Here is a 112,113-nt window from a genome sequence, read left to right on the forward strand (position 1 = left end):
TACTTCACGCCGGACTGGGATGCGGCGGAAAGATCCGTGAAGCACCTGGCTGCCCTGAACCCGCAGATGGTCATCAGTGGACACGGTGCGGCTGCTGCGGGAGTGGGCATGCGTCACGCTCTTGACAGCCTGGCTGAGCGGTTCAGGGTGTTCGCCGTCCCGCCGAAATTGAAATTTGTGCGCGAGCCGGCGGCAGTCCAAGGTAGCTGAGGCTAACCGAGCCGCCGTCGTTCTGAAGTATGGTCAAGTTGGGCAGACTCTATTTCTCGAGCCGGTAGAGTTACCCGTCGGGTCGTGCCCCCTACCGTCGCCGACAAACTCTGACAAGCGGAACAACCCGGAAGGCGCCGGGTTAGGGCGTTCGATCGGCGCAGGCGACAGCGGCCAAGCGCCCCGAAGTTCTGCGTCAGGAGAAGACGTCAGATGGAAAACGAGTACCCCGAAGGACGCGTCCTCTCCGCCGGCGAGCCGACCGGCAAGAAGTTGTTCGAGCCCACACGCGTCGGCATCCGCCGAGACTTGGCTTCGATTCGCTCAACCGTGGAGGAGACCAAATGGCAAATCTGGGAAGATTGGCGATCGCCATGCTTGGCGTTCTGGCATACCAAAATCGCGACAAGCTCTGTGAATTGATTCCGGGAGCGGGGTATCTTAACCCAAACGACCCGCAACGCAGAATTCTGGCTCAGATAACGAATGGCGTGTCGAGGGCTGACCTTGGTGAGATCCTCGACCGGTTCAGGGAGGTGGGGGCAGGATCGAAGGTCGACTCGTGGGTTGGCAGCGGGCCAAACCAACCGATCGAGCCAAGGGACGTCGAAGCGGCAATGGACGAAGGTACACTCACGTCCATTTTGATGCACACGGGTCTTTCGCGCGACGAGCTAATCAGAAGGATTGCGCGGGATCTACCCGAGACAGTCAACGAGATGACGCCGAATGGTGAATGGCCGCCTGAGCCGACACAAGGCTTGGATAAGTCGACCCTGCTCGACAATGTATCGTAGGGGACGCAGCCAGGAATGCAGCCGGCCAAGGCGAGATCCAGTACTCTACACCGGGGAATCCAATTGCTCGGACGCACCCAGTTGGACAGCCCGCCAGCCGCAAGTTACCGGCCTTGGGAAGGCTCGTCGGTCGTGTCCCATCAGGTGGTGTAGCTCGGCGGTTACGAAGCCGCTCGCGAGCGCGCCGTCAGTAGCGAGTGGGGCGGCCGAGGTCGCGGGGCAGCGGTGGTCCAAGCATCGGGGGCTTGGGCTTGATCCCGGAATAGTCCTTAGACAGCCTTTCAATTGCCTCCGTGGTTGGCTTCCGCTCAGTGTTGTAAAGCTCGTCAGCCTGCTCTTTGATGCGCAGCGCCGGTCCCTGCAGCGCCATCATGGTGACGCCTAGAACGGTGCCGGAAGCAACAGCTGCAATGGCGACAATAATGCTGCGCTTGAAGCGCACAGCGCGGCGAGGCGAGGCCCGCAGCTGCAGCTGTTCTGGATCGAGTTTCGGTGTAGCATCGGAGCGGGGAGTATCCGTCATGGACCGCATCCCGTTCATCGAGATCTCCAGCCCCACACGATCTGAGAAGGCGGCCGGGAGATGGGGCAGAAGTCGGGTGCTCCGCGTTAAGTGAAGCATGCGGCAACGGAGGCACGCCTTGCGAAGCTCGCCGCTCACTGTCGTGTCATGTTCCCGTAGACCTCCGGAGTGCGCCACCGTCCGCCCATCACTTGGTTTGTCTTGGCGGGGCGGTTGCGGCAAGCGCGTCGGCCGACAAAGCGTCTGTTGAACTGCTACGCCCAGAATACATCGCCATCGCAGCGGCAGCGCAGGGCGGCAAGCGGCACCGCGACAAGGAAGCGGTCTGCCCACCATCAGGTTTCCTCCAAGCCCAGCTCCAGGGCTCGGCCGGACTTTGTCTCCCCACCTACCTTGCTATTGTGCAATGCGGCAGCGATATTGCTGCGTATGCGTTGAGCGGATCGAGGTCCATTCGGGCATCACAACCGGAGGCGGCTCGATTGCGAAAAAAATCCGATACGTCGCAAGTATCGCCGCGTTGTAAGCGCGATATGCGTCACATACTCCCAAACGTAGCGGGTCGAACCATCTGCAGACGCTGGCCGAGTTCGGTACCAAACCCGGCGCGTTGGGGCCACGTTTTATCTTCCCGATGAACTGCCCAAAGGCGCTCCGCTCGTCGTCATGCTGCATGGCTGCACCCAGACTGCGGCAGCGTACAACCGTCACTCCGGATGGTCGCGACTTTCGGACGAAACCGGGTTCGCCCTGCTCTTTCACGAGCAGCAACGCGGCAACAATCCAAACCTCTGTTTCAAATGGTTCCAGCCTGACGACGCCAAGCGCGGTTCGGGCGAGGCGCTTTCGATCCGCCAGATGATCAAGACGATGGTCGTCACCCACGGTCTCGACCACGGGCTTTTCGGCTGGAGGCGCAATGGCAGCGGCCATGCTGGCGACATATCCGGAAGTATTTGGAAGGCTGTGCGATATTGCCGGCCTGCCCTACGGCAGCGCAACGACAATCCCGGACGCGTTCGATAGAATGCGTGGACATGGCGGCCCGTCGGAACAGGATCTGCAACGAACTCCGCGGCGCGTCGCATCATCGAGGACCGTGGCCGAAGATCTCAATTTGCCACGGCACCGCCGACCAGACGGTTTCGCCTTCCAACGCCGAAGCGCTCGCGAGCCACTGGCGGGAGGTCCATCGGGCAAAAGCGCTAACGCATCTTTAGGCTGCCGGCCAGCACGCAAACCAAGTTTGGCGTGATGGCGCGGGAGAAGTCTTGATCGAGGTCAACATGATCGCTGGGATGGGCCACGGTACACCGCTCGGCAACGGCCTCGTCGCTCCGGGACCCTTTATGCTTGATGTCGGCATCTCTTCCACTCAGGAGATCGCGCGGTTCTGGGGCATCTTGGTAACGGAGAAGGGTGTCTCCACGACATCGAGGCCAGAGTTGCCTGCTCGCCAGCACGTGCCATCCCGTTTGGAGATACCAGCTATGGAAAAGGCGAAGACGGCGTCCTCGGAGTCAACCGCCACCCTCCAGTCCCGCGTACTAACGCATCGGGCCAGCCGGGCGTGAAGAACCTCATCGAGCACGCCCTTCGGACAGCGGGCCTTATGCGCTAACCCAAGCGAGCGCACCGCCCCCACACGTCGTCCCTGCTTCCCCGCCAATAATAATGCGGCCCTTCGACCGGGAAATTTGGACCGCGTGATGGAAGCCGTCTCGAAGACCTCGGGCCTATTTGCAAGCACACTGTTCAAGGCCGCGATATGAACGCAACCCAGTGCAGTATGTTCGACGGCCATTTTTCAGCTTGCTGCCGCCGATCGTTTGAAGATGATGGTCACCTTCGTCCCTTTGCTAGCGCTAGAGTCGACTGCGAACTGCGCCTTGGCGTTCTCGGTCAGCGAGCGCGCGATCAGCGCTCCGAGCTTGCCTGGCTTGGGCCACGTCTCGCCTTCCGGCAGGCCGATTCCGTCGTCCGCCACTATAACCCGGCAGCCGTCGCCATTGACGATGCTGTGCAGCGTTATCGTGCCGCCGTCGCGTCCCCGGAACGCATGCTTTAGTGAATTGGTCAGCAATTCGTTCACGACCAGTCCCGCCGGCATGGCGACGTTTATTGACACGGGATATGTATCCACCTTCATATCCAGGCGGATCCCCTCGACTGCGTGCGAACTCATCACCGCGGACGCGATCTGGCTGAGATAGACGCCAAGATCGACCTCCTCCTTCGGCTCGTCGGCCGTTAGCGTCTGGTAGAGGATCGCCAGAGCGTCGACGCGACCGGCGAGCCGCTCAAACCGTCTCCGGTCGGCCTCGGTTGCGTTGCGGCTTTCCAGCCGGATCAGTGCAGTGATCATCTGCAGGTTGTTCTTTACCCGGTGCTGCAGTTCGCGTAGCAGCGTGTCTTTCTCGCTGACACGCTCCTCCACCGAGCGCTCATCTCCCGCCTCGCCATGGGCCGATACGTCGACCAGCGCCACCAGCCGGAAGCACATCTTGCCGTTGTCGTCCTCGATCACGTTGGAATAAACGTCGACGATCGTCGGCTTATCCTCGTTGCGTTCCAGCCTGTAGGTGCCGACTAAATCGGTTCCCTCGACCACGGCCTCGGCAAGCGGCCGGTCCTTCTGCTCGTGGAGGCCTTTGCCCAAAAGGGCTGCCCAGTTTTCCCGGGTGAGCCTGGCGGCCATCAGGCCTGAGAGCTTCTCGAATTCGGGATTGGCGTAGACCACACGCTCCTCAGCGGCAAGGTCGGAAACGGCTATGGCGATCGGCACCTGGTCAAGGAATTTTTTGAACTGTTCGCTTTCCAGTGCGGTTGCAAGCTCAGGTGTATCCAGCAACTGCTCGACCGCCGCGGGCTTTTCTGAATCAGATGTCATTTGCGCGCCTGTTCCGTGCGTACAATATCAACAATCCAGCGCCCCCGCCATCGCCAAAGCTGGACACTGCATTTTCATGCGCCGCGTATAGGCCTCGAGGAACAAGTCGCCAGTCAGCTGGACTTCATGCGGGCCGAGAACGATAGCGTGAATGCGATCACGCAGATGACCACCGGCCAATTGAACCAGCTACCTGAGCATCACGATAGCTTATCTATCTTGGCCCGGCCCTGCCCCGGCCTTTTCAGACGTGCGCTGACGCGATGGTCGAGCCATATCGACTCGCCTACATCGTGATGTTCACGACAGCGGAAATCGCCTGTGGGCAATGCAACCAGGCAGATCATCGAAGATTGCCCGGGACATCACGTCGCCGAGGGAAACCGGGCATCGTATTCGCATGCTGATGCGCGAGGTCAACCATCGCGTCAAATCAGTATTCGATCATCATTTCGATCCGCGAGACCAACAAGCGGGCCGAAAGCCCGGCCGCATTGGAAGCGCATTGTGTCACACATTTATGCCACTCCTTGTCAGGCTGACTTGGCCGCTGGCAGTGCCGAAGATATTTGGGCCGGCTGCAGTGTCGACCGTCTCCGCTTCGGCTATGAAGGAACTTGCAAGCCGTCCCTCGCAATTGCGGTCCACCTCAGCGGAATCGGGCTTACTTGTTCCGTCGGCGCTGCTTCGCTCCAGCTATAAAGAGGTATCGGTGCCTGCCGGAATCCTAGCCGGCGATGGTGACCGCCTGCTCGATGCGAAGGGGCAGGCCCACCGCCTTCATGCTGATGTGCCAGGTTCGCTGATTCATATCGTGCAGAATTCCGGTCACATGGTGCACCACAGCGCGTCCCAAGCCGTCCTTGCCATGATCCATACAGTGGTCGCCACGGCGGGAGCGAACGATGAAGCATTGCGGCGCACCCATGACTAGCCCCCCGCAACGCTACCGGTGCGACTCGCGGCTTGCTGCAATCGATGCGTGCCTTGCCGAGCTGCGCGGCAAACAATTTAGACCTGAGCCAAACATCCTTGTTGCGGTGTGGCTTCAAATGCGTACCGAACGTGGAGCCGCTTGCATGTAACCAAATTGCCGGCTCGGCGTTTCCTTCGACGCCGTTGCAACGGTCCCGCCCACCAACGCAAGCTTACAGAACACGAATTAGCGAGGCGATAGCTTCTTCCACAAGTATAGACTGGCAAATTCATGAGTCGCAATTTTCTGGTGATTGAACCTGAGGAAGGCATTGCCGTGCTCAAGGGGCTTGCCTCCTCGGCGCGTATCTCGATGCTGAAACTGCTGCATGAGAAGGGGCCGATGAATGTCAACGAAATCGCCGCCGTGCTGTCGCTGCCGCAGTCGACCGTCTCGACCAACATCCAGGTGCTGGAGGATGCGGGGCTGATCCGCACCGAGCACCTGAAAGCGAAGAAAGGCAGCCAGAAAATCTGTTATCCGACGGCCGAAGAAGTGCTCGTCGTGTTCAAGAGCGAATATCGTGCGGTCAAGAACGACGCGATCGAAGTGTCGATGCCGATCGGGCTTTACACCGGCTTCGAGGTTACCGCGCCCTGCGGCCTTTGTTCGCCGGACGGCATCATCGGCTTGCTCGATGTACCGAACACTTTCCTCGATCCGGATCGTATGAAAGCCGGGCTGTTGTGGTTCACCCGCGGTTTTGTCGAATACCAGTTTCCCAATAATGCCAAGCTCGCCAATGCCGAGATCACCGAGCTCGAAATGGCGATAGAGCTGTCTTCGGAAGTGCCGGGCACCAGCGCCGATTGGCCCTCGGACATCACGCTGACGATCAATGGCGTCGATGTCGGCACCTGGACGTCGCCGGGGGATTTCGGTGACAAACGCGGCGTCTTCACGCCGTCCTGGTGGAAACTCAAGGGTTCGCAATACGGCAAGCTCAAGAACTGGCGAATTGCCAATGACGGCACCTATGTCGACGGCCTCAGGATTTCCGAAACCGGCCTCGCCGCACTCGATCTGAAGAGCCATCATTCAATCCGCGTCCGTATCGGCGTCAAGGACGACGCCAAGCGCCCTGGCGGGATTAACATTTTCGGCAAGGGCTTTGGAAATTACGATCAGGACATCCTGCTCAGGATCAAAACCGGTTGATATCATCGATCCCGGTTTGAAAAATAGTGAACCCAATTTCAGCTGCTTCCTTTCATCTAGCCAACTCGCATCCAATGGTCAGACTTGCGGCTATCTTGTCACCGGCGCTGAGAAACCGATTGGCACGACTGGTCTCACCGAGGAGTTCGAAGAGAGAATTTAAATGTATTATCTGACGACCAGCTTACCTTGATCCATTTTATACTCTCAACCTGCCTCGTCGCAGGCTTCGCCGACTGCCTACGTCATCCGCCTGGGACATCTAGCCCATCCGTTATCGCTTGACGACCATTGATCCGAAACGGCGACTGGCAGCACCATTGTGATGAGCGAGCTTAATCTGTGCCTTTCTTGGGTTTTGTCGGCGTCCGTCGGCAATGCGACCTGGACGAGGTGGGTAGCCCAGCGGCTACGATTGGATCACGTTCTCTAGGCTACTCTGGAAAGTATGTGCCGATCCAAGTCGCACTTGGCCAAGCCATATCGCCAGCGGTGGTTCGTCGTCTCGCGTCTGCTCTGGTAGAACAAAGTCAATTGCCGGCCTTCGATCATTACGGTCGAATGGCCATTCTCGCCGGGCTCACCAGGGTCGAGAACGGGGCCAACGGAAACGTAGGGACCCTTGACGTCATCGGCGATGGCGAAGAAGACGCGCTGCCGGCTGCCGCGCGGACCTTCGGGGAGGAAGCAGGTGGCGTTAAGAAGCACACGACCGTCCGGGAGCTCGACGAGCTGCGCGCCTTCGATCCCCCATTCGTAATCCGGGTGTTCGCGCGCATTGTGATGCGGCACGTCGAGATGATCGAGTATTTTGCCGAGACGTTTCCATGGCCCGAACCAGGAATCGGATTGGCTGCGCGCCAGATAGACATCAGGCTGGGGCACCCTGGTGAATTTGGGCATGCCTGAATAGACGATGTAGCGCTTGCCGTCGACGATTGCCGGATGGGGATCGTAGATGCCGTCCTCATCGGTGTCGGGCAGCGACAATATCGCCGGATTGAGCACCACCCAATGAAAGCCGTCATTGGAGACCGCGTGCTCGCAACGTCCGCCGGACTTCATGAATTCGGTCTGGATGAACATATGGAAGACGCCGCACTCATGAATGACGCCGGGCGCCGCAATGCCCGATCCGGTTACCGGCAAAACGATCGCCTCGTGCTCTGTCCAGGGTCCATAAAGATCCGGCGCTGTGGCGTGGAGGATTTTCCAGCTCTCGGTTGTGACGGTGCCGCTGGAGCCGAAGACGTGCCAGAGCGTGCCATCGAACACCGGACAAGGGTCCTTCAGATCATCCACCGCCTGCGGGTGAAACAGTGGAAAGACGTTGGTTTCAAAGTCGATCTTCATTCGCAAGCATTCCCGCGATTGTTTCGCGGACCCCTTTCATTTGGACCGTCTGCGTGACTCAGCCGAATCGATTCGCAGCCCTCATTTATAACTCCGCCCATGAACGGTTGTTGAACGATTGAACGATTTCAACCGTTCTGTGGCAATGCGCCACATTTTGGGTGAGGTCACGCACGGCGCGGGGCTTCAGCTTCTGGAGCGGCCATCATGTCAGCCGGATGCAGGGTCGTTCGGCTTGACCTTCTCTCTTGAGCCATGGCCGGAATGGAGCGGACCGCTGGCCTCGCCCGAGACAGTTTGGAACTATGGAACAACTTACTGGGATGAAAGTTATATAGATGGCTGCGAATTTCATTCGAAGCTGCCTCGATTAACGTATGTTAGCCGAGTCAATTTCTAATTGTAACGAAGGATTTCTATATGGAAATGGCGGTGGGCACCTCCCTAAAACCAAACACCACCGTACAGTCGTCAATTTTACTTTGCTTTTCCCACCTCCGATGGAATTTTGTATTCCAAAGACCGCAACAGATTCTGACGCTCGCAGCAAAACAGCAGCAGCTAATTTATTTCGAGGAGCCGATCTTCGACGAAAGGCGCCACGCTTCGACGCGGGTGAACGATGTTTCACCTACGATCAGAATTGTGACGCCGCTGATCCCAGTTGGTACTTCCGCGACCAGGGCGAACGCGATCCAGCGCAGGTTCGTCGATCAGATCCTCGCCTCCACGCCGCATGACCGATTAACGACCTGGTATTACACGCCCATGGCGCTACGCTTCAGCGATCATCTCGCCTGTGACGTCTGCGTCTACGACTGCATGGATGAACTCTCCGCGTTCAAAGACGCTCCCGCAGAGTTGACGCAGTTGGAAAAGGCGCTGTTGCAACGTGCCGATGTCGTCTTCACGGGCGGGCAGAGCCTTTACGAGGCCAAGCGAAGCCTGCATCGTTCGATCTTTGCTTTTCCAAGCAGCATCGACGTTGCACATTTCCATCAGGCGAGAGAGCCGGGTGAGGACCCACTCGACCAGGCCAACATACCTCACCCGAGAGTGGGGTATTTCGGGGTCATTGACGAGCGGCTCGACGTCGAATTGGTAGCGGAGACGGCTGCAGCAATGCCGGACGTGCAATTCGTCATGCTCGGCCCTGTGGTCAAGATCGATCCGGCGAGGCTGCCCACGGCAAGCAACCTGCATTGGCTGGGCGGCAAGTCCTATGCCGACCTGCCACGCTACCTCCGGCATTGGAGTGCCGGCTGGATGCCTTTCAAGCTCAACGAGGCGACACGCTACATCAGTCCGACAAAGACTCCTGAATTCCTGGCGGCAGGACTGCCGGTGGTTTCGACAGCGATCGTCGACGTCGTGCGCACCTACGGCGCCGAAGGCCTTGTCGACATTGTCGACGCCGAGGATGTCGAAGCCAAGCTTCGATCCATCCTGACGCGTCCTCGCGATTTCCTGGTGGAGAAAGCCGACGCCTACCTCGCCGATATGTCCTGGGAGAAGACCTGGAATGCGATGGCGGCCCACATCCAGCGCGCCCACGCGATGAAGAGCGTCGTGCCGTTGCTGAGGGGAGCGTGAGCATGTTCGACTGGCTGATCGTCGGCGCCGGCTTCGCCGGCAGCGTGCTGGCGGAACGCATCGCATCGCAGCGACAAGAAAGCGTCCTGATCGTCGACAGACGAAATCACATCGGCGGCAATGCGTATGACTGTTATGACGAGGCAGGGATCCTGATCCACCGCTATGGGCCGCACATATTCCACACCAACGCCCAATCGATCGTCGACTACCTGTCGCAGTTCACCGACTGGCGGTCTTACGAACACCGCGTGCTGTCGCTGGTCGACGGAAAGCTGCTGCCGATACCGATCAACCTAGACACCATAAATCGCCTTTACGGCCTTAAGCTGACATCCGAGCAGCTGCAGGAGTTCTTCGCTTCCCGGCGAGAGACGGTGGAAGAAGTCCGCACAGCCGAAGACGTCGTCGTGAGCACCGTGGGCAGGGAGCTCTACGAGAAATTCTTCCGCGGCTACACGAGGAAGCAGTGGGGTGTTGACCCTTCCCAGCTGAGCAAGTCGGTGACGGCGCGAGTCCCAACCCGGACCGATCGGGATGATCGCTACTTTGGCGACACTTTCCAAAAAATGCCGGCAGGCGGGTATACGCGCATGTTCCAGCGCATGCTGGATAATCCCAAGATCAAGATCATGCTACAGACCGACTACCGCGAAATTCGCGACAAGATCCCCTTCCAGCGGATGATCTATACCGGTCCGATCGACGAGTATTTCGACTGGAAGCTTGGTCGCTTGCCCTACCGTTCGCTGCGCTTTGAGCACACGACGCTTGATTGCGAGGAGTTTCAGCCGGTCGCCGTCGTCAACTATCCGCAGACGGAAAACTACACCCGCATCACCGAGTACAAGCATCTGACCGGACAGAAGAGTCCGAAGACCAGCCTGACCTACGAATACCCCTCGGACATCGGAGATCCCTATTACCCGGTGCCGCGGCCCGAAAACGAGGCGTTGTACAAGAGCTACGAAGCGTTGGCAGCGGCGTGCCCACAGGTCTGGTTCGTCGGACGTCTGGCGACATATCGCTATTACAATATGGATCAGGTCGTCGGGCAGGCTTTGGCGACGTTCGCGCGCCTTCAAAACAGCATGCCGGTAAACGGCATCGGGCAGATGCCGAGGCAGCGCGAGGCGGCGGAGTGAACGATGCGCCGGGATTAAGCTGCATTCGCGGTGACCATTAACATTTGAGATGGCGCAAAGATCAGCCGAAGCTAATATGCCGTTGGAGGGGTCGTGCGTACGAGACGTTTCACAAAGCCGATAGTCGTTCAACCGGCCGGATCGATCGCGACAGGGTTGTTGTCTCGGTAACGGACGCGGCCGAGGTTCTGCTGAAGGATTGGCCGGAGCCGGCTTGCAAGCGTCGAGACTCGCAACAATCGAGGCGTGCCTTGCCGTCATGCGCGGTGAAAAGTCGCCAAAAGTCGCACGCGAGGCGATCATCGCTGCGGCCAAGGACCCCAGGATCTTTCTCGGTGGACAGATTTAGGCTTACCGCGTTGCCGATGCAGTTAAAGCGCGGCGCACTATCGGCGGGGCTATACCGCGCCTGCTGGCTCGTTGTCGAAGGCCTCGAACAATCGGCGTTGGCGCTCCAACTCGTCGGCAAGCGGCTTGTGAAGAGTGCGCGAGCCGTTCGCATGAATGGTGGAGAACAAGCCTACTTCGGCGTGGCGCGAATTGTCCCAACCGGGGTAGGCCGTCACCGGGTACAGGCATATGCCCTGAATAGGTGCGCCGAGGCTCATCGCATCGCGCACTTCGTCGCAAACATAATGGAGCCAAGCCGGCCGTCCCGACCCCTCGGCGCCGGTCTCGGCAATAATCATCGGCTTCTTGTAGCGCTCGTCGACCTCGACCAGCATTTCCGAAAGCGCCCGGTATTCGTGGTGTCCCATCGGTATCGTTGGCCCATTCAAGTACCATTGGTTGTGCGGATAGAAGTTGAGGCCTATGACGTCGACAAGGTCCTCGCTGCCACCCAACTCCGGCTCAGCGCGCCCGACCAGCATGTCGTAAGCCTCGAATTGGCCCTGACGAGCATTTTCGGCGCGCCGCCGCTCGGCGCGACTGCGGTCACGAGGAGCAATATGGATGAGCGGTTCAGCCCAGATGAACCTGCAACTGGGTTCGGCCTCCCGCATTGCTCTGATCCCGGCGATCGCTGCCCTGACAAGGTGGCGTTTGAACCATCCGCGCTTATTCTGCCCGGCGCGCGGGAAATAGCCGACCTCCACCGCCCACGCAAAGAAAGAAATTTCGTTGATCGGACACACCAGGGGAGCCACTCCGGTGGCTAAGCGATGAACCCGAACAGCTTCCGCGGCGAAACGGACATAGGCCTCGACAAAGCCGGGGCCACCTTGGTCGACGTGGTCTGGCGAACCATAGTGGAAGATATCCCAGATGACCTGCACCCCGGCCGCCTGGGCTGCTTCGATCACCAACATCCAGCTCGACCAGTCAAAGACTCCCGGCGCTGTTTCGATCAAGTGCCAGCGCAAGCCGTCGCGGATCGTGCGAAGCCCAAGCTCGGCACAGTGGCGATAGTCGCCGGATGCATGGGTGTCATGTGAGGTCGCACGGATCAGATCAAGGCGCACCCCGTCGGCACGTCGATGCGAGGAACACTCGAAACCAGCCATGAAAAAGCTCTCGATGCCAGAAGGATCTGCCGCGGGCCGACGAGCCGGTTCCTCGTTCATACCGGCATCCTGTCGGCCAGGGATGGCGCAAGTACTTGCGTTCGGCGACCGCCCTTTGCCAGGTTCGGTCGCCTCTTCGATTTCGATGAGGCTGCCGTCACGTCGAGGTGTTGGCCTTGCCTGGCGTTCACAGCCATGATTTCCTCGCGCAACACGGAGACGAGATCGGGCTGGTTGCGGTTGCGGCGCTCGTAAGCCAACAGCAGTTGCAAGCGCTCGCGCGCCACGGACGCGCTGCCGCGGCGCTTGAAGATATCGAGCAGGTTCATGCTGCCCTCCTTCCCAACAGCCGGTCGAGGAGGCCCCTCCGCTCGAAAGGCAGAACGACCGGCAGGTCCTCGCCCTCGAGTCTTCTTGCTGCGTCGATACAGGCGCGTGCGGCGGGGTTGGTGTTTTTGCATAACCGGCGCGCCCACATTGGTGCGCGTAGTAGTACAATGCGGTTCGAGCCAAAACACGTGTGCTCGACGGGCAAGCGACAGAGGAAATGGCCAAATCCGAATTCGCCCATTGCGCTGCTCACGAAGATGCAAATTTCGGATTGGCCACCCCAGCAATGCGCGACCTCACGCGGCCTGCTGCATTGCCCGTTCGTTGACGCCAGTTTCGCCGAGTTGGGTGAGCGCCTCATCGGTGGCTTTTTCTTCTTCGAGAGTCTGTTCCAGAAGTGGGACTGCGTCTCGTAGGCCGAGCAAGCCCGCCCACGTCACAAGAGTGCCGTAGCGCGCGATTTCATAATGCTCGACCGCCTGGGCTGCAGCCACGAGCCCTGCGTCCAATGCTGGAGCGTCTCCGAATTCTTCCAAAATCTCCTGCCCCTCCTCGATCATGCCATCGATCGCTGGGCACGTCTTACCCTGAGCCCTCTTGCCAAACGCGTCGAAAACCTGCTGCAGGCGCTCGATTTGACCTTCTGTCTCGTCTCGATGCTTTTCGAACGCGGCCTTCAGCTCTTCGGACTTTGCGCCCTTTGCCATTTTCTTTAAGGCGGTCAGAATCTTCCGTTCGACGTAGTAGATGTCCTTCAGACCATCGTAGAAAAGGTCTTCCAAGCCCTTGGAACTGCCCTGTGATCTTCGCGTCGTCGCCATTCTCATCTCCTGTTGAAAGCTATCGATGGATGTACGGCTCTAACGAGGCCAGTGCCTTGTTGTTCCTTCACGATGGCCCCACTGACGCCGACTCATGGTGGCGAGCGGCGTCGCTTGCAGGTCATCAAGATGCGTGGGGCATAAGTACGCGGCGGCTACCACGACTTCGTCATCCAGCCGGACGTCGTTACCGTCTTTGCGCGGCTGGTAGCCGCCGAGCACCCTAAAGCCGAACACGGCTCGCCGGCCTTAAGCGGAAATTCCGTGGACACTCTGATCGGCGGCCGCCTCGATGGGGGCACAAGCTCGCTCTTGATCGGCCCTCTCAGGTGTCGGGAAGTCCACCATCGCTTGCTGCTACTCTCACGCGGCGCTCTCAAGGCCGCCTCAAGGTGCGATGGTGGATCCGCGGTTCCGCGGCTGAGCAGGTTGTTTACCTCGACCGGCAGGAGCGAAACGGCCCCGCCGTGGAGCCCCTGAAGCGGCGAGGCTTTGGAACGACATTGCTGGGAAAGGTAGTTGCCGTGCATTGCAATGCAAAGATCGAATTACACTACAACCCCGAGGGACAATCCCGAGGGCCTGCATTTCACCATGGCGTTGCCATTGCGCGAGCCAGGCTCGTGCCAGCATACTCCTGAGCGCCGGGTCGAACGCAACGTGGGAAGCATGCAGCTATGCCCCAGCAACCAATACTTGGTAACCAAATTGGCGGTTCGGCGTTTCCTTTCAACGTGGTCCACGGTGCACTCACGGTGCGGTTTTGCAGTGTCAGGATTTCTGAATGGTCGACAGAGACAAAGCGCGCCGCGATCGGATGTTTGACTCCCTGGTTGTGGGCGGCGGGCCAGCAGGCCTCGTGGCCGCGACCTACCTTGGACGTTTTCGGCGTCGGGTAGTTGTCGTCGATGCAGGTCAAAGCCGGGCAAACTGGATTCCCTTGACGCGCAACTGCCCGGGCTTCCCGCGCGGAATCACCGGTCCTGACCTGCTTCACCGCCTCAAACTGCAGGCCACCCGGCACGGCGCAGATTGGGTGTGCGATACGGTCGTGGGCATTCGCATCGCGGAGAATGGATTTTTAGCGCAGGCTTCATCTCCCATTCATGCCCGCTCACTGCTTATTGCCACTGGTGTCGTCGACAGCCTCCCCGACGTTCCGGGCACCGCCGACATGATTAAAGCCGGAGCCTTGCGATTGTGCCCTGTCTGCGACGGCTATGAGGTCATTGACAAACGGGTGGCCGTCATCGGACCGGCCGAACACGCAATGAAAAAGGCGCTGTTCATGCGGACCTTCACTCGAGACGTAACTTTGCTGATTGCTGATGCAGCCCAGCCCAGCCCGGATGACGTTCTTAGGCTAAAAAGGGCTGGAATCGAGTTCGGCGCATGCGCCCGAGACGCAATTTCAGCTGAGGGCCGTCGGGCAGTTGTCGAGCTCGTCGACGGCAGGACGCTCTCGTTTGACACCATCTACCCTGCGATGGGGTCGATCATCCGCTCGAGGCTAGCGACCGACCTTGGTGCAGAATGTGACCGAGCCGGCAATCTTGTCGTGGATTCGCACCAGCGCACCGCCGTGCCGGGACTCTATGCAGCTGGAGATGTCGTCGACGAGATCAATCAGCTTGCCGTCGCGTTCGGGCACGCAGCGGTCGCGGCAAGTGACATGCATAACTATCTTGCGAATGGCGAAGGGGAGCACTGATTGCAGGCTGAAAACACCGCGTAGTGACAGTCCTACGCGAACGGCGTGCCCGGCGCTGACGTTAAGATACCGACAATCACAAACCATTGGGCTGCTGCCATATGTGTCTCTTTCCGATCCTGCTGCCTCGCGCGAACAATTCCGGCAGACCGTTCCCCAAGCAGGAATTCGACCCGACAAGGCCGAGCTGGCTAGCCGTTCGCCGGCGTCATGGCTTTTCTGCAGTCACTGGCCGAAGGGGTGTGGCGGCAAGGCGGCCATTCCAACATTGACGACCTCGTCATGTTGGAGATGATGACGGACGAGATCGATTTGCCGCGCGGAACTCGAGCGGCGATTTCGCCAGGACGAAAATGACCATCCGTTACCTATCGATCTGCGTCGTGTAGCGCACGCAGCGCTTCGGTTCGACCACGCGTGCTTGCCGTTCCGGCTCCTCTTCGGTGTCGGTTGCACAGGGGTGCCCCCTTGCAGCCTCCAAGCGCACTCCCCGATCCGAGCGGTCTTTGCATCTCGTGCTGCGCGCTCAACCTCGATCAGTGCTCGTACAGCATCGATGTTCGGTTCTCTCTCACTTGTCTCTTTTCTCAGCCGCGCTCCCCGCCTAGTTAACCGATCCATCGTCGCAAACGGGTGTTCCACCACGACAACAAAAAGCCCGCCGGCCGGAACCGGCGGGCTAAGTGACCCAACAGCGGAACACAATTGCTAGGGGTCGGTGGAGTACGAGATTCCAACCGACGAATGCGCAGAAGGTTCCGCAACTGCTAATGTAACGTAGGAGGAGTTGGGGGAACTGGAATTCCGGTCGTAGACCTGTTCGTATCCGAGTTGCTACACCCGGCCAACGAAGCCCGTCAATGAACGATGGCGGAGCGTGCTGCCCTGCTCCGGCGCACGGCGGCAACAATCAAGACTATCAGCCTGACCGACTATTCCGGATCTCAGCCAATGACAGCGCCTCAGGCGTGTAGCTTTCGACTTTGAGTCGATGGCGGTTGTAGTGGCGATTTTCCGGCCACCAACACGCGAGCTGGAGGCTGGTGAGTGCATCAAGGCCGGCAGAGCGCTGTTGGGCCGAAAGCTGAAACTCCGCCGCCGGCTCAGTACGGCCCACCGCCGAGAGGTATTTATAGCCGCCGGTGGTCGTCTAGCGAGCGCGTGCGAGATGCACTTCCCAAACACGAACGCCCGCTCGGAAACGACGGCTGGATGCTCTGCATAGCCAACGAGATCACAATCTGCGGGCTTCGGGAGCGGGGCTAGTCTCCATGACGTCAGGGCACGCCGCCGCTTCCGGTCTGTCAGCTTGGTGCATGTGTCAACAGTTCGGAGCCGAAGCAGTGCGCCGCCCTCCCAGCCAAAGAAAGTTGGCTCGCCCGACTGGCAGAAGAAGGCCCCGATGCTTCGCGCCTTCGCGGGGCCGTCAGCCAGACCATCGTCGGTGAGCCGCCGAAGGAACATGGCATCGTTGCCGCGCTGCGCCGATCCCGGCTGCCGGAGCCGATCTCCAGGTCAAGATCTGATGCGACATCTGCTCGATACAAACCGACTCGGAGCCCCTGCTCTAAAGGACAGCCGAACGAAACGACCATAACCTTTTCATCTCCTCCCTCACAGTCGCCGAATTCGTCGCGGTGTACTTGAGAAGCTGTCGGGCAAGCGGCGTGACGAACTCGAAAAATGGTTCGCGGCGTCGGACGGTGCGCAGATGCTTTTTGCCAGTCGGGTCCTGTTGTTCGACGAGAAGGATGGTCCGGCGAGGCAAAGAGCCGGGCCCAAGGAGAGCCTGCTCAGCCTCAATCGCATCGGCCAGCGGTTCTTTGAATTCGCCGTGATCCACATTCATGCAACCACTGCCCTTGTCTTCGCGTTTAGCCGCGTTCAATCGTGGGGAGCGACAAGAATGCGGGCCTTCAGTCCAATTACAATTTGCCTCAATCGCAACCTGACGGTGGTCGCGTCCATAGCCGACGCAATGAAGGTGCTTCAGCAGCCATGGCCTAGAATGGGAAAGCCGGGGCGGCTCAAGGCGATCCGAATGGTCGAGGAATCGCTCGCCGGGCATTGCAGCCAGCAAGCTGCGTTCGAAGCCTTCAAGGCGGCCGCGGCTGAACAGGGACTCCTTAGAACAAGAGGGACCAGCACAGGTCTGGGGAAATGTGCGCGGATGGTTGAAGACCTGATGTGAGGTCATGCCGGCCTCGCTAACACTGAAGAGCCACCCCACCTGAAGCCCGAAATACTGCCTTCTCCCGCGAGAGCCGAAACGCCTCAAAACGGGCTATTAGCCCGGACGCGAGAAGCGTCCGGGACAGCCACTTATCCGACGGTGAATTCTGCGCTGGCCAAGCAGTGCGCTGCACCCCATTTGCGATCGCGTTTGGGATCCACATTGAGGTTACTCTGACGGTCTGCCCCATCTTGTCAGAAGAAGACATTTCGCTTGACCTTGCGACCAAAGGAAAGCAATCAGCCTTGACAAAAATCGCGATCAGGATTGCGCGAAGAGCCGAGCTTGACGAGCAGGTGGTTCTCCGTAGTCTCTTCGACCGCGAGGATTTCGGCTCGACGGGCATCGGTCGTGGTGTCGCGATCCCTCACGCTCTACTGGGTATGATCTCTTCGCCTGTCGCGTCTTTGACACGCTTGGCCCAGCCTATCGATTTCGACGGCCCCGACGACGACCCAGTCGATCTCATTTACACTGTACTCTGGCCGCGCTCTGCTACTTCCGCCTTCCTCCCTGCCCTTTCGCAAATATGCCGGGTGCTTCGGACATCTCAAGTTCGGGAGCGACTCCGACAGGCACAGTCATCCGATGAGGCCTTGGCGATTCTCGAAACTGAGCCGCTTCCGAGAATTTCACCAAATTTGCATACTTGCCGCGTCGGGCCTGGCGCTGTGATACCTAAGCAGTTCAGCAATGCCTTAGAATCCAGAGGCGCGGCGGATACCGCAGTCAACTACGGGGCTCGCTACCAGCCGATGAGGCGGTCTTCGCGGGGGATTGACGCATCTTCGGGTTCCTTTTCTGCGCGGTAACCCAAACAGAATGTCTGCGTCGTCATTGCTCCGAGGCCGCGCCGCGCTCCGGCAACGCGCGGTCTGGTCCCCGCGGGTACTGCGATCGATCAGCCCCGCATCGTTGAGCGTAGGATGGCCTGCATGTGCTCTTTCAAGTCGAGTTCGCCTCGTGCCTCAACAGTCAACAGGTACTCGGCCTTGACCCGGCGGTCGCCTCGGCTGGTCGCAGGATAGGAACAGATGGCCAGCAAGGCTTGCTCTTCAATTCGGTCTGCCGTCTTGCGGTCGTGCCAGTTGCTGCCCGCTCGATGAACAACCCTGTGGAGCGCGGCATAGGCGGTTTCATGCCTTGCGATCAGCGCCTGCAGTTCGCGCGAGATACCTTCGCCTTCAGCAAACGTCGGTTCAATGACAGACGCAACGGCGGTGAACGCAAGAAGTGTACGGCGGGTGACTGCGGGCATGCCTCATATCCTTGCCGTCTGATGAGTGCGGGCACACCATAGCACCGGCGCAGCGTTCGGAGAGATGCTTTGCAACATGACCCTATTTTCTGCTGACAAAACGTTTCCGATCCCGCGGCTGCTCCTCCTGCAATGGCTGGCAGCTCCAGTCTCCTGAAGGTCCCAGGTGGACGCTAGTATGCCATTGAACGCCACCCACAACTCAGATGCTGTGTGAGCGCCTGCCCCCAGCCGTCACATTTGCCTGTGTCTTATTCCAGACTGTTCCCGCGTGCACAGTGCCCCTGTGCGATCGGGAATCGACGCTGGCCTTTTAAAGGCCGCTTCCAGATCTCGCCTCCCGAAGTCAGTTTCGGCGAGCGTTGAGAGCACGTGCGAGGAGCCGGGTGTCAGTTAGCTGGATCACGCACGTCTCGAACGCTTTGGTCGGGCCGCGCCAGCGCAGCTCTTCGACGTCATCGAACAGCCGAGCGTCCGTGCGAAGCGTCGCGAGATTTTTGAATAAAAGCGCGAGCTCTCTACGCTTGCCGAGGGCTTCAGGCGGAAAGCTTTCAAGAGGGCCGTAGCGGCCAAGCAGCCGGGCGGCCGAGACCAGGCCGATGCCTTCGAGACCCGGATAGCCATCGGCGGCATCACCGACGAGCGCGAGGAAATCTGGAATGAGGGCCGGCTCAACTCCGAACTTCTCGCGTACACCCGCGGCATCGCGAATTTTCTGGGTCCTGCGGTCTACCTGGACCACATGGTCACCGCGCACACACTGCGCGAGATCCTTGTCCGGCGTCCAGATGCACACCTTCTGCACGCGCCCATCGGCAGCCGCGCTGTGCGCCGCGGAGGCCAGCGCGTCGTCGGCTTCCAGCTCGATCATCGGCCAGACCGCCACTCCCATCGCCGCCAAGGCTTTCTCGAGGGGGTGAAACTGCGCGAGCAATGCCGGCTCGATGCCATCCCCGGTCTTGTAGCCCGGCCAGAGCTGATTTCTGAACGATTCTACTACATGATCGGTAGCCACCCCAATGTGTGTGGCGCCATTCTCGCTCATCTCCAGCACTGTGTTCAGCACGCCCACGACGGCGCCAAACGGCTTGTCTTGGCCGTTGTTGAACCGGCGTTGGCCGTAGAAGTGGCGAAACAGTTCGTATGTGCCGTCTACTAAATGTACGATCATCGCAATCCTCGAGAAACAGCATCCGGCCCCGTCTGCAAAGCTAGACCGACAGTTGGCCTTCTCCAAACCTTCAAGTAGGTGCGCTCGGCCGTGCCCGTACGCCCACCGCAAGCCATGCCTCTCACCGGCACTTAGCAACAGCTTACCTTCAAGGGCAGGCGATATTTCTCGCCCCGCCGCCTCGCTTTTGCGCCAGGCGGCCATTTGGTTCGCGAGAGTATCCCTTCTTCCAAACGCAGCGAAAAACGACTTGGCGATGCTGTCGCGACTAGCGCCGGCCGCGCAGGAGGCAGCCTGGGCCGATATTGCGACCAGCTTGCGATGTGGGGGAAGCCCGGACGGGTGGGTTGGCCCGAACACACTGCTCCTGACGACAGAATGGAAATGACGACGTTCAGACGCTCCGATCTGCGGCGGCAGTTCCGTCATGACGATGATATGGAATGCATGCCCCCGGTTTTGGGGTTCTCATTCCTGTGACGGCCGGCGAGGCGCACCCCGCCTCTTGAAACCTTCAAACATTTTGCAGTTGTTAGGACTCACCTCGTTGACGCACTTCGACACAAAACCCGATGTCGGTAAATTGCGCAGCTTCGGAGGTGGGCACAAGGCGCAGCCTCTAGCACCTGGTCTTTGATCGGTCGGGTCCCAAGCCAATTTCCGCCTGCCGCGCTTCACGCTATTGCAAGACGTTCAAATTTCAAATTTGAGCTTCCGCACTCATGCTTTGTCGAGAGTATCTCTTAAAGTCACTTAAACCTTCTGCGCAGTAAGTTTTAGCCGTTCTGAATCGCCGTCGGCGACGATGACGATGAAATAGGAGGACGCAATGGCTCGCAGTCACGTTGAACGTCTTGGTGAGTTCAGGGAAATCCTGGTCGCGACTCGACGCGAAGGAGTCCGTAACGTGCACCATACTCGCGACGCAATGCGGGCAAGTGGCTTTCAGATCGGGGACAGCGACGGCTCCAGCTACGGAGCCGAGATGAAGGTGCTTCAAGAGGAAATTGAGGCAGTCGATCGCGCCATCGAAGACGAGAAGCGGCTGGCTTTGGCCATCGAGGGCGCGGCTCAACCCCGCCGACCGACTAAACCGAGAATCGTGAAGGGAACATAGAGTCAGGTACGGCCCTTGGCGCCGTCGCGTCGATCGCCTGCGGTATGGTGTCGGGCTCATCGCCGCCGTGGTGCAGCACCCTGACGTCATCCATTGCCATCAAACGTCAGGAAGGGACGGCCGAAGCCGCCTCTGCCGGCGTCGCTGACTGCTCAGCTTTCATCTTCCCCGTCGATTTCGCCGTCTCCATCGTGACGATGCTTCGCTAATCTCGTGAAGGCGTTCTTCAGGTGTCCGAGTACGGCCTGAAACGCGACATTTGGACACGAAATCACGGAGGTCAGCTTCGAGGCGCGAAGCGGGGCGTGGCGGTGGAATATTGCGGCGAGCAGTTCGATAACGATGGCAGCATGGTCTCTGCAATCCTCAAAACTATGAAACGGGTGATGGCAAGCGAGTACAGCCGCGAGCTGTCCCCAAAGGTCTCCAGAGCGCAGCTGCAGCAGGCTCGTCTCGGATTCAGCCAAAGGGGGACCCGTGCCCTACGGCGTCCGGCGAATGTTGCTGGATAAAGATGGGGAGCCCCGTTACGTTCTCGGCTCTGGAGAACAGAAAGGGCTCGCTGGCGAACGTGTTCTCCTTGTCCCTGGCCCGCCAAACGAAATCAGGCTTGTGAGGGGCATCTTCAACATGTTTGTTGCTGAAGGGCAGAGCATGGCTGGTATATCAGTTCGTCTGAACAAAGAGGGAGAGCCGTCCACATACGGCGATGTGTGAACGCCTGCCCGAACAGCCCGCCGCCGACGATGAAGTTGTTGGGGCTATGAAGCTTGAAGAGAAACAGTTCGCCCGGTTGGAGCGCTCGGAACTGCGACCGCCCCCCCGGGCTGCCAGAAGTTCACCTCGTCAACGTCCTGGCGGCGCGACAGAAATTCGAACCAATCTAGATCGGTGACGCCGACATAGATCTTGATCCCATGGGTGCTCATGAAAACGCCTCAGCGCGGTCGCGCACGATCGCCTTCACTCGCTCCGCCGCTGTTTGAGCGGGATCAGCCCGTTCGGCAAAGGACGGCAGAGCGAGCATGCGCGCTGCTTCGCGCAGGGCAGCGGCGATCGAACCTATCGCTTCTTCCGCGCGAGTGACCGGCAACTCGATCGTGCGCGCGAGAGTTAGGAAGTCCTGCCGTGTAAGCCGGTCGTCCTTACCGTTGAGCTTCAGCGCCATACGATCGCCACCAAGCCCCGGAAAGACGCGGGTCGTCACGGCGTCGTAAAGGGATGCGAACCGGACGGTCTCGAACCGCTTGGAGCCAGGGCCTGCAATCTTGAGGAGCGCCAGGTTCTTGAGATGCATGTCCCCGTCGGCGATCAGCCACGCGAAAAACGCCCGGCGGAACAAGGTCTCGATATCGGCGGCAGGGTCGGTCGAAAGCGGCCGCAAACCGCGCGCCATGCGTTCGATTGGGCCGTCGTATTTGGCTGAGGTCGGCAGATCGAGAACCGAACAGAAGTCCTCGAGCGCTAGGAAGCGTCGATCATCGGGCCCGCGTCGCACGTCGAATCGCTCGACGACCAATGCAGGTGACATCCCATCCGGCATGTCGATGAGCGCGGCGGCCGGAACCTCGAAGCCCGCTGCGCGACCAAGTTCAAGACAAAGCCATTCGACGACCGGCAGCATTTCGAAGCCCGCGGTTCCGGCCGGCTTAAGGATGTGAGTGAATGGCAGATCGATCGCGGGTAGCAGCGCGCCGTCCGATGCCAAATTCATCGGCGCCTTAATCTGGACACCCGATAATCTCGGCATTTCCGCGCGCGCAAACAGCTGAGCCAAGTTGTGCTCGAACGTCTCCTGGATCTCGCCTCGCGACGGGCCGACGTATCGACCAGTGAAGCGCCCATCGTCGGTGAACGCGACAAGTTTGGTGTCGAGTTCGTCTCGCGGCAGGACGTTAAGCTCGGCTTGGCTCTCGACGACCGCGATATTTGACATGTAGCGCTTGCCGCTTCGCAGCGCTTCGCGTTCATCCCGCTGACGGAGCACTTGCGCGAGCCATCCTTCTGGGAGGAGCGACTCGATGAAAGCCGGCAGCTTGCCTGGTGCAGTCTGTCGAACGAGTGGCGGGCCGCTGCGCCTCACAGGCTTCCAGCGCCACTCGAATCCATCGTGGATTAGACGACCGAGAGGATCCCCATGCCATGCCACAAGGAAATCCAGGGCCGCCTTGTTAACGGGGCCCTTGGCCGCCGCCGGGCGCGCAATCAGATAACGCTCAGCGCCCTCCCCTTCGCGGTACCATCCGTTCTCGCGGGCCAACGCCCAGACCGCGTCAGCGGCCACCTGTGGCGAACCGTGTTCTTCTATGAGTCTTGCCGCCATGTCGGCCCGCATCAGTTCGGTGATGGCGCTAGCATGCTCGCTCCGCAAGCGGAATGCTTCCAGGAAGCGTTGGCGCGGCGAGGAAACGTCAACTCGCAGCTCGCCAAGATCGTCCCCTACCACCGCAGAGGCAGTCGAAGGATGGGGAGGCGCCTCGTTTTGGATTATTTCGAGCGTCCGTAGCCGGGTTCGTTGATTACGCCGACCGCTAACGAACAGGCGGCCGTCAGGTGTGGGAGCAAGAAGTTGGGCAGAGGCCGATGATAGATAGGCTGTAGGATAGAGGTAGCGCGCGATGCGTACGGCGTGGCCTAAAACTGCTTGCTCAACGTCGTCGCCTGATCGTGCATAAACACCGCGGACGAGCGGGACGAGTTCCCCTACCACCGCTAGCGCATGCGCACGTCTCTTGTCTATTGTCTCTCCAACCAGCAGTATGGACACGGACTTTCTCGCACTTCAGATGCGCAAAAGTCCGCTAATAGGCGTCAAGAGTCAAGGACTTTCTCGAATCTGAAATGCGCGAAAGTCATGCCTGTCTACGGGCGTCGCCAGTCTGCTCGGCCGCATTCTCGATCTGCTTTTGCCGAATGCACTGGTATTACGGTCGAGCAATGGAGCCCCGTCGAATGAGGGCTCGCGCCGAGCGGAAGCGACCAGTCCAGCACGGGTCATGCCCCTGCCCTGCGCCCTTTTCCGCAGGATCAACGTTCGTTGTTGTCATCCTCATAGCCTTCATAGTTGTCCTGCGGCGCATAATATTCCGCTGCGTCATAGACTTAGGTCTTCTTGTAGCGCTCTCCAGGCCAGCCGCAGCGAGGCGCGAAAAGCCGTTGATCTTCAAGCCGCAGGCGATGCACTCGAAACGATTGGGCAGATATTCCTGCGTCTCGGTGATCTCGCCGTCCTCGAGTTTCTGTGTCGGCGCAGTGACGGGCTCACCCACGACCAACGCTTGGGAAGCGCACGATGGACAGTTCACCCGATGGCCGGCCTGGCGGATTGCCCAACCGGCCGCGACTGGCTGAGCGTGGTGCGCTCCTCGTTGCTCTTGGCGGCCCAGGCGTTCTTGTGAGCGTCGACATCTCCCAGGACCGCCTTAGCGCCGTCATCGGCAGCGGCGGCGATGAGTTTGGCGGCGACTTTCGCCTCGGCATCCCCGATGAAGTCAGGCAGTGACATGCCCATCGAACCAAGGAGAACCTCGCATAACCGCCAGGCGATCGATGGATTGCGGTGCAATCTCGCATTTGATGAGCCCGTCGGCGACGACGATGCCGATATCGGACGACTTCCTGAGCTTGGCAAGCGAGCGGTCGACGATCGGGTGCGGCGACGCAGCTTGGTCATCGCCACCAACGCCGCAAATCGGTAACACCTGGTAGTCGCCTTCGAAGGGCTTCCTGCTTTTCACCGGGACGTTAGATCGCCAGCGCTGCTGTTTTTCCCCGGTGTACAAACCCCTCTTTTGAGCGGCCAGTTGACTGCCGTCCAAAATGATTATTAAGTTCGGTGACAGAACGAATTAATCGGAGCTGCTGTTGAACGACGTGCCACGCATTTCTCGTCAGTTCTCGCAGCGCTCCGTCATGGAGGCGATCGTGCAAGGTGGGCCGATCTCGCGCGCTTCAATCGCAAAGCAGACCGGCTTGTCTAAGCAGACAATCTCCGAGATCGTCAGGACACTCGAGCAGGAAGGCTGGGTGCAGGAAACGGGGCGCACGAGCGGACATGTCGGACGCACGGCTGTCACTTACGAACTCGTATTTAACGCGGCCTACATCGCGGCGGTCGACCTCGGCGGCGCCAAAGTCCGGGTCGCCCTCACCGATCTTGCCTGCCAGATATTCGCGGAGGAAACGGCGCCGACCGATCCTCGGGGCGGACAGTTCGTCGTCGACCAGATCGTGGATCTAGCGCTTCAGGCGGCCCAGAGGCACCGCATCTCGCGCACAAAGATAAGGCTGGCGGTGATTGGTGTTCCCGGTGCACCCGACAAGAAGACCGGCCGCGTCCTGCTTGCCCCGAATATTGCCGGCTTTGGCACAATGAATGTCGTTCGCGCTTTCGAGCACGCATTCGGGTTTCATGTGGTGATCGAGAACGATGTCAATCTGGCGGTGCTCGGCGAGAACTGGCAGGGGTGCGGCCGCGGTATCGACAATCTCGCCTTCATAGCGCTGGGTACCGGTATCGGCAGCGGCCTCATGGTTGGAGGCAATCTGGTGCGGGGCGCCAGCAATGCAGCCGGCGAGATGGGCTTTTTGCCGATTGGCGCCGATCCTTTCGCGCCGACATCGTTGCGCGCCGGCGCTTTCGAGCGCGTGGTCGCAACCAACGCCATGGTTGAACGCTACGCGGCGCTGACGGGCAACATCGTCAACGTGCCGACGATTTTCCACAGTGCATTGGCCGGAGACAGGCATGCCGCGACGGTGCTCGACGAAACCGCGCGCTACCTGGCGCAAGGCATTGTGGCCATAGCGGCAATTGCCAATCCGCAAAAGGTCGTCCTGGGCGGCTCGATCGGGCTGCGGCCGGAAATCCTGTTGCGCGTTAGGGACCTGCTGCCGCGCTGCTTCCCCTATCCTATCGCCGTTGAGGCCAGCGAACTCGGGTCGCGGGCAGCGCTCATCGGCGCCGCCGCCATCGGGCTCGGCCAGTTGCACAACAAACTGTTCGGCGTCGACGCGCCCGACGGACGCATTTCGCTTCCCCCAGCCAGTTCGGCCGTGCTGCGCGAGGCCACGCTATGACCGCTTCAAAGGACATCACCGCCCGCTTGCGCGCCGCCCTCGATTGCGACGCAGCGGTGGAGCTTCTGCAGGGGGCAATCGGCCGCGAAAGCATAACCGGTCACGAAGAAAACTTTGTCGCCTTCCTTGAACACCGCATGCGCATGCTTGGCTTGAGCGAAATTCGGCGTGCGGAATTCGCGCCCGGCCGGCCCAATGTCTGGGGTGAGCGCAAAGGTGCCGGCGCCGGCAAGCGGCTGCTCTTCATCGGCCACACCGATACGGTTCATGTCGAGGGCTGGCGCGAGCACTGGGCTGGCACCGCCAGGCAGGATCCGTTTGCCGCGCCAATGATCGACGGGCAGATCTGGGGCCGCGGCGCCGGCGACCTCAAGGCCGGCATCTGCTCCGCGCTGTCGGCACTCTCTCTGCTCGACACGGCCGACATCGAACTGGCCGGCGACGTTGCCTTTGCCTTCGTCGGCGACGAGGAGAGCGGCCAGCCTGGAATCGGCGTCTCCGCCGGCATCAAGGACTTCGTCGGCCGCATTGAGAGAGGCGAAGTCGTGGCGCCCGATTTCATCGTCTATGTGGAGCCTACCCGCCTTTCGGTTTATCCGGCCCAAATCGGCTTCTTCATTACCGACATCACCGTCACCGGACGATCGGCCTATTTCGGCGTACCCGAACTCGGCAAGGATGCCTTGCGTGCAAGCCACGCCGTCATGAGCGCGCTGTGGAAGCATTCGGAAGATGTTGCAACCAGAGCCGAGCACCCGCTGATTGGGCGTGGCTTCCTGCTGATCACCGGGCTTGCGGGCGGAGGCTACATCGCGGTGCCCGAACGCTGCACGTTGTCGCTGATCCGCAAGCTGTTGCCCGGCGAGTCACTGGACGAGGCCGCCGCCGAAATCGAGGCAGTGGTGCGCGGCGCCATCACCGATCCTGAAATCATGTTGGCGTTCGCCTATCCGGCAGGCCGCGATCATCCGCTCGGGGGTAACGCCGCCGAGATTGCACCTGACAGGCCGGAGGTCGGCGCCCTTGCTGCCGCCATGGCCCGATCGATGGCTGGTCGCGGCGCCATCGAAGGCGCGCCATTCTGGTCAGAGTCATCATTTTTCACCAACCGGCTCGGCATCCCCGCCGTGTACTGCGCGCCAGGCGACATTCGCAACTGCCACACCTTCGACGAACACGTCGATGTCGAGGAATATCTGGCGGGCATCGTAGGCTTCGCCCGGTTCATGGCGGAGTATTGCGGCGTTACGGAATAAAGGACAACTGAGAGCGAAAATGGGAGAACTACCATGCTGATAGACAGACTTGTTGCTACAGCACTTGCAGGCAGTCTGATGCTGTTGGCCGGCGGAGCCGGCGCACAGACAGTGGGACCGAGCGGCGAGACGGCGACGCCCAGCGCCGAGGTTACTCTGTCGGACACAGATCTGGCCGCAGTGAAGGAGAAGGGCTACAAGGCCGCGCTGCTGTGGCACACCTCGTCCGACTTCACCAATGCGGTCAGCGCCGGCGCCAAGGATGAATTTGCCCGTGCTGGCATTCAGATCGTCGTGACCACCGACGCCGGCTTTGACGCGGCGCGCCAGCGCAGCGACATCGAAACCGCGCTCGCAGCCAAGCCAAACGTCATCCTGTCGCTGCCCCTCGATCCGGTCACTTCGGCCGAGGCTTTCCGTCAGGCGCTCACCGACGGCACCAAGCTGGTATTCCTTTCGAATCTGCCGAAAGGCTACAAGCACGGAACCGACTATGCCGCCATCGTCACTGACGACCTGTTCCAGATGGGCAAGCAGGCGGCCGATGCACTGGCCAAGGCGCTCGATGGCAAAGGCAAGGTCGGCTACATCTTCCACGACGCCAGTTACTATGTGACGAACCAGCGCGACCAGGCTTTCAAGACAACGATCGAGAAGGATTATCCCGGTATCAAGATCGTCGCCGAGCAGGGGATCTCCGATCCGGCGCGGGCAGAAGAGCTGGCCAGCGCCATGCTCGTGCAGCATCCCGATCTTGACGGCATCTACGTCACCTGGGCCGAACCGGCCGACGGCGTGCTGTCGGCCTTGCGGGCAAGCGGAAACACCAAGACCAAGATCGTCACGCTCGACCTCGCCGAACCGGTGGCGCTCGATATGGTCAAGGGCGGCAATGTGACCGCACTGGTGGCCGACAAGGCGTATGAGCTCGGTCGCGCCATGGCCGCTGTCGGCGTCAAGGCGCTGCTCGGCCAGGAGACGCCGGCCTTCGTCGTTGCCCCGGCGCTTACCGTGACCAAGCAGAACGTTGCGCAGGGCTGGAAGGATTCGTTGAACCGCGACGCACCGCAATCGGTGCTCGACGCGGCCAAGTGACAGGCGAATGCCGGCGGCCAATGAGGGCCGCCGACACCATAAAAACAAGGGGAACTGACATGCGCACAGCAATTGGAATGTTGTCGGCACTGGTAGCGCTCGTCGCCGCCAACGCCTTCGCAGCCGACGGCACCACCACGGGACCGAACGGGGAAAAGCCGACGCCGGCAAAGAGCGTCGTGCTCACACCAGCTGAGGAGCAGCAGATCAAGGACGGCAAATACACCGCCGCGCTGGTCTGGCATGAGATGAGCGAATACACCAACGCGGTGAACAGCGGCGCCCAGGACGAGTTGAAGCGGCTCGGCATCACGGTGGTCGCTCAGACCGACGCCGGCTTTGATGCAGCCCGGCAGAAATCCGACGTCGAGACAGTACTCGCCAAAAAGCCCTCGATTATACTGTCCCTACCGGTCGATCCCGCAAGTGCGGCCACCGTCTATGATCCTGCGCGCCAGGCCGGCGTGAAATTGGGATTCGTCGACAATTCGCCGGCAGGCTACGTTCACGACAAGGACTATGTGACCATCGTTTCGGACGACCTTTTCCAGATGGGCAATAAGGCCGGGATCGCAATGGCCGACGCGCTCGGCAAGCAGGGCAAGGTCGGCTACATCTTTCACGATGCCGATTTCTACGTCACCAACCAGCGCGATGGAGCATTCAAGCACACAATCGAGCAGGACTATCCGGACATGAAGATCGTGGCCGAGGCCGGAATGGCCGACCCCGCGCGCAGCGAGGAAATCGCGCAGGCGATGATCACACAGCACCCAGACCTCGATGGTATCTACGTCACCTGGGCTGAGCCGGCGCTTAGCGTGCTGTCCACATTGCGGGCGGCCGGCAACAGCCACACCAAGATCGTCACGCTCGACCTGAACGAACCGGCGGCACTGGACATGGTGAAAGGCGGCAACGTTGCGGCACTCATCGCAGACGAAGCCTATGACATCGGCGTGACGCTGGCACGCGCCACGGCCGCCTCGTTGATCGGCAAGAAGGCCGCGCCGTTCATGGTGGTCGATTCCCTCGCCGTCACCAAGGACACTGTCAAGGACGGGTGGAAGCGGTCCCTCAACAAGGACGTGCCCGCGACCATCGCGGCCGCCATGAAGTAGCGGCAGACAATGGCGCCCCGCCGGAGGAAGTGAGAATGTCGAGTATCAACACCAGCCCCGGCCGGGCAGCGAGCTTGGTCAGCCGCTTCAACCTGCAGCAATATGTCGTCTATCTCGGATTTCTGGCGATCTTTCTGTTCTTCGCGATCGTACTGAAGGACAGCGGTTTTCTGACGGTTCGCAACCTGTCGAACATCGTGCTGCAGACGGCACCCGTGACGATCATGGCGATCGGCCTTGTCTTTGTCATGTCGGCGGGCGAGATTGATCTTTCGATAGGTTCGATCGTTGCCGTGGCAGCTCTTGCTGCCGCGGTGGCGATAAACGCCTGCGGCTTGGTGGCCGGGGTGCTGGCTGGCCTCGGCGCCGGCCTGCTGATCGGCCTGCTCAACGGCGCCCTCGTGGCTTACGTCAAGTTGCCTTCATTCCTGGTAACGCTGGCGACGCTCGGGCTGTTTGCCGGCGTATCTCGCTCGATGACCGATTTGCGGTCGATCCCGGTCACCAACGACGCCTTCACCGGCTTCTTCGGCTCGGGTTCTTTGCTGGGTGTTCCGTCCTTGATCTGGTGGACGGTCATTGTCGTTGCGATCGCGCATCTCGTCTTTCGCGAGACGCGCTTCGGCGCCCATGTGCTGGCCACCGGCGACAACAGCCGTGCCGCCAGTGTTTCCGGCATCAGCGTGGCGCAGATAAGGCTGGCCGTTCTGACCATAAGCGGCGGGCTCGCCGGCCTTGCCGGGCTGCTCTATGCCGGCCGGCTGCAGGCCGCGAAATATACGCTCGGCGAAACCGACCTTATGACGGTGATAGCGGCCGTCATTGTCGGCGGAACCCTGCTCAACGGCGGCAAGGGATCGATTGTCGGCGCGCTGGTCGGCTCGCTGATGATGGGCATGCTGAACAACGGCCTCATCCTGATGGGCCTGTCCGTCTCCGATCAGATGATCGTGCGCGGATTGATCATTCTTGCGGCCGTCGCCGTATCGCTGCGCGAAAAGTCGCGTTGAAGGAGTTTTGTCATGTTCCTCGCTGTTCTGCGGCGCCGCAATCCGAGCTTTATAGAAAGCGCCATGCGCCTGCACCAGGAAGGAAAGCTGCCGGCTAATTCGTATGTGCTCGACCTCGATGCCGTCGAAAGCAACGCCCGGGTCCTGAAGCGCGAGGCCGACCGGTTTGGACTGAAGATTTTCGCCATGACCAAGCAGGTCGGCCGCGCCAGTTCGTTCTGCCATGCGCTCAAGCGCGGCGGCATCGATCAGGCCGTTGCCGTCGACATGGCCTGCGCGCGGGCAACGCACAGAGCCGGCCTGAGGCTCGGTCATCTTGGCCACCTGCAGCAGATCGCAAGGCACGAGGCCAATGCGGCGGCCAAAACGTTCAGGCCGGACTATTGGACCGTCTTCAACGACACCAAGGCTGAAGAAGCCGCTGCCAGCGCAAGGCTCGCCGGGTACACGCAAAACCTGCTTGCCCGCATCCGCGCCGATGGTGACGTTTTCTACCGCGGCCACGAAGGTGGTTTTGAGGCGGCCGATATCGCCGCGGTCGCCGAAAAACTGGATGGTCTCGACGGCGCACGATTCGCTGGCATCACCACCTTCCCGGCGCTGCTGTTCGACCAGACCACGCGAAAGGTCCTGCCGACACACAATCTGGCGACACTGGGCGGAGCTGCCGAAGCGCTCGCCAAGTCCGGCCGCAGCAACATAGAGGTGAACGCGCCCGGCACGACGTCGAGTGTCCTGCTTGGCGCGCTGGCCGAAGCCGGCGCCACGCAATGTGAACCGGGCAATGGCTTGGCCGGCACCACCGCGCTGCACGTCATGGAGGATCTGCCGGAGCTCCCTGCCGTTCTGTATTTGACCGAGGTGTCGCATTTGTCTGGCGGCAAAGCCTACTGCCTTGGTGGCGGCTTCTATATCGATCCGATCTTTCCGGACTATGAGGTGAAGGCAATCGTGTCCGCAGATCCCACCACGGCCGCCGCCGCGCTCAGAAGCGTCGAGGTGCCGCCGCCTGCGGCAATCGACTATTACGCAATGATTGACGCTAGCGGCGCCAATGCTCCACGCCCCGGCGACACGGCGGTGTTCGGCTTTCGCGGCCAGGCGTTCGTGACCCGCGCCTACGTGGTCGGCATCTCCGGTGTCTCAAAGGGGGCCCCCCAAGTCGAAACGATCGAAAACGGTTTTGGCGAAACCGCTGCCTGGCCCGTCTAGGAGCAAGCGATGAACGCGACCATGACCGGCACGGCCCCTGTTTTGCAGCTGCGCGACATCCGCAAGAATTTCGGCGGCCTGACCGCCATCGAAAATTTCTCGCTCGAGCTCTATCCCGGCGAAATAGTGGCGTTGGTCGGCGATAACGGTGCCGGCAAGTCGACGCTGGTCAAGATCGTGACGGGGGTGCATGCTCCGACATCCGGGACGATCATCATCGAGGGGCAGGCGGTGGCAATGTCAAGCGCCACCATGGCGCGCGCCCACGGCATTGAGGTGGTCTATCAGGACCTGGCGCTCGCCGATCAGCAGACCGTCTACATGAACATGTTTCTTGGCCGCGAGCCGGTGAACCGCTTCGGCCTGCTCGACCGACGCCGGATGATTGACGACACCGAAAAGCTGGTGAAGGATCTCGACGTTCGCATCCCATCGGCTCACGCCACCATCCGCGATCTCTCGGGCGGCCAGCGCCAGGGCGTGGCGATCGCCCGCGCCACGCACTGGGCAAGCAAGCTGATCCTGCTCGACGAGCCAACCGCCGCGCTCGGCGTTGCCGAAACCGCCAAGGTCGAGACGATCGTTCTGTCGCTGAAGCAGCGCAATATTGGCGTGCTGATCATCAGCCACAGTCTCGACCAGGTGTTCAGGCTCTCAGATCGGATCTGTGTTCTGCGACGTGGCAAACAGATCGGCGTGCGCAAGACCAGCGAGACCGACAAGAACGAGATCGTCGCCATGATCACCGGGCTTCAGCACTAGCCTGGTCGATAGAGGCGCGCCGTTCCAGATACTGCGTTACCCGAGCAGTGAGTGGCATCACTTCAGATCCACGATCAGGCCTCGGCCAGAGAATGTTGCCAGCATCAATCTAGAGCACGCAGGTAGCGAATGGGGCGACCGCCGGCAATCCGGTCGGCCGCTGTGGCTATGGAATTGGCGTCGATGCCGAAATGCCCGTAAAGATCGCCGATCGTGCCCGACTGGCCAAAATGCTCGACGCCGAGACTACGCGTGCGATGGCCGTAGACCGAGCCCAACCAGCCGAGCGCGGCCGGATGGCCGTCGGTGACGGCGACGATGGCGCAATGCGCCGGAAGGTCGGCAAATAACCTTTCGACATGGCTCCTGGCATGAACAACGCCGCGTTCGCGTGCCCGGCTCGCGGCAGTCCAGCCTGCGTTCAGCCGATCGGCCGAGGTCACCGCCAGGAGACCGACATCGCGACGGTCCTCCGCCATAATGCCGATAGCCTCGATGGCCTCCGGCGCAACCGCGCCGGTATAGGCAACAATTACTTCGGCATTAGGACCCGGATGCCGCAGCCAGTAGCCGCCGTCGATGATCTCCTGCTCGAGTACGGGCGTCACGCTACGCGTGATCTGCTCGACCGGGCGCGTCGAGAGCCGCAGATAGACCGAGCCGCCGGTCTCGTCGCGCAGCCAGGTGCGCTCCGACTGCACGGCGTCGCCGTCGCGCTGCATATAATCCAGGGCAAAGCGCATGATCACGCCCAACTCGTCGACGAAGGCCGGCTCGTAGGCGGCAAGCCCGTCTTGCGCTATGCCGATCAACGGTGTGGCGATCGACTGATGCGCCCCGCCTTCCGGCGCCAATGTGACCCCCGAAGGCGTCGCGACAAGGAGGAAGCGCGCGTCCTGGTAGCAGGCATAGTTGAGCGCATCGAGACCGCGCTGGATGAACGGATCGTAGAGTGTGCCGATCGGCAGCAGCCGTTTGCCGAAAACCGAATGCGACAGCCCAAGTGCCGACAGCAGGATGAACAGATTATTCTCGGCGATGCCGAGTTCGATGTGCTGGCCGGAGGTGCCGAATTCCCATTTCTGCGCCGAGGCGATGCGTTCGCTGCGGAAAGTGTCCGCGAGTGACTGACGCGCGAACAGGCCGCGCCGGTTGACCCAAGGGCCGAGATTGGTCGAAACCGTGACATCGGGTGATGCCGTGACGATCGCGTCGGCGAGCGGCCCGCCAGCTCGCGCAATCTCGTCCAGAATTCTGCCGAAGCCGACCTGCGTGGAGACGCTGCCTTTGGCTTCCGCGACGAGACGACCAGGGATCACGATGCGCTGGGCGTGCCGGCGCCGCTGGCCCTTTGCCGCGAACGGAACGGCATCGAGGAACCCTTGCAGCTCCAAATCCCCAACAGCCAATCCCTCGAAGGCGTCCCACTCCCGCCCGTCGCCGACCGACATCGAGGCGCGAAGGACCGCCATCTGATCCTTGGTCATCAGGCCGGCGTGGTTGTCCTTGTGGCCGGCGAGCGGCAGGCCGAAGCCCTTGATCGTGTATGCAATGAAGCAAGTCGGTCGATCGTTGCGGCGTGCCGTCCCGAAGGCCTCGATCAGGCCTGGCAGGTCGTGGCCGCCGAGATTGGTCATCAGCGCGGCGAGCTCGGCATCGGAGCGCCGCTCGAGAAGCGATACCAGGCCCAGCTTGTCTCCGATGTCGGCGATCAGGCGCTTGCGCCAGGCGGAGCCGCCCTGATAGGTCAGCGCCGAATAGAGCTGGTTCGGGCAGGCGTCGATCCAGGCCTTTAGCGCCTCGCCGCCCGGTTCGGTGAAGCAGGCTTCGAGCAGCGAGCCGTATTTCAGGATGACGACGTCCCAGCCGAAATTGCGGAAAATGTTCTCGAAGCGTTCCCAAAGGCCTTCGCGAACCACGGCATCGAGGCTCTGTCGGTTGTAGTCGACGATCCACCAGCAGTTGCGCAGGCCGTGTTTCCACCCCTCCAACAGCGCCTCGAAGATGTTTCCTTCGTCCATCTCGGCGTCGCCGATCAGCGCCACCATGCGGCCCTCGGGCATGCTTTCGTCGCGGGCGCTGAGATAATCCTGCACAAGAGAGGCAAACAGCGTCTGCGCGACACCGAGCCCAACGGAGCCGGTCGAGAAATCCACGTCGTCGACATCCTTGGTCCGCGACGGATAGCTTTGCGCGCCACCGAGGGCGCGAAACCGTTCGAGCTTCTCCCTCGTCTGGTTCCCAAGGAGATACTGGATAGCGTGGAATACCGGCGAGGCATGCGGCTTCACCGCAACGCGGTCGTGTGGCCTCAGCACCGAGAAATAGAGCGCGGTCATGATCGTCACCAGCGAGGCCGAGGATGCCTGGTGCCCGCCGACCTTTAGGCCGTCGGTGCTTTCGCGCAGATGATTGGCGTTGTGGATCATCCATGCCGACAGCCAGAGCACCTTTTTCTCCAGCGCCGAAAGTGCCTCCAGTTTTTGCTTGTCCATTCTGCAAGACTCCCGGTTGCGATCGCCGCAATCATAGGGCTGACCAAAAACCGATTGTCGCTAAACTTGCATGAGATTGGCAGCTGAGTTAGCTGTTTTCGCCAACATCGACGACAGGAGTGACGTTTCGTGCCAAAAAGCCGACTGGACGATATCGACCGGAAGATCATCGCCGCGCTGCAGGTCGATGGCAGGATGACGGCGCAGCAGCTTGCCGACCAGGTCGGCCTTTCGGCCTCGCCCTGCGCCCGCCGGGTCCGCCTGATGGAGGATATGGGCGTCATCACCGGTTACGCCGTGCTGATCGACCAGGATTTGGTCGGCCTGCCAATCTCGGTGTTCGCCTCAATCAAGCTGGAACGCCAGCGCGAGAACGAGCTGCAGCGGTTCAATGCGGCGATCGCGCGCTGGCCGGAGGTGGTCGATTGCTATCTGATGACCGGCCAGCGCGACTATCTGCTGCGTGTCGTGGTGCGCGACCTGCACGCCTATGAGCGCTTCCTGAACGAAAAGCTGACCCGGCTCGACGGCGTCGCCTCCATCGAATCCAGCTTCGCGCTTGCCCAGATCAAGCGATCGAACCGGCTGCCGGTAGAGGCATGACCTTTGCGCGTTGGCAGGTCATTCACTCAATTCCATGGTTGCCGCAAGTTCTGGGAGAGCATGATTTCAGCCGGTCGCGAGTGGCGCTGTGGAGCCTTGATCAAAGTTTTGGCCGATAGAGATGGCTGCGCCCCCGCGGATGGTGTCCGGTGAGGCGAGCTGTCCGATTGCACTTTCGGCCCAAAGCACAGGCTCCGTTATGCGGTAGAATTGTCGCGTCGCGCTCAAGGCTGATGGGCTGACATCAACCATCAGACCGATGATTGTCATATCATCATGTGCGAGCGAAGGCCCGAGCTGCTTCGGACTCCAGCCAATCGATGCGAGGCGGTCGAACCAGTACTCCTCGCACACGATTGTCAGATTGCTGATATGTCGCTGAATACAGAATTCCAAAATTCCGCAGTAGATTACGCCGGCTGCCTGGCAAGGTCGGCCGGGCTCACGAAGATTCCGCGCCACGAAGAACCTGGTCCATTCAAAGATATTGGATCGGCGCGGAACGCCACCGTCGGCGAGTTGCGGAAAGGTTTCGCTCATCAGATGTGGCCGAAGGCTCGGCACGAAACGGGATCCGGCAACAACGCCTCTTCCTGGCTGGATGCCGAGCAGATAAATCGCTTCTGGAGTATCGAACGAGTCTATCTCGCGACCGTCGGGGCGTCTCAACTCGTGCCATCCACGTTCATCGACATAGATTTCATGCCGCAGGCGAAAGTAGCTGTCGAGATCGCCTCGATAGGCAAAGCTGTTTGACGCGTCGACGACATGGACCTGAATCATTGCGGTTCCTCGAGATGGAACCCCATCCGACCACGCGACGATTGCCCAGGAAATACCCAGATATGGGGATGGATCAAAGTTCGATTTCGTGCCTGCGAAAAGCCTCGACGATCGCGTGCACAACGTTGGCGGTGCTGAGCTTCTGCTTGATGTTGCGCAGGTGGGTCGTCACAGTGTTTTCCGAGATGCCAAGTATTCGGGAAACCTCCCATGCGGTCTTTCCTCCCGCGACCCACTGCAGGATTTCACGTTCTCGTTGGGAAAGCTTTTGTCTCGGCCGCCTGCGCGAGTTGCCAACGAGTCGTTCGGCAGCCGAGTAGGCATGGCGCGCAAGGGCATGAATGGTACGGCGCACCGCCGGCGCCAAGTCAATTTCGCTTCCAGCAACCGTTACGCAGGCCGGATCGCCAAACGCACTCTGGATTGGGATGCAGATGCCGTCGCAAAGACCAAACTCTTTCGCTTCATCCATCACCCTCCTGGCATTGCTGTTCGTCAAGTCGTGATAGACATCCCTCCAAAGGAAGGGCCCGATCGCACCACGGCACAAAGCAGCGCAAGGGTCATGACGATAGTGTCCGGCAGCCATGTAGTGGTCGTACCATTCCTGCGGCCAACCGTTCACAAGGATGTGTTCATTCAGGGACCCGGTGTCCTGGCGTGGCAATTCGGTGACGAGACAGGCTGCGTAGCCGTGACGTTCGATGCTCTTGCGCAGTTGCCGAATGATTTCTGTGGCGCTGGTTGCACGATCAATCTGCGCGGTTGCTTCAAAAATTTGTATTAGCTCATTTTGCAAAACGCTCCCGTGAACCGCAGCCATTGCACGTCCTTTCAATGTACTGAGACAAAGAAACAATAAGAAACTTAGGTCCGACCGCAACCTGCGCCATGACGTTTGACTACTATAGTAGGTGGCACTAAAGGGCGCGTTCTGACTGCCTCGCCGCATGAGGCTGAGGTCTGTTTTTGCTCGCAATCTGAGGTTGCTGCGCCAAGGCACGGGCTTGTCGCAGGAGCAGCTCGCGGACCTTGCCGGCCTCGATCGCAACTATGTCGGCAAGCTCGAGCGGGAGGAAAACTCACCGACCGTCGATACGCTGGAGGTACTGGCGTTGGCATTGCAAGTTGACGTGGAGCAGCTCATCCGTCGAAATTCGCCATGATGCACTGGCCAGCAGGCCGCCGAGAGCATCAGGATTTTCCCTTGCGCCGCTCATGCGGCGCCACAGCACAATCGCCAGCTGGGGCCCGGGCGTTTTTGCCGGGGCGTTTCGTCAGCTCCTCGATGTCGACGCTCAATGCAGTGGCAAGCTTTGCGAGCGACAGGAGTGTGGGATTGCGACGGCCGGCCTCGAGACCACTCAGATAGGCGCGCGTGAATCCTGAACGGAACGACAGTTCCTCTTGAGAGAGGGCCTGTGCGCGCCGAATCCTCTGTACGTTGAGGCCGACAACCAACCGTAGGTCCATGACGGCATGGTCGTCGCTGCGCACACTTTAGGACGACACACTATAATGAACATTCGTCATTGACAGGCACGGCCTTTGCTGCTTTTCTCATCATATTAAGGAACGCCATTCCGAAATAAGGAACGTCAGTGACAGGAAATCTTTCGTTGGAACGTGGGCTTGCGGTTCTCAATGTCCTCAAGGAAGCGGACGAAGCTGTCGGAGTGCGCGAACTCGCCCGCCGGCTTGAGCAGAGTGCTCCCGCCGTGCAGCGAATTCTGAATACCCTGGCAGAGCAGGGCTATGTCGAGCAGTCGCCAGACTCGCGGCGCTACCGGCTGGGTCACTCCGTGCTGGCGCTGGCGCGGAAGGTCCTGGGCAGAGATCGCCTGGTTGGTTTGGCTGAAATCGAACTGCAGGCGCTGGCCGCCGAAGGGTGCTTCAACGCATTCCTCGGTATCAGGCGGGGCAGCTGCGGAATTTATCTCTTGACAGTGCAAAGCAAGAGTCCGGTCGTCATTCGTTCTTCACCTGGCGAGACCTTCCCCTTGCATTCCACCGCGTTGGGTAAGGCGCTCCTGATGGAGCTGAGCGGCGAGGCGGTCATTGGGATTCTTGGACGAGGTCCACTGGAGCAGGTTGCCGTACGCACAGTCACCGATCCGCACAAACTCGTTGCTCAAATCAGAGCGTCCGAGCCCATTGGTTACACAACATCCCTGGACGAGAACTTTACCGGGCTGATTGCGGTCGGCGCACCGCTTCGCGATGCATCAGGCACAATCATCGCGGCTATAAGTGCGGCCTACCCCCGGTCAGTGGGACCGCATGTGGAGATCGCTGAGATTGGAGAGGCAGTAATGGCGGCTGCGGCGCGCATTTCCACCGGCCTCGGCTTTCTGGAAGCAAAACAGGCTCGGGATTCCCATCATGCTGCTTAACGAAGCGCGCCTGAAACAATGCATGTCGGCAGTCGGGCTTGACGCAATTATAGCGACTGCCCCGGAAAACGTGACCTATATGAGCGGCTTCTGGGCTCTGCCGCAATGGATTCGTCGCGGCCCGCAGGCTTATGTGGTGTGGCCGGCTCCTGACAAGGGCACGCCTGAAATCATCGCAAGCTCCAGCACCCTCGACCTCGTTGCCGATCAGGAACTGTGGGTAAGCAAGGTTCGGCGCTATGGCGACTTTTACGCCAATGTCGGTTCCTCGACCACCGTGGACCTCGCCAATGAACGACACCTCCAGCTTCGAGACCTGCCGAGGCATGGCGATGCCATTGCGGCTTTGGTCGCCGCATTGGAAGAAGCCAAGCTCGGCCGTGGGCGGATCGGCATAGACGAGGCGGGGCTCGCGCCAGGATACCAGGAAACCCTCAGAGCCCATTTTCCCAATGCGTCGTTCCTACCAGCCACCGCATTGCTTCGCGAGGTTCGTGCCGTAAAGACGGCAGATGAAATCGAACGGCTCGGCCAAGTTGCCCAGATTGCCGAACGCTCCATTCAAGCAGCACTCGCAGTTGCTCGGGAAGGCGCCACCGAAGCAGACCTGGCGCGTGCTTTTCATGTCAAGACGGTTGAGGAAGGCGCCCTGCCCGTACTGGGATGCATCGGCTTTGGCGAGCGCAGCGCGCTCATGAACGTCCAGCCGTCGGACCGCAAGTTGCGCGCTGGAGAAATCATCCGCTTCGACGTCGGTGGCCGGTTTCGGCACTACCGCGCCGACATTGCCCGCATCGCCACGCTGGGCGAGCCGCCGCCGCAGGCGCATCGGCTTCAGCAGGCTCTGCTGCGCGGCGTTCAGCACGCCTGCGACATTATCCGGCCCGGCATGGCAGCAGCACAGCTCTTCGAGGCGGTGATGCGTGTTGTTCAGCGCGAAGGAATTGCCCACTACGAGCGCGATCACGTCGGCCATGGCATCGGCCTTGATGGTTATGATGCGCCGACGCTCTCGGCGCGCAGTACAGACGTCCTTGAAGAAGGCATGGTGCTGTGCGTGGAGACGCCCTACTACGAAATCGGCCGCTGGGGCCTCCAGGTGGAGGACATGGTTGTTGTTCGCCAGGGCGGAGTGGAGCGGCTGACGCAGACGCGCGATGCAATCACGCGGGTGCCGTCATGAACCGCGCGGCAGGTCTTTCCTGTATTCGATGCGGCGTCTTGTTCCGGATCGATACCAAAATCGACTCTCGCGGCTGCCCGATATGCTGTGCGGAAGCGCCAGCCAATCTTAGGGTCGTCTACGATCCATCAGGAGCTACATCGGCCGCTTCCGCAGCGGGTGCCGCGCTGCCCTCGCTCTGGCGCTACGCCGACATGCTCCCTTGTGCGCTCAGCGATGCAATCTCTCTGGGCGAGGGTCTGACGCCGTTGCTGAGCGCCGAGAGGCTGGGGAAGCAGCTCGATGTCCCCAAGTTGCTTATCAAGGACGAGGGCGCAAACCCCACCTGGTCCCACAAGGACCGCTTCTCGACCGTGGCGGTGTCGATAGCACGTTTGAGTGGCGCACGCGTCGTGGCGACGGCTTCGTCGGGCAACGCCGGGGCCTCACTTGCCGCCTATGCTGCTCGGGCAGGCTTGAAATGCGTCGTTGTCACATTCTCAGGCACTGCTGGCGCAATGTTGGCGCAGATCCGCAAATACGGCGCCAGCGTCGTATCCCTGGCCGACAAGTCCCATCGCTGGCCATTGCTGGCCGCTGGTACCGAGCGCCTCGGATGGTTTGCGACGTCGCCGTTTCACAGCCCCGTCGTCGGCAGTCATCCTGTTGGGATCGAGGGCTACAAGACCTTGGCTTACGAGATCGTCGAACAGATGCACGGAGCCGTGCCGGACTGGTGCGCCTTGCCTGTTTGCTATGGCGACGCGCTTGCCGGGCTCTGGGCGGGATTCAAGGATCTTCTTAGCCAAGGCAGGATCGATCGGTTGCCGAGACTCGTGGCGGCGGAAGTGCACGGATCCTTGGCCAAAGCGCTTGCCGGCAAGGCCGATCTGGTCGCCGAGGTTCCCGCGGGTTTCGACACGCTTGCCATCTCGATCGGCACCACACGAAGCACGTTTCAGGCGCTCAATGCGCTGCGTGAATCTGGCGGCATGGCAATGCCGGTCGGCAACTTCGGCCTGATAGACATGCAGCAGCAGCTTGCGGCCACCGAGGGAGTGTTTGCCGAGCTTGCCTCGGTGACGCCATTTGCGGCCATTGAATCCTTGAGACGGGAGGGCACGATCGCGCGCTCGGACAGCGTCGTTGCCATCGTGACAGCGAGCGGCCTCAAGGATTTGGATCGTTCGACCGGCCCGGACCACGCACCACAATCGTTTCGGTCAGTTGCCGACGCGTGGCAACATCTGGCCGGGGACTGTGACCATTTCACGCCCTCTCATGAACAACGCGCGGCGAAGATGTCCTGAAGAGAAGATAGAGACGATCATGAACAGATGCGACTTCTGATCGACTGATCTCGTCCATTACTGGGCGGTATTGCGACTTCCAAAAACTATCCACGAGAGGCAAATTCAACTCGCTTAGCGAGCGGAACCTCGATTCAAACATGAAAGGGGAATTTTCATGCTTTGCAAAACACTCATCGGCTGGCTCGCAGCCCTCGGTGTCGCAATGGCAACTCAGACGATGGCTGAGGAAACCCTCAGGGTCGGCGTCACGCCGACCGGGGTGCCGTTCACGTTTGTGGACACGGCAACCCGAAAGCCAACTGGCGCGATGGTCGATCTGGCAAGTGCGATTGCGGCGAACCTTGGTACGACCGCCGACTTCCAGGTAAACGCTTTTCCAGCCCTGATCCCGGCATTGACGACCGACAAGATCAATCTGATTTCCGCCAGCATGTTCATAACGGACAAACGAAAGCAGGTGATCGATTTCAGCACGCCGGTTTACGCCTATGGCGAGGCGATGTTTGTTGCTGCCGGCGACAGCAAGAACTACACGATCGAAGAGCTGAGAGGTGCGACCGTCGGGGCGCAGATCGGCTCGACCTACGCTGACGCTCTGGAAGCGCTCGGCGTCTTCGGTCAAGTCAAGCTCTACGACTCAATCGCTGACATGATGCGTGATGTGGTTCTGGGCCGCATCAAGGCCGGCTTCGGTGACGCCCCGATCGTCGCATATCAGCTTTCAAAGAACCCCGAACTGGGTGTTCGCCTCGTCGACGGCTATCGGCCGATGAAAAAAGGCGAAGTCGCGTTAGCGGTTGCCAAAGAAAATCCACTGCTTCTCGAAAAGGTGAATGCCTCCATCGCCAAGCTGAAGGAAAGCGGCGAATTAACCCGAATATTTGCCAAATATGGCCTCTGAAGCCATCCCGCAATGACCTCGAAACAAGCGCCGGCTGGCAGGGCCATAGGATTGCATCGGAATGACCGGCTGTGACGGCCGGGGTACGTGCCAAAAGGAAGCCGGCCATGACCAAGTTCATCGCGCACGCAACGGAATATCTACCGCTTCTTCTTCAAGGCGTTTGGCTGACCATCGTGATAACCCTTCTTGCGCTGTGTCTGGCGACGGCGCTCGGCCTTGTCTGGGCGCTGTTGAGGACATCGGGGATACGCTGTCTCGCCGTGCCGACGCGGCTCCTTGTCGACTTCGTGCGCGGCATACCACTGCTGGTGGTTCTCTTTTATATCTACTTTGTCGCGCCCGAGATCGGCATCAACCTGACTGCGCTCCAGGCTGGCACGATCGGGCTGGGCCTGGCTCACTCCTGCTATCTCGGGGAAACCTTCCGGGCGGGCATCGAGGCGGTCGATAAGGGTCAGGTCGAAGCGGCAAAATCGATCGGGATGAAGCGTCCGTTGATGATGCGCCGCGTCGTGCTGCCGCAGGCAGTCAAGATTATCCTGCCGCCTTACGCCAACAACATGATCATGCTGCTGAAGGACTCCTCGCTTGTGTCGGTGATTTCGGTTCAGGAGTTGACCATGCAGGGTAAGATGCTTGCGTCGTCCACATTCGACAACATGACAGTTTTTACCTTGGTGGCACTGCTTTACCTGTGCCTGACCGTTCCGCTGAACCTGTTTATGCGTAGAGTCGAGAGCTATCTTGGGGCGGCGGGATGATCACCTTCGACGATGTGCACAAGTCCTTCGGCGCCCATGAAGTCCTCAAGGGGATCAACGCCGAGATCGTCAAGGGACAGGTCGTATGTTTGATCGGGCCCTCGGGTTCCGGCAAATCGACGCTTCTACGATGTGTGAACGGGCTTGAGACCTATCAGCGCGGTCGCATCAGCATCGACGGCACCGTGGTGGATGCCGCCTCACCTCAGGTTCACGCCATCTGCACCCGTGTTTCCATGGTTTTCCAACGCTTCAACCTGTTTCCGCACCGCACAGCCCTGGAAAACGTCATGGAAGGCCCGCTCTACGTGCTGAAGGAAAATAGGAACCAGGTGCGCGAGCGGGCCGTGGCATTGCTCAATCGCGTCGGCTTGGCCGACAAGACGAATGCCTATCCCGCGTCATTGTCGGGCGGCCAGCAGCAGCGCGTGGCCATCGCCCGCGCCCTGGCGATGCGCCCACAGGCCATTCTTTTCGACGAGCCTACCTCCGCACTTGACCCCGAAACGGTCGGTGAGGTCCTGCAGGTCATGCGCGCGCTCGCAAACGAGAACATGACCATGCTCGTCGTTACGCACGAAATTCAGTTCGCGCGCGAGGTTTCCGACAGCGTCCTCTTTCTCGACGGCGGCAGGATCGTTGAGCAAGGCCCGGCCAAGGAGCTCCTTCGACATCCGAAACACGAACGCACTAAGGATTTTCTTCACCGGGTCATGCACCCTGTCTGACTCCGAGCCGATGTTGGTTTGTCGCCTAGCCTGAATTCGGACCTGTTACTGCGTAGGGGACAAGTCGTCCAGCCCTGCGAGGACGGCGTTTAAAGTTCTGCGGTTCCAAGGGAATCTCGTCCATGCCGTCTCTTCAGCCGGACGAATTTGCGTGAGAACAGTTGGTTCAAGAGGAATTGAGATTGGCCAATCCTTCAAACCGGCGAGCCAGTCGGGGTTGTAGACTGTGTCGGAATGACGATGCCCTTCATCTGGCATTATCACGACGGTGGAGGCTTCCGGATTTTGCCTGGCGAACCAAGCGCCGACCAAGGCTGCGGCGCCGCTGGTCGGACCCATGAAGAGCCCGTGATCGCGAAACAGCACATGCGCCATTGCGTAAGCCGGCAATGCGCCCACCCAATGAATATCGTCGATCATCTCATGACGAACATTGTCCGGCAAAACACTGTTGCCGAGTCCGCGCAGCATGCGGCGTCCGACAGGCTGGCCAAAGAGCATGCTTCTGTGGGTATCGACAGCAATCATCCTGAGATCAGGAAAGAGCTCACGAAGAAAGCCTCCGGTTCCACAGAGCGATCCCCCAGTGCCCACGCAGCCGACGAGGCAATCGATACGGCCGAATGAGCGGACTACGAGGTCGGCCAGGCGCGCGTAGGCAAGGCGGTTTTCCGGACTGTCGTATTGTCTAGGCCAATACGTGCCCGGGCTATCTTGCAGGGTCTGCTGAAGATACTGAAGCCGACCGCGCTGATTGCCGTCTCCTTGAGGATCGTCAATGGCCATGACTTTGGCACCAAGTTGTTCCAGTCGCCACCTGAGTTTCAGGTCGATGAGGCTGGAGGCCGTGACAAGTGTAAGCGCATAGCCACGAACCGCAGCTAGCATGGCAATTGCGAGGCCGAATGTGCCCGACGTCGTTTCGATGATACGCCCTTGCCGCCTGAGGCGCCCTGACGTTTCCGCCTGATCGACCATGAAGCGGGCGGGAATGAGCTTCATGAGGGAGAAGCAGGCGGCGTTGAGGTTAGGTGCGAGTTGGGCAAATCGCGGCGTCTCGTAGGCGCGCAAATAGTCTTGCGCCGCGCTCACTGGATTAGCCCCGTTTCGGCATTGAGGGCAAACGTATGGACACCTTGGAGGCCTGCGCCACTCACCTGCCTTGCGAGTTCAGCAGCGCGCATGGCCGCCCTGGGTGCAGTGGCATCGAGAAGGATCCCGATCAATGTGCCACTGTGGGCCACCTGCACACCGCACGCGTCATGCGCCCGCGCGATATCCAAAACGGTATTGAAGGATGCCTTCGGCAGGTGCCTCTGACTGATACTGGCGCTGATGGTTGCGACACGTCCAAGCAGGCGGGGATCTTGTTGCCGGACGGAGCGGTTCGCCAGTCCCCGCAGAACACGGAACAGCCCGATTTCCTCACCATCGTAGCGTGCCCGCGGCATACTTAGGGTATCGATCGGCCGGGCACTGCCGTCCCTGAAACCTACCAAGAGAAGGGGTGGGAACTCGCCACCGAAGTGTTCGATCGTACGGCCTTCCCGGTGGGCGAAGAGGAGGGGTTGGTCGCCGTAGGCAATGGCGTCGCTTGCGCCTTCTGCGGCCACCGCCAGTCGCGCAATCGTTGACTGGCGCAGCGTGAGGCACGCTGCAGCTGCCACCGCACGAATCGCCGCAATGACGTCCGCGGTCGAGGAACCGTAGCCATGCCCTATCAGAATAGGGCTTTCGATCGTAAGCTCTCCACCTCCATCAGCCATTCCGATATGCTTGAGCGTGAGGGCTGCCGCGCGAGCCGCTTTGGTCCGGTTTGCGGGCCGCGGTCGAATCCCTTTTTGTTCATGCGGCCAGAAAGTCGCTAGCGACTCTTGCGACGTGAGCGGCAAGGTTACGAGTCCGCGGCAAAGCCTTCCGTTTTCCCCTTCAAAGACGCCTTGGAGGAATTCCCCATGATGGGCGTGCGCTCGTCCGACTCCTACCGCCAGAGGCAGCCTGATAGTCTCGTTGTTGATGTTGTTCGAGCTTGTCCGATGGCCAGATCTCGTCATCTCCGTCTTTGTCACCACGTCACCTCCTCACCTGGAATTGACAGATGATGCGTATGACTGATCCATGCTGTCACTCGCCAAATCTTGGTAGTGCCACTGGCAAGCGCATCATGCAAAGATACGGATAAGATCGCCCCACCAGTTTGGGCGTCCAATACTGGACTAGACACAGCAGCACTCGCCGAGCGCGGTTGGCCATGCGGACAACTGTTTCCGAAACGAGTGCGTCATGCACGGTGTTTTCATTATTGCTCTTGTAAGGAGAATTGGACTGCTCACCCTGTCAATACTGAGATTTGGCGATAGCCCGCAGCGGCCAAAAACGCTCAAACGCGTTTTGTCGCCAACTTGACTTTGGGCAGAGATGCGGAGCTCCATCCAACTCGCGACCCTCAATTATGCGCTTGTGGTCGCGGAGGAGGGCAGCTTTCTTCGCGCCTCGCAACGCGCAGGGATCGATCACTCCGCGCTCAGCCGGCGCATACGCGATCTCGAATATGCGATGGGAACGAGGATATTTCATCGCCATGCTCGCGGCGTCGGCCCAACCCCGGCAGGCGAGCGCTTCCTGGAGCGTCTGCGCTCCGTTCTGCTCGAGCTTGACAATACTCTCACCCTGGCCAGGACCGGCATCAAAGATGAACACCAAAAGCTTTCCATCGGCTCCAACGGGATCATCCTTGCCGGGCGAGCGTTGGATGCAATCATCGAGTTCGGGCAATCTCATCCCAATGTGACCGTCAGCTTGACAGAGAGTCCTTACCCTTCGCCTGAGGCTACACTGGGTGCCACGCAGGTCGACGTCGTCGTGACCTCCTCGTCCCGATTTAGCGGCGGCGCATTCGAACTGACGCTATGGAAAGACACTTTGGCTATCGTTCTTGCCTCAAATCATCCTCTGGCAACCCGTTCCGTGATCGAGTGGCACGAGTTGCACCAGGAGACATTGCTGGTGCGCCAGGGCGAAGCATTTCTGCTCGCCGACGTTGTTGGACGCGGCGTGCAGCTTCCTCCAATCGTCGAACATCACGTCAGTGCGGGCATCCTTTTGCGCCTTGTCGGAAACGGGCTTGGAGTCGCCTTGATCCACGATCAAGATGCCGACAGAGTTCCTCAGGATGCGGTCTGTCGTAAGCTGCGGATCGGGGGCAAACCAATCCAGATCTCCAGTTTAGCCCGTTGGCGTCCCGACAACGCCAATCCTGCCCTGCCGACCTTCATCTCATTCCTGCGCGATCGGTATTCGTCCTGACAGTCATCCGACCGGCATGACCCGAACAGTCACCCGGTTTCAGAGTGCGTTGGGGCCTAGCAACGCTCTGTCTGTTGTCATGAACCGTGTCAGCATCGGTTTGAGCGGTTCGGGGCCAATCTAACCAAGGCGTCCGCGCTTTAAGCCACTTCCCCTTCCGCCCGTCTCGCGCCGCCGGGCCGCGGTTCTTCCTTGCAAAACTGGAACCATACTTGCAAGGATGATTGAACCCCGCATCAGCACAGAACTCACCGAGATGCTGGATAGCATGCCGGCTGTGGCGCTGCTCGGGCCGCGTCAGGTCGGCAAGACAACCCTGGCGCTGGAGATAGCCGAACGGCGTCCTTCGATCTATCTCGACCTCGAATCGGACGCTGACCGCGCTCGGCTTGCCGAGCCGGAGCTTTACCTGGCCGAGCATCAGGACAAGCTGGTTATCCTGGACGAGGTCCACCGGCTACCGAACCTGTTCCAGAGCCTACGCGGGCTGATCGACCGCGGTAGGCATGGCGGTCGCAAAGCCGGCCGGTTCCTGCTCTTAGGTTCGGCGTCGATCGATCTTATGAGGCAGTCAGGCGAGACCCTTGCCGGCCGCATTGCCTATCTCGAAATGCATCCGATCGATGGCCTCGAGGTCGGCGTCGCCCACCTTGGGCCGCTATGGGTACGCGGCGGCTTCCCCGACAGCTTTCTGGCCGCGAGTGACCGCGCCAGCCAGCGATGGCGGCTGGATTTCATCCGCACTTATCTGGAACGCGACATCCCCCTCCTCGGTCCGCGCATTCCGGCCGAGACGCTGCGCCGCTTCTGGACTATGCTGGCGCACCACCAAGCCGGCCTGCTCAACGCTGCCGAGTTCGCCCGCGCACTCGGCGTCGACGCCAAGACAGCCGCGTCCTATCTCGCCCTACTCGTTGATCTCCTGCTGGTTCGCCGGCTGGAACCTTGGCATGTCAATGTCGGCAAGCGCTTGGTGAAATCCCCGCGCGTCTATGTCCGCGACAGCGGAATCACCCATGCACTGCTTGGTCTCGCCACGCAGGAAGACGTGCTTGGGCACCCAGTGGCCGGCGCCTCCTGGGAAGGCTTTGTGATCGAAACCCTGACCGCCGCCGCCCCCGCCGGCACGCTGAGCAATTTCTATCGAACAACCGCAGGCGCGGAGATCGACCTGCTACTCACGTTGCCGGGCCAACGCCTCTGGGCCATGTCAAGCGCAGCCTGACGCCGAAGGTGGAAAAGGGTTTTCATCAGGCCTGCGAGGATCTTGCTCTGGCACGGCGCATCGTCGTCTTTCCCGGGATCGGAGCGTTTTCCGCTCCGGCATGGCGTCGAAGCGATGCCCCTGCAGGACCTAGGCCAGGCGCTGCTTGGCGAAGCATAATAAAATGGCTTTGGTATTCATCCCGTCAGAGCGGAGGCTCAAAAGACCCCACTCGTCCCAGGCTCGAGGCGATGGTGAGGTCGACGGTTCGTTTGTTTGGTCTGAGATGAGGCCACCTACAGGTCCGTCAGCCCTGCTGTCCTTCGTGTTCGTCTGCCGGTTTCATAGGGTGCGACCTTGATCGCTGGCGGACCGCAATGCTGATCTTGAGCAGATGCGGGGTGGCTCTCAGTGCGGACAACCGTCAGGCCGAGCAGACAACAGGCCGATCGCTGCCGTTGATTACCCTGACTTCGTGTTGGAACGCATTCGGCCGAATGCCCTGTCCGTTGCCATGAACCGTGCCAGCATCGGTGCGATCAGCTTTGCCGGATCTGCGATTGTCTGGCCGCTTTCACGGCCAAGCACATCGGCATAAGCGACAAGGTCGCGATGAACGGCGGCAGGCAGTTCGGCCGTGATCTTGACCGGACGGTCATCGGGAATGGCGGAAAGTTTCAGCTTGGTCATGATGGATCCTTCGGCGTGCGGTGAGGTATAAGAACAAGGTCGCGATTGACAATCACGCGAACCGGAAAACCGGGCCGCACGGTGAGCGTAGGCTGGACATTGAGCTGATTGCGTACGAGCTGCTGGCCAATATTGGCGGCCGAATCCTGCGCGCTTTCGCGGATGGCCTTGGCGATTTCGCTTTCGTCGTCGCTGGACCCAAGCGATGTCCCAATGCCCAGCAATGTCGAGAGTGCTGCGGCCCGGAACATCTGGCCCCAATGACGGTCGACCTCGTCCTCCAGCCCGGAAAATCCTTCAGCGTCTGCGCCCTGCTGGCGCTCCAGCACGATCGAGGTGCCGTCAGGCATGATCAGCCGGTTCCAGACCAGCAGCACGCGCGACTGGCCGAAGGCGACGTGGCTGTCGTACTGGCCGATCAGCCTCGCACCCTGGGGGATCAGAAGATTGGATCCTGTCGGGCTGTCGTAGACATTTTCCGTGACCTGAGCGGTGATCTCGCCGGGCAGGTCGGAGCGGATGCCGGTGATAAGGGCAGCCGGTATAACGGTACCAGCTTGCACCACATAGGGCGAGGCTTTCTCGGCGAGCCGATTGGGACTGACGGTGCGACGTTCTGGCTCGGCATTGACGAAGGCGAGCTTGCGGTCCTGCATGTTTTGCGCGGCACCAGGCTCGAGCGATGGCTCCTCTATCGGCAATATCGGGCCGGACAACGCGTTTGCGACGGTATTTCCCGCACCAGCACCTTGTGTCACCGGACTTGGCCGCACATTGGTATCGGTGAAAAGTTTTGCCACTCGTGCGGCCTCGATCTCGGCCAGTCGGCGTTGTTCTTCCGGATCGGCGCGCGGCGCACTGATGTTGGACGGCACAACCGGCTGGCCGCGCTCCTGGGCACGCAAGATCGGCCGGCCGAGGTCGCCAGGCAGCGCGGGGCCGAGTTGCGGAACGCCAGCATAATCCTTAGGCAGGTTCTGCAGCCCGTCGGCTGTCGTGCGGTTTTCGGTGGTGAAGAGCTCGGGCGGTTGCTCGATCCCGCGCCGTCTGGTGTCGAGCGCCCAAATCAACGTGCCGAGGATCGCAGCGCTGGCAATTCCACCAACGCCTAACAGCGTCTTGCGCGACAATCGCGTGACCCTGGCCGGCTCGGGCCGCAGGCGCAGTTCCGCTCGAATGTCCTGGTTGGGCACATTTGCAGGGTCGCTCATCGGAACAGCCTGGTGCTGGGCGAGGTTCGTTTCCCGTCCGTGCGTACGATGCGGACGCGCTTCTCGCTCGTCTTGTCGCCGAGCCTCAATTCAGCGGCGGCAAACAGCCGATCGACGACGTAGTAATTCTGGCGAGCACGGTAGTTGACCAGTTCCGAGCCGCCCGATGGGCCGATGACAAAGAGCGGCGGCATTTCGCCCTGCCCTATGCCTGACGGGAACTCGATATAGACTTTTGCACCGTCGTCGAAGGCGCGAAGCGGCCGCCAGGGTGCTGTGTCGCCCTCGATGCGATAGCGGAAATTCAGCTTCTGAATGTCGACGCCGGACGCGACCGGCTGTGCGGCGGAAGCCTGCGCATTCTGCCGCCGCAGCGCAATCAGCTGGTCCTGCGGGTACTGCCAGGAGACGGAAGCCATGTAGGTCTTTTCGGTCGAGCGCAGCTCGAGATGATAGGTGCGGCGGTCGCTGTTGATGACGAGATTGGTCTGGAGATCTGGCCGTGTCGGCTTCACAAGAATATGGACCTGCTGGCGCTCCCCTGCCCCACTTTGTGTATCGCCGATGATCCAGCGCACCGTGTCGCCGGCGGCCACAGGCCCGGAGCCGACAAGCTGCTCCCCGGGCTGCAAGGCGATGTCTGTGACCTGGCCGGGCGCGGCATAGATCTGGTAGAGCGCGCCCTCACTCCAGGGATAAAGCTGGATGGCATTGACGAACCCGTCGCGAACCGGCTGCATCCTTGCTGCCTCGTTCGCCTGGCTGATCCGCTGCTTCGGATCGGTCGGTTCCGGCTTCACCTTCATGGCCTCGACCGGTTTCAACTGACCTGGCAGCGGAAGCGGTTTCGGCACTTCCACCACCTTCACCGGACCAGGCGGGTCGACCTTGCGCACGGCAGCCACCGCATCGTCATAGGCGATTTCCGGCGGAATATATTTCTTCGAAGCACAGCCGGCGAGCGCCGTTGCTGACAGCAGTGCCAGGACAAGCATACGCGCCTTGGGCGCATTGCGCGTGGCCGGTCTCGCCGATGTTCTTGTTCGTGCCGCACGCATCATGAAAGCTCCTTCGACCAGTTGATGGCGTTGACATAGACGCCGAGCGGATTGGCTTTGAGCCGGTCGGCGTCGCGGGGTTGTTGAATCACGATGGTGAGGATTGCGGTCCAGCGCTCGGTGCCGGCCAGATTGCCATTCTCGTAGCGGCGCTCGATCCAGGCGACGCGGAACGAATCCGGCGAAGCACGGATGACGCTGGAAACCTCGATGGCGACCTGGAGTTTGCCCACTTTGGCAAAAGGGTCGTTCAAGCGAGCGTAATCATTGAGGGAAATGGCGCCGCGGTCTGTGGTGTAATCGTAGGCGCGAAGCCAGTTTTGGCGGACGATGACCGGGTCGGCCGGAATGCTTCTGACCTGTTCGATGAGGCGGGCCAGATGCCAGGCGATCTGAGGATCGGTCGGCCGATAGTCGGCAACGGCCGGGGCGACAATCTGCGCCTCGCCAAACTTGTCGACCTGAACCACCCATGGAACCACCGAGCCGCGCGTCGACTGCCAGACCAATGCGGATGCAAAAGCGCCGGCCAGGACGAGCGAGCCGAAGGCCATCAGCCGCCAGTTTTTCGCCTGGGCGCGAGCTGAGCCGATGCGTTCGTCCCAAATCTGGGCGGCACGCTGATATGGCGTCTCGGGATGAGGCGTTTTTCCGTAACGAACAAAAGGGCGTTTAAAGGGGGTCATCGGCGGTCGTCCTGATCGAGGGAAACATTCATCGAACCGCCGCCATGATCGCTGGAGTGGACTGAATGCGCGGCGATGCTGGCGCCGTGGCTCATGGCCTGGCCGCGCTTCATGCGTTTTGCCCAGGTTGGCGGCGAGTCCGCACTGGAGTCGGCGGTGTCACCCGAGGAAGCTCTTCCCACTGACTGTTCTCCATTCGTCGCAGCCCAAGCTGCCAAACGGCCGGCCTCGTAGCTGTCGGACAGGGCTGACGCGGCGCGCGACATTGACTGCTTGACGGGTTGAACGGCAGCGCTGGCACCAGCCTTGGCGACACCCGCCATGCCGGCGGCGATTGAGCCAGCACCACTTCTTCCGGATGTGGCTGCGCCAAGTTCCCAGGCGGCCGAAGTGCTGCCGGCCAGGTGTGCGCCGCCGCGTGCGGCTGCTGCCGATATGCGTCCACCGGCATTGAGTGCGCCTGCAGCACCGCCTATTGCGGCGCGGGCACCCATAGCGCTGGCAAGGCCAAGGCCGCCAGCCGCGAGGCTCGTGCCAACAGCGGCACCTGCGCCCAGTTGCGGGGCACCAGAGACCAGCCCCGTCGCAATGCCGGGACCGAAGATCGACAGCCCCATCAGCGACAGAGCACCCAGGACAAGCGACAGCGCATCTGTGATCGTGGGTTGTTCGGCGCCAAAGCCGTGGGTGAACTCGCCGAACAGGCCCGAGCCGATGCCGACGATGACGGCAAGCACTAGGATCTTCACGCCGGAGGCGACAATGTTGCCGAGCACCTTTTCAGCGAGGAAGGCGGTCCGGTTGAACAGCGCGAAGGGGATCAGCACGAAGCCGGCAAGCGTTGTCAGCTTGAATTCGACCAGCGTGACGAAAATCTGGACGGCCAGAAGAAAGAACGCAATCAGTACGATGGCCCAGGCGATCATAAGCACTACGATCTGGACGAAATTCTCGAAGAAAGAGACGTAGCCCATCAGCTGGCTGGCGGCCTCGAGGATCGGATTGCCGGCGTCGATGCCGACTTGCGCGACGCGGCCCGGCTGCAGCAATGCCGAGCCTGAAAGTGCCGAGCCTCCAGCCTTCAGGCCGAGCCCGGAAAAACTCTCGAAGACGATGCCGGCCAGACGGTTGAAGTTGCCGATGATGAAGGCGAAGAAGCCGATATAGAGCGTCTTCTTCACCAGCCGGTGCAGCACGTCCTCGTCAGCGCCCCAGGCCCAGAACAGGCCGGCAATCGTGATGTCGATGACGATCAGCGTGGAGGTCAGGAATGCCACCTCGCCGCCGAGCAGCCCAAACCCGGAATCGATGTAGCGAGTGAAAGTTTCGAGGAAGCGATCGATCACGCCGGTGTCGTTCATGGCGCCACCGTTTCCGGATGATGCCGGTCTTCCGCGAGAGGTGGTGTTGGCGGTTGGAGCGGCAACATTCGGCTCGGGTCTTTTTCGATCGACGGAGCCGCATTTGGCGCTACGGGACGAGATGGCCGCAGGAAGCGTCGGCGGTTTTCCGCCCAGGCTTTCCTGCAGGCGTCGTCATCAATCGCCGCCATGCCAATGTCCCGGCATCGGGCAAGTTCGACGCTTGCCGGCTCGCCGCCCGGATGTGCGGAGCGCGGGGAGGACGCGTCCTGTGAGCCGTCGCCGCGCAGCGCCATGAAGGCGGCGGTCATGGCGGCGCCAAGGGCGAGAACGGCTGTCATCCGAGCGGCGATCTTGAGATCCATGCGTCTTCGCCTCAGTCGTGGAACATTTTTACGGATGACGGGCTGTAGCTGCTGCCCGTCATGAAACGGCTGAACTGTTCCCGCGCCTGCTCCTGCGCTGCCGCCCTCCTTGCCTGCTCAAGGGCCTCGGCTCTTCCTTGTGCCGCCAGCATCGCGGTAAGATCGGCAACTTGCTTGGCCTGCACGGCAAGAAGCTGGTTGCCGGCCTGCGTCGCCTGCAGCACGCCGACAGCCGACTGGCTGGCGCTGACCAGCGCGCTCGTCTGCTCTTGTGTCCCTGCGATGTTGTCGACTGCGACGGCGCCGGTTTTCAGCGAATGCTCGAAGGCAGACACCGAGGTCTGCCAGCGTTGATGCGCACCCTCAACAAGCTGCTGGCTGGAGAGATCCGAACCGAAATTCTTGTAAGTGGAGGTAAACTGGCTCTCGATGTCCTGGACGCTATAGGCCAGCTTCTCGGCCTCGCCGAGCAGGGTCTTCATCTCGGAAAAATTGCCCTCAATCTGGCCAAGCAGCGAGGTCGGCAGCGAAGTGAGATTCTTCGCCTGGTTGATCAGCATCTGCGCTTCGTTTTGCAGCGAGGTGATCTGGTTATGGATCTGCTCCAGGGCGCGCGATGCCGAAAGCAGGTTTTCGGCATAGTTCCTGGGATCGAACACGATCAGCGCCGATGCTGGTGCCGATGAAAGCGCCGTGGCGACCGCGATGGCGCCGGCTACCGCCATGCGACGGATAAGGCTGCCTGCAAGAACGGGATTCATGACGAAATCTCCTCTGTGGACTGGTCGATCACATTGGTGAGATTTGGGATGAGGTCGGCCGCCCAGGAGAGACCGCGCTCCGCTAGCCAAGCCTCGAGAAAATGGTCTCGGCCGGCCTCGGCGATAATCCGTTCGATCGCGGCCTGGTCCGATTTGGACGACGTGGCGCAGAGCGCCAGCGCGATCGGACCGAGCCCCAGTTCGAACAGGCGGTTGCCGCGGCGGCTTTGACAGTAATAGTCGCGCTTCGGTATCGCCCGGGCGATGATCTCGATCTGGCGATCGTTGAGACCAAAGCGTCGGTAGATCTCGGTGATCTGTGGCTCGATGGCGCGCTCGTTTGGCAAGAACAACCGCGTCGGGCAGCTTTCAACTATTGCCGGCGCGATTGGCGATCCGTCGATGTCGGAAAGCGACTGCGTGGCGAAGACCACGCTGGCGTTCTTCTTTCTCAGCGTCTTCAGCCATTCGCGCAGCTGGTCGGCGAAACCGCCATCGTCGAGCGCCAGCCAGCCCTCGTCGATGAGCAGCAGTGTTGGCCGGCCGTCCATCCTCTGCTCGATGCGGTGGAACAGATAGGCAAGCACCGCGGGAGCAGCACCTGTGCCGATCAGGCCCTCGGTTTCGAACGCCTGGACGGAGGCTTCGCCGAGACGCTCATGCTCGGCATCAAGCAGATGGCCATAAGCACCGCCGATACAATAGGGACCAAGCGCCTGTTTCAGTAGCGAGGACTGCAGCAGCACGGACAGGCCAGTCAGCGTCCTTTCCTGGACTGGCGCAGAAGCGAGCGACGTCAGCGCCGACCACAGATGTTCCTTGACCTGCGGCGTGATGGCCACGCCTTCGCGCAGTAGAATGTCGAAAAGCCAGTCGGCCGCCCAGGCCCGCTCTGGCGTATGATGGATGCGGGCAAGCGGCTGCAGCGACACGGTGTGAACGTCGTCCGACAGATCGGCCAAGGTGAGCAAGGACAACGGATCGTCAGACCCCTGCCCGCCTGCGGCATTGCTTCCGAGACTGTGCCAATCGCCATTCATGGCGAGCATGGCCGCGCAGATTGAGCCGCCGAAATCGAAGCCAAAGACCTGGCTGTTTTGGTACCGCCGGAACTGAAGCGCGATCATCGCCAACAGGACCGACTTGCCGGCGCCGGTCGGGCCGATGACGAGAGTGTGGCCGACATCTCCAACATGCAGGCTGAACCGGAACGGCGTGGCGTCTTCCGTTCTGGCGAAGAACAGCGGCGGAGCGCCAAAGTGCTCATCCTCGATCGGCCCTGCCCAGACCGCGGAGAGCGGAATCATGTGCGCGAGGTTGAGCGTGGAAAGCGGCGGCTGGCGAATATTGGCATAGACATGGCCAGGGATACTGCCCAGCCAAGCCTCGACAGCGTTGACGCTTTCGGCGATGCAGGTGAAGTCCCTGCCCTGAATGATCTTTTCGACCAGACGCAGCTTTTCGTCGGAAATCGAGGGATCGGCATCCCAGACAGTCACGGTGGCGGTGACATAGGCTTCGCCGATCTGGTCAGAGCCCAGATCCTGGAGCGCTGCGTCCGCATCGGCCGCCTTGTTGGCGGCATCCGTGTCGACGAGAACGGACGCCTCGTTGGTCATCACCTCCTTGAGGATCGCGGCGACAGATTTCCGTTTCGCGAACCACTGACGGCGTATCTTCGTCACCAGCTTGGTCGCGTCGGTCTTGTCGAGCATGATCGCCCGCGTCGACCAGCGGTAGGGGAAGGCAAGGCGATTAAGGTCGTCGAGAATCCCCGGGAAGGTCATCGTCGGAAACCCGGTGATGGTGAGTGTGCGCAGATGCGCCTCGCCAAGCCTCGGCTCTAACCCGCCGGCCAGCGGCTGATCGACAAGCAGGCCATCGAGATGCATCGGCGTTTCTGGTAAGCGAACGCCATGCCGCTTGGTCGAAATGGTTGAGTGCAGGTAACTCAGCGTCTCCCCATCGTCGAGCCAGTCAGATTCCGGAACGAAGCCTTCGATGAGGTTGAGCACGCGGTCGGTGCGATCGACAAAACTCTTCAGGAGCTCCCACGGATCGACACCGGTCTTTTCCCGGCCTTCGTAGAGCCAGCTCTCCATTCGCGACGCCTCCTCGGCCGGTGGCAGCCACACGAAGGTGAGAAAGTAGCTGCTTTCAAACAGCACACCGGAGTCTTCGAACTGTTCGCGACGCTCGATGTCGAGAAGTGCGGATGCACAATCCGGGAACCGGCTGTCGGGGTAGCCGCTGGCGGGATTGCGCTGCGCTTCGACAAAAATTGCCCAGCCGGAGCCGAGACGGCGCAGCGCGCCGTTGAGCCGCGCGGTTTTGCCGACCAGCTCGGCCGGCGTAGCGGAGTCCAGATCCGGCCCGCGAAAACGCGCCGTTCTTTGAAAACTGCCGTCCTTGTTGAGCACCACGCCCGGCGCCACCAGGGCGGCCCAAGGCAGATAATCGACGAGGCTGGCACTCTTCTTTCGGTATTCCGCGAGGTTCATCATGGCGAAAACCTCAACATCCGAAATGCGTGGGATAGCGAAGGTGCCGGCGAACCACATCGACGAATTGCGCGTCGCGCTTTGCCGCCCATACGGCCACAACATGCCCGACCGCCCAGATGATGAGCCCCGCGATCCACAAACGAAGTCCCAATCCGACCGCGCCGGCCAGCGTGCCGTTGGCAATCGCGACTGCACGCGGCGCGCCGCCGAGCAGGATCGGTTCGGTGAGTGCGCGATGAACCGGCGCGAAAAAGCCACGGATCTCCTCATCCATCAGATCAGCGCTCCGCCGCCGAAGGAGAAAAAGGACAGGAAGAACGAACTTGCCGCGAAAGCGATCGACAGCCCGAAGACGATCTGGATCAGCCGGCGAAATCCGCCTGAGGTGTCGCCGAAGGCGAGCGAAAGGCCGGTGATGATGATGATGATCACCGCCACGATCTTGGCGACTGGTCCCTCGATCGATTCGAGGATTTGCTGAAGCGGCTCCTCCCAGGGCATGGAGGAACCGGCAGCATGGGCGGGTGCAATCATCATGATCGCAGCGGTCGCCGCATACGACAGCTCCACGGCAGGCTTACGGAAAGCCGATGAATTGAAGCGGATCTGGGTCATTCTGAAGCTCCATAGGGCGAGTGGTGATTCAAGGTCGTTGTGGTCTCGAGATTTGCTTCCAGGGTGCGATAGTCGCCGGTGGCCGGATCGAGCCCGTCGACCAAGGCGATCTCGACGAGCCGGCGCGCTGAGCCGCGGCCAGCGAGAACCGCGATGAGATCTATGGTTTCGCCAATCAGTGCGCGCGGAACCGTAACGACGGCCTCCTGCACGAGCTGCTCCAGTCGGCGCAGTGCGCCAATGGCAGAATTGGCGTGAATGGTGCCGATGCCGCCGGGATGGCCGGTCCCCCAGGCCTTCAACAGATCGAGCGCTTCCGCGCCGCGTACCTCGCCGATCGGAATGCGATCGGGCCGAAGTCGCAACGACGACTTCACCAGATCGGAAAGCGAGGCGACACCATCCTTGGTGCGCAGCGCCACAAGATTGGGCGCAGCACACTGCAACTCGCGCGTATCCTCGATCAGCACGACGCGGTCGGCGGATTTAGCCAACTCCGCCAAAAGCGCGTTGACCAGCGTGGTCTTGCCCGTCGATGTGCCGCCGGCTACCAGCACGTTCTTCCGTGTCTCCACGGCAAGCTGCAGGACGTCAGCCTGGCCTTCGGTCATGATGCCGGCGGCGACATAGTCTTGAAGCGTGAACACCGCGACTGCCGGCTTGCGGATGGCGAATGTTGGTGCCGCGACAACAGGCGGCAACAGACCCTCGAACCGGTCGCCGGTTCCAGGCAGTTCAGCCGAAACGCGCGGCGAGCCCGAATGCACCTCCGCACCGACATGGTGCGCCACCAGCCTGACGATCCGTTCGCCGTCGGCCGCGATCAGGATTTCATTGCTTGCAACGAGTCCTTCGCTGAGACGATCAACCCACAGGCGACCGTCGGGATTCAGCATCACCTCGACAATGGCTGGATCGTCAAGGAAGGCTGCTATGGCCGGGCCGAGGGCGGTGCGGAGCATGCGCGCGCCGCGCGACACCACTCTCTTGCTGGCATGATGGTTGGTCGCCATGCGGGGTCCCCGTTTCTCGCCACGAACTGTTTCGTGCCGCGGTCGGGGATCATTAGAAAAGGCAGGAGCGTCGGCCTTGCAACAAGCAAAGCCGGCGATCGTGCCATGACGTGCAGAGACTTGCGAAATGCGGTGCCGCGACCGCGATAGCTCAGCAACCCGGTGCCCGACTGGCCATCGCCGCTCAAAAAGAACAGGCGGCTATATCTACGAGAAGGCATATCTGCTGCCGGCATCGACCAACAAGGATCGCTTTCGCCGATCGAGACCCACCGACCAGTGTCATCGACCGCCCGACACTTCAAGGGGTGATGTCTTCCATCAGCAGCGCCACCATCTCGTGGGCGTCCCTGCCGCGAAGTTCGGCGCCGCCGCGAGCAGCCGGTTGGCGCGACGAGCCAGGTCCACACACAGAGGTCGGCCCCCGGCGCGGCGCGGCTGTAGGCGAGGCTAGCAGGTATGTTGAAGAGCCTAGAGAACTATGGTAGAAATTGCCAGAAAGGTAGATTTTTGGAGTTTCTCGTGTCCCTGAACATCAAAAATCCGGCCACCGTTGCTCTCGCCGATGAACTCGCACGCCGCCAGGGTATCAGTAAGACAGCAGCCATTCATCAGGCCCTTAGCGAGCGCTTGCATCGCTTGGGCTTTGGAGAGACCGCTCAGGAGCGTCTGCTGGGAGAATTGCGCGCCATCCGAGAAAGAGTGGCACGATTGCCTGAACTGGATAGTCGCAGCGACGAGGAGATCATCGGGTACGACGAGCATGGAATCCCTAACTGATGGTGATCGATACCTCAGCTGTTGTAGCGATCCTTCGGAGCGAGCCTGAGGCAGCACGGCTGGAACGAGCGCTGGTCTCCGACCCAATCCGTCTGGTCCCGGCAACCTGCGTGCTCGAGGCACGCATGGTGCTGGTCAGCAGGCGCGGCGAACACGCGTTGGCCGAGATCGATCTTTGGCTGCGCAAAATCGAGGCCGACATCATTCCTGTCGACTCCGAATTGGTTGATCTGGCGACCCAGGGTTGGCTGACCTACGGCAAGGGCCACCACTCGGCGGCGCTGAATTTTGCCGATTGCCTCTCCTATGCTTTGGCAAAGCGTGCAGACGAACCGCTGCTTTTCATCGGCAAAGACTTCTCCCAAACGGATATCGAACCGGCATGAGCACGAGACTCTAAGATCATCGGCTGTCTCCAGCTTGAACCCTGTAATAGCGCCCAATCAGTTTCGATTCTGTCGGCTGGGCCTGCATCAAGGGGTGTCATGCCAATTGGTCCCAAAGCAGAGCAAGCTGGCGTCTTTCGTCCCTTCGATCTGGCGCTGCTGGGCCGCGTCTTCGATCGGTTGGAAGTTGAGGGCCAATCCAGCCGGCCAACATGTAGCTCAGACATTCACGGCCGCGACGCTGGTCGCGCGAATAAATGATGGGCTTCATCGAAAACGGCCCTTGGTAGGACCCGAAGCTCGCTTGCTTTGTAGGGGAGATGCTCGAGATATTGCGTCGTCAGCCAGGCAACCACTTGCGCTTGGGCCAGGTCGCGACGGCGCTTGATTGGCTCGCGATCAGCTCGTTTTGAGACCCAGAATTTGTGAGCGGCAAAAATACGCGGATCGGGAACCACGAGCCGCAACGGTCCGCCTTTTTCATCGATGGCGATTGCTTCGAAAGCAGGGGCATTTTCCAACCATGCCAGGCCGGCGATCTCGGCGGGCACCAATTCGTCGTCGGCCTTCCCGACAGTTTCCCGGCTCGGCTTCCACGCCGGGTTTGCAAGCGGTTTGATCAGATCCACGAGGTATCCGTCGCGGTTCACCGCGCGGAACGTAGCGGATGAACGCTCGAAAGACCGATCGACCTTGCGCAAAAGGTTGATGAGCGCTCCATGTTCGACGTTGGCGCCAGACATGATCCGGAGGGACTGGCGCGAGTCCATGAGGAGATCGATATCTTGGGTCGATGTGATTCCGGGATCCACGAACACTCCGGCCGCCGCCTCATAGGCGTAGATCGCATTCGTGCCGGCAATACGAATGCCTTCCCCGAGAAGACCGGCGTTATCTATTGCCCTGATAATTCTTGCGGCGATCAGGGGAACACGTCCAAGTCGGAGCGCGCGATTGACAGCAGATTGGCGCTCCATCTGCTCCTGTCGCGCAGAGAGCGTTTCTTGGGCGGACGCGCGAGCTGTTTCCCAATCCGCCTTGACAGCTTCGCTCGCCGGCGAGCGCCGACCCTCTGCCTTTTGGTGTCGCACGCCAGCGGCGTCGTAGTAGCTTCGCATCAAGTGGTCAATGCCGCTCACGGTGTGCCAGACGAGGGATCCCCGAAAGCTCTTCGCCTTCCTTTGGGCCTCCTTGAGCGCAATGAAGCGTTGGTCGGAATTGACTTTTTCCCGACGCTGATCGTTATTTAATTCAACAAAATCAGCCAATTCAACAGTTACCCTGCATTTAGCTCCGAGCTGTTGCAATACACAATAGGCGGCGGAGCGGCCAGTTGCAACAGCTCTCACGTGATTCCATTGCGACTGTTGAAGTAGCTGTATTAATTAAAAAATATGACGACAGAGCAGCTTTTCTACGGCAACGCAGTCGAAGCAAAAGCGCCGCTCGGACACGGCCTTCGCTGGTTCCATTCGATCCGCAGACCGGGCCAGTGCAAACGGTGTGAGAAAGCCTACCAAAGTGGCGGAACAAATCATGATCATTTCTCATTGTGGTGATCATCAGGGGAGATTGATCATGGCCGACCGGCACAACCCAAAAATCGAGACATCGGCAAATGTCGAAAAGAACCCGGAAGATTGGGTCAGCGGAGATGACCCAATGACTCCCGCACAAGCCTCCTATTTGAAAACTCTGGCCGAACAGGCCGACGACCCTGACGCCTATGCTGACGGCCTCAGCAAGGCGGAAGCTTCTAAACGCATTGATGTACTCCGGGAGAAGTTAGGCCTGTAGCGTCCGCTTGTGGCTTTTCGTCTCCCGGCGAAGGACAGCCGATCGGGTCGGATTGGGACAGTTTTGCTGCAGGTTGTGACTCGCGCAATTAGTTTTTCTGAATTGAGCGCGTTGCTGCTCGACTTGCGATCGAGACGACAAAACGGCGGAAGGGAGCGGCTTATGGGGTGCAGCAGCCCGGCATCCCTCTACGCTCGCCAAGACCTCGCGCCCGCCGGTCCAATCCTGCAGTCGAAACAGATTAGGACGTCCCGATGAGGGATATGGCCAGCAGCGACACAAAAAGGACAAGGGCGATTGCAGCGCCCCAGATGAGGACTTTTTCGGCGCCGCGTTGCTCTTCCTCGCGAGTATGTCTTTCGCCATTGCATGCATCCTTTGCGAAGGCAACGACTTAGCAACGTGCCGCGCCAAGGCTGAGTTCCCGGCAAAGCTCTCGGAATCAAACTTCGTGTTCTCCAACCGTCGGTTGGTGGACGCATTGCAACTGATGCATCTAAAGTTTCCTTGATCCGCGCGCACCGGGCATGCCCGACCCCGAGCCCCCGCCCTGCAACAGCGCTTGATCGGCCCCGCCGCATCAAACTGTGCGGCGGGTTTTTTTCCTCACGCGATGGAACACCGGCGCGCAGGGAAAGTTCTGCCCACGCAGCAAACTCTTTCCCTCATATTTTTGCTGCCAAATCGGATAGCTCCGATCGGCCCGCGTCGTTCTTTTCCTCCGGCGACGCGGGCTCGCCGTCCTCGCTATCGGTTGAGTAGCCACAGAACAAACGAGAGCACGATGCTGATCAGAATACCGGTGCCGATCGGAGCATAAAACGTGAAGTTCTCACGTTGGATCACGATGTCACCGGGCAATTTGCCCAGACCGACCCGCGACAACCAGGGCCACAATAGGCCGATGGCAACTATGATCAAACCAATGACAATCAGAGTTCTGGACATGGCGGCATCAGCTGTCGTCCTTATAAGACTTGGCGGCTTCATCGATCTTACGCCAATCGTTTCCGTGGCGCCGCACAAGCTCCCGCGCCTGGACTGGCGATATACTTTGCGTTTCGACGATGTGGTTCACGTCCGTCTCCTCGCCTTTCAAGGGACGCGAACGAGGGCTCGTTGGCTGTCTGGCCGTTGGGTTTTTTGCATCTCGTCTGGGCATGAATGGACCTCTCCTGGAGCAGAATAAACGGTCCGGCGCGGCGAAGGTTTCTCCACGCTGGCGCGTTGAGCAGTTCACCGATCGCCTCATTGGCTTCCCCTTGCGGGCAGACCATACGTTCTGGTGGTCTTGGACCCAAATGACCTGCACCGCGTTCTTTGCGAGCAGTGCTGTGCTTCGCAATCTGATGGAAAAATCTGACGCCCCTGCTGCACCGCAGACAGCTCCTGGTGCCGAAGCGCGCTTTCCGTACGATCGAGCGGCGGTTGAGCGGTTTCGACAGACATTCCCGCGCGCCAGGTGGAGCGACGAGCGCAGAAGCTGGTTCGTGCCGGGAAAGACTGCAGCGCGGCGGATCCAGCGCTGGCTTGCGCAAGAGGCGGATCTACGAGGAGCACATGATGACAGCAAGGGACGGGATGCTTTCGCCTTCGATCCCCTGTCGAGCCGGTATCTGGAAATCGCGGACGACCTGCGCATCCGCACGCCATATTCGCGGACGGTCCTCGAGGAACTGCGAGCCGTTCCATGGGCGAGCTGGGACGACGAACTGCGGGCCTGGAGGGTGCCTTTCCGCTCATACGAGGAGTTGAGGCGCCATTGGCCAAGCATCGAAAGGGCCGCAGGCCGCGCAGAACCGGACGAGAGGAAACGGCGACGGGAAGCGTCCAAAGACTCCGAGGAATATAAAGCCGCTAGATTGCGGTATGCCGAACGCAGGCGACGTCGCTATCCATTGCCTGCTGACGATTTACCCCGGCTTGGCCTTACCGTGGCGACGGAGCAATACGGCATCGTCGTCTTCACCGACATTTCGGGTGAACTCGTAGACGCCTCGGAATTAGCAGCGTTCTATCCGCATTTGATCGAGGCGGACGTCGACCATGTCTGGGGCAGATGGCGTCCGGCGACGTTGGCTGAATTGATTAGAACATGGCCCGCTCGGCGTGCTGCCGAGTTAGCGGAACGGCAACGAGGCTGGTGGCAGCCAACGCTGCCCGAGCTCAGGATCGCTCGCCAAAAAGCTCGAAGCCTGGCGCGAAGAAGGGCAAAGCTTGTGTCATCGTTCTAGCCTTTCAGGCCCGGCGCTTCCAGCGTCTGTCCGGTTGCCAATGTGATTGAAATGTCCCCCGATCGGAGCCTCCCATGTGCAACGATAGCGAACAACATATGGCCTGGCTGAATATTACCGGATGATAGCGCCGCTGGCCTTGAATATCCCGAGCCTGAAAACGAATTTGACTTGCGCTTAGGCGCACGACACCCGCATCGACTATTCGGCTCCAATAACCAGCGTGGCAGGTAAAGCCGTCGAGCGGCTTCTATGACGTTTGGAATCCGGACCTAACGGCGGGCCTGTGTTCAACTTCCGCTCCGAGGGAGCCGTCACTTTGGGAACAGCACGCGATACCTGTTTCCGGCGTCGGCGTTCCTCCGCTCCACGCACCCTTTATGGCCATCGCCGGACCGAGAGGAAGTCCGTCGCTCCGCTAACACGTGGTTGGGCAAGCGCGCCAAGGTCATCGCTGAAATGTTAAACCATTTCTGCAGAATTTGACGCACACAAAGGCCGATCCGAGGCCAACTGGGAGTGCATACCCCAGCTTGGAATTGTGCGGAACCGTACGAAGTCGATTGCAAGCAACCAACCTGGTTGGCCGGGCATTAATTTAGCAAAGCGTGAATTAGGAAAGCATCGGGAGGAACACCATGCTGCACGTTAACATGCCTGGTGAATTTGAGGTCGGCGATGAGGTTGCGCTAGCAGGTATCGTCATCGCGATTCTCCCCAGCGGGCGCGCCAGGGTGAGCATTCCTTCGTATGACCATCCTTATACGATTGATCCGCCACCGAAAGTCCGGGCCGGCGACCGAGTGGTTCTTGTTGGGGACGTCACCCGCATCGATTGCGGAGGGAACAAACTCACTGTGCGCATTGACTGCGGCGGGGTGATTACTGTCGACAAGTCGGCGATCACTAGGCTGAGAAAGCCCCGCCGGGCTTCAACGGGTTAACGCTCCGGCGAGACAACAGCCGGTGTCGGCGCGGGGAAGATGCAAGCGCCTTTGAACAGCCCAAGGGTGCCGCGCTGTCCAGTCGGATATGGAGCGGACGAACGGATAAATGGGAGCTCGACGCTAGGGCAGGCGCCCAGCGTAGCGCGTTCCTGGCGCTTTCGGATTACCGGTGAAGCAAGTCAGATCTTCGCATTCGCGATCGTCGCTCTCGGCAACAGGCGGCGCGCCCGTCCAGGACGCGTGGCACGTGTGCGCTGTGGAAGGAGACGACCAGCACATCCCGTGTGAAGGCAACCCGGCATCCCGCTCGACGGGAACTTTTCTCTGCAGCGAGCGCTTGGTCGCCGGTCAGACGCGATGGGCGCCGGCTCGTATCCATTATGGAGATCACATGTTCGTCCCGCCACCGATGCCCGCAAAAAGTCTGCTTCGGTGCGTCGCGACGGAACTGGACGACATGGTTGCGGTGGAGTAAGCGCCCTCCCCTGGGTTAACAACCGGTCGGTGACAGCCACGGCCACATCGACAACAACCGCAACGGCAATCAAGTCGTCGCTGAAAGCCTGCAAGGTGTCTGTCACGACACAGCGTGCCGGCAAAGCTACGCCCTCGCGACAGGGATTCGTTGTAAGCTGACCCGACGGCAACGCCGGCGACTACGAGTCGAGGTCGTAGGGCTGATGGCCCAGCTCGTTGTGATGAAGCGCCTCTGCCATACACCTGATGTCGAACGCCTGGCCGCACGCCGGGCAGACGACGAAATACTCCTCCTCCCGAAGTGGCAATGCGTCGTGGTCTTGGGGGATGACGATGTCATTGTATTCGTCGGGCATTGGGTCCTCCGGAAACCCGCCCGCTATGCTGGAACGCCTGCCAGCAGGATTTGTTTCAAAGTTATTGCGCCAAGGAAAGACCTGATGTCCGGTTCGGCAGCGATACCGTGCCACCGGGCAGTTTCAAAGTGATTATCAATCTTTGGTACGGCGCGGGCAAGAACCTGTTCCTCGGGGCGGCGAGGCTCGAATTCAACCAAGCATGCGCGGTCGAAAGAACTCCAATCCGGCAAGGCACACTGCTAGCCGAGATCGACTGTGGAGACGAATGCCGAGGTCCGCCGCTCCGATGAAAGGTGATCTGATGGGTATCAGCTGCGAAAAATAGCTCCGCAATCGGGCACCGGGGTTGGGCTTTTGAAGCGCCTGTCTTGCCGGCAGCTCATCCAGTTGCCGGCGGCGCTGGCGGAACATCGTCGGCTATCTCCTGCCTGAGCCTTGGTCCTTTGCTGAGCCGGCGACCGAGCGCATCGACGAAATTGTCGTAGCGCTGCAAGCCCTTGGCGCGCGCCTCCGCTTGCGCCGATTCCGGCAAGGCTGGAGTCGAGTTGAGCCAAAACCGGACGAACAATGCTAGCGTCTCAATAGCAATTCCGACGTCACGCTCGACCCGCTGCACGCGTCGATCGATCTGGTCGAGGCGGCGAGTGATCGCCGCTTGCTTTCGTTCTTCGGCGTCCGGCGACAGGAACGACGCGAGCGCAGCCTCGGCGACCAGTGACAGCGAGACCTCGCGCCGCCCAGCGTAATCTGCCAGTGCCCTCATTACGTCAGGGTCGAGATAGGCAGACAGACGTCTTTTCTTGGCGTTCTTCATGCGCTCAAAGCTCAATGCCATCATTGGGGTCAAGGGCGGCCTGACGAGCTGCGCGTCTCATGGCTTGATCGACACTGCGGCGACGAACGGCGTCATCATCGGGCTCGTCCCTGTCGAGGTCGAACTCATCGTCGCAGCGTGGCGTTCGTTCCGGCGCGATGTCTTCGTGTTCGGGAAGCTCGGGCTGGCGGCGAATGCCGCCATTGGCCGGATCCTCGTCCTGCTGATCCCTGGCAAGCCTCAGCTTGCGAGATTTGCCTTCCGGCTCAGCAAGAAGTGTCGTGTCGGTCCAGTCCTCAGAGCGAGCGTTCTTCATTGTCCCTCCGGTCCTTGGCGGCGGCAAGACACGCTCGGCAAGACGCGGGTCGGCAAAGTAGCGTGCCTTCGTCGCACGGATTGGGAACTGGCCCGAGATCATAATGATCGCCTCGGTCGGGGGCAGCTGCATGATCTCGCCCGGCGTCATTAGTGCACGCGCCGTTTCCTGCCGCGAGACCATCAGATGCCCGAGCCAGGGCGACAATCTGTGCCCCGCATAGTTTTTCATGGCGCGCAACTCGGTCGCGGTCCCCAGAGAGTCTGAGACGCGCTTGGCCGTCCTCTCGTCATTCGTGGCGAAGCTCACCCGCACATGACAATTGTCGAGGATGGAATTGTTCGGTCCGTAGGCCTTCTCGATCTGATTGAGCGATTGTGCAATCAGGAACGACTTGATGCCATACCCGGCCATGAAGGCCAGCACGCTTTCGAAGAAATCGAGCCTGCCGAGCGCGGGAAACTCGTCCAGCAGCATCAAAAGACGCTGCCGGTGATCCTTCGCGTGAAGATCTTCGGTGAGCCTGCGGCCGATCTGGTTAAGCACGAGTCGCATCAGCGGCTTTGTGCGACTGATGTCCGATGGCGGCACGACCAGATAGAGCGTCGTCGGCCGTGCCTCCTCGACAAGGTCTGCGATCCGCCAGTCACAGCATGACGTCACCTTGGCCACAACTGGATCGCGGTAGAGGCCCAGAAAACTCATGGCCGTCGAGAGCACGCCGGAACGCTCGTTCTCGGACTTGTTAAGCAGTTCCCGAGCAGCCGACGCCACGACGGGATGCGGGCCTGCATCACCCAAATGCCGCGTCAGCATCATGGCGCGCAGCGTTGCCTCGATTGGCCGCTCTGGATCGGAAAGGAAGTTCGCCACGCCTGCGAGGGTCTTGTCTTTCTCCGCATAGAGCACGTGCAGTATTGCGCCGACCAGCAACGCATGGCTGGTCTTCTCCCAGTGGTTGCGGCGTTCCAATGTGCCTTCTGGGTCGACCAGGACATCCGCCACGTTCTGCACATCTCGAACTTCCCACTCGCCCCGTCGCACCTCCAGCAGAGGATTGTAGGCTGCGGATCCAGCATTGGTCGGGTCGAACAGGAGCACCTGGCCGAAACGGGCCCGCCATCCGGCCGTCAGTTCCCAGTTTTCGCCTTTGATGTCGTGGACGATTGCCGAACCCGGCCAGGTCAGTAGTGACGGCACGACCAGGCCGACGCCTTTGCCGCTTCGGGTCGGTGCGAAACATAGCACGTGTTCCGGACCGTCGTGGCGCAGATAGTGTCGGCCCAACATACCCAGGATCACCCCATCCTGACCGATCATCCCAGCGGCCTTGATTTCGTCTCGCGTCGCCCAGCGCGCCGAGCCGTAAGTCGTGGTATCCTTTGCCTCGCGCGCCCGCCACAGCGACGTCCCGATCGCTGCGACGATCGCCATGAGGCTTCCGCTCGCCGCAATCGCCGCGCCCTCCAGGAAGACGTTCGGCGCGTAGGCGTCGTAGAAAAACCACCACCAGAAAAAGGCTGGCGGCGGATAAACGGGGTGTCCAGCCAATTCGAACCACGGCGGACCGAGTTGGCTTTGAAAGCCGAGCCGCCCTGCCGTCCACTGTGTTGCTCCCCATGTTGTCGCGACGACAATCAGAAAGGCGGTGAGGATCTGGCCCCATAAAACCTTGCTTGCCGGCATCGGTCGTTTCCCAAATGGATGATCGGAACAACCGAAAAGCTCGAATTCCTAAATCCGCAAGAAAAAAGGGGCGGTCGAAGCAGCATGGCGTACCCGGACGTGGAAAGACTTGCCCGATGCGATCTCGAATGTTGAACGAGCATAGGGGGGCTGCTTTCTTCTGGAGCGTTGAGCCGCTACTTGCCCAATGATAGTTAGTTGTCTCGGCTCAGATGGCATTTGACGAGATGGACGGGTTCTTGGAGAACCACGGATTGCGCATGACCAAATGAACAAGAGTCCTCAGCGGCGCGCCGAGCCGGAGAACACTCTAGTCCCGGCAAGTGGTGGTCAGCCGTTCTGCTGAGCTCGAATCTTACCGCCTCCCTGATCGGTAGCGCGATAGATCCAGAGCCGACTCGATGAGCAGACCCATCAAGTCTGTTCAATTTTGTTAATCAATTCAGTCACATCAACTATTGCCATGGACTTTCGTTGGAACTGTTGCAAGCCGCGCCGGCCTCACGGATCGCGGAATCTATTGGGCCGCACCTAAGTTCCAGATGTCCCGATGCAGGCGCCATGTCCCGTCGCCCCCTTTTTTCCAAACGACAATGTACTTGCCCGCAACGGTGGAAGGGGCACCGCCTTTGCTCGGCACACTGAGCGTAAATGCGCCAACTTCGTAGGCGAGATTCCCGCTCCCTTCCACTTCCAGCGCCTTCAGGGTGAGATTCTTCATCCCGGCCTTGATTGCGCCCTGCCAGAATTCTTCCACGCCCTTGCGGTCATCGACGCGTTTGCCGTCGGGTGGCAGCAGGGCGGCATCGTCGGTATACATTTGACCTACCGCTGCTGCGTTTCCGCTGTTGAAGGCGTCCATGAATTTTACCAACGCCGCTTCGATGTCCTCACGAGCCGAGTGGGCGGCCGCAGACAATGCAGACGAAAGAAGCAGCACAGCAGCAAATGCAAATGACTGAACCAGTCTCATTTCGTCCTCCCTTGCGTACCCGACATGCCCACCCGATGAATAGCGCCGACCCGAGGGCGCCGCGGCGTTCGATGGCTGAGTGAGCCCCGAACGGCGCGGTTCTCCTCGAGCAATCCGGCTCGACGTAAGGCGGGCCATCCGTGCCGGCCTCGTGACTAAGAGACGGGCGAATGGCGGTTCCTGGACTCACCTTTTTGTCTGAAGTCGCTTCCTTTAGCCGGTGGCGGAGTTCTTGCTTCATGACTCCAGCACCGTTTAGAATCGGTTTTCGGAAAATTTGTCTTGTGGCATCAATTTTCATGGAATAGGATCATTTTTCATAGGTGTTGGCCCAGCTGGACCAAAATTCGATGAAAGGATTCGCTTTTCATGCCTGCGGTGCAAGAGCACCAATTTTCAGGTCCTGTTACCGTTTTTCAGGAAATCCGCCTTCCTGAAACGGCGACCCCGGCCGGGTACAGCGCCCTGGTCGGAGCCTACAGGCTCGCCGTGCCCTTGCCCCGTAGGTTGTTCGCCACGGGCGAGCATCATCGCATTACCGAACGGGATGGCTGGCGGATCATGACCCCCCGCCACGCCCCAAATCCTACCCTCGAAGGCCACCTGACCTTTGCGCTCAAGTACGAGGGACTGGACCTTGCCGTCCTCAAGCGGCTGTTCCAAGTGACCGGTCCCGCGCCGATCGAGGCGCTGGTCCGTGAAAGCCCGACCGGCAGTTATGCCCGCCGCATCTGGTTTTTATATGAATGGCTGAGGGGCGCCCGTATCGATCTGCCGGACGCGGCGGCCGGACGATACATTCCGGTTGTCGATCCCGAGCTGCAGTGGCCCGGACCCGACAAGACCGCTTCGCGCTACCGCGTAAGGGACAATCTCCCCGGCACGCGTGAGTTCTGCCCTCTGGTGTTCCGCACCAAGATTCTCGAAAAATTCATCGGCCTTGAACTACCGCGGCGCGCGGAGGCAATCGTAGCGGACGTGCCGCGCGACCTTCTTGCTCGGACCGCCGCCTTTCTTTTGCTCAAAGACTCGCGATCAAGCTATGCGATCGAGGGCGAGCACCCGCCGCAAGATCGCATCCAGCGCTGGGGCCGCGCCATCGGCGAAGCCGGCCGCTGGCCGATCGATCGCGATGAGCTGCTGCGTCTGCAAAGAATTGTACTTGGCGACGCCCGTTTCGTAAGACTTGGCTTCCGAAAAGAAGGAGGTTTCGTCGGTGAGCATGACCGAGACAACGGCACGCCCTTGCCCGATCACATCAGCGCTCGGCCCGAGGACCTGCCGCGGCTAATCGATGGAATGGCGGCGTTCGATCAGGGCCCCGCGCAAAACCTTGATGCAGTCGTAGCCGCCGCAATCCTCGCCTTCGGCTTTGTCTACATTCACCCGTTCGAGGACGGAAACGGCCGCATTCACCGCTACCTAATCCACCACGTCCTTGCCATGCGCGGCTTCAATCCGCCGGGAGTGGTCTTTCCCGTCTCGGCCGCGATCCTGGACCAGATCAACGAGTACAGGGGCGTGCTCGAGAGCTATTCGCAGCGCCTTCTGCCGTTGGTGGAATGGGAACCGACGCCGCAATTCAACGTCCGGGTGCTGAATGACACCGGTGATTTCTACCGGTTCTTCGATGCAACCCCGCACGCCGAATTCCTCTATGCCTGCGTTCAGCGGACGATCGAACGGGACCTTCCCGAGGAAACCGCATTTCTGCAGCGCTACGATCAGTTCCGGCAGCAGGTGGACGCCTTTATTGACATGCCCGAGCGGTTGACCGATCTGCTCTTCCGTTTTCTTCACCAGAATGATGGACATCTATCGAACCGCGCGCGCGAAAAGGAATTCGCCACGCTGACCAGTGACGAGGCAGGAAGAATCGAGGCGATCTACGCGCAAACCTTTGGTGCCCATTGAAGGTGTGATCATCAGGATCGATTTTTAGTCCGACGGTTTGGGATTCCCTTGTCCCTGCCTTCATCTCCGAGGCTTGACTTGTCGCCGAGACATGCACGATTTTTTCCGCACGGTCTGACCGGCCGCCGATCAGCCGCGGCCAGAACGCGCTTGACAAACCGGAGCCGTCCCGTCCAACCTCACGCATTCACCAGGGGAGTCCCGGCAAGGGGCTGAGATACTGCTGGCATTCGCGGCGCAGTGACCCGTTGAACCTGATCCAGTTCATACTGGCGTAGGGACGGTGCAAGCGCTTTGCGGGAGTTTACGCCCGAGGTCCTGTTTCGGCAGGTCGACAGAAGCGTCTTTTCATCCTTCCGGCACAGAACTGGGTCTCCAATGCAACGAGCAAAGGAGCCTCAAGATGAATGCCCTCACTCCCGCCGTCTCGACGGGACCGTTGCCTGCCTCACGCAAAATCCACAAATCCGGTACCATCCACCCGCAGCTCATGGTGCCGATGCGCGAAATCTCCGTCCATCCGACGGCCGGCGAGCCGCCCGTCACCGTCTACGATTCGTCCGGCCCCTATACGGACCCCACTGTCGAAACCAGCATCGAAAAAGGCCTAGCCCGGCTTCGCCATGAATGGATTGCAGCACGCGGCGACGTTGAAGCCTATGACGGCCGCCATGTCCGGCCGGAAGACAATGGAGTTGCGGCGGGCGAGCGCCTGACACCGGAATTTCCCATTCGCAACCGGCCACTCAGGGCCAAGGCACGCAAGGCGGTGACCCAGCTTGGCTATGCGCGCGCCGGCATCATCACCCCCGAGATGGAGTTCGTCGCCATCCGCGAGAACCTCGGCCGTCAGATGTCGCGCGGCAAGCTGCAGCGCGACGGCGAAGCCTTCGGCGCGGCCATCCCCGATTTCGTAACGCCGGAGTTCGTGCGGGACGAGGTGGCGCGCGGACGGGCAATCATTCCCGCCAACATTAATCATCCCGAGAGCGAGCCGATGATCATCGGCCGCAATTTCCTGGTCAAGATCAACGCCAATATCGGCAATTCAGCGGTCACCTCCTCGATGGCCGAGGAAGTGGAAAAGATGGTGTGGGCGATCCGCTGGGGCGCCGACACGGTGATGGACCTGTCGACCGGTCGCAACATCCACAACATCCGCGAATGGATCGTGCGCAATGCGCCGGTGCCGATCGGCACGGTGCCGCTCTATCAGGCGCTGGAGAAGGTGGGCGGCATCGCCGAGGATCTGAGCTGGGAGGTCTATCGAGACACGCTGATCGAACAGGCCGAACAAGGCGTCGACTATTTCACCATCCACGCCGGCGTGCGGCTCCACTATATTCCGATGACTGTTGACCGGGTCACGGGCATCGTCTCGCGCGGTGGCTCGATCATGGCCAAATGGTGCCTGCACCATCACAGGGAGAGCTTTCTTTACGAGCATTTCGCGGAGATATGCGACATCTGCCGGGCCTATGACGTCTCCTTCTCGCTCGGTGACGGGCTTCGTCCGGGCTCCATCGCCGATGCCAATGATGCGGCGCAATTCGCCGAACTGGAAACGCTGGGCGAGCTGACGCAGATCGCCTGGGCCAAGGATTGCCAGGTGATGATCGAGGGGCCCGGCCACGTGCCGATGCACAAGATCAAACAGAACATGGACAAGCAGCTCGCTGTCTGCGGCGAGGCGCCGTTCTATACGCTTGGACCGCTGACCACCGACATTGCGCCGGGCTACGACCACATCACCTCAGGCATCGGCGCCGCCATGATCGGCTGGTTCGGCACGGCCATGCTCTGCTACGTCACGCCGAAGGAGCATCTCGGCCTTCCCGATCGCAACGACGTCAAGACCGGCGTGATCACCTACAAGATCGCGGCGCATGCCGCCGACCTGGCGAAGGGCCATCCGGCAGCGAAAGCCAGAGATGATGCCCTTTCCCGCGCGCGCTTCGAGTTTCGCTGGGAAGACCAGTTCAACCTGTCGCTCGATCCCGAAACCGCGCGGTCCTTCCACGACCAGACCTTGCCCAAGGAAGCGCATAAGGTGGCGCATTTCTGCTCGATGTGCGGGCCGAAATTCTGCTCCATGCGTATCTCCCACGACATCCGCGCCGAGGCACAGAAAGAAGGCATGGCGGCGATGGCGGCGAAATACCGTGAAGGCGGCGATCTCTACATGCCAGCTGACGAGACCGGCGCACCGCTCGTGCCGGAGGCGCACGAGCGACCATGAGGATGCTGGTAAAAGGGGCCGGCGTCGCCGGCCTCACCGCGGCCTTCGAACTCGCCGTCCGCGGCGCGACGGTCACAGTCGCCGAGACAAGACATGCCCTCGGCGGCAATGCGTCGTGGTTCGCCGGCGGCATGCTGGCGCCATGGTGCGAGTGTGAAAGCGCGGAGCAGCCGGTGCTGGATCTCGGACGTGACGCCGCCGACTGGTGGGATGCGGTACTGCCGGGTCAGGTGACACGGGCCGGAACACTGGTCGTGGCCGCGCCGCGTGATGCCGGTGAGCTTGACCGGTTCGCCCGTCGCACGTCAGGGCATCGGCGTGTCGATGAAGACGAAATTGCGCTCCTGGAACCCGACCTCGTCGGCCGCTTCCGGCGCGGATTGCTCTTCCCCGATGAGGCTCATCTCGACCCGCGTCAGGCGATGGCAGCACTTCATGACAAGCTTGCAGCCATGGGTGTCGAATTCCGCTTCGGCGCCGATGCCCGGCACATTTCCGGCTTCGATCGTCAGATCGATTGCACGGGGATGGCGGCAGAAGACGACGGGCTGCGCGGCGTTCGCGGCGAGATGCTGATCCTGCGCACGCCGGACATTTCGCTGTCACGCCCGGTCCGGCTGCTTCATCCGCGCTTTCCGCTCTACGTGGTACCGCGTACCGATCACCGTTTCATGGTTGGCGCGACGATGATCGAAAGCCAGTCCACAGAACCGGTCACGGCGCGTTCGATGATGGAGTTGCTCAGCGCCGCCTGCGCGCTCCATCCGGCATTCGGCGAGGCCGAGATCGTTGAGGCTGGTGTCGGCGTTCGTCCGGCCTTTCCAGACAACCTGCCGCGCATCGAAACAAGCGGAAACACCGTCGCGATCAACGGCCTCTATCGCCATGGCTTTCTGCTCGCCCCAGCCATGGCCCGCCAGGCGGCCGAACTGTTTTTTAATCAGGACAGAACCAAGGAGCTTGCTCATGAAACTGATGGTCAACGGCGAAGCGCATGAGGTTGCCGCCACCACGCTGGCTGAGCTGCTTGCCGCGCTCGACTATGAGGGCGACTGGCTCGCCACCGCCGTCAACAGCGACCTCGTGCACAAAGCCAACCGGGCAGAATTCCGTTTAAGCGACGGCGACCGAATCGAAATCTTGTCGCCTATGCAGGGAGGTTAGAGCATGTTCGACTTTCTCGGGACGACGCTTCCTTCCCGCCTGCTTCTCGGCACGGCACAATATCCTTCGCCCGCCATCCTTGCCGATGCGGTCCAGGCATCGGGCACGTCGGTGGTGACCGTGTCCCTGCGGCGTGAGATGGCGGGCGGCAGGGCTGGCGAAAAATTCTGGTCGCTGATCCGCTCGCATGGCACAAGAATCCTGCCCAACACGGCCGGCTGCCACTCGGTCAAGGAAGCGGTCACAACCGCGAAAATGGCGCGTGAGGTGTTCGGGACGACCTGGATCAAACTCGAGGTGATCGGCAACGACGACACTCTGCAACCTGATGTGTTCGGCCTGGTCGAAGCCGCCCGCATCCTGTGCGAGGACGGCTTTTCGGTGTTCCCCTATACGACCGACGACCTTGTCGTCGCCGAGCGGCTGCTGGAGGCGGGCTGCAAGGTCCTAATGCCGTGGTGCGCACCGATCGGTTCCGCCCTCGGACCGATCAACATAACGGCGCTGTGCTCGATGCGCAGTCATTTCCCCGAAGTCCCACTGATTGTGGATGCAGGCCTCGGGCGCCCATCGCACGCGGCAACGGTCATGGAACTCGGCTTTGACGCCGTGCTCCTGAATACCGCAGTCGCCAAGGCGGGCGATCCGGTCGGCATGGCGCGCGCATTCGGCAAGGCGGTCGAAGCCGGCCGTGAAGCCTTTCGTTCCGGAATGCTCGAACCGCGCGAGGTCGCGGTGCCGTCGACGCCGACATTCGGCAGGGCGGTTTTTTCATGAAGCTCGATCCCTTCTACCTGATCGTCGACAGCGCCGCCTGGATCGAAAGGTTGGCGCCGCTCGGCGTCAAGCTGGTTCAGCTTCGCATCAAAAGCATGAATGAGACCGGGTTGCGCGCCGAGATCCGGAAGTCGAAGGCCTTGTGTGCCCAACACAAAAGCCAGCTCATCGTCAACGATCATTGGCGCCTGGCAATCGAGGAGGGTTGCGACTTCGTGCATCTCGGCCAGGAGGATCTGCAAACCGCCGACCTCTCCAGGATACGGTCAGCCGGTGTCAGGCTCGGGTTGAGCACGCATGATCATGTCGAGCTGGAAACGGCCATGTTTGCCGAGCCCGACTATGTTGCGCTCGGTCCGATCTATCCCACCATCTTGAAGAAGATGAAGTGGGCGCCGCAAGGACTAGAGCGGATCGGCGAGTGGAACCGTCGGGTGGCGCCGATCCCATTAGTCACTATCGGCGGCCTCAACCTTGACCGCCTCGACGGCGTCTTTGAAGCCGGCGCCAACAGCGCCGCAGTGGTCACCGACATCACGTTGAGCTCCGATCCCGAAGCACGCACGCGAGAATGGATCGAAAAGACGGACCGATGGCGATGAGACGAGAACCGCATGTGCTTGTCGTTGGCGGATCAGATTCCAGCGGGGGTGCTGGAATAGCACGCGATATCGAAACGATCGCTTCCATTGGGGTACGCACCTGTCTGGCCGTGACAGCGCTAACGGTGCAAACGCACGACGCCGTGATGGGAATTCATCGTTCGCCACCAAGCCTGGTGGCCGATCAGATGCGCGTCGCGCTGCAGGCCAACGAAGTGGCGGCAATCAAGATCGGCATGTTGGCGAGTGCCGATATCATTGTTGCCGTTGCCACTGTGCTGCGCAAATGCCCGCAAGTGCCGGCAGTATTCGACCCTGTGCTGGCCTCCACCTCAGGCCGGGCGCTCCTAGAAGCAGACGCTATCGCTGTCATGAAGCGCGATCTGATGCCGCTTTGCTGCCTTATCACGCCTAACCTTCCTGAATTGGCGCTCCTTATTGGCTCAGAACTGGCAATGGATGAGGACGGTGCGCTCCTACAGGGACAAAGACTGCTGGCCGCCGGCCCTCAGGCCTTGCTGATCAAGGGAGGCCACGCATCAGGACCTCGATCAACCGATATTCTGTTGCATTCCGATCAAGAACCAATCCGCTTCGACGCACCGCGCCTTGCCGGATCAATGCGCGGGACGGGTTGCATTCTGGCCAGCGCGATTGCGGCCCATCTGGCGAAGGCGAAGTCGCTCGAAGACAGCGTGCGCGAAGGCAAGCGGCTTGTCTTCGATACATTTCAGAAGAATGGAGCAGAATGAACCCGGTTAAGCGGTACAAGCAGCTTTGGCTGCTGTTACGCTGCATCCTGAGCGTCTTGCTCGCTGGCGCAAACTATCCGATGAAACATCGCAACAACACGACAGGTCAACCCGAGCTCGTGGCAGTAATTTCACCAGGGATCGCGCCAAAATGCGTTAACGACAAGGCTTGAGCTCTAAATCGGCTGGCCGTGCTCTTCGCTCCTCCCGGAAGGTGATGATCTCGCCGCCTTAATAGAGTCGGGACGGAACCGAGTAGACGGCCATATTGGAACAGTCGTCTGGCCCTCTGCATAACCTTCAGATGCGTCTTTGATCATTGCTTGAGGAACGCGCCCGTGTAGGTCTGGCCGGCAAGCGTAACGGTTCCGGCCAGTGCTCCGTCGGGGGCCATGACAAAACTGACGTCCGCGCCATTCGGTAGGCGCTCAAGCTTCAACGTGCTCCCTACAATTCTTCCAGCGCCGGCGGCCTCTCCCGGATAGTTGTCGCCCAGATTTCCCCACGCATAGGTGACCGTCACCTTCCCATTGGAAGAAACCGTTTGAACAGCGAGTTTGGCGTCATACATCCCCTCCAATCGACCGGCCCATAGTCCGGAAAAAGCAGCGTACTTCGGTGGAACGCCCTTGCCAGGTGGAGTGACCGCTCCGGATTGGTCATTGATTGCCGAGCCAGAAGGAACAGCGGCAGGAACCAAGGCAGGTTCTGGAGGAATGATACCAGGTTCTGACGCACGTTCGCGAGTGGCGGGTTGCGGCGTTTCAGGAGCCGATTGGCACGCGCTTAAGGCAAGCGCCGCGAAGCCAAGCACTGCGTTGCGCGTTCGGCGTGCCATCTTCTGGTGCCCTGCCATTTTTGAGTCTAGCGCAGGCCGACCTTATCACGCGTTTTCACAATATGTGTCCACGAAAGGTATGGCGTTCACGCCAGCGGCTCGTCGAAGAACCCGCCGCGGCGGTCGTGAGTGAATGCCTCCCTTGGTCGCCCAAGTAGCCGCCTGGAGCGCCAGTCGCCCGCACCCGATGATTCTTCCAGTGGGTCGAACGGGAGGATCAGCAGTTGACCTTGTTGGAGGCTCCAGATCAGATTGTGAGCCAGTTGCGACTGTATCCTGAACCTTCGAACAAACGAGTACACGCTGGACGACGGATCGAACAAGCTGCTGAATGAACCGCTCTAAATGAAATCGACAGGCCTTGACCGACGACAGCTTGAGCTTTGGCGAGGATAGACGGTTCAGCGAATTCTCACGCCTCGGCGATGCGCGCGCATCCCGGCAGGAACCGAAGCGTGATGGTCTCACCGAAGCGGGGCACCTCACGCCGTTCAGCGCTCAGCAGCAAGGCGAAATCACTCGCCGTGATGCCCTCTCTGATGGACGGCAGGTCAAACGCGCTCGGATAACATCGGGGATCCGCATGCCACCGTCAAGCCAAGCATCACGACCTTTGCCTCTAATCCTCCGACACTCAATGTCGCTTTCGGGACCCGGCAAACCGATCCACGGCACGGCTGGGAGCACGCGCTCCGGGAGCCGGAGTAGACCTTTTAGCGGGTGCGGATGGCAGTTTTGAACGTGCGATCCCATCGTCCCGAACGATGTGGATTTACCAGCAAGCCGCTATGTTTTTGGGCTCCTTCGCCACGTTCGCTCACGACTGGTCACGTTTCCTTTCGCCGTCTCTGTGGGAAACCTGTGGGATGAGCACACCGCGTTCGTGTCTCGCGATTTGAGTTATACTGGGAACGGTTTGCGGCGACTTGGAGAAACCCGGCTTCTTCGTGATCTTCTCGGCGGCGTCTGCCAAGAAATTAGGATGATGATGACCGTAAGTTTCGATCAGGACATCCACCGTAATGCCAAGAAAGCCCGCAGCCTGCCACATATCGGTGCCGGCCTGCATCAACCAAGTCGCCGCGGTGTGGCGGAACACGTGCGGAGTGACGTCGGGCCTCAGGCCGGCGGTTTCGCGCGCCGTCTTGAAGCTCTTGTCTATCGACTGCACCGGCTTTCCATTCCATTCCACGACAAAATCCTGCGATATCTTGCGACCGATGTTCGCACTTTTGCCGCGCGATTTGGTCTCGATGTGGAGATCAGTGCGCGCCCAACGCCGGAGGTGCGCCAGCAGCCGCTCCGGCAAGGGTACGGGGGGTTGCCGCTTCTTGGTCTTCCTAGCGCCGGTGGCACCGCGATAGAAGATACCGCGGTCTAGGTCCACATGACCGCGCCCTTTGGTTGGACGCATGGCGGCACCGCAGATTGCGGCCGAGCGCGTTCCTGTATAAAGCGCGACGAGGATGAAGCGCGCGAGATGTCGCCCAGTTCGCCGGCCACTCTCTTGGCCCTTCCATGTCTGCTTCATACGCCAAGCGGCCCAGATCAGTGCGGCCGCCTCACTGCGGGTCAACCAGCGTTCGCGTGCGGCGGCCTTGTCAGGCAGGATGATGGTCGGTGCGGCGGTTGTATAACCCTCCTTGCGGTAGTAGTTGATGGCGGCACGAAGATCCTCGAGTTGGCGGCGCGCCGCGGCTTCGGTGGGGCGCGACGCAACGTATTCGCGGCAGAGTTTGCCATTGATGGCGGCGAGAGTCTTTTCCCCGAAGAAATCAAGGACCTTGTCCAGCCGAGCCGCCGTCTCTTCTGGTGTGGCGTGCTTCGGTGCAACCTCTTTAAGGTAGAGGTTGACCACATCGGCAATTAAGACGTCCTCGGCTCCCCGCGCTCGGTGGTATTTGCTTCCGATGTAGGCGGCCAGCGCCTTTTCAGCTTCAGTTCCCGGACGGCCTTTTTCGCCGCCGCCAGCGCTGATGAAGCTGGTTCCATCGCGGATAAACCATCCAGCTTTGTTTCGGCGCGTTCCATCTTTTTTCCAGCTTTCGTCACGCCATACCAGGCGTGGCCCTTTCGACGTCCGCGGCATAGTTCCCTCATCCTCGCGATTGCCATCAAGCTCACGTATTCCTTTCCGGCGATTAGCTCCGTTTCAAGTCGACCGGCGTCACGTTCCTTGCGTAGGCCTGCTGCGCTCATCGAGCCGTCGGGAAAGGCAATTCGCGCAGCGATTTCGACGCGCAGTGGCGTGGTCTCGTCGAATTGGTCGGGGATTTTCAATAGGAAGTCCTCAGCAGTTCTTAGGTCCGAGCTGTTCGCGGACCTCGTTGAGCACTCCGTCCTGTCTCGCCGTTCTGGACATGGTCCTGCCGGAGAACTCTTCTCCAAAAAACCGGCTGCGAAAACCGCCCGCCGGAGGTGCTGCGGCGAAGGGGCGCCTTCGACCTGTCAATCGGAGTGGTTGCGCCAACAAGTCTTTGGCTGGCCTCTGCTTCCAGTCCGGCCAGACACACTCCGAAGGGGATTCGACCATCGTTTCAGTATCGATACTGCCGGCAGGGCCTATTGCGTCGCAACGCCCGCGCGCCTCGCGCCGCCTTTCAGGCGAGCAGGGCAGCGGAGTATCTCCTTCGCTTCTTGGCTGGCAACGTCATTGCTGGCGACGATTAGCGGTAGGCCGCGCGTGATGACTACCCACGTCCAAATCGATTACCCGTCGCAAAAAGCGCTCTGTTCGCCATCGAACTCAGCCGCATGCCCTCGGTGTCGCACGCCACAGCGCCGAAGGCGTGATGAAGAACGGAGATGCTTCCAATGGGGGCGACCGGCCGCGCTCGTCGTTCATCGCCGCGCTGTGGTCCTTAATTGCCACTGCTGCACGTTTGTATGTTGCAGCCGCGTTTGTAAACAGGAACGCCGTGACTGAGTTGCTATCCCGCGACAACCTCGGTTGGCTGGCAAGCACAAGAGGACGAGGAGTGCCGGAATCTCCATGACGGGTTTGAAAATCGAGAGAGAGGCTCTCGACTGCCCGTCTCGGAGTACATCCCCATGGCGACTACCGTTCAGAAAATTACCCTTCTGTCCTCGCGAGACTTCGCCTTCAAGAAGGTGGCGTTCTCCACGTCCCAGGCCCGCGTCAAAGCTGACATCTGGATCGAGGACCGACCTGACCTCATAGCTGAAGTGACGACCCACTCGCACCTCATCGTGCGCGAGACCACCAGCGGACGCATCGCGCGCCTTGCCGTCGAGATTCGCGCAGGGTCGGCCACTCCCACTGAGCCGCAGGCGCTCGGACCCGCACTTCTGGGCAAGCTGCTGGAGCGCTATCCCGTGCGCCGCATCGAGACGCGGGAGGATGCATGATGCCCCGGCACGACGCGTCCAACCTGGCGCAACGCTTGGGCCGGCAGGCCGAGGCGGTTTGTCGCCACTATCTATCTAACGGACATCGCGAGGGCCGCTACTGGTTTGTCGGCGATGTCCGAAACACGCCGGGCCGCTCGATGTTCGTGCGGCTCGTCGGCTCGCAGAGCGGAAAGGGCGCAGCCGGCAAGTGGACTGACGCGGCGACCGGGGAGCATGGCGATCTTCTCGATATCATCCGCGAAAGCCGCGGCTTGAGCGACTTCAGGGACGTTGCCCATGAGGCAATAGCGTTTCTCGGGTTACCGCATCCCGAACCAGAGCAGACATCAACCCGGTCGAAGTTGGTGGCCGCGCCGTCGGAAACGTCGGAGAAGGCGCGTCGGCTATTTGCGGTGTCGCGGCCGATTGCGGGCACGGTCGTAGAGACGTATCTGCGCAACCGCAGTATTACTGCTTTGCACGGGACCGAATGCCTGCGTTTTCACCCCCACTGCTATTATCGGTCCGACCAACACTCGCCGACTGAGACCTGGCCGGCGATGATCGCTTCCGTCACCGATGTCTGCGGTCATTTGACCGGCGCACATCGCACCTGGATTGACCCTTCCGGCAAGGGCAAGGCACCAGTAGATACCCCGAGGCGCGCTATGGGCGACCTTCTCGGGCATGCGGTTCGCTTTGGTCGGCCCGGCGAAGTCATGGCGGCCGGCGAGGGCATCGAGACGGTCCTGTCGGTTCGGTGTATCTTGCCCGACATGGCCATGGCCGCAGCACTCTCGGCCGCGCATCTTGCTGCCATCCTGTTCCCGGTCACCCTCAGACGGCTCTACATTGTCCATGACCCCGATCCAGCCGGTGACGGCGCGCGCGATGTCTTGATCGAAAGAGCAAATGCTGCCGGGATCGAGGCGATCGTGCTCTCGCCGGCATTTGGCGATTTCAACGAAGATCTCTGTAAGTTCGGCATTACTGATCTTCGAGCGCGCGCCCGGGTCCAACTCGCCCCACAGGACATCGCCAGATTTATGCCAGTGGCGGCATAGCCCGGAACCGGCAGCTCCCCGCGTCGTGGCATTTGCTCGGGTGCTCCTGAGATCGGAGAGAAACCACCCCTCCGGCCTTCAAGAGGGCGATCGGCCAGCAAACGACCCGGCCTCGCAATGTCTTCGGCCGACTATTTTCCGGCGCGCTCCCAAGGGAGCGCTTTCCATCGCGAGGCAAAATAGCCGGCCTGCGCCCTCCTCCGCTGACGCTCCGGCCCTCCACTTCGCTGCGGGTGCAGGACCGTCCCGCCCGCCGGCTTTCGTCGCCATGAAGAAGGCCGCGAGGGTCGCGGTCCAACCGACGGAGCATCCAAATGAGCGAGCATGACGACTACGAACCGCAGCATTCGTCTTCACCGATCGACCACGCTCTCACCGAACTCCAGCTCTATGGCTACCGGCCCTTCGGGGATGAGCCGGATCCCCGACCGCTTCCGGAGGGCCACCGCGTCGCCGGCGCGATTGCAGACATCTTCGACGCGTTCGTCGCCACCCTGCAAGATACCCGCCTCGAGCCCGACCTCGACGATCTCCTTTGGTCGACCGTCAACGTCTTTCACCGCGCCGCAGATCGGATCGAGCGTGAACTTGACCATAACGAGCAGGCGCAGCGCCGCAGCCAGCGTGAGCAGGACGGCAGCGAAGTGAAATCGGTCGAGCTGGAACGCCTGACGGCCGAAGGACAGACTCTCATCGAACGCCAGAACGCCTTGGAACTGATGCGCGATCAGGCTGCCGAGCACTATGAGCGCCACACCGGATCGAGCTGGCGACCGCGCAGCGGATCAATGGTCAACCACCGCAACCTGACCTCTGCGGTGATCGACAGCCGCGATTTTCTCAGCGCCAAGAAACGCGCCTCGCAGGAAGTCCTTTTGCCACCAGGCCCCAAAATCGCCTTCACCGCCGGTCTCGACTTCAATGATCAGCAGTTGATCTGGGCCAAGCTCGACCAAGTCCACGCCAGGCATCCTGATATGGTCTTGATGCACGGGAAATCGCCGAAAGGTGGCGAAAAGATCGCCTCCTGCTGGGCCGACCATCGTAAGGTACCGCAAATCGGCTTTGCCCCCGATTGGACAAAGCATGGGAAGGCCGCCCCGTTCAAGCGCAATGACGCAATGCTGGACGTGCTGCCGATCGGCGTCATCGTCTTTCCCGGGACTGGAATTCAGGACAATCTTGCCGACAAGGCCAAGAAGCTCGGCATCCCAGTCCTCGACTTCCGCCCCAAGGGAGGCGGCGCATAGCGCCGCTCTCCTATCTTTTTGTCCGTTGCACGACACGGCCGCGGTCGGGCCGGGCGGCTTCTTTCCAATTCGGTGGATTGCGTGGGTTCGGGATGGCGGATTTTCCGCTCCCGGCGCCCCCCGTCTGTTGGGGTATTCAAATCCACGTCCATGCGCAGGTGCGCGACGCTATCTCGCTTACCTTCCGCGTTTCAGCTGCTTCGCAGCCGGCATCACAGGCGAGATGGTGACGTCCGTTCAACCGGACGGGGCGTGGATCGGGGCGAACGCACCGAAGGACCGAGGCGGATCCGATGCTGTTTCTGACCAGCCTGTGCATTGCTTTCGTTGTCGCTGACGCGACATCGCGCGACGCACGCTTCGGGTTCGCCACGACTGCCGTCCCGTTCCAAAGATGGCGAATATCCGGCGATGCACGTCAGCTGGAGCTGAGCCACGGCATGCACGTGTCAAGCGCGGAGCTAGCACCAGCTTGCTGTTCCCTGAAGCCTGCTCAGGGGAAGCATCGACAGCGGTGATCGTGGTAACCGGGCTCTCGCCAGTGCGATGGTTTCGCCTGAAATCCTCCGTTGATCCCTCTATCTGGTCGGCCGCTCCAAACGACCTCTTCGATGGGCTGATCTGGCCGAAGGTCGGCTTCGCCTCAATCGCCTAAGCCGCAATGGCGCCGATCGACTTTCTTCCCCTTTCGGCTTCGCCGTCATTCCTCGCGAAACAACAAAGTCGCTTGGCTGCCATCCTCCGCTGACGCTGCGGTCGCAAGCGATGCGGCGTCGATCGCCTCCGGCCCGCAGATCGCCGTCGAGGCCGCAATGGTGCGGGCTCGAAACAGAGTTCAAGGAGAAAGCTCATGGCGACCATCGGAACGTTCAAAAAGACCGGCAACAACGAGTTCAGCGGCGAAATCGTCACCCTCTCGCTTCGGGCCAAAAACGTCCGCATCGTGCCCGAGGCAAACCGCTCCGGCGACAGCGCCCCCAGCCATCGCGTCTTCGTAGCGCAGGTCGAGATCGGCGCCGCCTGGGCCAAGCGCTCCAGTGAGGGCCGCGACTATCTTGGCCTGAAGTTGGACGATCCAAGCTTCACCGCTCCGATCTACGCCAACCTCTTCGACGATGAGGACGGAGAAGGCCACAGCCTCATTGGTCCCGGCCCAACGGCCGCCGCAACGGCGATTGAGAAGCCGCGAGCTCCCGCCCGCGAACCGGGCGGGAGCCGTCTTTTGCTTGTGAAGCTGCAGCGGAGTGCAGTCGCAGTTCACAGCGGCCATCAAGATCGCAATCCGAGAATCGTCCTCATCATCTTTGAACAATCGGTGCAGGACGTCTGAGCAGATCTGCGGCCTCGATGCCGAGAACGTTTGCCAACTTGTCGACAACGTCTATCGTCGCGCCGTAGACGCTGCGTTCCAATGCACTGATATAGGTGCGATCAACGTCCGCGCGATGGGCAAGTTCTTCTTGCGAAAGCCCCGCCGCCTTTCGGTACCGCCTCAGATTGCGCGCAAATACCTCGCGTATTTCCATGTCCGCGAGTGCAATGCCTTGTCGAGTATTCAGCCACGGAGTATTCTCGACAAACTGACTTCGACGATTGGAAATCGCTTGCTCAAGCCACTGCTCGATCCTGATGTCGCCGACACTGCGCCGAATGACCCGATCCTGACCGGCTATGATGAGGAGCGGCTACTTACCTACATTCGCCTGCTTGACGCGGCGGCGGAAGATGCCGACTGGCGAGAGGTAGCCAGGATCGTCCTGCACATTGACCCAGAACAGGAGCCGGAGCGGGCGTTCCGCTCTTGGGAAACCCATCTTGCACGCGCGCGATGGATGACGACCAGCGGCTACCAGTATCTTCTCGCAGGCGGCGCTCCCCATTGAGCGCCTTGTCATGCTTTGCTGAATCTGCGCAACGATTTGCCGACTCTCCAACTATTCACATTTCTCTTCACCCTGAATGTTGATGCCGGGGCCTCAGATGCAGTTATGCGGAGAGGACAGGAACCGTGCAGGACGATTGGACCGAACCGGCGGCCTACGTGCACATGTGCAGCTACCAAGCTGAGGAGTTCGCCGCCGAGTATCTGATCCGGAACGATAAATTCATCGCCGAGTGCCGCCAGATCGCCTCGCGGCTCTCAGGTTCCGGAGATCCTGTCGATCAGCGCGACTTCGCTGCCCGTTGGGGTGCGCGATTTCAAAACTGCCGGTGCCGGATTTCCGCAGGCTGAGAATATCATCTGGACAGAACAGGCCTCGCCGCGCGTGCTGCGGGCCACGCGGATGTCTGCGTCGATCAGCCCCTCTCATCAGAGAATTCGGCCTTCCAGACTTATCGGAGCCAGCGTTTGGCAGCAGAAGGAAGGACTTCACATTCTTTGGTCTGCTTCAACCGGGAAGAGCCATGTGGTCTGCGAAGACCACTCCGGCGAATTCGATGCTATCCTTCTGCCCCTAGACGCTGCATTTGAGACGCGGCTCGATGCGGCGCGCCGGCTCTGGCGCGCGCTGAACGGCCGAGCGGCCGGTCCATCCTACGGCGCGCTACCGCAACAGACCAAGACCAGGCATATCCTCAATTTGCGCGCGCATGATGGTCACTACATGGGTGCAACCTATCGTCAGATCGCGGAGGTGTTATTGTCGCGCGAGCCGATTGTGCCGCGAGATTGGCGTGATCATCACCTCCGGCACAAGGTCCGGGCTATCTTGCGCCGTGCGGCTTTTTTGGTCGCAGGCGGCTATCGCGATCTTCTCTTCTACCCCCACAGTCGCAGCGGGAAGTCCGGCCGCCGAAGTCGTTCTTCGGGGTAGCAATAACACGCCCCCCGATCTTTGCCCTCCCTCCCCTTTCCCCATTTCGAGCATGGTCCGCTTTGCGCGTCCCGGCAGGCCAGGATGACAGCACAACCGAATGGAGATCGAGCAATGTCGAAGGGTCCCGCGGACGCGCCCCGAAAATACCTGCGCACGAAGGAGGCAGCACCGATCGTAGGACTCTGCGCCCGTACACTCGAAAAGCACCGGACCTACGGCACCGGGCCAAAATACCGAAAGATTGGCGGACGCGTCCTCTATGACATCGACGACTTGCATGCCTGGATAGAGCTCGGCGCACGCACCTCCACCAGCGATGCGAACGCGACCAAAGTTCCGCCGGCAAAACCACATGCAGCCCGCGCGCCGGCTTATGTCGGCAAGCGCGACCGCAGCTTCTGATCTGTGGTGCAACAACAATGCAGTGCCGTGAGACCGTTCAGCAGCAGCTTGCGCTGCCTCATGCCCACTCATCCGGCTTCGCCCCATACCGCACGCGGGACCTCGTGGCGTGGTTGCCGGCCTTATTGGTGAAATCCCGCGGCCTGACAACGATCCACTCTGATGCGGAGAAGGAAACGTTCCGCGTTGAGGCGGCGAATGTGCATGGCACGGCAACGATTTGGAACGCTGACTTCCTGGCCTGGGCTGCGTCGCAAAGCATCCACGCCCATGCCAGGAGATTGCGACCGCGCGTGCCAGCGGCGAAACAGCACCTAACGCCGACCTTCATTTGGCCTGGTCAACGGCGGCACATCCACAGCCGGATGGCCGTATGCGAGCAGCCGAGTCCATACAGGCGCAAGCGTCGTAACGTTTGCCTGCTGCGCCCCAGGATCGAGTCATGAGCAAGCGCACAAAGGTCATCGCGGCGATGATTGGCGGCTCAGTGCTCGCCGCCGCGCCGGCATGGATTAGCCACCCGCCGCTGGCCATCTGGAACGCATCCGCAAGCGTCCCCATCGGCCTCTATCGCATTCTGCCGGCCGACAAAATCCTTGCTGGGAGCATCGCCGTCGTGATGCCGCCCGAGCCATTGGTGGCGTTCATGGCAAGACGCGGATATCTGCCGAAAAACGTGCCGCTCCTGAAGCATGTTTTGGCACTCGGGGGCGCAACCGTGTGCCGCGAAGGTACAGCGATCATCGTCAACGGCAGGACCTATGGACATGCTCGCGAGCGTGACAGCCGCGGTCGATCCCTGCCCAGCTGGCGGGGCTGTCGCGAGATCGCCGACGACGACGTCTTCCTCATGAACCCGAACGCAGCCGAAAGTTTTGACGGCCGCTATTTCGGCCCCCTGCCGCTCGCATCGATTGTTGGCTGCGCGGTGCCCGTCTGGACCACGGAGCGCGCGGCTCCGGTGCTGGATGTCACCAACGACGTTTCCCGGCGATACCGTCACGGCTCGTCTCAACGCTCACTAAACGCTCATGAAAGGAGCACTGCAATGCCCCAGATCGGCACCTTCACGCGCAATGATGACGGCTTCTTCGGCAATCTCTCAACGCTCACAATCGAGGCGAAGATTGCCATCCTGCCTGCCGAGAAATCCAAGACCGAAAACGCGCCCGACCACCTCGTCTATTGCGAGGGAATGGCGGTCGGCGCGGCGTGGGACCACACCGGAGACAAGGCTGGGGACTATGTCTCGGTCTCAATTGACGACCCATCCTTTACGCAGCCGATCCGCGCGAAGCTGTTCCAGTCCGACGCCGAGAACAGCATCTGGAGCCTGCACTGGAACCGGTCATCGAAGCGCGACGGACGAGGCTGAACAGATGCTGTTTGAGCCCTTCGACGAATCTTTTTCGTCAACGCCCTTGATCGATCGGGCGGTCAAACCCTTGGACAGGATCGCCAGTCCGACAGCCGCGCGCGACGAACATCAGGGGCGGCCGGACGCTTGCTTGTCGCTCCAGAGGCCCATTTCATCACAGTTTTGGCAAGGCTTGTCCGGCCGACGAGGCGTTGCGCTTAACGGAAGTGAACACCGTGGCGGACTGGCGGCGCATCGGTTCCGGGGTCCGCGGGATGCCGTCCATCGAGGTATGACAAGGATTGCCACATGCGTCGTGCTCGCCTTCGCGACGCCCGAAGCTCGTGCAGACGCATGCTCTCATGGTGAACTGTCGGCGCACTCCTTGTCGGCTGGCCCGTGGACGCGACATATCCAGGAAGCGGCTAAACGGTTCGCCATTCCAGACCGTTTGCTTAGCGGCGTCATGCATGTCGAGAGCGTCGGCGATGTTCGAGCGCTTTCAAGCAAAGGCGCAATGGGGCTGATGCAGATAATGCCGGCGACGTGGGAAGAATTGCGCATCAAGCATCGACTAGGCGACGATCCCTATCAGCCGCGTGACAATATTCTTGCAGGCGCTGCGTATCTTCGCGAAATGCTCGACAGCTTCGGGCGCAGCGGCTTTCTTGCCGCTTACAATGCCGGCCCTGGACGGTACAAGGAACATTTGTCCACCGGCCGTCCGCTGCCACGCGAGACGGTCGACTACGTCAGGAAACTCGCGCCGCTGATCAATGACGCAGTTCCCAGTCCGAGGTGTGCACGGCAAGGAAGAGACAGAGCCAGCTCACGCAGTACCGCGCTTTTTGCGCATACCAATGACATTCGGAAGGCCGCTGCATTGAATGGCAATGGTTATGCAGACACGACCTTTGCGGCGATTCATTCGTCCGCAATGCAGTCGCTAATGGGCAATTCTGTTGCTGACCTGACCGCGATCGAGCCATGGCCAGGTGAGACCCGTTTCTGGCCGAACCCCGCTGTTCCCGGTCTATTCGCTCAGCCGTCTTTGACTATATCGCGATGACCGGGAGCTTCCTCCTCGATTGCGTTCCGGCCTGTTCCGTCGCGGACATTGCCGCGGAAGGGTTGGCCACGGATAAGGGCGCAAAGAGTGGCAGGATAAAGAGCCGCGAGGTGCGGCTCGGTCGGCCGATTGTTTTCCTTATGAGTTTCAGCTCAATTCGCGATGTGCTGGCACAAACGGCGATGTGCGCTATTCCCATTTTTCGGTTTTTCCAACGGAAACCGCACCTCGTGGGCGCCTAGCATGAAACGTGACGATAGCTTTCGCGTCCGCCCTGGTCACATCCGCTCCCGCGCCGGGCAGCGCGCGCGACCCTTCATCTTCCAGGCGCTTGCGGCCACACAGCGCGCTGGCGGCCATCTTACAAGCAAGGGCCGGATCACCTCCCCACGAGCTTCAACATTTGGCCGCGGCAGGTCGGCGGCCATCCGCGCCAGTCACCTCATGTCTGAGTGCTCACGAGGCGCCGTCGTCAAGACCCGTGTGGTGCGGCAGTTCAGAGGGTCTCCACCACTCGCCACCTATCTCAAGTACCTTCGCCGCGAAGGTGTAACACGTGATGGCGAGAAGGCGAGGATGTTCGGTCCCGACACCGAAGAGGCAGATGATGATGCCTTCTCCGACCGCTGCAAGGACGATCGGCATCACTTCCGTCTCATCGTTTCACCGGACGATGCAATGGAACTCGGTGACCTCAAGAACTTCGCTCGTGAACTGATGGTCGACATGGAACGCGACCTCGGCACGAGGCTCGACTGGATTGCCGTCGATCACTGGAACACCGAACATCCACACGTTCACATCCTCGTTCGCGGCGTTGCCGACAATGGCGAGAATCTTGTCATCTCTCGCGATTATATCCGCCAGGGCATGCGCGATCGGGCGAGCGACATTCTCACCCAGACGCTGGGGCTCCGCACCGACCTCGACATCCGCCAGGCCATCGAGCGGCAGGTCGACACTGAGCGCTGGACGCAGCTCGATCGCCAGCTTGCTCGCGACATCGACCGTCATGGCATCATTGCAGTGGCACCACATCCTGGTGACCAGCCAGACGAGTTCATAGGACTCAAGGTCGGCCGGCTCCGGCAGTTGGAACGGCTAGGCCTCGCGTATGAGATCCATCGGGGCCAATGGATGGTGGCCGAAGAAGCCGAGGCGACTTTGCGCGCCCTCGGCGAACGCGGCGACATCATCAAGCGCATGCACCGCAGCCTCACCGCGCGGGGGCTGGAAAGAGGGACAACCGAGTATGTGCTCGCGGCCGAAAAGATTGATGCGCCGGTGATCGGCCGACTGCTCGAACGCGGCCTGGACGAACTGCGCGGCTCGGCCTACGCCATCGTCGACGGCATCGACGGTCGCCCGCACCATATTCGCTTCTATGACCCTGACGCGGCCGGGGACTCTGCCCCAGGCTCGGTCGTGGAGCTGTGCCGCGATGCGGGTGCAAATGGCTCTTGCAGGGTCAGTCTCGCCGTCCGCTCTGACCTTTCGATCGAACAGCAGGTCCATGCTTCCGGAGCGACTTGGCTCGATCGGCAACTTGTTGCGTGCAAGCCAGCCGAACTCCGCGACGGCGGCTTTGGCAGGGAGGTAAGACAGGCACTCGAAGATCGGGTCGACGAGCTTGCCAGGCGCGATCTGGCCAGGCGCGAGGGACAGCGCGTAATTCTAGCGCGCAATCTGATCGATACGCTACACGTTCATGAGGTGGAATCGCTCGGTATCCGCCTCGCCGCCGAGACCGGCATGTCATTCAGAAACGCTGCCAACGGCGATCATGTGGCTGGGATTTACCGGCAGCGTTTCTCGCTGGCTTCCGGCCGGTTCGCGATGATCGACAATGGGCTGGACTTCAGGCTCGTGCCCTGGTCGTCATCGCTCGAAAAGCGCTTTGGCAATCAGGTTTCCGGAGTCGTGTGTCCGGATACAGGGGGCATGGATTGGAGCTTTGGAAAGAAGCGCGGCATCGGGTTGTGAGACGACACGCGCAGATTCTGTCTGATGCTAGTCTCAGGAAGCCAGCACCGGGCGTCTCACATTCTGTATGTACCTCCCCAACCGACCGCCATGGCCTCTTTCAAAACAGGCCTGCAAATTCTCAATCAGTCCGCAATCAGCACGACCTTGACACTCTGAGTGCGGTCGGCGGCAAGTCGGAACGCATCGGGGGCCGAAGAAAGCGTGCGCTCCGCTGTCACCAGCTTCAGGACGTCCACCTCCCGCGACACGATGAGGTCGACTGCGCGACCGAACTCTGTACCGAAGCGGAAGGTGCCTTTGAGGTCGATCTCCTTGGCCATCACCGCATTGGCCGGCAGCGGGACCTGGCCACCGGGAAGATTGCCGACCTGGACCACCGTACCGCCGCGCCGGACGCTGGCGATCGCAGCGGCAAGGCCGGCCGCGCTGCCCGAAATCTCGAACGCCACATCGAGCGAACCGCCGGCCGAGAGCGCGTGAAGCTCGGCGCTACCGCCGGAAAGGTCGGTCGTGCTGTCAGCGCCAAGCCGGCGAGCGAAGGCGAGCGGCGCGGCGGCGATGTCGGCGACGGTCAGTTCAGCGCAGCCGGCAAGCCTGGCCGCGAGCATGGTCAAGAGACCGATGGGACCGGCACCGAACAGGACGACGTTGCGGCCTCTGATGTCGCCGGCCCGCGCGACGGCGTGCAGGCTGACCGCCAACGGCTCGGCAAGTGCGGCCGCCTGGTAGGCCACGTCAGATGGAACCTTGAAACATTGCGCGGGCGTGGCGTCGAACAGACTGGCAAAGCCGCCCTGCATATGCGGTGTCTTCGATGCCGAGCCCATGAAATAGATGTTTTCGCAGAGATTGGCGCGGCCTTCCAGACATCGCGCGCAATGCCCGCACCAGCGCGACGGATTGACCGCGACGTGGTCGCCGATGCCAAGGCCGGGCGCGGCGCCATTGATCTCGACGATTTCGCCGGCGATTTCATGGCCGAGGACAAGTGGCGAGGTGACAACGAAGTCGCCGGTGCGGGCATGGCGGAAATAATGCAGGTCGGAGCCGCAGATGCCCCCTGCCCCGAAGCGCACCCGCACCATGCCTGGTGCCAGCGGTTCGAGCGGACGCTCCACGACGCGCAGGTCCTGCGGGCCGAACAGCGTCGCGGCAATCACCTGGCCACTCACCGGATCAAGCCCATCTCGGTCGGCAGCCAGAGTGTGATGGCGGGTATGAAGGTGATCAGAAGCAGCGCCACGATAAGCGGCACCAACCACGGCAGGATCGCCATGGTGGTGCGCTCGACCGAAAGCTTGGCGACACGTGACAGCACGAACAGCACCATGCCGAGCGGTGGGTGCAAAAGCCCGATCATCAGGTTGAGCGTCATGATCAGCCCGAAATGCACCGGGTTGATGCCGTAGACGGCGGCGACCGGCAGCAGGATCGGCACCAGAATGGTGATCGCGGCGATCGTATCGAGGAAGCAGCCGACCACCAGCATCAGGATGTTGACCAGAATCAGGAAGACCCACTTGTTTTCGGTGAGCGCGAAGATGAAGGTCGAAAACAACTGTGCCGCCTGGCTGACGGTGAGCAGCCAGGCGAAGATCGATGCGGCGGTGACGATGAAGAGCACCGAAGCGGTCGTTTCGATCGTGTCGAAGCTGGCCTTGGCAAGCAAACGCAGCGTCATCGTGCGGTAGCGCACCAGGCCGAGGAAAAGCGACCAGATCACAGCCGCCATCGCCGCTTCGGTCGGCGTGAACCAGCCCATCGTCATGCCGCCGATCAGGATGACCGGCGTCATCAGCGCCATGACCGCGGAGAAGTCGAAATACCAGTCCGCCGCGATCAGCACCAGCAGCGCGATACCGACCGCGATGTTGATCGACAGGCCAAGTTGCACAAGCACGTAACAGCCAATCGGAAAGGCCGCCACCACCAGCACCTCGCCCGCCGCTTCAGCGAGCCGCCGAAGCTCGAAAGGTGTGTCGGAGCCCCAGCCGCGACTGTAGGCAAAGATGGCAACCGTAATCATCATCAGCACGGTCATGACCACGCCGGGCAGGATGCCGGCCATGAACAGCGCGCCAATCGAGACATTGGCCATCATGCCGTAGATGACGAAGGGCAGCGAGGGCGGGAAGATCGGCCCGAGCGTGGCGGAAGCGGCGGTGACGCCGACGGCGGCGTCGATCGGATAGCCGTGGTCCTTCATCGCCTTGATCTCGATGGTGCCGATGCCGGCGGCGTCGGCGAGCGCGGTGCCCGACATGCCGGAAAAGATCACCGATCCGATGATGTTGACCTGCGCCAGGCCGCCCTTCATCCAGCCGACCAGGGCAAGGGCGAAAGAATAGATGCGCCCGGTGACGCCGGCAATGTTCATGAGGTTGCCGGCCAGGATGAAGAAGGGAACGGCGAGCAGCGGAAAGCTCTCGACCCCGGCGATCATGCGCTGGGCCGCGATGATATCGGGCGCGACGCCGTAGATGACGAGGTAAAGGATCGAGGCGGCCGCCATCGAAACAGCGACCGGCACGCCGATGAGCATCAGGACAAGAAAGCCCCCTACCAGAAGCAGCATCGCTCAGACCCCCGCCGTCTCGAACGCACCGGGACGCTCGAGCACCGAATAGCCGCGCCTGTAATTGCCGACGAAGACCTGGATCGAGCGCAGAAGCATCAGCACGAAGCCAGCCAAGACGGCGTAGAAGAACCAGCGCCGCGGCAGGTTGACTGTGACCATGCGCTCATGCGCCACGATCATGACGTAGCGCCACATCAGCCATGTTCCGTAGGCGAAGAATGCGATGCGGATAATATCGACGGCGAGCGCCAGCCAACGGCCAACGCGCTCCGGCAGATAGTGGTAAAGCACGTCGACATGGATGTGGCGCGAAAGGCGCACGCACATGGCGGCGCCGAGAAAAACGACGACGACGAGCGCGTTGATGGCGATCTCCTCGGTCCAGGCAAAGCTGTTGTTCAGCGCATAACGGGTGAAGAACTGCAGGAAGACACACACGACCATGCCCCAGAACACGGCAAGCGTAATCCAGTCCTCAATGCCGTGGTCCGACAGGTCGACGTGTACCGGCACCTCCTCGAAGGCGTGGGCAATTTCTTCGACGGTGATCTCGGTGTGGTGTTCCTCGGCCATTGGCGCGGGCTCCCGAAGCTGGTGGGTCGTCAAGGATTGGAAAGGCCGTCCGGCGTAATTTTGAAGCCGGACGGATGGGCAGGTTAAAGCGGCGAATCCGATTGCCGCCCTATCCTCTTGATTGAGCATTCGATTTCCCGATGCCCTACTTGATGGCGCGGATCGCTTCCCAATCGGCCTTGTTGTAGCCGAATTCCTCGAAGGTGACCTTCTCCAGCACATTCTTCTCGAAGTCGGCACGGTCGACATCGGTTACGGTGATGCCGCGGTCCTTGAATACCTGCACCAGTTCCTTTTCGCGGGCGACGATCTTCGCCGTGGCGCGGGCGGCAGCCTCCTGCATCACCTCGGTGAAGATCTTCTTGTCCTCGTCGGAAAGCGAGGCCCAGCGCGACGCCGATACGATGGTGTTGAGATGATCGACGATATGGCCGGTGAGCACGATGTTCTTCTGCACCTCGTAGAATTTCTTCGCCTCGATGGTGGTCAGCGGGTTCTCCTGGGCCTCGACCGTGCCGTTCTGCAGGGCGAGATAGACCTCGGCGAAGGCAATCGGCGCGGTGTTGGCGCCGCAGGCACGCGGCATGGCTAGATAGGCGGGCACGTCGGGGACGCGCATCTTCAAGCCCCGCATGTCGGAGCACTTGGCGATCGGCCGGTTCGAGGTGGTCTGCCGCGTTCCATAATAGGTGGTGGCGGCGATGTGATTGCCGGTCTTGTCCTCGTAGCCCTTGGTCAGGGCCTTGTAGACGTCGCTCTTGGTGTATTTCAGCAGATGGTCGGCATCGCGGAAAGTATATGGGAAATAGGTGACGCCGATCGGTGGATATTCGCGCGCTGCGAAGCTCGATCCGGAAATGATGATATCGACGGTGCCGAGCATCAGGCCCTGGTTGATGTCTGCTTCCTTGCCAAGCTGCGAGGCCGGATAGACGTCGATGGCGTAGCGGCCCTGGGTGCGCTTCTTGATCTCGTCGGCCGCCCACACGGATTCGGTGTGGAAGGGCTCCGTCGTCTCGTAGACATGTGCCCATTTCAGGACCGTTTCCGCCGAGGCCGACGCCATGGGTATGGCAATTGCGGCGATCGCACCGAGCAGAACTGCGTATTTTCTCAACATCTAATTCCTCCCTGGTTGGATTTGACGGCCGGATCTCCCCCCGGCCAACTGCTATTCCGCAACCTCCTTGGCTGCGGCTCTCTCATCGAAATTGCGTGAGAATCTGATTTGCGACTGGCGCAGATGCTGCTGCATGGCGGCCTTGGCCCGCTCGGGGTCGCGCGCGGCAATCGCATCGCGCACGGCACGATGCTCCTTTGCCGCGATCTGCCAGGAATCGTTGGTCTCGAAATAGATCGACAGGCGTTCGAAGTACGGGTTCATGCGCTGGTCGAAAAGCTCGCCGATGAAGCGCACCAGCACCGCGTTCTCGAGAATGCCGGCGACTGCAGTATGGAATTCCCGGTCGAGCGTAATGGTCATCTTGTTGGGGTGACGCATGGCCTCCATCCGGCGCAGCACGTCGTCGAGCCGTTCGATATCTGCAGGCCGGACATGGAGGGCCGCTTCGGCGGCGATCGCGCCTTCGACGAATTCGCGCGCGCGCAACAGCTCGAACGGGCCTTCCTCGATTTCGGGTTCGGAGGCGGCGGCGGTCGGCGGATCGGTGACGTAGATGCCCGAGCCGACGCGGATGCGTATGCGGCCTTCGACCTCCAGCGCTATCAGCGCTTCACGGACCGTCGGGCGGGAAATTCCGAGCTGGTCGGCCAGATCCCGCTCGGTCGGCAGACGGTCGCCGACGGAAAACTCGCCGGCATCGATCACCTGCCTGAGCTGATCGGCGACCTGTCGGTATAGCCGGCGTGGTTCAACGGCCTGGATCGGCATGCGCGTCTAATTCCCTCCCCGGCTCGCCCCTGGTACATTGGTCTGACCCATTGACCGCAAGCTTAGACGGACGATGCAGAGAGTCAAGCTCGACAGAACCGCGGCCCGCGCAGCGGAAGGCGGCGGCATTGCGCAGGCATTCCATGCGTCAGCGCCGTCCTCCGCGAATGACCAGGACGTTCCCGGCGGCGACGAGGACGAGCCCGATGATCGCGTAAGCGGTCCAGGCATAGCCTTCCAGCGCCGTGGAGATCAAAAGCGCAAAGACGGGAAATATGACGGTCGCATAACCGGCGCGGGCGCCGCCAATGCGTCCGAGCAACGTCAGGTAGGCGGCGAAAGCCATGACCGTTGATATGACGGCGAGGAAGACCAGCGAGCCGATATAGGAAGCGGTCGTCGCGAACACGAACGGCTCGCCGAGGATGAAGGCCAGGAACGCCGACCACAGAGTGCCATAGAGCATGCCCCAGGCGCTGGTTGAAACGAGCGGCAGGCCGCGGCGCTGGTTTGCGACGGAGACGAGATTACCGGCGCAGAAGCTCAGCGTGCCACAGAGGCACAGCAGAAGGCCCACCAACGTCCTGCCTGAAAGCCCGTTCGCGGCAATTTCGGGAAAGAACATCAGCGCTATGCCGGCGAAGCCAATAACGCCGCCGGCGAGAATGCGCGGCGCCGGGCGCTCGCCGATGACCAAGGCACCGAGCAGCATGTTGATGACCGAGGCGAGCGAGAAGACGACCGAGAGCAATCCGCTGACGAGATAGCCGGCGCCGTAATAGAAAAACAGGAAGTTCGATGAGAAGATGAGGATGCCGAGCACAGCAAAGCGCAGATGATCGGTGATCGGAAAGCGGAGCCGCCCGCCGGAAAAACCCGCCCAGGCAAACATCAGCAGCGTGGCGATGGCGAAGCGCCAGACCAGATTGACCTCGTTCGATACGCCGCTGCCGACCTGAAGTTCGATCGCGAACCACGATGCGCTCCAGGCGATGACCGTCAGCGCGTAAAGCCCGTAGTCGACGGGTTCGAAGGGGCGGTCGCGCGTCGTCGTGCGCTTTTCCGCGGTAGCCGGCTCCGGGGCGCCGTTTGGTTCTCTTGTTACCGACATGCTGGCCAAGACTCTTCCGCTCATAAGGCGCTTATAGACCAACCGTCCGCCTTCGCCGCTTCTGACCCCAGACGACGAGACCGAGCAACAGCAGTGCCGGGATGGCGAACCAATAGCGCGACGGCCGTTCCGCAGGGACTAGCACCTGATTGATTTCGTCGCCCGGCTGCAGGCCGAATTTGGCCGCCTGGCTGCCCAGTCGCACCACGCCGACCGTCACGTTATCGCCAAGCGCACTGACGTCCAAGCCCGCGGCCTTCAGGCGTTCGGCCGATGAATTTCCAGGCCCGAGTTGTAGCCGCACCAGCTTCGATATCTCATCGCCGTTGAGGTTCAGTGTCGTCAGGCGCAAGCGAACTGCGCCCCCCTCGGCTGTCTCGTCGACGATACGGCCGAGTTCGGAGGCAGGCACTGCCCGATAGGGTTCGCTCACCTGATCGAGCAAGAGTCCCGGCCTGAACAAGATGAAACAGGCCAGCAGCAACGCAATCGTCTCGTACCAGCGGTTGCGCACGAGCATCCAATTCTGCGTCGCTGCTACAAACGAGACCATGGCCAGCGTCGACGTCACCACCATCGCGACGAAGTCGAACGGACCTTCGAGATCGATCATCAGCAGTCCGGTGTTGAAGATGAAGATGAACGGCAGCAGGCCGGTACGGATCTCGTATTTGAAACCCTGAATCCCGGTCTTCACCGGATCGGCGCCGGAAATTGCCGCAGCAGCATAAGCCGCCAGCCCCACTGGCGGCGTCACGTCTGCCATCAGCCCGAAATAGAAAACGAACATGTGGACGGCGACCAGCGGCACGGCAAGATCGTTCTGCGCCGCCAAATCGACGATGACCGGCGCCATCAAGGTGGCGACGACGACATAGCTTGCAGTGGTCGGCATGCCCATGCCGAGAATGATGCAGATCACCGCGGTGAACAAGAGCATGACGATGAAGCTGCCGCCCGAGATGAATTCGACCAGCTCGGTCATCACCAGCCCGATGCCCGTGAGCAGAACCGTGCCGACGATGATGCCGGCCGTCGCAGTGGCAATGCCGACCGTCGTCATGTTCCGTGCAGCGGCGGACAGGCCACCGACCAGATCGTCGAAACCGCGAAGCCAATGCCGTGCCAGCGCACGGTCCTTGCGGAAAAAGGCGGTGAGCGGCCGTTGCGTCACGATCAGCGCCATCAGGGCGACAGCGCCCCAGAATGCCGACAGGCCGGGCGACAGCTCCTCCACCATCAGGCACCAGATCAGCAGGATCACCGGCAGCAGAAAATGCAGGCCGGTGCGCGCCGTCTCGCCGAAATGCGGAATCCTTACGATCTCGCCCTCCAGATCCTCCAGCGGCAGGTCGGGATAGCGCGCACGGTAGGCGACAAGGCCGATGTAGACGGCGATCAGCGCGGCAGTGATCATCCAGGTCGCGGCCGCGCCGAAAACGATCTTCGTCCAGCCAATGCCGTAATAGACAAGCCCTGCGAGGACGATGAAGCCGCATATGCCCATCAGCCCACGCAGCGCACCCTGAAATGCGGAGTGCGTGCTGCGTGACGGCAGGCCCTTCATCCCCGTCTTCATCGCCTCGATATCGACGATGTAGAACAACGAGCCGTAGGTCAGCAGCGCTGGATAGAAGGCATGCTTGACCACCTCGGCATAGGAGATGCCGACATATTCCGCGATCAGGAACGCGGCGGCGCCCATCACCGGAGGCATCAGCTGACCATTGACGCCGGCCGCGCATTCGATGGCGCCCGCCTTCACCGCAGAATATCCGACCCGGCGCATCAGCGGGATGGTGAAGGTTCCGGTGGTCACGACATTGGCGATCGACGACCCAGAAATCATGCCGGTCAGGCCGGAAGCCACGACACCGGCCTTGGCCGGACCGCCGCGGTATTTGCCGAGCAGCGAGAAGGCAAGCTGGATGAAAAAGCCGCCGGCGCCGGCGCGCTCCAGCAATGTTCCGAACAGAACGAACATGAAGACGACATTGGTGGACACACCGAGGGCAACACCGAAGACCCCCTCCGACGTCAGCCACATCTGCGAGGCTGCGCGCGATAACGTCGCGCCCTTGTGGCCGAGCAGGCCAGGTAGGTGAGGCCCGGCGAAGATATAGATCAGCATGATCGCCGCGATGACGGTGATAGCAGGCCCGACGGCGCGACGCGCGGCCTCGAGCAGGATGAGGACGCCGGCGATCGAGACGACCAGGTCAGCCGTAGTCGGAAGACCCGGCCGATGGGCGATATCGCTGTAAAAAACCAACAGATAGAGGGCGGACGCCGCCCCGGCGATGCCTAGCACCCAGTCGGGCGGCGGCACCCGGCTGCGCGACGAGGTCTTGAAGGCCGGAAACGTCAGCATCGCCAGAAACAGGGCGAAGGCCAGATGAATGGAGCGGGCGATGCCGTCGCTGACAACTCCAAAATTGAGCATGAACGGAAGGGGCGAGGCATACCAGAGCTGGAACAGCGACCATGCCAGCGATACGCCGAGGATCAGCTTCGCGGTGCGGCCGGTCGGCTTGCGCCCACCGGTGTCGGCCTCGGCGACGATCTCGCTGAGCTTGTCAATGTCGATAACGGGTTGGTCAGGCGCTGCCGCCCGCTGGCTTTGATCTGTCATCGTTCCCCACAATTATTTGCGATGCGAGGTGCCCGTTGCGCCTCGCATCGGAGGCCTCAGAGCCAGCCCTTTTCCTTGTAGTAGCGCTCCGCGCCCGGATGTACCGGCGCCGACAGACCGGTCTTGATCATCTCCTTGGGATCGAGATTGGCGAAGGCCGGATGCAGTTTCTTGAAGTCGTCGAAATTTTCGAAGACCGACTTCACCAGTTCGTAGACCACCTCATCGGGCGTGCTGGCGTTCGCCACGACAGTGGCGCGGACGCCGAATGTCTTCACGTCGTCCGGATTGTTGGCGTACATGCCGCCCTTGATGGTGGCGACTGAAAAGTAGGGATGGGCTGCTAACAGCGCGTCCACTGCCGGACCGGTCAGTGGGATGAGTTTGGCGCCACAGGCCGTGGTCGGATCCTGGATCGCGGCGGAAGGATGACCGACGCCATAGAAGAAACCATCGATCTTGTTGTCGCACAGCGCGCTGCCCTGCTCGTCCGCCTTCAGCTCAGCGGCAAGCGAGAAATCGCCGAGCGTCCAGCCAATCTGCTTGAGCAATTCCTCCATCGACGAGCGGGTGCCTGATCCGGGATTGCCGACGTTGAAGCGTTTGCCTTTGAAGTCCTCGAATTTGGTGACGCGGGCGTCCGGCCGCGCCAGCACGGTAAACGGCTCGGGATGGACGGAGAACACGGCCCGCAGATCCTTGAACGGCTTGCCGTCGAAATTTCCAGTCCCCTCATAGGCCTGGTACTGGACGTCCGATTGGGTCAAGCCGAAATCGAGGTCGCCGGTCTGGATGGAGTTGACGTTGAAGACGGAACCGCCGGTCGACTCGGTCGAGCATCGGATGCCGGTTTTCTGCCGGTCCTTGTTCATCAGTCGGCAAATGGCGCCGCCCACAGCGTAGTAGACGCCGGTGACCCCGCCGGTGCCGACCGTGACGAAGCGCTGCTCGGCTCCGACGGATGGCAGCGCCAGCAGCATGCAGGCCGCCGCGCCGATCAGGGTTTTCATCGAACTATACATGGTTGCTACCTCTCTGGTGGTTGTCCCGGCCCGTCGCCGATGACGCGTTGGAATTGGGTTGAGACGATCCGCGTCGTGCGGGTCAGGCCGCTGAAGCGATCGCAGCGTCGATCGCCTCACCGAGCCGTTCGACTATCCGATCGATATCCTGTTTGGAGATGATGAAAGGCGGCGCCACAAGCACATGAACGCCGCGCACACCGTCAATCGTCCCGGCCATCGGGTAAATCATCAGGCCGCGGGCCATTGCTTCGCGCTTGATGCGGGCGTTGAGTTCAAGCCTCTGGTCGAACGGCTCCTTGGTGGCGCGATCAACCACCAGCTCGATTCCCCTAAACAGACCCCGCCCGCGAATGTTGCCGACGTGATGGTGGTTATCGAAGCGTTGGTGCAGGCGTTCGTCCAGCTGCGCGCCCATTGCGCTGACGTTGTCGAGCAGACGGTCACGTCGGATGACCTCCTGCACGGCAAGGCCGGCCGCGGCCGCCATTGGATGCCCCATATAGGTATGCCCATGCTGGAAGAAGCCCGAGCCTTGGGCAAAGGCGTCGAAGATATGCCTGCCAAGCAGCACCGCGCCAATCGGCTGGTAGCCGCCGCCGAGCCCCTTGGCGACGGTCAGCAGGTCGGGAGTGATGCCGTCCTGTTCGCACGCATGCAGCGTGCCGGTACGGCCCATGCCGCACATCACTTCGTCGAGGATGAGCAGCACGCCGTAGCGGTCGCAGATCGCGCGAATGTGCTTGAAATAATTGGCAACCGGCGGCACGGCGCCGAGTGTGGCACCCACCACCGGCTCGGCGACAAAGGCGATGACCTCGTCCGGGCCGAGTTCGAGGATCTTGTCTTCGAGCTGCTGGGCGGCGCGCGCCGCATAGGCTTCGTCGCTTTCGCCATGCTTTTGATAGCGATAGGCGTAACAGGGGTCGATGTGATGGGTCTCGATCAGCAACGGCCTGAATTGGGCGCGCCGCCATTCATTGCCGCCGGTGGCGAGAGCACCGAGCGTATTGCCGTGATAACTCTGCCGGCGTGCGATGAGATGGCGCCGTTGCGGTTCGCCTTTCTCGACAAAATATTGCCTGGCCATCTTGAGCGCGGCCTCGACCGCCTCCGAGCCGCCGCTGACCAGATAGACATGGTCCAACCCTTCCGGCGCGTCCTCGACCAGCCGATCTGCCAAGCGCTCCGCCACCTCGGTGGTGAAGAAGCTGGTGTGAGCGTAGGCGATGCGGTCAAGCTGGGTGTGCAGTGCAGCGATCACGTCGGGATGACCGTGGCCGAGACAGGACACGGCGGCGCCGCCCGACGCGTCGATATAGGACTTGCCCTCGGCATCGAACAGTTCGATGCCTTGGCCGCGAATGGCGATCGGCAGCGTCGAGTGGATGGTTCGATGAAGAATGTGTGTCATCGACGGTCCCTCATGGGCATTTTCTTCGGCGGACGTTGGTTCAGATGGGTCTTGAGGGCGGCGCCCTGCTCATCGAAACGTCGCAGCGACTCAACAGCGCCCTCGCCTGCCTGCCCTGCGACAAGAGCACCGAGGACCTCCGCAACGATGAAAGCTGGCGTCATGGTGTGGAAAAAGGACGGGCTGCCCGTCGGCACGATGACCAGGTGATCGGCAAGCAGCGCCAAGGGCGCTACCCCGCTGTCGGTGATCGCAATGACCGGTACGCCGCGGCCGGCAGCATACTCGACAAGCTCGATGGTGAAGCGCGTGTAGGGCAGGACGCTGGCGGCGACAAGCACGTCGTCCTTGGTCGCGTGGGCCAGAGCGTCGCCGTCGGTTCCGCCGATGCCGTGCAGCAGCACCGACTTCTCGCCGATCAGCGACAGGATGTAATGCAGATGCCAGGCCACTGCGTGGCTCGAGCGCAGGCCGAGGCAATAGACGCGCCTTGCCGCACTCAGCGCCCTGGCCGTGCCGACCAGACGGTCGATCGACCTGCTTTCGGCGAGATGGGCAAGCTGGCTGGAAATTGAATCCAGAATATCGGCCGCCAGCGCGTGGTCGCCCTTGAGCTTTTGGCTGGCCACCTGGAGGCCCGCCTTGCCGGCAAAACCGATTTCGCCGTCCCGGATCGCGGCGGCGTAGATATCGCGTACGGTCTCGTAGCCATCAAGGCCGAGATGCTGGGCCAGCCGCGTCATCGTGGCCGGCTGCACTCCCGCGTGCCGGGCCTGCTCCCGCATGGACAACAACGCGACATCATACGGCTTATCAAGGACATAGCGCGCGGCGGACCGAAGCTGCGCCGACATGCCGTCGAAGGCACTGACGATCTGTCCAGCAAGCTCTCCCTGATCCATGGATATTGCTAGCTCGCCAGACCAGCGATTGCAACGTTTGTTTCAGTGTGGTCAAAGATTGATTCATATGAATCTTGTCACTCACAGAGCGTCTCCATGAAGCCGGCCCATGGTCTCGATCGCGTCGCCATAGCTGTCGCGCCGAACGGGGGACGTCGCAGCAAGGCCGACCATCCGGCGATTCCGCTGACACCAGCCGAACTTGCGCGGACGGCCGCGGAATGCGCCGATGCCGGTGCGGCTATGATCCACGTCCATGTCCGCGACAGAAGCGGCAATCATCTGCTCGACGCCGACGCCTACCGCCAGGCGATCGCCGCCATCCGCGGTGCCGCCGGCGACCGCTTGGTAGTTCAGATCACTTCCGAAGCACTCAGTATCTATTCGCCGGCCCAGCAGATGGCCGTCGTACAAGATGTGAAGCCGCAAGCTGTCTCCCTGGCGCTTCGCGAAATCGTTCCTGATGCCGGATCGGAGCTCGCATTCGCGCGCTTCATGGCCTGGCTGCGCACCGAGGGAGTAGCGCCGCAGATCATCCTCTATTCGCCCGAGGAGGCCGTCAGGCTTTCGGACATGCAGCAGCGCGGACTGATCCCCTGGGCAAGCATACCGGTTCTCTACGTGCTGGGCCGCTACACGCCGGGACAGACGTCCGTTCCTGCCGATCTCCTGCCATTCCTCGCGGCGAACACGCCGCGCTTCGACCATTGGAGCGTCTGCGCCTTCGGCCGCAACGAAGCGGCGTGCGTGATCGCCGCCGCGTTGCTTGGCGGCCATATCCGGGTCGGCTTCGAAAACAATCTCTTCCTTCCGGACGGCAGAATAGCTTCGTCCAACGCCGAACCCGTAGCGACGGTCGCACGCATACTCGCCGACTGCGGCGTCAAGATCGCCTCGGCCGCCGAGTTGGCGGCTCAATGGAACGCGCCGTTTCGTTCCATATGACAAACCAAAGCCTATTTTCGGCGGCAAGCTCGCGTAAGGCATAGAGAGGCGGCTGCAATGTCATCGCCACGGAAGAACGACGTGTCCCCGCCTACGGCGCGGCGATTGCAACAACAGTGCCGGTCGTTGTAACCATTCCGGCCGCTTGATTTTGGAGGAGACGCAGCATGGACCGATTCACCGGCGGGTGCCTGTGTGGCAACGTCCGAATTGTCGCGTCGGGGCGCCCATACCGGGTCGGCCTTTGCCACTGTCTCGACTGCCGCAAGCATCATGGCGCCCTTTTTCACGCTTCCGCGATATTTCCTGAGGATGCGGTGACGATCGACGGCGAAACACGCGACTATGCCGGGCGGTTTTTCTGTCCGCGCTGCGGCTCGTCGATTTTCGGACGCACCGCCGACGAAATCGAAGTGAACCTGGGATCCCTGGATGCGCCTGACCAACTGATGCCGACCTACGAAAGCTGGATCGTCCGTCGCGAGTCCTGGTTGCCGCCGTTTCCGCTCACCAGACGATACGAGCGCGATCGTGACGCCACGGGTTGCTTTGAGGAATAGGTCGCACGAACGGTGCGACGGCGCCGGCGCGTCACTCCGGAAGGCCGGCCTTGCGGAAGCCGTCAACGAAATGCTCAAGCGTCGCAGCGTCGCGGAATGGCTCCGTCGTCGCCCAGTGCCGGGTTGTGAAATGCGGGTTGCCGACGAGGAACAGTTCGACCTCTGCACGCGCCTCGTCGAGCCGGCCGAGTTGGGCAAGGCTTGCCGCCAGGAAACGGCGTGAGCTTGTACGATAAGTCTCGTCCCTGCGCAGTGTCTCGACAGCAGCCTCGTATTCGCGGGCCGCGTATTGCGCCTGCCCGAGCGTCAGATAATACCAACTTGCCGGAAACGGGTTCAGCCGGAAGGCCTTGCGGATGTGCTCAAGGCCCTCCTCGACCTGCCCCGCCAAGATCGCGATGTCGGACAGTGCCGCCCAGGCATCGGCCTCGTTCGGGTCGAGCTCGATGGCCTTGGCGAATTCCGCATCCGCCTCGGCGAAGCTGCGCTCATAGGCAAGCAGGTAAGCCAAGACCCAGCGGCAGCCGGCATCGTTGGGATCGATCGCCACGGCTTTGCGCGCCAGCTCCAAAGCAACGCTACGGGACGTTTCGGTTGGTCCGCCGGAATGCACCCATCCCATCCAGTGGTTCATGGCAAGCCAGCGATAGGCCTCGGCGTATTCCGGATCGAGCGAAACCGCGCGGGTGAGCATCAGATGCGCTTCCCGCGCCGTCTGCGGCGAATCATCCATCAGCTTGCGCGCCCGCACGCAGAGATCGTAGGCCTCGAGATTTTTGGGCCGATTGCGCGGCGCTGGTGCGCGTAGCCGGCCGAGCAGCGCCTCGACGATCTTGCCGGTGACCTCGTCCTGAACGGCAAAAATATCTTCCAGGCTGCGATCGAAGCGTTCCGCCCATAGATGATCGCCGCTCGTCGCGTCGACCAGTTGTGCATTGATGCGCACCTGCCCGGCGGCGCGTCTTGCGCTTCCCTCCAGCAGGTAGCGCACGCCAAGCTCCCCAGCGATCCCGCGCACGTCCATCGCCTTTCCTTTGTAGGCGAAGGCCGAGTTGCGTGCGATAACGAACAGGCCGGAGATCCTCGACAGATCCGTGATCAGGTCTTCGGTCAGCCCATCGGCGAAGGATTCCTGCTCGGGATCGCTGCTGACATTAACGAAAGGCAGAACGGCTATCGATGGTTTGCCGGGTAGCGGCAAAGGTCTTCGCTTGGCGCCGCCGAGCTGTTCGACGGCGCCCGTGAAGCGGTAGCCGATGCGCGGAACCGTGACGATCCATTCACCGCCGTCGGCGGCCGGACCAAGCAGCTTCCGCAGCAGCGCTATCTGGACGGTAAGGTTGCCCTCCTCGACGGCGGTGCCCGGCCACGCCGCGTCCATCAACTCAGCCTTGCTCAGGATTTCGCCGGACCGTCCGACGAGCGCCGCAAGCAGCTTTAGCCCGCGGTAGCCAACGGCAACGGGGACACCGTTCCGGAGGAGCGTTCCCGCGCCCGGATCAAGCGCGAACGGTCCAAAGGCAAAGCGCGATCCCTGCATACGGCGCATCTATAGCCCGTTTGGAAGTTTTGAGAACTATTTGGGAGAGCTTAATTACGGCGCTGTTCGTATCCTGCAGAATTCCTCCTCTTTCAGGTCGAGGGTCCTCCCAAATCGTATTGGACCTCAAACCATATGGAGGTTTGCCATGAACGATATTCCCACCTTTGCCTCGGGCCAGCATAAGGCAGCTCGGCTGGCGGAAGTGTCGCGTCGGCACTACAGCCTGGCGACGCTGCAAAGCATTGTCGCGACCTGGCGCGAGCAGACACGCTTTCGCTGGGACCTCAAGCTATTGGCGGAGACCAATCCCCATCTGATCGACGATATCGGCCTGACGAAAAGGCAGGCCGAGGAAGAGATCGCCAAGCTGCCCTTCTGGCAACGATAAGGCGAGTTGCAAAGACACCGGATCACCAACGAGCAGTGGCAGGTGAAGACGAAGCCGCCGCCTCGAAACGATGATCACAGGCTAGTGGTCGCGGCGACAATCAACCCGCCCAAGACGGCAACATTGATGGTGAAGCCGGTACGAAGCACTTCGCGTTCATCGCCGCTGTAGCGCCAGAAGTTGAGCGCCATGAAAGACGCCGCAATGGTGAACACGGCCAAGGCCGCGGCGGGAAAGGGTCCACCAAGGCCCGTTGCGAGGCAAAAGCCGCCGCCGATCTCAAGCACCGATCCGGCCGCGAGAAGAGGCTTGGGAGCAGGAAAGCCCCGTTCGGCCAGGGACGCTGCAATCGCCCGGAATCTGAGGAAATGCTCGGCGCCTGCCCAGATAAAGACGCCGCCGAGCAAAACCAGTCCGAGGTGGTGGAGGACCGCGATCATTCCTTGCTGCCGTCTTCGGTGTAAACCGCAAGCTCGTAACCATCCGGGTCAGCGAAATGGAAGCGCCGGCCGCCGGGGAAGCCATAGATCGGCCTGACGATCTTGCCTCCCGCTTGCTCGACACGCTTGACCGTTGCCGGCAGATCATCGGCATAGAGAATGACGAGCGGGCCTCCTCCCGATCTCGCTGGGCCAGCGGCGAAGCCACCTGACAAGCGCCCGTCGTTGAACTCGCAATATTGCGGGCCGTAGTCGATGAAGGTCCAGCCGAATGCCTTTCCGTAGAAGTCGCGTGACCGCTGAATGTCTTTCACGTTGAATTCGACGTAGTCGATCCGTTGGTCGTTGTTGTTGCTCATGACGCATACCTCTCGTGTGATGTACGACGCCGAAAGATAAGCACGCATCTCGCTTGCCGGATTGAACAAAACGGCCATCGACGTATGAGCCGCAAACGGCGCCGCCGATGGCGATGCACGTGACATCACCCCTCATCTGCCCTCTTCGTTCCGGCCGGAAGAAAACAACCGATTCTTGCAACCGTTCTCGATTGGCAGACGTTGTCGGTCGTGCAGATTGTTGTCTCGAGCGACGGCCGGGCGCAGCCGCTGCGCCGTAGGTTCACCGCCGCTAATCCGAAGGGGAGCGAGATGAGCGATCCCGTCCCAGCGCAGGCAACGGGTACATTTCAGCAACGTCCAGTGTCGGCGCGGCTTCGCGCGACCTTCGCTTCGGTGTGGGTGCATCGAATGGACCCGGCGGGCTCACCGCCAATCGCCGTCATGCCCGACGCAACGATCGATCTGCAATGGATCGGAGGCAGCTTCCGAATTGCCGGACCTGACAAGGAGCCGCAGACCGAGGTTCTAGCGGCGGACGAGGTCGTGATCGGCTTGCGCTTCCATCCTGCCACGGCGGCGGCATGGCTCGGCGTGCCGCAAATCGAGCTGGTCGGTCAGCGGCTGTCGCTCGACGTTTTGTGGGGAGCGCGAGCCCGGCGCCTCGCCAGCCGCGTGCGCGCCAGCGACAATCTCGAAGATCTGGCCTGCTCGCTCCAACAGGTCGTCGCCGAGGAGATGGCCTCCGACGCCCCAGACGTTCCCATGCAGGCGGCATATCGCTTGATCGAGCGCGGTTCGCCACCCGACGCGCCTCTCGTCCCTTGGTTGATGCGCGCCCTCGAAATGAGCGAAAGGACGTTGCGCCGGCGCTTCAACGAGAGCTTCGGCTATGGCCCCAAGACGCTTGAACGTATCCTCCGCTACCAGCGCTTTCTGCGGCTTTCGAACCAATCGAACAGCGCTACGGCCATCCTGGCAGCCGAGGCGGGCTATTCCGACCAGGCGCATCTTGTTCGCGAGAGCCGACGCCTGACAGGAAGCACCCCGCGACAGATTCATCACCTGCTGCACGGCGAGTGAAACCTCGGCGCGTTCTTCGACTTGGCGGCACGCTTTTGGCCGTTTTGTTCAAGTCTTCACTGTCGCCCGACTTTATCCTGGTGTCTCCGACAACCAGAGGAGACTGCCATGAAACCGCGCATTTCGGTTTTGACGATCGCTGTCGCCAACCTCGAGAGTTGCCTCGTGTTCTACCGCGACGGCCTCGGCTTGCCGACGGAAGGGATCATCGGCCGCGAATTCGAGCATGGCGCCGTCGCGTTCTTCACGCTGTCCGGCGGGTTGAAGCTCGCGATCTGGGCTCAGGACGACCTCGCCTACGACACCGGCCTGCCCAAAGCGCCGATCAGTTCGACCTCGTTCACAATCGGCCACACGTTGTGCGCCGCGAGGAAGTCGATCAAGTGATGGATGAGGCCGCCCGTGCCGGAGCCGAGATCATCAGGCCTGCCCGGGACACGTTCTTTGGCGGGTATGCCGGATACTTCCGCGACCCGAACGGACACCTGTGGGAGGTCGTCTGGAACCCCGCCAACATACCGAGTGAGGATTCTCTTTAGGGCGGCGCGGACCTGCAGTATCGAACGGCGTTAGTCATCCCCAGTGCTGGCAAATTCTGTCGGCATCGGGGCGGGCGGCCATGCTTTCCCTGGCAAACGAAGCCAGCTCGACGGCAGTCCACCAGTCTTAAGGGGCTGATTGTGTAGCTTTATCCAGATTCGCCTCGCCTGCATGGCGCATCATGCGGCGGAAGCTCATTGAGATATGCGCCCGCCTTATGTGCCCTATGGACTCCCAGTCGCCGATCTCGGCGGCGGCAAGGACCTCTTCCATTTCGCGGCGGAACGCGGTGAATTCCTCGACAAGGCCCAATTGCGGCATCAGCTTCAGGACGACGCGCGCAACCTGAAAATACAGGCGCTCGCTGATCTCGCGCAGTGGCTGGTTGCCGGTCATCGCCGTGAGCTCGTAAAAAAAGTCCATGTTGAGGCGCAGGAAAGCGCGCTGGTCGGGATTGAGTATATCGGCATCGCAGCGCGCGATGAGCGCCCGTATCCGGTCGAGGTCGTCCGCCGTGCGCGGGATCGGTGAAAGCTTGCCGACGAGGAGCGCCAGCTCCAGGCGCAAATGATAGACCTGCTGCAATTCCTCGATATCGACGTCGGTGACGATCGTGCCGACGCCGTGGACGGATTGAACCAGACCCTCGGATTCAAGGCGCGCCAGGACACGCCGGACCGGCGTGCGGCTGATCTCGAATTCCTGGGCAAGTTCTTCCTCGGACAGACGGCTTCCCGGCGCATAGACGAGCAGACAGATGCGGTCGCGCAATATCCGGTAGATGCGCTCGAACCGCTCTCGCGCGGAGAGCGGGCGCGGCGGCGCGGCGGTCACCGTCGTGGGCGGCTTGGCCTTTGTCTCGATCGTCACCCAGCCTCCAGGACAGCGTGCAGGAATTGCCGTGTCCGCTCGTTCTTGGGAGCACCAAACAGTTCGCTTGGCGGCCCCTGCTCGCAGATCTTGCCTTGATAGAAGAAGCAAACGCGGTCGGAAAACTCCTTGGCGAAGCCCATCTGGTGGGTGACCATCAGCATGGTTAGATCATGCTCGCGGCCGATCTGCCTTATCACCTGCAGCACTTCGCCGACAAGCTCCGGGTCGAGCGCAGACGTCACCTCGTCGAACAGCATGATCTTGGGCCGCATGGCAAGCGCCCTGGCGATGGCGACACGCTGCTGCTGGCCGCCGGAAAGCTGTGACGGATAGTGGTCCTTCTTCTGGGCCAGACCGACCAGCTCCAGCAGCTCCGCCGCTCTTGCCTCGGCGTCCGCCCGCTTCATGCCGAGCACCGTTATCGGCGCCTCGATGCAGTTCTGCATCGCCGTCATATGCGGAAACAGGTTGAACGACTGGAACACCATGCCGATCTTGGCGCGGATCTTACGGATATGGGCGAGATCGGCGGGAACAAGCTTGCCGTTCCTCTCCATATGGGTCAGCGGCTCGCCTTCGACCCAGATGACGCCGTCATTGATCGTTTCCAGCGTCATCAGCATGCGCAACACCGTCGTCTTGCCCGAACCCGACGGACCGATGACGGAGACTTTTTCGCCGCGCGCTATTTCGAGATTGAGCCCGTCGAGAACGGTTAACGTGCCGTAGCGTTTCGATACATTGTCGAAGCGGACCATCGGTTGTTCCGTCATCGCGTGGTCCTCCGGTTGAGCAGCCCTTCGAGGGAGCGGATGAGCGCCGCCGAAACCAGGCTCATGGCAAGGAAAAACAGGCCGACCAGCGTGATCGGCTCGGTGTAGCGGAACGTTTCGGAGCCGATGATCTTGGCAGTCTGCATCAGTTCCATCACGGCGATTGCGGAAAGCAACGGCGTCTCCTTGAACAAGGCCACCAGATAATTGCCGAGCGCCGGAACGATCGGCGGGATCGCCTGCGGGATGATGATGTCGCGAAACGTCGTCCAGGACGAGAGATTGAGCGCGATCGAGGCTTCCCACTGGCCGCGATGGATGTTGTCGAAACCGGCGCGATAAACCTCGGAGCAATAGGCGGCGTAGTGGATACCGATGGCCAGCACCCCGGCGGTGAAGGCGTCGAGCACGACACCGAATTTCGGAAAGACGAAATAGAGAAAGAATATCTGGATGAGCAGCGGGGTCGAGCGGATCAGCTCGACCAGCACCGAAATCGTCCAGCTGGTCCATGGCACGGCGATGCGGACGACCGCCAGCACCAGGCCGAGCGAGGCCGCAAGCGCAAAACCGATCAGCGTCGCCTCGATGGAAATGATGGCGGCGCGGGCGAGCACCGGCAGGATTTCCAGGGCAAATCCCCAATCCCAGATCATGCCGCCTTCCCCCGCGCCAGTCCGAGCGACGCCCGCCTTTCGAGAAGCCGCATGCCGATGGTCACAACCAGCGACATTGCCAGGTACATCAAAAGGACGAGGGTGAAGATCGGAATGGTCTTGAACGTGTTCTGGTTCATTTGCTGCGCCTTGAAGGCGAGGTCCGAAAGCGTGATCAGCGAAACCAGCGCTGTCGATTTCAGAAGCTCGATGAACAGATTGCCCCAGGGCGGGATCATCGCGACAAAGGCCTGCGGCAGGATGATCCGGCGCAACATCTGTGGGCGGCTCATGTTCAATGCCGTACATGCTTCCCACTGCCCGCGGGCGACGGACAGGATCGCGCCGCGCACGCACTCCGATCCGTAGGCGCCGACATTCAGGCCGAGTGCGAGCACCGCCACAACGAACGCGTTGATCGTGACGCCGAATTGCGGGAGCACGAAAAACAGCCAGAACAATTGCACCAGTGCCGACGTTCCGCGGAAGATCTCGACGTAAACCGTGGCCAGCCATCTGAGCGGCGTCGGGCCGTACATCCTTGCAAGTGCTGCAAGCACGCCCATGATAATTGCGAGCAGGCTGCCGAGGACGGCGATCTCGACTGTCAGGACCGCGCCTTGCAGCAGCCCCGGCATGAACACTCGGTAGCTTTCCTGTGTTGCCAAGGCACCGATCACGACGAGCGCGATGACCAGCATGGCAACGAGCGTACGGATACCCATGCGATTCCCCCGGGGAAAAAGGGCGGCGCTTTCGCGCCGCCAGCAGTTGGGAACCTATTTGCCAACGCAGAGCTCTGCGGTGGTCTTGTTGGGGAGATAGTCCTTGCCGAAGCCGAGTGGCTCGACCAGCGCGATATGCTCCGGCGAACCGAGGAACTTCTTCAGCTCGGCGTTGAACGCCTCCTGCAGGTCGGTGTCTTCCTTGCGGAAGCCGAAGCCGCCATGACCTTTCACCGACTTGCCGGCGACCTCGCCGAAGGGCTTGGTCGATTCGACGCCGTCGGCTTTCTTGGCCATGTCCGCGATCGAAAGAGCGGTCAGTGCGGCAGCGTCGGCGCGGCCCGACTGGACGGCGGCGACCAGGCTGGACTGGTCGGGCAAGGAGACGATCTGCCCACCGGCAACGCCCGCTTCCTTGGCGAAGCCGCCTTCGACGGCGCCGGCCATCACGGCAAGCTTGAGATCCGGATTGTCCTTGATGCTGGAAAAATCCTTGATGCCTTTCGGATTGCCTTTTGCCACCAGCATAGC

At 61.0% G+C, this 112,113-nt stretch carries 113 protein-coding genes, 4 pseudogenes and 1 riboswitch (2 of these 118 cut by a window edge); of the genes and pseudogenes, 59 read left to right on the forward strand and 58 right to left on the reverse strand.

Going from position 1 to position 112,113, the window contains the following annotated elements; genetic code table 11:
* On the forward strand, positions 1–210 hold the 3' portion of the coding sequence (locus NKH89_RS03995) for an MBL fold metallo-hydrolase (RefSeq protein WP_352846253.1). Its footprint begins 660 nt before the window's first position; only the last 210 of its 870 coding nucleotides appear in the window; its start codon lies off the left edge, out of view; its stop codon occupies positions 208–210.
* Between the two features lie 344 nt (positions 211–554).
* On the forward strand, positions 555–1,007 hold the full coding sequence (locus NKH89_RS04000) for a YidB family protein (protein WP_023722560.1): 453 nt from the start codon (positions 555–557) through the stop codon (positions 1,005–1,007).
* Between the two features lie 187 nt (positions 1,008–1,194).
* Here the strand turns inward: NKH89_RS04000 and NKH89_RS04005 are convergent, their stop codons facing one another.
* Positions 1,195–1,548 (reverse strand): hypothetical protein, encoded by a 354-nt coding sequence (locus NKH89_RS04005; protein WP_245278762.1) that lies wholly within the window; start codon positions 1,546–1,548, stop codon positions 1,195–1,197.
* Positions 1,549–2,196: 648 nt separating this feature from the next.
* On the opposite strand from NKH89_RS04005, the gene NKH89_RS35750 reads away from it, so the two are divergent.
* Both NKH89_RS35750 and NKH89_RS35755 read left to right on the forward strand, forming a co-directional pair.
* Positions 2,197–2,556: a PHB depolymerase family esterase gene (locus NKH89_RS35750; protein WP_502896865.1), complete on the forward strand. Its 360-nt coding sequence runs from the start codon at positions 2,197–2,199 to the stop codon at positions 2,554–2,556.
* A gap of 245 nt (positions 2,557–2,801) precedes the next feature.
* Positions 2,802–3,104: a hypothetical protein gene (locus NKH89_RS35755; protein WP_502896866.1), complete on the forward strand. Its 303-nt coding sequence runs from the start codon at positions 2,802–2,804 to the stop codon at positions 3,102–3,104.
* Positions 3,105–3,337: 233 nt separating this feature from the next.
* Here the strand turns inward: NKH89_RS35755 and NKH89_RS04015 are convergent, their stop codons facing one another.
* A complete protein-coding gene (locus NKH89_RS04015) occupies positions 3,338–4,420 on the reverse strand; it encodes a sensor histidine kinase (protein ID WP_352494311.1) in 1,083 nt (360 codons plus the stop codon).
* A 400-nt stretch (positions 4,421–4,820) separates the two neighbouring features.
* Between NKH89_RS04015 and NKH89_RS04020 the strand changes: the two genes are divergently transcribed.
* Together NKH89_RS04020 and NKH89_RS04025 are read left to right on the forward strand one after the other, a co-directional pair.
* The gene (locus NKH89_RS04020) at positions 4,821–5,354 is read left to right on the forward strand and encodes an alpha/beta fold hydrolase (protein WP_023723255.1); all 534 of its coding nucleotides are present in this window, start codon (positions 4,821–4,823) and stop codon (positions 5,352–5,354) included.
* Positions 5,355–5,627: 273 nt separating this feature from the next.
* A complete protein-coding gene (locus NKH89_RS04025; RefSeq protein ID WP_352908432.1) occupies positions 5,628–6,554 on the forward strand; it encodes an ArsR/SmtB family transcription factor in 927 nt (308 codons plus the stop codon).
* Between the two features lie 429 nt (positions 6,555–6,983).
* Here NKH89_RS04025 and NKH89_RS04030 read toward each other — a convergent pair whose 3' ends face one another.
* Entirely contained in the window at positions 6,984–7,907 is a 924-nt protein-coding gene (locus NKH89_RS04030; protein ID WP_023717098.1) for a glycoside hydrolase family protein, read from the reverse strand.
* Between the two features lie 420 nt (positions 7,908–8,327).
* Between NKH89_RS04030 and NKH89_RS04035 the strand changes: the two genes are divergently transcribed.
* The 3 genes from NKH89_RS04035 to NKH89_RS04045 all read left to right on the forward strand — a co-directional run bounded on the left by NKH89_RS04035 (position 8,328) and on the right by NKH89_RS04045 (position 10,994).
* On the forward strand, positions 8,328–9,500 hold the full coding sequence (locus NKH89_RS04035; protein WP_352908433.1) for a glycosyltransferase family protein: 1,173 nt from the start codon (positions 8,328–8,330) through the stop codon (positions 9,498–9,500).
* Positions 9,501–9,502: 2 nt separating this feature from the next.
* Positions 9,503–10,645 (forward strand): UDP-galactopyranose mutase, encoded by a 1,143-nt coding sequence (gene glf / locus NKH89_RS04040; protein WP_352908434.1) that lies wholly within the window; start codon positions 9,503–9,505, stop codon positions 10,643–10,645.
* A 259-nt stretch (positions 10,646–10,904) separates the two neighbouring features.
* Entirely contained in the window at positions 10,905–10,994 is a 90-nt protein-coding gene (locus tag NKH89_RS04045; RefSeq protein ID WP_023717095.1) for a hypothetical protein, read from the forward strand.
* Positions 10,995–11,043: 49 nt separating this feature from the next.
* Here NKH89_RS04045 and NKH89_RS04050 read toward each other — a convergent pair whose 3' ends face one another.
* The 4 genes and pseudogenes from NKH89_RS04050 to NKH89_RS04065 form a co-directional block, all read right to left on the reverse strand.
* Positions 11,044–12,210, reverse strand: coding sequence for a beta-glucosidase (locus tag NKH89_RS04050; protein ID WP_023717094.1), 1,167 nt, complete (start codon positions 12,208–12,210; stop codon positions 11,044–11,046).
* Positions 12,207–12,479: a cell division topological specificity factor MinE gene (locus NKH89_RS04055; protein ID WP_023717093.1), complete on the reverse strand. Its 273-nt coding sequence runs from the start codon at positions 12,477–12,479 to the stop codon at positions 12,207–12,209. Before NKH89_RS04055 ends, NKH89_RS04050 begins: the two co-directional genes overlap by 4 nt.
* Positions 12,476–12,598: pseudogene (locus tag NKH89_RS04060) on the reverse strand (septum site-determining protein MinD); the annotation flags it as partial. The gene NKH89_RS04055 and the pseudogene NKH89_RS04060, both read right to left, overlap by 4 nt.
* Before the next feature lie 178 nt (positions 12,599–12,776).
* A complete protein-coding gene (locus NKH89_RS04065; protein WP_023717092.1) occupies positions 12,777–13,301 on the reverse strand; it encodes a YciE/YciF ferroxidase family protein in 525 nt (174 codons plus the stop codon).
* Positions 13,302–14,085: 784 nt separating this feature from the next.
* Here NKH89_RS04065 and NKH89_RS04070 point away from each other — a divergent pair.
* The 4 genes and pseudogenes from NKH89_RS04070 (at position 14,086) to NKH89_RS04080 (ending at position 18,057) form a co-directional block, all read left to right on the forward strand.
* Complete coding sequence (locus NKH89_RS04070) at positions 14,086–15,012, forward strand: NAD(P)/FAD-dependent oxidoreductase (protein WP_023717091.1); 927 nt, start codon at positions 14,086–14,088, stop codon at positions 15,010–15,012.
* 1,589 nt (positions 15,013–16,601) lie between these two features.
* Positions 16,602–16,768: pseudogene (locus NKH89_RS35760) on the forward strand (PIN domain-containing protein); the annotation flags it as partial.
* Between the two features lie 150 nt (positions 16,769–16,918).
* On the forward strand, positions 16,919–17,203 hold the full coding sequence (locus NKH89_RS35765) for a DUF982 domain-containing protein (RefSeq protein WP_353041502.1): 285 nt from the start codon (positions 16,919–16,921) through the stop codon (positions 17,201–17,203).
* A gap of 164 nt (positions 17,204–17,367) precedes the next feature.
* On the forward strand, positions 17,368–18,057 hold the full coding sequence (locus tag NKH89_RS04080; RefSeq protein ID WP_352908436.1) for a PTS sugar transporter subunit IIA: 690 nt from the start codon (positions 17,368–17,370) through the stop codon (positions 18,055–18,057).
* A gap of 89 nt (positions 18,058–18,146) precedes the next feature.
* On the opposite strand, the gene NKH89_RS04085 is transcribed toward NKH89_RS04080, so the two are convergent.
* Positions 18,147–18,503: a hypothetical protein gene (locus tag NKH89_RS04085; protein WP_023717087.1), complete on the reverse strand. Its 357-nt coding sequence runs from the start codon at positions 18,501–18,503 to the stop codon at positions 18,147–18,149.
* A gap of 346 nt (positions 18,504–18,849) precedes the next feature.
* The gene (locus NKH89_RS04090; protein ID WP_352483876.1) at positions 18,850–19,674 is read right to left on the reverse strand and encodes a 5'-3' exonuclease; all 825 of its coding nucleotides are present in this window, start codon (positions 19,672–19,674) and stop codon (positions 18,850–18,852) included.
* An 829-nt stretch (positions 19,675–20,503) separates the two neighbouring features.
* On the opposite strand from NKH89_RS04090, the gene NKH89_RS04095 reads away from it, so the two are divergent.
* Positions 20,504–20,791: a hypothetical protein gene (locus NKH89_RS04095; protein ID WP_352483875.1), complete on the forward strand. Its 288-nt coding sequence runs from the start codon at positions 20,504–20,506 to the stop codon at positions 20,789–20,791.
* Between the two features lie 152 nt (positions 20,792–20,943).
* On the opposite strand, the gene NKH89_RS04100 is transcribed toward NKH89_RS04095, so the two are convergent.
* The 4 genes from NKH89_RS04100 to NKH89_RS04115 all read right to left on the reverse strand — a co-directional run bounded on the left by NKH89_RS04100 (position 20,944) and on the right by NKH89_RS04115 (position 24,573).
* On the reverse strand, positions 20,944–21,258 hold the full coding sequence (locus NKH89_RS04100) for a hypothetical protein (protein WP_352908437.1): 315 nt from the start codon (positions 21,256–21,258) through the stop codon (positions 20,944–20,946).
* A gap of 458 nt (positions 21,259–21,716) precedes the next feature.
* Complete coding sequence (locus NKH89_RS04105) at positions 21,717–23,162, reverse strand: HipA domain-containing protein (protein WP_502896867.1); 1,446 nt, start codon at positions 23,160–23,162, stop codon at positions 21,717–21,719.
* Between the two features lie 930 nt (positions 23,163–24,092).
* Positions 24,093–24,296 carry a hypothetical protein gene (locus NKH89_RS04110; protein ID WP_352813470.1) on the reverse strand — a complete coding sequence of 68 codons (204 nt, stop codon included), beginning with the start codon at positions 24,294–24,296 and terminating at the stop codon, positions 24,093–24,095.
* The gene (locus NKH89_RS04115; protein ID WP_352908439.1) at positions 24,283–24,573 is read right to left on the reverse strand and encodes a hypothetical protein; all 291 of its coding nucleotides are present in this window, start codon (positions 24,571–24,573) and stop codon (positions 24,283–24,285) included. The genes NKH89_RS04110 and NKH89_RS04115 overlap by 14 nt, the downstream gene beginning before the upstream one ends.
* A 91-nt stretch (positions 24,574–24,664) precedes the next feature.
* Here NKH89_RS04115 and NKH89_RS04120 point away from each other — a divergent pair, with 91 nt between their 5' ends.
* The 7 genes from NKH89_RS04120 to NKH89_RS04150 are packed head-to-tail and all read left to right on the forward strand — an operon-like array spanning position 24,665 to position 32,326.
* The gene (locus NKH89_RS04120) at positions 24,665–25,870 is read left to right on the forward strand and encodes an ROK family transcriptional regulator (protein WP_245278510.1); all 1,206 of its coding nucleotides are present in this window, start codon (positions 24,665–24,667) and stop codon (positions 25,868–25,870) included.
* The gene (locus NKH89_RS04125) at positions 25,867–27,126 is read left to right on the forward strand and encodes a M20 family metallopeptidase (protein ID WP_023717077.1); all 1,260 of its coding nucleotides are present in this window, start codon (positions 25,867–25,869) and stop codon (positions 27,124–27,126) included. Before NKH89_RS04120 ends, NKH89_RS04125 begins: the two co-directional genes overlap by 4 nt.
* Before the next feature lie 33 nt (positions 27,127–27,159).
* A complete protein-coding gene (locus tag NKH89_RS04130; protein ID WP_023717076.1) occupies positions 27,160–28,221 on the forward strand; it encodes a substrate-binding domain-containing protein in 1,062 nt (353 codons plus the stop codon).
* 59 nt (positions 28,222–28,280) lie between these two features.
* Positions 28,281–29,342 (forward strand): substrate-binding domain-containing protein, encoded by a 1,062-nt coding sequence (locus NKH89_RS04135; RefSeq protein ID WP_031193416.1) that lies wholly within the window; start codon positions 28,281–28,283, stop codon positions 29,340–29,342.
* Between the two features lie 35 nt (positions 29,343–29,377).
* Positions 29,378–30,352, forward strand: a complete 975-nt coding sequence (locus tag NKH89_RS04140; RefSeq protein ID WP_023717074.1) for an ABC transporter permease — start codon at positions 29,378–29,380, stop codon at positions 30,350–30,352.
* Between the two features lie 12 nt (positions 30,353–30,364).
* Positions 30,365–31,564: an alanine racemase gene (locus tag NKH89_RS04145; protein ID WP_352494326.1), complete on the forward strand. Its 1,200-nt coding sequence runs from the start codon at positions 30,365–30,367 to the stop codon at positions 31,562–31,564.
* 9 nt (positions 31,565–31,573) lie between these two features.
* Positions 31,574–32,326 (forward strand): ATP-binding cassette domain-containing protein, encoded by a 753-nt coding sequence (locus NKH89_RS04150; RefSeq protein ID WP_036244138.1) that lies wholly within the window; start codon positions 31,574–31,576, stop codon positions 32,324–32,326.
* Positions 32,327–32,430: 104 nt separating this feature from the next.
* On the opposite strand, the gene NKH89_RS04155 is transcribed toward NKH89_RS04150, so the two are convergent.
* Positions 32,431–34,821 carry a thiamine pyrophosphate-binding protein gene (locus NKH89_RS04155; RefSeq protein ID WP_352908440.1) on the reverse strand — a complete coding sequence of 797 codons (2,391 nt, stop codon included), beginning with the start codon at positions 34,819–34,821 and terminating at the stop codon, positions 32,431–32,433.
* 129 nt (positions 34,822–34,950) lie between these two features.
* Here NKH89_RS04155 and NKH89_RS04160 point away from each other — a divergent pair, with 129 nt between their 5' ends.
* Positions 34,951–35,424: an Lrp/AsnC family transcriptional regulator gene (locus NKH89_RS04160; protein WP_352515862.1), complete on the forward strand. Its 474-nt coding sequence runs from the start codon at positions 34,951–34,953 to the stop codon at positions 35,422–35,424.
* A gap of 66 nt (positions 35,425–35,490) precedes the next feature.
* Here the strand turns inward: NKH89_RS04160 and NKH89_RS04165 are convergent, their stop codons facing one another.
* Both NKH89_RS04165 and NKH89_RS04170 read right to left on the reverse strand, forming a co-directional pair.
* Positions 35,491–36,207, reverse strand: a complete 717-nt coding sequence (locus tag NKH89_RS04165) for an acyl-homoserine-lactone synthase (RefSeq protein WP_352589186.1) — start codon at positions 36,205–36,207, stop codon at positions 35,491–35,493.
* Positions 36,208–36,280: 73 nt separating this feature from the next.
* Positions 36,281–37,030 (reverse strand): autoinducer binding domain-containing protein, encoded by a 750-nt coding sequence (locus tag NKH89_RS04170; RefSeq protein WP_352515860.1) that lies wholly within the window; start codon positions 37,028–37,030, stop codon positions 36,281–36,283.
* A 127-nt stretch (positions 37,031–37,157) separates the two neighbouring features.
* Here NKH89_RS04170 and NKH89_RS04175 point away from each other — a divergent pair, with 127 nt between their 5' ends.
* Positions 37,158–37,373 (forward strand): helix-turn-helix domain-containing protein, encoded by a 216-nt coding sequence (locus NKH89_RS04175; RefSeq protein WP_023679380.1) that lies wholly within the window; start codon positions 37,158–37,160, stop codon positions 37,371–37,373.
* Positions 37,374–37,401: 28 nt separating this feature from the next.
* Here the strand turns inward: NKH89_RS04175 and NKH89_RS04180 are convergent, their stop codons facing one another.
* The gene (locus NKH89_RS04180) at positions 37,402–37,668 is read right to left on the reverse strand and encodes a helix-turn-helix domain-containing protein (RefSeq protein WP_352908441.1); all 267 of its coding nucleotides are present in this window, start codon (positions 37,666–37,668) and stop codon (positions 37,402–37,404) included.
* A 158-nt stretch (positions 37,669–37,826) separates the two neighbouring features.
* Here NKH89_RS04180 and NKH89_RS04185 point away from each other — a divergent pair, with 158 nt between their 5' ends.
* The 6 genes from NKH89_RS04185 (at position 37,827) to NKH89_RS04210 (ending at position 43,468) form a co-directional block, all read left to right on the forward strand.
* Positions 37,827–38,600, forward strand: a complete 774-nt coding sequence (locus NKH89_RS04185) for an IclR family transcriptional regulator (protein ID WP_352846215.1) — start codon at positions 37,827–37,829, stop codon at positions 38,598–38,600.
* Complete coding sequence (locus tag NKH89_RS04190; RefSeq protein ID WP_352515857.1) at positions 38,590–39,783, forward strand: M24 family metallopeptidase; 1,194 nt, start codon at positions 38,590–38,592, stop codon at positions 39,781–39,783. The genes NKH89_RS04185 and NKH89_RS04190 overlap by 11 nt, the downstream gene beginning before the upstream one ends.
* Entirely contained in the window at positions 39,780–41,072 is a 1,293-nt protein-coding gene (locus NKH89_RS04195) for a threonine synthase (protein ID WP_352589177.1), read from the forward strand. Before NKH89_RS04190 ends, NKH89_RS04195 begins: the two co-directional genes overlap by 4 nt.
* A gap of 157 nt (positions 41,073–41,229) precedes the next feature.
* Positions 41,230–41,976, forward strand: coding sequence for a substrate-binding periplasmic protein (locus NKH89_RS04200; protein ID WP_352589174.1), 747 nt, complete (start codon positions 41,230–41,232; stop codon positions 41,974–41,976).
* Positions 41,977–42,083: 107 nt separating this feature from the next.
* Entirely contained in the window at positions 42,084–42,740 is a 657-nt protein-coding gene (locus tag NKH89_RS04205) for an amino acid ABC transporter permease (protein ID WP_352589171.1), read from the forward strand.
* Positions 42,737–43,468 (forward strand): amino acid ABC transporter ATP-binding protein, encoded by a 732-nt coding sequence (locus tag NKH89_RS04210; protein WP_352589168.1) that lies wholly within the window; start codon positions 42,737–42,739, stop codon positions 43,466–43,468. Before NKH89_RS04205 ends, NKH89_RS04210 begins: the two co-directional genes overlap by 4 nt.
* A 45-nt stretch (positions 43,469–43,513) precedes the next feature.
* Here the strand turns inward: NKH89_RS04210 and NKH89_RS04215 are convergent, their stop codons facing one another.
* A complete protein-coding gene (locus tag NKH89_RS04215) occupies positions 43,514–44,560 on the reverse strand; it encodes a pyridoxal-phosphate dependent enzyme (protein ID WP_352908442.1) in 1,047 nt (348 codons plus the stop codon).
* Complete coding sequence (locus tag NKH89_RS04220) at positions 44,557–45,234, reverse strand: GHMP family kinase ATP-binding protein (RefSeq protein ID WP_352846209.1); 678 nt, start codon at positions 45,232–45,234, stop codon at positions 44,557–44,559. Before NKH89_RS04220 ends, NKH89_RS04215 begins: the two co-directional genes overlap by 4 nt.
* 652 nt (positions 45,235–45,886) lie before the next feature.
* Here NKH89_RS04220 and NKH89_RS04225 point away from each other — a divergent pair.
* Both NKH89_RS04225 and NKH89_RS04230 read left to right on the forward strand, forming a co-directional pair.
* On the forward strand, positions 45,887–46,774 hold the full coding sequence (locus NKH89_RS04225; protein WP_352589162.1) for a LysR family transcriptional regulator: 888 nt from the start codon (positions 45,887–45,889) through the stop codon (positions 46,772–46,774).
* Between the two features lie 220 nt (positions 46,775–46,994).
* Positions 46,995–47,999, forward strand: a complete 1,005-nt coding sequence (locus NKH89_RS04230; RefSeq protein ID WP_502896868.1) for an ATP-binding protein — start codon at positions 46,995–46,997, stop codon at positions 47,997–47,999.
* Positions 48,000–48,440: 441 nt separating this feature from the next.
* On the opposite strand, the gene NKH89_RS04235 is transcribed toward NKH89_RS04230, so the two are convergent.
* From NKH89_RS04235 to trbB, 11 genes are all read right to left on the reverse strand, one after another.
* Complete coding sequence (locus NKH89_RS04235) at positions 48,441–48,668, reverse strand: DUF2274 domain-containing protein (protein ID WP_352589159.1); 228 nt, start codon at positions 48,666–48,668, stop codon at positions 48,441–48,443.
* Positions 48,665–49,879, reverse strand: a complete 1,215-nt coding sequence (locus NKH89_RS04240; RefSeq protein WP_352589156.1) for a TraB/TrbI/VirB10 family type IV secretion system protein — start codon at positions 49,877–49,879, stop codon at positions 48,665–48,667. Before NKH89_RS04240 ends, NKH89_RS04235 begins: the two co-directional genes overlap by 4 nt.
* On the reverse strand, positions 49,876–50,874 hold the full coding sequence (gene trbG / locus NKH89_RS04245) for a P-type conjugative transfer protein TrbG (protein ID WP_352846351.1): 999 nt from the start codon (positions 50,872–50,874) through the stop codon (positions 49,876–49,878). Before trbG ends, NKH89_RS04240 begins: the two co-directional genes overlap by 4 nt.
* Before the next feature lie 62 nt (positions 50,875–50,936).
* Entirely contained in the window at positions 50,937–51,623 is a 687-nt protein-coding gene (gene trbF / locus NKH89_RS04250; RefSeq protein ID WP_352846204.1) for a conjugal transfer protein TrbF, read from the reverse strand.
* The gene (trbL, locus tag NKH89_RS04255; protein WP_352846201.1) at positions 51,620–52,984 is read right to left on the reverse strand and encodes a P-type conjugative transfer protein TrbL; all 1,365 of its coding nucleotides are present in this window, start codon (positions 52,982–52,984) and stop codon (positions 51,620–51,622) included. Before trbL ends, trbF begins: the two co-directional genes overlap by 4 nt.
* A complete protein-coding gene (gene trbK-alt, locus NKH89_RS04260; RefSeq protein WP_352589147.1) occupies positions 52,981–53,349 on the reverse strand; it encodes a putative entry exclusion protein TrbK-alt in 369 nt (122 codons plus the stop codon). The genes trbL and trbK-alt overlap by 4 nt, the downstream gene beginning before the upstream one ends.
* An 11-nt stretch (positions 53,350–53,360) precedes the next feature.
* A complete protein-coding gene (gene trbJ / locus NKH89_RS04265) occupies positions 53,361–54,074 on the reverse strand; it encodes a P-type conjugative transfer protein TrbJ (RefSeq protein WP_352642355.1) in 714 nt (237 codons plus the stop codon).
* 32 nt (positions 54,075–54,106) lie between these two features.
* A complete protein-coding gene (gene trbE / locus NKH89_RS04270; protein WP_352846199.1) occupies positions 54,107–56,614 on the reverse strand; it encodes a conjugal transfer protein TrbE in 2,508 nt (835 codons plus the stop codon).
* 10 nt (positions 56,615–56,624) lie between these two features.
* Positions 56,625–56,888 (reverse strand): VirB3 family type IV secretion system protein, encoded by a 264-nt coding sequence (locus NKH89_RS04275; protein ID WP_352642337.1) that lies wholly within the window; start codon positions 56,886–56,888, stop codon positions 56,625–56,627.
* Positions 56,888–57,151 carry a TrbC/VirB2 family type IV secretion system protein gene (locus NKH89_RS04280; protein WP_254818676.1) on the reverse strand — a complete coding sequence of 88 codons (264 nt, stop codon included), beginning with the start codon at positions 57,149–57,151 and terminating at the stop codon, positions 56,888–56,890. The genes NKH89_RS04275 and NKH89_RS04280 overlap by 1 nt, the downstream gene beginning before the upstream one ends.
* A gap of 74 nt (positions 57,152–57,225) precedes the next feature.
* On the reverse strand, positions 57,226–58,242 hold the full coding sequence (gene trbB, locus NKH89_RS04285) for a P-type conjugative transfer ATPase TrbB (RefSeq protein WP_352589139.1): 1,017 nt from the start codon (positions 58,240–58,242) through the stop codon (positions 57,226–57,228).
* A gap of 522 nt (positions 58,243–58,764) precedes the next feature.
* Between trbB and NKH89_RS04290 the strand changes: the two genes are divergently transcribed.
* Together NKH89_RS04290 and NKH89_RS04295 are read left to right on the forward strand one after the other, a co-directional pair.
* Entirely contained in the window at positions 58,765–59,022 is a 258-nt protein-coding gene (locus tag NKH89_RS04290) for a type II toxin-antitoxin system VapB family antitoxin (RefSeq protein WP_352642339.1), read from the forward strand.
* Positions 59,022–59,408 carry a type II toxin-antitoxin system VapC family toxin gene (locus NKH89_RS04295; protein WP_352642341.1) on the forward strand — a complete coding sequence of 129 codons (387 nt, stop codon included), beginning with the start codon at positions 59,022–59,024 and terminating at the stop codon, positions 59,406–59,408. Before NKH89_RS04290 ends, NKH89_RS04295 begins: the two co-directional genes overlap by 1 nt.
* A 227-nt stretch (positions 59,409–59,635) precedes the next feature.
* Here NKH89_RS04295 and NKH89_RS04300 read toward each other — a convergent pair whose 3' ends face one another.
* Complete coding sequence (locus NKH89_RS04300; protein ID WP_352846197.1) at positions 59,636–60,676, reverse strand: GSU2403 family nucleotidyltransferase fold protein; 1,041 nt, start codon at positions 60,674–60,676, stop codon at positions 59,636–59,638.
* A gap of 268 nt (positions 60,677–60,944) precedes the next feature.
* On the opposite strand from NKH89_RS04300, the gene NKH89_RS04305 reads away from it, so the two are divergent.
* Entirely contained in the window at positions 60,945–61,205 is a 261-nt protein-coding gene (locus NKH89_RS04305) for a DUF3072 domain-containing protein (protein ID WP_352846195.1), read from the forward strand.
* A gap of 747 nt (positions 61,206–61,952) precedes the next feature.
* Here the strand turns inward: NKH89_RS04305 and NKH89_RS04310 are convergent.
* Together NKH89_RS04310 and NKH89_RS04315 are read right to left on the reverse strand one after the other, a co-directional pair.
* Positions 61,953–62,153 carry a DUF2905 domain-containing protein gene (locus NKH89_RS04310; protein ID WP_352515845.1) on the reverse strand — a complete coding sequence of 67 codons (201 nt, stop codon included), beginning with the start codon at positions 62,151–62,153 and terminating at the stop codon, positions 61,953–61,955.
* A 7-nt stretch (positions 62,154–62,160) separates the two neighbouring features.
* Complete coding sequence (locus NKH89_RS04315; RefSeq protein WP_352515844.1) at positions 62,161–62,283, reverse strand: hypothetical protein; 123 nt, start codon at positions 62,281–62,283, stop codon at positions 62,161–62,163.
* 271 nt (positions 62,284–62,554) lie between these two features.
* Between NKH89_RS04315 and NKH89_RS04320 the strand changes: the two genes are divergently transcribed.
* Positions 62,555–63,439 (forward strand): hypothetical protein, encoded by an 885-nt coding sequence (locus tag NKH89_RS04320; RefSeq protein ID WP_352639242.1) that lies wholly within the window; start codon positions 62,555–62,557, stop codon positions 63,437–63,439.
* 638 nt (positions 63,440–64,077) lie between these two features.
* Positions 64,078–64,383 carry a hypothetical protein gene (locus NKH89_RS04325; protein ID WP_352494340.1) on the forward strand — a complete coding sequence of 102 codons (306 nt, stop codon included), beginning with the start codon at positions 64,078–64,080 and terminating at the stop codon, positions 64,381–64,383.
* A 659-nt stretch (positions 64,384–65,042) separates the two neighbouring features.
* On the opposite strand, the gene NKH89_RS04330 is transcribed toward NKH89_RS04325, so the two are convergent.
* From NKH89_RS04330 to NKH89_RS04345, 4 genes are all read right to left on the reverse strand, one after another.
* On the reverse strand, positions 65,043–65,219 hold the full coding sequence (locus tag NKH89_RS04330) for a hypothetical protein (RefSeq protein ID WP_352479403.1): 177 nt from the start codon (positions 65,217–65,219) through the stop codon (positions 65,043–65,045).
* 382 nt (positions 65,220–65,601) lie between these two features.
* The gene (locus tag NKH89_RS04335; protein ID WP_352494341.1) at positions 65,602–66,036 is read right to left on the reverse strand and encodes a CopG family transcriptional regulator; all 435 of its coding nucleotides are present in this window, start codon (positions 66,034–66,036) and stop codon (positions 65,602–65,604) included.
* A 4-nt stretch (positions 66,037–66,040) separates the two neighbouring features.
* Positions 66,041–68,038: a conjugal transfer protein TraG gene (locus NKH89_RS04340; protein ID WP_352639212.1), complete on the reverse strand. Its 1,998-nt coding sequence runs from the start codon at positions 68,036–68,038 to the stop codon at positions 66,041–66,043.
* Positions 68,039–68,555: 517 nt separating this feature from the next.
* Entirely contained in the window at positions 68,556–69,011 is a 456-nt protein-coding gene (locus NKH89_RS04345) for a YybH family protein (RefSeq protein ID WP_051409569.1), read from the reverse strand.
* Between the two features lie 369 nt (positions 69,012–69,380).
* On the opposite strand from NKH89_RS04345, the gene NKH89_RS04350 reads away from it, so the two are divergent.
* The 7 genes from NKH89_RS04350 (at position 69,381) to NKH89_RS04380 (ending at position 76,459) form a co-directional block, all read left to right on the forward strand.
* On the forward strand, positions 69,381–70,925 hold the full coding sequence (locus NKH89_RS04350; RefSeq protein WP_352547681.1) for a Fic family protein: 1,545 nt from the start codon (positions 69,381–69,383) through the stop codon (positions 70,923–70,925).
* A 182-nt stretch (positions 70,926–71,107) separates the two neighbouring features.
* Positions 71,108–71,224, forward strand: a riboswitch (TPP riboswitch).
* 104 nt (positions 71,225–71,328) lie between these two features.
* On the forward strand, positions 71,329–73,164 hold the full coding sequence (gene thiC / locus NKH89_RS04355) for a phosphomethylpyrimidine synthase ThiC (RefSeq protein ID WP_352846191.1): 1,836 nt from the start codon (positions 71,329–71,331) through the stop codon (positions 73,162–73,164).
* Positions 73,161–74,162: a glycine oxidase ThiO gene (gene thiO / locus NKH89_RS04360; RefSeq protein ID WP_352547677.1), complete on the forward strand. Its 1,002-nt coding sequence runs from the start codon at positions 73,161–73,163 to the stop codon at positions 74,160–74,162. The genes thiC and thiO overlap by 4 nt, the downstream gene beginning before the upstream one ends.
* Positions 74,131–74,328, forward strand: a complete 198-nt coding sequence (gene thiS, locus NKH89_RS04365) for a sulfur carrier protein ThiS (RefSeq protein WP_126104944.1) — start codon at positions 74,131–74,133, stop codon at positions 74,326–74,328. Before thiO ends, thiS begins: the two co-directional genes overlap by 32 nt.
* A 3-nt stretch (positions 74,329–74,331) precedes the next feature.
* Entirely contained in the window at positions 74,332–75,105 is a 774-nt protein-coding gene (locus NKH89_RS04370; protein WP_352547675.1) for a thiazole synthase, read from the forward strand.
* Positions 75,102–75,707 carry a thiamine phosphate synthase gene (locus NKH89_RS04375; protein WP_352547674.1) on the forward strand — a complete coding sequence of 202 codons (606 nt, stop codon included), beginning with the start codon at positions 75,102–75,104 and terminating at the stop codon, positions 75,705–75,707. The genes NKH89_RS04370 and NKH89_RS04375 overlap by 4 nt, the downstream gene beginning before the upstream one ends.
* A complete protein-coding gene (locus NKH89_RS04380; protein ID WP_352547672.1) occupies positions 75,698–76,459 on the forward strand; it encodes a hydroxymethylpyrimidine/phosphomethylpyrimidine kinase in 762 nt (253 codons plus the stop codon). Before NKH89_RS04375 ends, NKH89_RS04380 begins: the two co-directional genes overlap by 10 nt.
* Before the next feature lie 316 nt (positions 76,460–76,775).
* Here the strand turns inward: NKH89_RS04380 and NKH89_RS04390 are convergent, their stop codons facing one another.
* Both NKH89_RS04390 and NKH89_RS04395 read right to left on the reverse strand, forming a co-directional pair.
* A complete protein-coding gene (locus NKH89_RS04390) occupies positions 76,776–77,030 on the reverse strand; it encodes a hypothetical protein (protein ID WP_352547670.1) in 255 nt (84 codons plus the stop codon).
* Between the two features lie 1,084 nt (positions 77,031–78,114).
* Complete coding sequence (locus tag NKH89_RS04395; RefSeq protein ID WP_352547669.1) at positions 78,115–79,386, reverse strand: tyrosine-type recombinase/integrase; 1,272 nt, start codon at positions 79,384–79,386, stop codon at positions 78,115–78,117.
* 962 nt (positions 79,387–80,348) lie between these two features.
* Between NKH89_RS04395 and NKH89_RS04400 the strand changes: the two genes are divergently transcribed.
* The 4 genes and pseudogenes from NKH89_RS04400 (at position 80,349) to NKH89_RS04415 (ending at position 84,141) form a co-directional block, all read left to right on the forward strand.
* The gene (locus NKH89_RS04400; protein ID WP_352547667.1) at positions 80,349–80,666 is read left to right on the forward strand and encodes a hypothetical protein; all 318 of its coding nucleotides are present in this window, start codon (positions 80,349–80,351) and stop codon (positions 80,664–80,666) included.
* Positions 80,666–81,712: a DUF7146 domain-containing protein gene (locus NKH89_RS04405; protein WP_352908493.1), complete on the forward strand. Its 1,047-nt coding sequence runs from the start codon at positions 80,666–80,668 to the stop codon at positions 81,710–81,712. Before NKH89_RS04400 ends, NKH89_RS04405 begins: the two co-directional genes overlap by 1 nt.
* Positions 81,713–82,026: 314 nt before the next feature.
* Positions 82,027–82,962: a DUF2493 domain-containing protein gene (locus tag NKH89_RS04410; protein WP_352547665.1), complete on the forward strand. Its 936-nt coding sequence runs from the start codon at positions 82,027–82,029 to the stop codon at positions 82,960–82,962.
* 850 nt (positions 82,963–83,812) lie between these two features.
* A pseudogene (locus NKH89_RS04415) lies at positions 83,813–84,141 on the forward strand (DUF736 domain-containing protein).
* Between the two features lie 119 nt (positions 84,142–84,260).
* Here the strand turns inward: NKH89_RS04415 and NKH89_RS04420 are convergent.
* Positions 84,261–84,488, reverse strand: coding sequence for a helix-turn-helix domain-containing protein (locus NKH89_RS04420; protein ID WP_352547663.1), 228 nt, complete (start codon positions 84,486–84,488; stop codon positions 84,261–84,263).
* 78 nt (positions 84,489–84,566) lie between these two features.
* Here NKH89_RS04420 and NKH89_RS04425 point away from each other — a divergent pair, with 78 nt between their 5' ends.
* The 7 genes from NKH89_RS04425 (at position 84,567) to NKH89_RS04455 (ending at position 90,592) form a co-directional block, all read left to right on the forward strand.
* The gene (locus NKH89_RS04425) at positions 84,567–84,845 is read left to right on the forward strand and encodes a DNA -binding domain-containing protein (RefSeq protein WP_352547661.1); all 279 of its coding nucleotides are present in this window, start codon (positions 84,567–84,569) and stop codon (positions 84,843–84,845) included.
* A gap of 125 nt (positions 84,846–84,970) precedes the next feature.
* Positions 84,971–85,195 (forward strand): transcriptional regulator domain-containing protein, encoded by a 225-nt coding sequence (locus tag NKH89_RS04430; protein ID WP_352547659.1) that lies wholly within the window; start codon positions 84,971–84,973, stop codon positions 85,193–85,195.
* Entirely contained in the window at positions 85,152–85,778 is a 627-nt protein-coding gene (locus NKH89_RS04435; RefSeq protein ID WP_352547657.1) for a DUF2285 domain-containing protein, read from the forward strand. Before NKH89_RS04430 ends, NKH89_RS04435 begins: the two co-directional genes overlap by 44 nt.
* 114 nt (positions 85,779–85,892) lie before the next feature.
* Complete coding sequence (locus tag NKH89_RS04440; protein ID WP_352639202.1) at positions 85,893–86,183, forward strand: helix-turn-helix transcriptional regulator; 291 nt, start codon at positions 85,893–85,895, stop codon at positions 86,181–86,183.
* A 472-nt stretch (positions 86,184–86,655) separates the two neighbouring features.
* Positions 86,656–87,558, forward strand: a complete 903-nt coding sequence (locus NKH89_RS04445; protein ID WP_352908494.1) for a DUF736 family protein — start codon at positions 86,656–86,658, stop codon at positions 87,556–87,558.
* Between the two features lie 298 nt (positions 87,559–87,856).
* Positions 87,857–88,609: a lytic transglycosylase domain-containing protein gene (locus NKH89_RS04450; protein WP_502896869.1), complete on the forward strand. Its 753-nt coding sequence runs from the start codon at positions 87,857–87,859 to the stop codon at positions 88,607–88,609.
* A gap of 243 nt (positions 88,610–88,852) precedes the next feature.
* The gene (locus tag NKH89_RS04455) at positions 88,853–90,592 is read left to right on the forward strand and encodes a relaxase/mobilization nuclease domain-containing protein (protein WP_352547649.1); all 1,740 of its coding nucleotides are present in this window, start codon (positions 88,853–88,855) and stop codon (positions 90,590–90,592) included.
* Between the two features lie 125 nt (positions 90,593–90,717).
* Here the strand turns inward: NKH89_RS04455 and NKH89_RS04460 are convergent, their stop codons facing one another.
* The 10 genes from NKH89_RS04460 to NKH89_RS04505 all read right to left on the reverse strand — a co-directional run bounded on the left by NKH89_RS04460 (position 90,718) and on the right by NKH89_RS04505 (position 102,718).
* Positions 90,718–91,767, reverse strand: coding sequence for an L-idonate 5-dehydrogenase (locus NKH89_RS04460; RefSeq protein ID WP_352547647.1), 1,050 nt, complete (start codon positions 91,765–91,767; stop codon positions 90,718–90,720).
* The gene (locus tag NKH89_RS04465) at positions 91,764–93,170 is read right to left on the reverse strand and encodes a TRAP transporter large permease (RefSeq protein WP_352639198.1); all 1,407 of its coding nucleotides are present in this window, start codon (positions 93,168–93,170) and stop codon (positions 91,764–91,766) included. Before NKH89_RS04465 ends, NKH89_RS04460 begins: the two co-directional genes overlap by 4 nt.
* 3 nt (positions 93,171–93,173) lie before the next feature.
* Entirely contained in the window at positions 93,174–93,746 is a 573-nt protein-coding gene (locus tag NKH89_RS04470; protein WP_352639197.1) for a TRAP transporter small permease, read from the reverse strand.
* A gap of 145 nt (positions 93,747–93,891) precedes the next feature.
* Positions 93,892–94,866 carry a sialic acid TRAP transporter substrate-binding protein SiaP gene (locus tag NKH89_RS04475; protein WP_502896870.1) on the reverse strand — a complete coding sequence of 325 codons (975 nt, stop codon included), beginning with the start codon at positions 94,864–94,866 and terminating at the stop codon, positions 93,892–93,894.
* A 51-nt stretch (positions 94,867–94,917) separates the two neighbouring features.
* Complete coding sequence (locus NKH89_RS04480) at positions 94,918–95,637, reverse strand: FadR/GntR family transcriptional regulator (protein ID WP_352639196.1); 720 nt, start codon at positions 95,635–95,637, stop codon at positions 94,918–94,920.
* A gap of 148 nt (positions 95,638–95,785) precedes the next feature.
* Positions 95,786–96,748 carry a DMT family transporter gene (locus tag NKH89_RS04485; protein WP_352908443.1) on the reverse strand — a complete coding sequence of 321 codons (963 nt, stop codon included), beginning with the start codon at positions 96,746–96,748 and terminating at the stop codon, positions 95,786–95,788.
* Positions 96,749–96,779: 31 nt separating this feature from the next.
* The gene (locus NKH89_RS04490; protein ID WP_023717037.1) at positions 96,780–99,380 is read right to left on the reverse strand and encodes a TRAP transporter permease; all 2,601 of its coding nucleotides are present in this window, start codon (positions 99,378–99,380) and stop codon (positions 96,780–96,782) included.
* Between the two features lie 56 nt (positions 99,381–99,436).
* On the reverse strand, positions 99,437–100,390 hold the full coding sequence (locus NKH89_RS04495) for a TAXI family TRAP transporter solute-binding subunit (RefSeq protein ID WP_051409598.1): 954 nt from the start codon (positions 100,388–100,390) through the stop codon (positions 99,437–99,439).
* A 94-nt stretch (positions 100,391–100,484) separates the two neighbouring features.
* Positions 100,485–101,816, reverse strand: coding sequence for an aspartate aminotransferase family protein (locus NKH89_RS04500; protein WP_352589094.1), 1,332 nt, complete (start codon positions 101,814–101,816; stop codon positions 100,485–100,487).
* On the reverse strand, positions 101,813–102,718 hold the full coding sequence (locus tag NKH89_RS04505; protein WP_352589091.1) for a MurR/RpiR family transcriptional regulator: 906 nt from the start codon (positions 102,716–102,718) through the stop codon (positions 101,813–101,815). Before NKH89_RS04505 ends, NKH89_RS04500 begins: the two co-directional genes overlap by 4 nt.
* A gap of 96 nt (positions 102,719–102,814) precedes the next feature.
* Between NKH89_RS04505 and NKH89_RS04510 the strand changes: the two genes are divergently transcribed.
* Complete coding sequence (locus tag NKH89_RS04510; RefSeq protein WP_352589088.1) at positions 102,815–103,663, forward strand: beta-keto acid cleavage family enzyme; 849 nt, start codon at positions 102,815–102,817, stop codon at positions 103,661–103,663.
* Between the two features lie 167 nt (positions 103,664–103,830).
* Positions 103,831–104,223 carry a GFA family protein gene (locus NKH89_RS04515; RefSeq protein WP_352908444.1) on the forward strand — a complete coding sequence of 131 codons (393 nt, stop codon included), beginning with the start codon at positions 103,831–103,833 and terminating at the stop codon, positions 104,221–104,223.
* Between the two features lie 31 nt (positions 104,224–104,254).
* Here the strand turns inward: NKH89_RS04515 and NKH89_RS04520 are convergent, their stop codons facing one another.
* Positions 104,255–105,763: a winged helix-turn-helix domain-containing tetratricopeptide repeat protein gene (locus NKH89_RS04520; RefSeq protein ID WP_352589257.1), complete on the reverse strand. Its 1,509-nt coding sequence runs from the start codon at positions 105,761–105,763 to the stop codon at positions 104,255–104,257.
* Between the two features lie 148 nt (positions 105,764–105,911).
* On the opposite strand from NKH89_RS04520, the gene NKH89_RS04525 reads away from it, so the two are divergent.
* Entirely contained in the window at positions 105,912–106,154 is a 243-nt protein-coding gene (locus tag NKH89_RS04525; RefSeq protein ID WP_352908445.1) for a DUF1127 domain-containing protein, read from the forward strand.
* Between the two features lie 74 nt (positions 106,155–106,228).
* On the opposite strand, the gene NKH89_RS04530 is transcribed toward NKH89_RS04525, so the two are convergent.
* The gene (locus NKH89_RS04530; RefSeq protein ID WP_352814192.1) at positions 106,229–106,561 is read right to left on the reverse strand and encodes a DoxX family protein; all 333 of its coding nucleotides are present in this window, start codon (positions 106,559–106,561) and stop codon (positions 106,229–106,231) included.
* A 29-nt stretch (positions 106,562–106,590) separates the two neighbouring features.
* Complete coding sequence (locus NKH89_RS04535; RefSeq protein ID WP_352908446.1) at positions 106,591–106,953, reverse strand: VOC family protein; 363 nt, start codon at positions 106,951–106,953, stop codon at positions 106,591–106,593.
* A gap of 291 nt (positions 106,954–107,244) precedes the next feature.
* Between NKH89_RS04535 and NKH89_RS04540 the strand changes: the two genes are divergently transcribed.
* Positions 107,245–108,015 carry an AraC family transcriptional regulator gene (locus tag NKH89_RS04540; protein WP_352908447.1) on the forward strand — a complete coding sequence of 257 codons (771 nt, stop codon included), beginning with the start codon at positions 107,245–107,247 and terminating at the stop codon, positions 108,013–108,015.
* 108 nt (positions 108,016–108,123) lie between these two features.
* A pseudogene (locus NKH89_RS04545) lies at positions 108,124–108,554 on the forward strand (VOC family protein).
* Between the two features lie 127 nt (positions 108,555–108,681).
* On the opposite strand, the gene NKH89_RS04550 reads toward NKH89_RS04545, so the two are convergent.
* The 5 genes in view from NKH89_RS04550 to ehuB are tightly spaced (at most 54 nt apart) and all read right to left on the reverse strand, a layout consistent with a single transcriptional unit that may run on beyond the window.
* The gene (locus NKH89_RS04550; RefSeq protein ID WP_023717025.1) at positions 108,682–109,425 is read right to left on the reverse strand and encodes a GntR family transcriptional regulator; all 744 of its coding nucleotides are present in this window, start codon (positions 109,423–109,425) and stop codon (positions 108,682–108,684) included.
* The gene (gene ehuA / locus NKH89_RS04555; protein WP_023717024.1) at positions 109,422–110,201 is read right to left on the reverse strand and encodes an ectoine/hydroxyectoine ABC transporter ATP-binding protein EhuA; all 780 of its coding nucleotides are present in this window, start codon (positions 110,199–110,201) and stop codon (positions 109,422–109,424) included. The genes NKH89_RS04550 and ehuA overlap by 4 nt, the downstream gene beginning before the upstream one ends.
* Positions 110,198–110,857 carry an ectoine/hydroxyectoine ABC transporter permease subunit EhuD gene (gene ehuD / locus NKH89_RS04560; protein WP_352547624.1) on the reverse strand — a complete coding sequence of 220 codons (660 nt, stop codon included), beginning with the start codon at positions 110,855–110,857 and terminating at the stop codon, positions 110,198–110,200. The genes ehuA and ehuD overlap by 4 nt, the downstream gene beginning before the upstream one ends.
* Positions 110,854–111,582 carry an ectoine/hydroxyectoine ABC transporter permease subunit EhuC gene (gene ehuC, locus NKH89_RS04565; RefSeq protein WP_352788277.1) on the reverse strand — a complete coding sequence of 243 codons (729 nt, stop codon included), beginning with the start codon at positions 111,580–111,582 and terminating at the stop codon, positions 110,854–110,856. Before ehuC ends, ehuD begins: the two co-directional genes overlap by 4 nt.
* Before the next feature lie 54 nt (positions 111,583–111,636).
* A protein-coding gene (ehuB, locus tag NKH89_RS04570) for an ectoine/hydroxyectoine ABC transporter substrate-binding protein EhuB (protein WP_352813447.1) crosses the window boundary here: on the reverse strand, positions 111,637–112,113 show its 3' portion. Its footprint extends 393 nt past the window's final position; 477 of the gene's 870 nt are visible here — the last part of the coding sequence; the start codon falls outside the window, past its right edge — the gene reads right to left on this strand; the stop codon is at positions 111,637–111,639.

It is taken from the genome of Mesorhizobium sp. M0923 (assembly GCF_040319365.1).
Classification (GTDB): Bacteria; Pseudomonadota; Alphaproteobacteria; order Rhizobiales; family Rhizobiaceae; genus Mesorhizobium.

Excerpts from the sequence above, each read along its gene's own strand:
- NKH89_RS04000 (WP_023722560.1), top strand. The coding sequence starts at position 555 with ATGGCAAATCTGGGAAGATTGGCGATCGCCATGCTTGGCGTTCTGGCA.
- NKH89_RS04005 (WP_245278762.1), bottom strand. The coding sequence starts at position 1,548 with ATGAACGGGATGCGGTCCATGACGGATACTCCCCGCTCCGATGCTACA.
- NKH89_RS35750 (WP_502896865.1), top strand. The coding sequence starts at position 2,197 with ATGCTGCATGGCTGCACCCAGACTGCGGCAGCGTACAACCGTCACTCC.
- NKH89_RS04015 (WP_352494311.1), bottom strand. The coding sequence starts at position 4,420 with ATGACATCTGATTCAGAAAAGCCCGCGGCGGTCGAGCAGTTGCTGGAT.
- NKH89_RS04020 (WP_023723255.1), top strand. The coding sequence starts at position 4,821 with ATGCTGATGCGCGAGGTCAACCATCGCGTCAAATCAGTATTCGATCAT.
- NKH89_RS04025 (WP_352908432.1), top strand. The coding sequence starts at position 5,628 with ATGAGTCGCAATTTTCTGGTGATTGAACCTGAGGAAGGCATTGCCGTG.
- NKH89_RS04030 (WP_023717098.1), bottom strand. The coding sequence starts at position 7,907 with ATGAAGATCGACTTTGAAACCAACGTCTTTCCACTGTTTCACCCGCAG.
- NKH89_RS04035 (WP_352908433.1), top strand. The coding sequence starts at position 8,328 with ATGGAAATGGCGGTGGGCACCTCCCTAAAACCAAACACCACCGTACAG.
- glf (WP_352908434.1), top strand. The coding sequence starts at position 9,503 with ATGTTCGACTGGCTGATCGTCGGCGCCGGCTTCGCCGGCAGCGTGCTG.
- NKH89_RS04045 (WP_023717095.1), top strand. The coding sequence starts at position 10,905 with ATGCGCGGTGAAAAGTCGCCAAAAGTCGCACGCGAGGCGATCATCGCT.
- NKH89_RS04050 (WP_023717094.1), bottom strand. The coding sequence starts at position 12,210 with ATGAACGAGGAACCGGCTCGTCGGCCCGCGGCAGATCCTTCTGGCATC.
- NKH89_RS04055 (WP_023717093.1), bottom strand. The coding sequence starts at position 12,479 with ATGAACCTGCTCGATATCTTCAAGCGCCGCGGCAGCGCGTCCGTGGCG.
- NKH89_RS04065 (WP_023717092.1), bottom strand. The coding sequence starts at position 13,301 with ATGGCGACGACGCGAAGATCACAGGGCAGTTCCAAGGGCTTGGAAGAC.
- NKH89_RS04070 (WP_023717091.1), top strand. The coding sequence starts at position 14,086 with ATGGTCGACAGAGACAAAGCGCGCCGCGATCGGATGTTTGACTCCCTG.
- NKH89_RS35765 (WP_353041502.1), top strand. The coding sequence starts at position 16,919 with ATGCGGGCCTTCAGTCCAATTACAATTTGCCTCAATCGCAACCTGACG.
- NKH89_RS04085 (WP_023717087.1), bottom strand. The coding sequence starts at position 18,503 with ATGCCCGCAGTCACCCGCCGTACACTTCTTGCGTTCACCGCCGTTGCG.
- NKH89_RS04090 (WP_352483876.1), bottom strand. The coding sequence starts at position 19,674 with ATGATCGTACATTTAGTAGACGGCACATACGAACTGTTTCGCCACTTC.
- NKH89_RS04095 (WP_352483875.1), top strand. The coding sequence starts at position 20,504 with ATGGCTCGCAGTCACGTTGAACGTCTTGGTGAGTTCAGGGAAATCCTG.
- NKH89_RS04110 (WP_352813470.1), bottom strand. The coding sequence starts at position 24,296 with ATGTCACTGCCTGACTTCATCGGGGATGCCGAGGCGAAAGTCGCCGCC.
- NKH89_RS04125 (WP_023717077.1), top strand. The coding sequence starts at position 25,867 with ATGACCGCTTCAAAGGACATCACCGCCCGCTTGCGCGCCGCCCTCGAT.
- NKH89_RS04130 (WP_023717076.1), top strand. The coding sequence starts at position 27,160 with ATGCTGATAGACAGACTTGTTGCTACAGCACTTGCAGGCAGTCTGATG.
- NKH89_RS04135 (WP_031193416.1), top strand. The coding sequence starts at position 28,281 with ATGCGCACAGCAATTGGAATGTTGTCGGCACTGGTAGCGCTCGTCGCC.
- NKH89_RS04140 (WP_023717074.1), top strand. The coding sequence starts at position 29,378 with ATGTCGAGTATCAACACCAGCCCCGGCCGGGCAGCGAGCTTGGTCAGC.
- NKH89_RS04145 (WP_352494326.1), top strand. The coding sequence starts at position 30,365 with ATGTTCCTCGCTGTTCTGCGGCGCCGCAATCCGAGCTTTATAGAAAGC.
- NKH89_RS04150 (WP_036244138.1), top strand. The coding sequence starts at position 31,574 with ATGAACGCGACCATGACCGGCACGGCCCCTGTTTTGCAGCTGCGCGAC.
- NKH89_RS04155 (WP_352908440.1), bottom strand. The coding sequence starts at position 34,821 with ATGGACAAGCAAAAACTGGAGGCACTTTCGGCGCTGGAGAAAAAGGTG.
- NKH89_RS04165 (WP_352589186.1), bottom strand. The coding sequence starts at position 36,207 with ATGATTCAGGTCCATGTCGTCGACGCGTCAAACAGCTTTGCCTATCGA.
- NKH89_RS04170 (WP_352515860.1), bottom strand. The coding sequence starts at position 37,030 with ATGGCTGCGGTTCACGGGAGCGTTTTGCAAAATGAGCTAATACAAATT.
- NKH89_RS04175 (WP_023679380.1), top strand. The coding sequence starts at position 37,158 with ATGAGGCTGAGGTCTGTTTTTGCTCGCAATCTGAGGTTGCTGCGCCAA.
- NKH89_RS04190 (WP_352515857.1), top strand. The coding sequence starts at position 38,590 with ATGCTGCTTAACGAAGCGCGCCTGAAACAATGCATGTCGGCAGTCGGG.
- NKH89_RS04195 (WP_352589177.1), top strand. The coding sequence starts at position 39,780 with ATGAACCGCGCGGCAGGTCTTTCCTGTATTCGATGCGGCGTCTTGTTC.
- NKH89_RS04200 (WP_352589174.1), top strand. The coding sequence starts at position 41,230 with ATGCTTTGCAAAACACTCATCGGCTGGCTCGCAGCCCTCGGTGTCGCA.
- NKH89_RS04205 (WP_352589171.1), top strand. The coding sequence starts at position 42,084 with ATGACCAAGTTCATCGCGCACGCAACGGAATATCTACCGCTTCTTCTT.
- NKH89_RS04210 (WP_352589168.1), top strand. The coding sequence starts at position 42,737 with ATGATCACCTTCGACGATGTGCACAAGTCCTTCGGCGCCCATGAAGTC.
- NKH89_RS04220 (WP_352846209.1), bottom strand. The coding sequence starts at position 45,234 with ATGGCTGATGGAGGTGGAGAGCTTACGATCGAAAGCCCTATTCTGATA.
- NKH89_RS04225 (WP_352589162.1), top strand. The coding sequence starts at position 45,887 with ATGCGGAGCTCCATCCAACTCGCGACCCTCAATTATGCGCTTGTGGTC.
- NKH89_RS04230 (WP_502896868.1), top strand. The coding sequence starts at position 46,995 with ATGATTGAACCCCGCATCAGCACAGAACTCACCGAGATGCTGGATAGC.
- NKH89_RS04235 (WP_352589159.1), bottom strand. The coding sequence starts at position 48,668 with ATGACCAAGCTGAAACTTTCCGCCATTCCCGATGACCGTCCGGTCAAG.
- NKH89_RS04240 (WP_352589156.1), bottom strand. The coding sequence starts at position 49,879 with ATGAGCGACCCTGCAAATGTGCCCAACCAGGACATTCGAGCGGAACTG.
- trbG (WP_352846351.1), bottom strand. The coding sequence starts at position 50,874 with ATGCTTGTCCTGGCACTGCTGTCAGCAACGGCGCTCGCCGGCTGTGCT.
- trbF (WP_352846204.1), bottom strand. The coding sequence starts at position 51,623 with ATGACCCCCTTTAAACGCCCTTTTGTTCGTTACGGAAAAACGCCTCAT.
- trbL (WP_352846201.1), bottom strand. The coding sequence starts at position 52,984 with ATGAACGACACCGGCGTGATCGATCGCTTCCTCGAAACTTTCACTCGC.
- trbK-alt (WP_352589147.1), bottom strand. The coding sequence starts at position 53,349 with ATGGATCTCAAGATCGCCGCTCGGATGACAGCCGTTCTCGCCCTTGGC.
- trbJ (WP_352642355.1), bottom strand. The coding sequence starts at position 54,074 with ATGGCGGTAGCCGGCGCCATCGCGGTCGCCACGGCGCTTTCATCGGCA.
- trbE (WP_352846199.1), bottom strand. The coding sequence starts at position 56,614 with ATGATGAACCTCGCGGAATACCGAAAGAAGAGTGCCAGCCTCGTCGAT.
- NKH89_RS04275 (WP_352642337.1), bottom strand. The coding sequence starts at position 56,888 with ATGGATGAGGAGATCCGTGGCTTTTTCGCGCCGGTTCATCGCGCACTC.
- NKH89_RS04280 (WP_254818676.1), bottom strand. The coding sequence starts at position 57,151 with ATGATGATTGCACCCGCCCATGCTGCCGGTTCCTCCATGCCCTGGGAG.
- trbB (WP_352589139.1), bottom strand. The coding sequence starts at position 58,242 with ATGGCGACCAACCATCATGCCAGCAAGAGAGTGGTGTCGCGCGGCGCG.
- NKH89_RS04295 (WP_352642341.1), top strand. The coding sequence starts at position 59,022 with ATGGTGATCGATACCTCAGCTGTTGTAGCGATCCTTCGGAGCGAGCCT.
- NKH89_RS04305 (WP_352846195.1), top strand. The coding sequence starts at position 60,945 with ATGATCATTTCTCATTGTGGTGATCATCAGGGGAGATTGATCATGGCC.
- NKH89_RS04310 (WP_352515845.1), bottom strand. The coding sequence starts at position 62,153 with ATGTCCAGAACTCTGATTGTCATTGGTTTGATCATAGTTGCCATCGGC.
- NKH89_RS04320 (WP_352639242.1), top strand. The coding sequence starts at position 62,555 with ATGGAAAAATCTGACGCCCCTGCTGCACCGCAGACAGCTCCTGGTGCC.
- NKH89_RS04325 (WP_352494340.1), top strand. The coding sequence starts at position 64,078 with ATGCTGCACGTTAACATGCCTGGTGAATTTGAGGTCGGCGATGAGGTT.
- NKH89_RS04330 (WP_352479403.1), bottom strand. The coding sequence starts at position 65,219 with ATGCCCGACGAATACAATGACATCGTCATCCCCCAAGACCACGACGCA.
- NKH89_RS04335 (WP_352494341.1), bottom strand. The coding sequence starts at position 66,036 with ATGAAGAACGCCAAGAAAAGACGTCTGTCTGCCTATCTCGACCCTGAC.
- NKH89_RS04340 (WP_352639212.1), bottom strand. The coding sequence starts at position 68,038 with ATGCCGGCAAGCAAGGTTTTATGGGGCCAGATCCTCACCGCCTTTCTG.
- NKH89_RS04345 (WP_051409569.1), bottom strand. The coding sequence starts at position 69,011 with ATGAGACTGGTTCAGTCATTTGCATTTGCTGCTGTGCTGCTTCTTTCG.
- NKH89_RS04350 (WP_352547681.1), top strand. The coding sequence starts at position 69,381 with ATGCCTGCGGTGCAAGAGCACCAATTTTCAGGTCCTGTTACCGTTTTT.
- thiC (WP_352846191.1), top strand. The coding sequence starts at position 71,329 with ATGAATGCCCTCACTCCCGCCGTCTCGACGGGACCGTTGCCTGCCTCA.
- thiO (WP_352547677.1), top strand. The coding sequence starts at position 73,161 with ATGAGGATGCTGGTAAAAGGGGCCGGCGTCGCCGGCCTCACCGCGGCC.
- thiS (WP_126104944.1), top strand. The coding sequence starts at position 74,131 with ATGAAACTGATGGTCAACGGCGAAGCGCATGAGGTTGCCGCCACCACG.
- NKH89_RS04370 (WP_352547675.1), top strand. The coding sequence starts at position 74,332 with ATGTTCGACTTTCTCGGGACGACGCTTCCTTCCCGCCTGCTTCTCGGC.
- NKH89_RS04375 (WP_352547674.1), top strand. The coding sequence starts at position 75,102 with ATGAAGCTCGATCCCTTCTACCTGATCGTCGACAGCGCCGCCTGGATC.
- NKH89_RS04380 (WP_352547672.1), top strand. The coding sequence starts at position 75,698 with ATGGCGATGAGACGAGAACCGCATGTGCTTGTCGTTGGCGGATCAGAT.
- NKH89_RS04390 (WP_352547670.1), bottom strand. The coding sequence starts at position 77,030 with ATGTATGACGCCAAACTCGCTGTTCAAACGGTTTCTTCCAATGGGAAG.
- NKH89_RS04395 (WP_352547669.1), bottom strand. The coding sequence starts at position 79,386 with ATGCCGCGGACGTCGAAAGGGCCACGCCTGGTATGGCGTGACGAAAGC.
- NKH89_RS04400 (WP_352547667.1), top strand. The coding sequence starts at position 80,349 with ATGGCGACTACCGTTCAGAAAATTACCCTTCTGTCCTCGCGAGACTTC.
- NKH89_RS04405 (WP_352908493.1), top strand. The coding sequence starts at position 80,666 with ATGCCCCGGCACGACGCGTCCAACCTGGCGCAACGCTTGGGCCGGCAG.
- NKH89_RS04410 (WP_352547665.1), top strand. The coding sequence starts at position 82,027 with ATGAGCGAGCATGACGACTACGAACCGCAGCATTCGTCTTCACCGATC.
- NKH89_RS04420 (WP_352547663.1), bottom strand. The coding sequence starts at position 84,488 with ATGGAAATACGCGAGGTATTTGCGCGCAATCTGAGGCGGTACCGAAAG.
- NKH89_RS04440 (WP_352639202.1), top strand. The coding sequence starts at position 85,893 with ATGTCGAAGGGTCCCGCGGACGCGCCCCGAAAATACCTGCGCACGAAG.
- NKH89_RS04445 (WP_352908494.1), top strand. The coding sequence starts at position 86,656 with ATGATTGGCGGCTCAGTGCTCGCCGCCGCGCCGGCATGGATTAGCCAC.
- NKH89_RS04455 (WP_352547649.1), top strand. The coding sequence starts at position 88,853 with ATGAAACGTGACGATAGCTTTCGCGTCCGCCCTGGTCACATCCGCTCC.
- NKH89_RS04465 (WP_352639198.1), bottom strand. The coding sequence starts at position 93,170 with ATGCTGCTTCTGGTAGGGGGCTTTCTTGTCCTGATGCTCATCGGCGTG.
- NKH89_RS04470 (WP_352639197.1), bottom strand. The coding sequence starts at position 93,746 with ATGGCCGAGGAACACCACACCGAGATCACCGTCGAAGAAATTGCCCAC.
- NKH89_RS04475 (WP_502896870.1), bottom strand. The coding sequence starts at position 94,866 with ATGTTGAGAAAATACGCAGTTCTGCTCGGTGCGATCGCCGCAATTGCC.
- NKH89_RS04480 (WP_352639196.1), bottom strand. The coding sequence starts at position 95,637 with ATGCCGATCCAGGCCGTTGAACCACGCCGGCTATACCGACAGGTCGCC.
- NKH89_RS04485 (WP_352908443.1), bottom strand. The coding sequence starts at position 96,748 with ATGTCGGTAACAAGAGAACCAAACGGCGCCCCGGAGCCGGCTACCGCG.
- NKH89_RS04490 (WP_023717037.1), bottom strand. The coding sequence starts at position 99,380 with ATGACAGATCAAAGCCAGCGGGCGGCAGCGCCTGACCAACCCGTTATC.
- NKH89_RS04495 (WP_051409598.1), bottom strand. The coding sequence starts at position 100,390 with ATGAAAACCCTGATCGGCGCGGCGGCCTGCATGCTGCTGGCGCTGCCA.
- NKH89_RS04500 (WP_352589094.1), bottom strand. The coding sequence starts at position 101,816 with ATGACACACATTCTTCATCGAACCATCCACTCGACGCTGCCGATCGCC.
- NKH89_RS04505 (WP_352589091.1), bottom strand. The coding sequence starts at position 102,718 with ATGGATCAGGGAGAGCTTGCTGGACAGATCGTCAGTGCCTTCGACGGC.
- NKH89_RS04510 (WP_352589088.1), top strand. The coding sequence starts at position 102,815 with ATGAAGCCGGCCCATGGTCTCGATCGCGTCGCCATAGCTGTCGCGCCG.
- NKH89_RS04515 (WP_352908444.1), top strand. The coding sequence starts at position 103,831 with ATGGACCGATTCACCGGCGGGTGCCTGTGTGGCAACGTCCGAATTGTC.
- NKH89_RS04520 (WP_352589257.1), bottom strand. The coding sequence starts at position 105,763 with ATGCAGGGATCGCGCTTTGCCTTTGGACCGTTCGCGCTTGATCCGGGC.
- NKH89_RS04525 (WP_352908445.1), top strand. The coding sequence starts at position 105,912 with ATGAACGATATTCCCACCTTTGCCTCGGGCCAGCATAAGGCAGCTCGG.
- NKH89_RS04535 (WP_352908446.1), bottom strand. The coding sequence starts at position 106,953 with ATGAGCAACAACAACGACCAACGGATCGACTACGTCGAATTCAACGTG.
- NKH89_RS04540 (WP_352908447.1), top strand. The coding sequence starts at position 107,245 with ATGAGCGATCCCGTCCCAGCGCAGGCAACGGGTACATTTCAGCAACGT.
- ehuA (WP_023717024.1), bottom strand. The coding sequence starts at position 110,201 with ATGACGGAACAACCGATGGTCCGCTTCGACAATGTATCGAAACGCTAC.
- ehuD (WP_352547624.1), bottom strand. The coding sequence starts at position 110,857 with ATGATCTGGGATTGGGGATTTGCCCTGGAAATCCTGCCGGTGCTCGCC.
- ehuC (WP_352788277.1), bottom strand. The coding sequence starts at position 111,582 with ATGGGTATCCGTACGCTCGTTGCCATGCTGGTCATCGCGCTCGTCGTG.